This window comes from Nakamurella endophytica, from assembly GCF_014646215.1.
In the GTDB taxonomy this organism is placed as follows: Bacteria; Actinomycetota; Actinomycetes; order Mycobacteriales; family Nakamurellaceae; genus Nakamurella; species Nakamurella endophytica.
In genome coordinates this window covers 419658-535000 of the sequence record NZ_BMNA01000002.1, presented here as the reverse complement: position 1 = coordinate 535000, position 115343 = coordinate 419658, and the positions used below count along the sequence as shown (strand labels likewise).

Annotated in this window: 100 protein-coding genes and 1 tRNA gene (2 of these 101 cut by a window edge); 53 read left to right on the top strand and 48 right to left on the bottom strand. The window is 74.6% G+C overall.

Going from position 1 to position 115343, the window contains the following annotated elements:
• Together IEY37_RS05965 and IEY37_RS05960 are read left to right on the top strand one after the other, a co-directional pair.
• Positions 1 to 1025, top strand: the 3' portion of a protein-coding gene (locus IEY37_RS05965) for an ABC-F family ATP-binding cassette domain-containing protein (RefSeq protein WP_188940573.1). The gene continues 598 nt to the left of window position 1, outside the view; the window shows 1025 of its 1623 coding nt (coding positions 599-1623); the start codon falls outside the window, past its left edge; it ends in the stop codon at positions 1023 to 1025.
• A gap of 161 nt (positions 1026 to 1186) precedes the next feature.
• A complete protein-coding gene (locus IEY37_RS05960) occupies positions 1187 to 1441 on the top strand; it encodes a helix-turn-helix domain-containing protein (protein ID WP_229673973.1) in 255 nt (84 codons plus the stop codon).
• Here IEY37_RS05960 and IEY37_RS05955 read toward each other — a convergent pair.
• Entirely contained in the window at positions 1428 to 2783 is a 1356-nt protein-coding gene (locus IEY37_RS05955; RefSeq protein WP_229673972.1) for a family 4 glycosyl hydrolase, read from the bottom strand. The genes IEY37_RS05960 and IEY37_RS05955 overlap by 14 nt on opposite strands.
• Before the next feature lie 157 nt (positions 2784 to 2940).
• Between IEY37_RS05955 and IEY37_RS22485 the strand changes: the two genes are divergently transcribed.
• The 5 genes from IEY37_RS22485 (at position 2941) to IEY37_RS05930 (ending at position 9143) form a co-directional block, all read left to right on the top strand.
• Complete coding sequence (locus IEY37_RS22485) at positions 2941 to 4047, top strand: PfkB family carbohydrate kinase (RefSeq protein ID WP_268237975.1); 1107 nt, start codon at positions 2941 to 2943, stop codon at positions 4045 to 4047.
• A 341-nt stretch (positions 4048 to 4388) separates the two neighbouring features.
• Positions 4389 to 5786, top strand: coding sequence for an ABC transporter substrate-binding protein (locus IEY37_RS05945; RefSeq protein ID WP_188940572.1), 1398 nt, complete (start codon positions 4389 to 4391; stop codon positions 5784 to 5786).
• A 25-nt stretch (positions 5787 to 5811) separates the two neighbouring features.
• Entirely contained in the window at positions 5812 to 6852 is a 1041-nt protein-coding gene (locus IEY37_RS05940; protein ID WP_188940854.1) for a carbohydrate ABC transporter permease, read from the top strand.
• 95 nt (positions 6853 to 6947) lie between these two features.
• Positions 6948 to 7781, top strand: coding sequence for a carbohydrate ABC transporter permease (locus IEY37_RS05935; RefSeq protein ID WP_188940571.1), 834 nt, complete (start codon positions 6948 to 6950; stop codon positions 7779 to 7781).
• 498 nt (positions 7782 to 8279) lie between these two features.
• Positions 8280 to 9143, top strand: coding sequence for a hypothetical protein (locus tag IEY37_RS05930; protein WP_188940570.1), 864 nt, complete (start codon positions 8280 to 8282; stop codon positions 9141 to 9143).
• A gap of 32 nt (positions 9144 to 9175) precedes the next feature.
• Here IEY37_RS05930 and IEY37_RS05925 read toward each other — a convergent pair whose 3' ends face one another.
• From IEY37_RS05925 to IEY37_RS05905, 5 genes are all read right to left on the bottom strand, one after another.
• Positions 9176 to 11224, bottom strand: a complete 2049-nt coding sequence (locus tag IEY37_RS05925) for a thioester domain-containing protein (RefSeq protein ID WP_188940569.1) — start codon at positions 11222 to 11224, stop codon at positions 9176 to 9178.
• Between the two features lie 87 nt (positions 11225 to 11311).
• Positions 11312 to 11890, bottom strand: a complete 579-nt coding sequence (locus IEY37_RS05920; RefSeq protein WP_188940568.1) for a TetR/AcrR family transcriptional regulator — start codon at positions 11888 to 11890, stop codon at positions 11312 to 11314.
• Positions 11891 to 11912: 22 nt separating this feature from the next.
• On the bottom strand, positions 11913 to 14792 hold the full coding sequence (locus IEY37_RS05915) for an aconitate hydratase (RefSeq protein WP_188940567.1): 2880 nt from the start codon (positions 14790 to 14792) through the stop codon (positions 11913 to 11915).
• Between the two features lie 268 nt (positions 14793 to 15060).
• Positions 15061 to 16626 (bottom strand): hypothetical protein, encoded by a 1566-nt coding sequence (locus IEY37_RS05910; protein ID WP_188940566.1) that lies wholly within the window; start codon positions 16624 to 16626, stop codon positions 15061 to 15063.
• Positions 16623 to 17186: a hypothetical protein gene (locus IEY37_RS05905; protein WP_188940565.1), complete on the bottom strand. Its 564-nt coding sequence runs from the start codon at positions 17184 to 17186 to the stop codon at positions 16623 to 16625. The genes IEY37_RS05910 and IEY37_RS05905 overlap by 4 nt, the downstream gene beginning before the upstream one ends.
• 365 nt (positions 17187 to 17551) lie before the next feature.
• On the opposite strand from IEY37_RS05905, the gene IEY37_RS05900 reads away from it, so the two are divergent.
• From IEY37_RS05900 to fabI, 7 genes are all read left to right on the top strand, one after another.
• Positions 17552 to 19753, top strand: a complete 2202-nt coding sequence (locus IEY37_RS05900) for an excalibur calcium-binding domain-containing protein (RefSeq protein WP_188940564.1) — start codon at positions 17552 to 17554, stop codon at positions 19751 to 19753.
• Between the two features lie 155 nt (positions 19754 to 19908).
• A complete protein-coding gene (locus IEY37_RS05895; RefSeq protein ID WP_229673968.1) occupies positions 19909 to 20574 on the top strand; it encodes an NTP transferase domain-containing protein in 666 nt (221 codons plus the stop codon).
• Between the two features lie 87 nt (positions 20575 to 20661).
• Positions 20662 to 21681 (top strand): AAA family ATPase, encoded by a 1020-nt coding sequence (locus tag IEY37_RS05890; RefSeq protein WP_373298267.1) that lies wholly within the window; start codon positions 20662 to 20664, stop codon positions 21679 to 21681.
• Positions 21681 to 22775 carry a DUF58 domain-containing protein gene (locus tag IEY37_RS05885; protein WP_188940561.1) on the top strand — a complete coding sequence of 365 codons (1095 nt, stop codon included), beginning with the start codon at positions 21681 to 21683 and terminating at the stop codon, positions 22773 to 22775. Before IEY37_RS05890 ends, IEY37_RS05885 begins: the two co-directional genes overlap by 1 nt.
• Positions 22772 to 23734 carry a VWA domain-containing protein gene (locus IEY37_RS05880; RefSeq protein WP_188940560.1) on the top strand — a complete coding sequence of 321 codons (963 nt, stop codon included), beginning with the start codon at positions 22772 to 22774 and terminating at the stop codon, positions 23732 to 23734. Before IEY37_RS05885 ends, IEY37_RS05880 begins: the two co-directional genes overlap by 4 nt.
• A 92-nt stretch (positions 23735 to 23826) precedes the next feature.
• Positions 23827 to 24579 (top strand): beta-ketoacyl-ACP reductase, encoded by a 753-nt coding sequence (fabG, locus tag IEY37_RS05875; protein ID WP_188940559.1) that lies wholly within the window; start codon positions 23827 to 23829, stop codon positions 24577 to 24579.
• Between the two features lie 162 nt (positions 24580 to 24741).
• Positions 24742 to 25539: an enoyl-ACP reductase FabI gene (gene fabI / locus IEY37_RS05870; RefSeq protein WP_188940853.1), complete on the top strand. Its 798-nt coding sequence runs from the start codon at positions 24742 to 24744 to the stop codon at positions 25537 to 25539.
• A 64-nt stretch (positions 25540 to 25603) separates the two neighbouring features.
• On the opposite strand, the gene IEY37_RS05865 is transcribed toward fabI, so the two are convergent.
• On the bottom strand, positions 25604 to 26380 hold the full coding sequence (locus IEY37_RS05865; RefSeq protein ID WP_188940558.1) for an Rv1486c family protein: 777 nt from the start codon (positions 26378 to 26380) through the stop codon (positions 25604 to 25606).
• Between the two features lie 543 nt (positions 26381 to 26923).
• Between IEY37_RS05865 and IEY37_RS05860 the strand changes: the two genes are divergently transcribed.
• The 11 genes from IEY37_RS05860 to IEY37_RS05810 all read left to right on the top strand — a co-directional run bounded on the left by IEY37_RS05860 (position 26924) and on the right by IEY37_RS05810 (position 39317).
• A complete protein-coding gene (locus IEY37_RS05860) occupies positions 26924 to 27754 on the top strand; it encodes a DUF3097 family protein (RefSeq protein WP_229673962.1) in 831 nt (276 codons plus the stop codon).
• Between the two features lie 172 nt (positions 27755 to 27926).
• Positions 27927 to 28355, top strand: coding sequence for an NfeD family protein (locus tag IEY37_RS05855; protein WP_188940557.1), 429 nt, complete (start codon positions 27927 to 27929; stop codon positions 28353 to 28355).
• Between the two features lie 94 nt (positions 28356 to 28449).
• Positions 28450 to 29778: an SPFH domain-containing protein gene (locus tag IEY37_RS05850; protein WP_229673960.1), complete on the top strand. Its 1329-nt coding sequence runs from the start codon at positions 28450 to 28452 to the stop codon at positions 29776 to 29778.
• Between the two features lie 239 nt (positions 29779 to 30017).
• Entirely contained in the window at positions 30018 to 31652 is a 1635-nt protein-coding gene (locus IEY37_RS05845; RefSeq protein WP_188940556.1) for an ABC transporter substrate-binding protein, read from the top strand.
• Between the two features lie 52 nt (positions 31653 to 31704).
• Entirely contained in the window at positions 31705 to 32646 is a 942-nt protein-coding gene (locus tag IEY37_RS05840) for an ABC transporter permease (RefSeq protein WP_188940555.1), read from the top strand.
• Positions 32639 to 33547, top strand: coding sequence for an ABC transporter permease (locus IEY37_RS05835; RefSeq protein ID WP_188940554.1), 909 nt, complete (start codon positions 32639 to 32641; stop codon positions 33545 to 33547). Before IEY37_RS05840 ends, IEY37_RS05835 begins: the two co-directional genes overlap by 8 nt.
• Positions 33544 to 34386 (top strand): ATP-binding cassette domain-containing protein, encoded by an 843-nt coding sequence (locus IEY37_RS05830; RefSeq protein WP_188940553.1) that lies wholly within the window; start codon positions 33544 to 33546, stop codon positions 34384 to 34386. The genes IEY37_RS05835 and IEY37_RS05830 overlap by 4 nt, the downstream gene beginning before the upstream one ends.
• Positions 34383 to 35375, top strand: coding sequence for an ABC transporter ATP-binding protein (locus tag IEY37_RS05825; protein WP_229673958.1), 993 nt, complete (start codon positions 34383 to 34385; stop codon positions 35373 to 35375). The genes IEY37_RS05830 and IEY37_RS05825 overlap by 4 nt, the downstream gene beginning before the upstream one ends.
• Positions 35372 to 36628: a M20 family metallopeptidase gene (locus IEY37_RS05820; RefSeq protein ID WP_188940552.1), complete on the top strand. Its 1257-nt coding sequence runs from the start codon at positions 35372 to 35374 to the stop codon at positions 36626 to 36628. The genes IEY37_RS05825 and IEY37_RS05820 overlap by 4 nt, the downstream gene beginning before the upstream one ends.
• The gene (locus IEY37_RS05815; protein ID WP_188940551.1) at positions 36625 to 37836 is read left to right on the top strand and encodes a P1 family peptidase; all 1212 of its coding nucleotides are present in this window, start codon (positions 36625 to 36627) and stop codon (positions 37834 to 37836) included. The genes IEY37_RS05820 and IEY37_RS05815 overlap by 4 nt, the downstream gene beginning before the upstream one ends.
• Positions 37833 to 39317 carry an aldehyde dehydrogenase family protein gene (locus IEY37_RS05810; protein ID WP_188940550.1) on the top strand — a complete coding sequence of 495 codons (1485 nt, stop codon included), beginning with the start codon at positions 37833 to 37835 and terminating at the stop codon, positions 39315 to 39317. The genes IEY37_RS05815 and IEY37_RS05810 overlap by 4 nt, the downstream gene beginning before the upstream one ends.
• Positions 39318 to 39356: 39 nt before the next feature.
• Here IEY37_RS05810 and IEY37_RS05805 read toward each other — a convergent pair whose 3' ends face one another.
• Positions 39357 to 39779, bottom strand: coding sequence for a PNPOx family protein (locus IEY37_RS05805; protein WP_188940549.1), 423 nt, complete (start codon positions 39777 to 39779; stop codon positions 39357 to 39359).
• A gap of 125 nt (positions 39780 to 39904) precedes the next feature.
• On the opposite strand from IEY37_RS05805, the gene IEY37_RS05800 reads away from it, so the two are divergent.
• Complete coding sequence (locus IEY37_RS05800; protein WP_188940849.1) at positions 39905 to 40654, top strand: SDR family NAD(P)-dependent oxidoreductase; 750 nt, start codon at positions 39905 to 39907, stop codon at positions 40652 to 40654.
• Here the strand turns inward: IEY37_RS05800 and IEY37_RS05795 are convergent.
• On the bottom strand, positions 40651 to 41892 hold the full coding sequence (locus IEY37_RS05795; protein WP_188940548.1) for a sensor domain-containing phosphodiesterase: 1242 nt from the start codon (positions 41890 to 41892) through the stop codon (positions 40651 to 40653). The genes IEY37_RS05800 and IEY37_RS05795 overlap by 4 nt on opposite strands.
• Positions 41893 to 42051: 159 nt before the next feature.
• On the opposite strand from IEY37_RS05795, the gene IEY37_RS05790 reads away from it, so the two are divergent.
• Complete coding sequence (locus IEY37_RS05790) at positions 42052 to 42807, top strand: alpha/beta fold hydrolase (RefSeq protein ID WP_188940547.1); 756 nt, start codon at positions 42052 to 42054, stop codon at positions 42805 to 42807.
• Between the two features lie 50 nt (positions 42808 to 42857).
• On the opposite strand, the gene IEY37_RS05785 is transcribed toward IEY37_RS05790, so the two are convergent.
• Complete coding sequence (locus IEY37_RS05785) at positions 42858 to 44324, bottom strand: aspartate aminotransferase family protein (protein WP_188940546.1); 1467 nt, start codon at positions 44322 to 44324, stop codon at positions 42858 to 42860.
• Between the two features lie 106 nt (positions 44325 to 44430).
• On the opposite strand from IEY37_RS05785, the gene IEY37_RS05780 reads away from it, so the two are divergent.
• From IEY37_RS05780 to IEY37_RS05750, 7 genes are all read left to right on the top strand, one after another.
• Complete coding sequence (locus IEY37_RS05780) at positions 44431 to 45213, top strand: DUF998 domain-containing protein (protein WP_188940545.1); 783 nt, start codon at positions 44431 to 44433, stop codon at positions 45211 to 45213.
• A 196-nt stretch (positions 45214 to 45409) separates the two neighbouring features.
• The gene (locus IEY37_RS05775; protein WP_188940544.1) at positions 45410 to 46795 is read left to right on the top strand and encodes an NAD(P)/FAD-dependent oxidoreductase; all 1386 of its coding nucleotides are present in this window, start codon (positions 45410 to 45412) and stop codon (positions 46793 to 46795) included.
• Between the two features lie 65 nt (positions 46796 to 46860).
• Entirely contained in the window at positions 46861 to 47421 is a 561-nt protein-coding gene (locus IEY37_RS05770) for a MarR family winged helix-turn-helix transcriptional regulator (protein WP_229673955.1), read from the top strand.
• Positions 47422 to 47757: 336 nt separating this feature from the next.
• Positions 47758 to 48702: a hypothetical protein gene (locus tag IEY37_RS05765; RefSeq protein WP_188940543.1), complete on the top strand. Its 945-nt coding sequence runs from the start codon at positions 47758 to 47760 to the stop codon at positions 48700 to 48702.
• Between the two features lie 169 nt (positions 48703 to 48871).
• Positions 48872 to 49249, top strand: a complete 378-nt coding sequence (locus IEY37_RS05760) for a DUF3224 domain-containing protein (RefSeq protein WP_188940542.1) — start codon at positions 48872 to 48874, stop codon at positions 49247 to 49249.
• Positions 49250 to 49343: 94 nt separating this feature from the next.
• Positions 49344 to 49802 carry a DUF5709 domain-containing protein gene (locus IEY37_RS05755; protein ID WP_188940541.1) on the top strand — a complete coding sequence of 153 codons (459 nt, stop codon included), beginning with the start codon at positions 49344 to 49346 and terminating at the stop codon, positions 49800 to 49802.
• Between the two features lie 67 nt (positions 49803 to 49869).
• Positions 49870 to 50673: a hypothetical protein gene (locus IEY37_RS05750; protein ID WP_188940540.1), complete on the top strand. Its 804-nt coding sequence runs from the start codon at positions 49870 to 49872 to the stop codon at positions 50671 to 50673.
• 103 nt (positions 50674 to 50776) lie between these two features.
• Here the strand turns inward: IEY37_RS05750 and IEY37_RS05745 are convergent, their stop codons facing one another.
• The 5 genes from IEY37_RS05745 to IEY37_RS05725 form a co-directional block, all read right to left on the bottom strand.
• Positions 50777 to 51295 (bottom strand): TIGR04338 family metallohydrolase, encoded by a 519-nt coding sequence (locus tag IEY37_RS05745; RefSeq protein WP_188940539.1) that lies wholly within the window; start codon positions 51293 to 51295, stop codon positions 50777 to 50779.
• Positions 51288 to 52100, bottom strand: coding sequence for a DUF2786 domain-containing protein (locus IEY37_RS05740; protein WP_188940538.1), 813 nt, complete (start codon positions 52098 to 52100; stop codon positions 51288 to 51290). Before IEY37_RS05740 ends, IEY37_RS05745 begins: the two co-directional genes overlap by 8 nt.
• Positions 52101 to 52245: 145 nt before the next feature.
• Positions 52246 to 53670: a DUF2252 domain-containing protein gene (locus tag IEY37_RS05735; protein WP_188940537.1), complete on the bottom strand. Its 1425-nt coding sequence runs from the start codon at positions 53668 to 53670 to the stop codon at positions 52246 to 52248.
• 55 nt (positions 53671 to 53725) lie between these two features.
• A complete protein-coding gene (locus IEY37_RS05730; RefSeq protein WP_188940536.1) occupies positions 53726 to 54184 on the bottom strand; it encodes a hypothetical protein in 459 nt (152 codons plus the stop codon).
• 416 nt (positions 54185 to 54600) lie between these two features.
• On the bottom strand, positions 54601 to 56100 hold the full coding sequence (locus IEY37_RS05725; RefSeq protein ID WP_188940535.1) for an alkaline phosphatase family protein: 1500 nt from the start codon (positions 56098 to 56100) through the stop codon (positions 54601 to 54603).
• A gap of 364 nt (positions 56101 to 56464) precedes the next feature.
• On the opposite strand from IEY37_RS05725, the gene IEY37_RS05720 reads away from it, so the two are divergent.
• Positions 56465 to 57460 carry an aldo/keto reductase gene (locus IEY37_RS05720; RefSeq protein ID WP_188940534.1) on the top strand — a complete coding sequence of 332 codons (996 nt, stop codon included), beginning with the start codon at positions 56465 to 56467 and terminating at the stop codon, positions 57458 to 57460.
• Positions 57461 to 57565: 105 nt separating this feature from the next.
• Here the strand turns inward: IEY37_RS05720 and IEY37_RS05715 are convergent, their stop codons facing one another.
• From IEY37_RS05715 to dinB, 4 genes are all read right to left on the bottom strand, one after another.
• Entirely contained in the window at positions 57566 to 57790 is a 225-nt protein-coding gene (locus tag IEY37_RS05715) for a hypothetical protein (protein WP_188940533.1), read from the bottom strand.
• Positions 57791 to 57799: 9 nt separating this feature from the next.
• Positions 57800 to 58249, bottom strand: a complete 450-nt coding sequence (locus IEY37_RS05710; protein ID WP_188940532.1) for a YdeI/OmpD-associated family protein — start codon at positions 58247 to 58249, stop codon at positions 57800 to 57802.
• Positions 58250 to 58335: 86 nt separating this feature from the next.
• A complete protein-coding gene (gene ligD, locus IEY37_RS05705; protein WP_188940531.1) occupies positions 58336 to 59313 on the bottom strand; it encodes a non-homologous end-joining DNA ligase in 978 nt (325 codons plus the stop codon).
• A gap of 25 nt (positions 59314 to 59338) precedes the next feature.
• Positions 59339 to 60544, bottom strand: a complete 1206-nt coding sequence (dinB, locus tag IEY37_RS05700) for a DNA polymerase IV (protein WP_373298256.1) — start codon at positions 60542 to 60544, stop codon at positions 59339 to 59341.
• A gap of 178 nt (positions 60545 to 60722) precedes the next feature.
• Between dinB and IEY37_RS05695 the strand changes: the two genes are divergently transcribed.
• Positions 60723 to 62108 carry an NlpC/P60 family protein gene (locus IEY37_RS05695; RefSeq protein WP_188940529.1) on the top strand — a complete coding sequence of 462 codons (1386 nt, stop codon included), beginning with the start codon at positions 60723 to 60725 and terminating at the stop codon, positions 62106 to 62108.
• A 215-nt stretch (positions 62109 to 62323) separates the two neighbouring features.
• On the opposite strand, the gene IEY37_RS05690 is transcribed toward IEY37_RS05695, so the two are convergent.
• Complete coding sequence (locus tag IEY37_RS05690; protein ID WP_188940528.1) at positions 62324 to 63373, bottom strand: cation diffusion facilitator family transporter; 1050 nt, start codon at positions 63371 to 63373, stop codon at positions 62324 to 62326.
• 135 nt (positions 63374 to 63508) lie between these two features.
• Positions 63509 to 63958, bottom strand: coding sequence for an NUDIX domain-containing protein (locus IEY37_RS05685; protein ID WP_188940527.1), 450 nt, complete (start codon positions 63956 to 63958; stop codon positions 63509 to 63511).
• 145 nt (positions 63959 to 64103) lie between these two features.
• On the opposite strand from IEY37_RS05685, the gene IEY37_RS05680 reads away from it, so the two are divergent.
• Entirely contained in the window at positions 64104 to 64910 is an 807-nt protein-coding gene (locus IEY37_RS05680) for an SDR family NAD(P)-dependent oxidoreductase (RefSeq protein WP_188940526.1), read from the top strand.
• 90 nt (positions 64911 to 65000) lie between these two features.
• Here the strand turns inward: IEY37_RS05680 and IEY37_RS05675 are convergent, their stop codons facing one another.
• The 7 genes from IEY37_RS05675 to IEY37_RS05645 form a co-directional block, all read right to left on the bottom strand.
• Positions 65001 to 66515 carry an FGGY-family carbohydrate kinase gene (locus IEY37_RS05675; RefSeq protein WP_229674066.1) on the bottom strand — a complete coding sequence of 505 codons (1515 nt, stop codon included), beginning with the start codon at positions 66513 to 66515 and terminating at the stop codon, positions 65001 to 65003.
• 14 nt (positions 66516 to 66529) lie between these two features.
• On the bottom strand, positions 66530 to 68557 hold the full coding sequence (locus tag IEY37_RS05670; protein ID WP_229673953.1) for a GMC oxidoreductase: 2028 nt from the start codon (positions 68555 to 68557) through the stop codon (positions 66530 to 66532).
• Positions 68558 to 68624: 67 nt separating this feature from the next.
• Complete coding sequence (locus tag IEY37_RS05665) at positions 68625 to 69737, bottom strand: lactonase family protein (protein ID WP_188940523.1); 1113 nt, start codon at positions 69735 to 69737, stop codon at positions 68625 to 68627.
• Positions 69734 to 70819, bottom strand: a complete 1086-nt coding sequence (locus tag IEY37_RS05660) for an ABC transporter permease (RefSeq protein ID WP_188940522.1) — start codon at positions 70817 to 70819, stop codon at positions 69734 to 69736. The genes IEY37_RS05665 and IEY37_RS05660 overlap by 4 nt, the downstream gene beginning before the upstream one ends.
• Positions 70816 to 71661: an ATP-binding cassette domain-containing protein gene (locus IEY37_RS05655; protein WP_188940521.1), complete on the bottom strand. Its 846-nt coding sequence runs from the start codon at positions 71659 to 71661 to the stop codon at positions 70816 to 70818. The genes IEY37_RS05660 and IEY37_RS05655 overlap by 4 nt, the downstream gene beginning before the upstream one ends.
• Before the next feature lie 182 nt (positions 71662 to 71843).
• Positions 71844 to 72494: a TetR/AcrR family transcriptional regulator gene (locus IEY37_RS05650; RefSeq protein ID WP_188940520.1), complete on the bottom strand. Its 651-nt coding sequence runs from the start codon at positions 72492 to 72494 to the stop codon at positions 71844 to 71846.
• Positions 72495 to 72609: 115 nt separating this feature from the next.
• Positions 72610 to 73500 carry a sugar ABC transporter substrate-binding protein gene (locus IEY37_RS05645; protein WP_188940519.1) on the bottom strand — a complete coding sequence of 297 codons (891 nt, stop codon included), beginning with the start codon at positions 73498 to 73500 and terminating at the stop codon, positions 72610 to 72612.
• A 31-nt stretch (positions 73501 to 73531) separates the two neighbouring features.
• Here IEY37_RS05645 and IEY37_RS05640 point away from each other — a divergent pair, with 31 nt between their 5' ends.
• Positions 73532 to 73798 carry a hypothetical protein gene (locus IEY37_RS05640; RefSeq protein WP_188940518.1) on the top strand — a complete coding sequence of 89 codons (267 nt, stop codon included), beginning with the start codon at positions 73532 to 73534 and terminating at the stop codon, positions 73796 to 73798.
• A 72-nt stretch (positions 73799 to 73870) separates the two neighbouring features.
• On the opposite strand, the gene IEY37_RS05635 is transcribed toward IEY37_RS05640, so the two are convergent.
• Positions 73871 to 74812, bottom strand: a complete 942-nt coding sequence (locus IEY37_RS05635; RefSeq protein ID WP_188940517.1) for a sugar phosphate isomerase/epimerase family protein — start codon at positions 74810 to 74812, stop codon at positions 73871 to 73873.
• A 531-nt stretch (positions 74813 to 75343) separates the two neighbouring features.
• Between IEY37_RS05635 and IEY37_RS05630 the strand changes: the two genes are divergently transcribed.
• The gene (locus IEY37_RS05630) at positions 75344 to 76630 is read left to right on the top strand and encodes a vanadium-dependent haloperoxidase (RefSeq protein ID WP_188940516.1); all 1287 of its coding nucleotides are present in this window, start codon (positions 75344 to 75346) and stop codon (positions 76628 to 76630) included.
• Between the two features lie 145 nt (positions 76631 to 76775).
• Here the strand turns inward: IEY37_RS05630 and IEY37_RS05625 are convergent.
• Positions 76776 to 76861: transfer RNA gene (locus IEY37_RS05625), tRNA-Leu, on the bottom strand.
• Between the two features lie 139 nt (positions 76862 to 77000).
• Here IEY37_RS05625 and IEY37_RS05620 point away from each other — a divergent pair.
• Positions 77001 to 78401, top strand: a complete 1401-nt coding sequence (locus tag IEY37_RS05620; protein ID WP_188940515.1) for a M20/M25/M40 family metallo-hydrolase — start codon at positions 77001 to 77003, stop codon at positions 78399 to 78401.
• Positions 78402 to 78426: 25 nt separating this feature from the next.
• Here the strand turns inward: IEY37_RS05620 and IEY37_RS05615 are convergent, their stop codons facing one another.
• The 6 genes from IEY37_RS05615 to IEY37_RS05590 all read right to left on the bottom strand — a co-directional run bounded on the left by IEY37_RS05615 (position 78427) and on the right by IEY37_RS05590 (position 83418).
• Positions 78427 to 78903: an acyl-CoA thioesterase gene (locus tag IEY37_RS05615; protein WP_229673951.1), complete on the bottom strand. Its 477-nt coding sequence runs from the start codon at positions 78901 to 78903 to the stop codon at positions 78427 to 78429.
• Positions 78904 to 78975: 72 nt separating this feature from the next.
• Positions 78976 to 79287 (bottom strand): AzlD domain-containing protein, encoded by a 312-nt coding sequence (locus IEY37_RS05610; RefSeq protein ID WP_188940514.1) that lies wholly within the window; start codon positions 79285 to 79287, stop codon positions 78976 to 78978.
• Entirely contained in the window at positions 79284 to 80006 is a 723-nt protein-coding gene (locus IEY37_RS05605; RefSeq protein WP_229673949.1) for an AzlC family ABC transporter permease, read from the bottom strand. Before IEY37_RS05605 ends, IEY37_RS05610 begins: the two co-directional genes overlap by 4 nt.
• A gap of 135 nt (positions 80007 to 80141) precedes the next feature.
• Positions 80142 to 80330: a DUF5703 family protein gene (locus IEY37_RS05600; protein WP_188940845.1), complete on the bottom strand. Its 189-nt coding sequence runs from the start codon at positions 80328 to 80330 to the stop codon at positions 80142 to 80144.
• A 138-nt stretch (positions 80331 to 80468) separates the two neighbouring features.
• Entirely contained in the window at positions 80469 to 82469 is a 2001-nt protein-coding gene (locus IEY37_RS05595) for an AAA family ATPase (protein WP_229673945.1), read from the bottom strand.
• Between the two features lie 10 nt (positions 82470 to 82479).
• Positions 82480 to 83418 (bottom strand): aldo/keto reductase, encoded by a 939-nt coding sequence (locus IEY37_RS05590; protein ID WP_188940513.1) that lies wholly within the window; start codon positions 83416 to 83418, stop codon positions 82480 to 82482.
• A 148-nt stretch (positions 83419 to 83566) separates the two neighbouring features.
• Between IEY37_RS05590 and IEY37_RS05585 the strand changes: the two genes are divergently transcribed.
• The 10 genes from IEY37_RS05585 to mshC all read left to right on the top strand — a co-directional run bounded on the left by IEY37_RS05585 (position 83567) and on the right by mshC (position 96279).
• Positions 83567 to 84619, top strand: coding sequence for an LLM class F420-dependent oxidoreductase (locus IEY37_RS05585; RefSeq protein WP_188940512.1), 1053 nt, complete (start codon positions 83567 to 83569; stop codon positions 84617 to 84619).
• Positions 84616 to 85446, top strand: coding sequence for an undecaprenyl-diphosphate phosphatase (locus tag IEY37_RS05580; RefSeq protein WP_188940511.1), 831 nt, complete (start codon positions 84616 to 84618; stop codon positions 85444 to 85446). The genes IEY37_RS05585 and IEY37_RS05580 overlap by 4 nt, the downstream gene beginning before the upstream one ends.
• Entirely contained in the window at positions 85446 to 86210 is a 765-nt protein-coding gene (locus IEY37_RS05575; RefSeq protein ID WP_188940843.1) for an MSMEG_4193 family putative phosphomutase, read from the top strand. The genes IEY37_RS05580 and IEY37_RS05575 overlap by 1 nt, the downstream gene beginning before the upstream one ends.
• A 75-nt stretch (positions 86211 to 86285) precedes the next feature.
• Positions 86286 to 86846: a DUF3090 domain-containing protein gene (locus IEY37_RS05570; RefSeq protein WP_188940510.1), complete on the top strand. Its 561-nt coding sequence runs from the start codon at positions 86286 to 86288 to the stop codon at positions 86844 to 86846.
• A gap of 43 nt (positions 86847 to 86889) precedes the next feature.
• Positions 86890 to 87810, top strand: a complete 921-nt coding sequence (locus IEY37_RS05565) for an SCO1664 family protein (RefSeq protein WP_188940509.1) — start codon at positions 86890 to 86892, stop codon at positions 87808 to 87810.
• Positions 87807 to 88568: a zinc metalloprotease gene (locus tag IEY37_RS05560; RefSeq protein ID WP_188940508.1), complete on the top strand. Its 762-nt coding sequence runs from the start codon at positions 87807 to 87809 to the stop codon at positions 88566 to 88568. The genes IEY37_RS05565 and IEY37_RS05560 overlap by 4 nt, the downstream gene beginning before the upstream one ends.
• Positions 88569 to 88676: 108 nt before the next feature.
• Positions 88677 to 91220, top strand: coding sequence for a carboxylate--amine ligase/circularly permuted type 2 ATP-grasp protein (locus tag IEY37_RS05555; protein WP_188940507.1), 2544 nt, complete (start codon positions 88677 to 88679; stop codon positions 91218 to 91220).
• 77 nt (positions 91221 to 91297) lie between these two features.
• The gene (locus tag IEY37_RS05550) at positions 91298 to 93082 is read left to right on the top strand and encodes an N-acetylglutaminylglutamine amidotransferase (protein WP_188940506.1); all 1785 of its coding nucleotides are present in this window, start codon (positions 91298 to 91300) and stop codon (positions 93080 to 93082) included.
• 2 nt (positions 93083 to 93084) lie between these two features.
• A complete protein-coding gene (locus IEY37_RS05545) occupies positions 93085 to 95031 on the top strand; it encodes a S9 family peptidase (protein ID WP_188940505.1) in 1947 nt (648 codons plus the stop codon).
• A gap of 9 nt (positions 95032 to 95040) precedes the next feature.
• Positions 95041 to 96279: a cysteine--1-D-myo-inosityl 2-amino-2-deoxy-alpha-D-glucopyranoside ligase gene (gene mshC / locus IEY37_RS05540; protein WP_188940504.1), complete on the top strand. Its 1239-nt coding sequence runs from the start codon at positions 95041 to 95043 to the stop codon at positions 96277 to 96279.
• Between the two features lie 36 nt (positions 96280 to 96315).
• On the opposite strand, the gene IEY37_RS05535 is transcribed toward mshC, so the two are convergent.
• From IEY37_RS05535 to IEY37_RS05520, 4 genes are all read right to left on the bottom strand, one after another.
• Complete coding sequence (locus tag IEY37_RS05535) at positions 96316 to 96921, bottom strand: DUF4865 family protein (RefSeq protein WP_188940503.1); 606 nt, start codon at positions 96919 to 96921, stop codon at positions 96316 to 96318.
• Positions 96918 to 97313: a cupin domain-containing protein gene (locus IEY37_RS05530; protein WP_188940502.1), complete on the bottom strand. Its 396-nt coding sequence runs from the start codon at positions 97311 to 97313 to the stop codon at positions 96918 to 96920. The genes IEY37_RS05535 and IEY37_RS05530 overlap by 4 nt, the downstream gene beginning before the upstream one ends.
• Positions 97313 to 97966: a TetR/AcrR family transcriptional regulator gene (locus IEY37_RS05525; RefSeq protein ID WP_188940501.1), complete on the bottom strand. Its 654-nt coding sequence runs from the start codon at positions 97964 to 97966 to the stop codon at positions 97313 to 97315. The genes IEY37_RS05530 and IEY37_RS05525 overlap by 1 nt, the downstream gene beginning before the upstream one ends.
• Positions 97967 to 98032: 66 nt before the next feature.
• Positions 98033 to 99283, bottom strand: a complete 1251-nt coding sequence (locus tag IEY37_RS05520) for a sensor domain-containing phosphodiesterase (RefSeq protein WP_188940500.1) — start codon at positions 99281 to 99283, stop codon at positions 98033 to 98035.
• Positions 99284 to 99736: 453 nt separating this feature from the next.
• Here IEY37_RS05520 and IEY37_RS05515 point away from each other — a divergent pair, with 453 nt between their 5' ends.
• A complete protein-coding gene (locus tag IEY37_RS05515; RefSeq protein ID WP_188940499.1) occupies positions 99737 to 100153 on the top strand; it encodes a hypothetical protein in 417 nt (138 codons plus the stop codon).
• Positions 100154 to 100178: 25 nt separating this feature from the next.
• Here IEY37_RS05515 and IEY37_RS05510 read toward each other — a convergent pair whose 3' ends face one another.
• Positions 100179 to 100997, bottom strand: coding sequence for a PAC2 family protein (locus tag IEY37_RS05510; protein ID WP_188940842.1), 819 nt, complete (start codon positions 100995 to 100997; stop codon positions 100179 to 100181).
• Positions 100998 to 101305: 308 nt separating this feature from the next.
• Between IEY37_RS05510 and metH the strand changes: the two genes are divergently transcribed.
• Together metH and IEY37_RS05500 are read left to right on the top strand one after the other, a co-directional pair.
• A complete protein-coding gene (gene metH / locus IEY37_RS05505) occupies positions 101306 to 104845 on the top strand; it encodes a methionine synthase (RefSeq protein WP_188940841.1) in 3540 nt (1179 codons plus the stop codon).
• 86 nt (positions 104846 to 104931) lie between these two features.
• Positions 104932 to 105591: an HAD family hydrolase gene (locus tag IEY37_RS05500; RefSeq protein ID WP_373298266.1), complete on the top strand. Its 660-nt coding sequence runs from the start codon at positions 104932 to 104934 to the stop codon at positions 105589 to 105591.
• Positions 105592 to 105665: 74 nt separating this feature from the next.
• Here IEY37_RS05500 and IEY37_RS22480 read toward each other — a convergent pair whose 3' ends face one another.
• The 7 genes from IEY37_RS22480 to IEY37_RS05465 all read right to left on the bottom strand — a co-directional run.
• Entirely contained in the window at positions 105666 to 109025 is a 3360-nt protein-coding gene (locus IEY37_RS22480) for an efflux RND transporter periplasmic adaptor subunit (RefSeq protein WP_188940498.1), read from the bottom strand.
• Positions 109018 to 110211 (bottom strand): hypothetical protein, encoded by a 1194-nt coding sequence (locus tag IEY37_RS05490; protein ID WP_188940497.1) that lies wholly within the window; start codon positions 110209 to 110211, stop codon positions 109018 to 109020. Before IEY37_RS05490 ends, IEY37_RS22480 begins: the two co-directional genes overlap by 8 nt.
• 131 nt (positions 110212 to 110342) lie before the next feature.
• Positions 110343 to 111572 carry an ABC transporter permease gene (locus tag IEY37_RS05485; protein WP_188940496.1) on the bottom strand — a complete coding sequence of 410 codons (1230 nt, stop codon included), beginning with the start codon at positions 111570 to 111572 and terminating at the stop codon, positions 110343 to 110345.
• Positions 111569 to 112354, bottom strand: coding sequence for an ABC transporter ATP-binding protein (locus IEY37_RS05480; protein WP_229673936.1), 786 nt, complete (start codon positions 112352 to 112354; stop codon positions 111569 to 111571). The genes IEY37_RS05485 and IEY37_RS05480 overlap by 4 nt, the downstream gene beginning before the upstream one ends.
• 3 nt (positions 112355 to 112357) lie before the next feature.
• Positions 112358 to 113839 (bottom strand): efflux RND transporter periplasmic adaptor subunit, encoded by a 1482-nt coding sequence (locus tag IEY37_RS22475; protein WP_188940495.1) that lies wholly within the window; start codon positions 113837 to 113839, stop codon positions 112358 to 112360.
• A gap of 156 nt (positions 113840 to 113995) precedes the next feature.
• Positions 113996 to 115192 carry a permease gene (locus IEY37_RS05470; protein ID WP_188940494.1) on the bottom strand — a complete coding sequence of 399 codons (1197 nt, stop codon included), beginning with the start codon at positions 115190 to 115192 and terminating at the stop codon, positions 113996 to 113998.
• A 138-nt stretch (positions 115193 to 115330) separates the two neighbouring features.
• Positions 115331 to 115343, bottom strand: partial view of an enolase C-terminal domain-like protein gene (locus IEY37_RS05465; protein WP_188940493.1) — the end only. The gene runs 1079 nt beyond the window's last position; 13 of the gene's 1092 nt are visible here — the last part of the coding sequence; the start codon falls outside the window, past its right edge; the stop codon is at positions 115331 to 115333.

Here is a 115343-nt window from a genome sequence, read left to right as displayed (position 1 = left end):
ACTCGATCACCTGGCTGCGCGACTACCTGAAGAACTACGCCGGCGGCCTGGTGATCATCTCCCACGACGTGGAGCTGCTCGGCGCCGTGGTGAACAAGGTGTGGTTCCTCGACGCCGTCCGCGGCGAGCTGGACGTCTACAACATGAACTGGGCGCGCTACCTCGAGGCCAGGGCGACCGACGAGCAGCGCCGGCGCCGGGAGCGGGCCAACGCCGAGAAGAAGGCTTCCGCCCTGCTCAGCCAGGCGGCCAAGCTGGGCGCCAAGGCCACCAAGGCCGCCGCGGCCCACCAGATGGTGCGCCGCGCCGAGGCGCTGGTGGCCAACCTGGACGAGGTGCGGGTCGCCGACAAGGTCGCCCGGATCCGGTTCCCGAGTCCGGCAGCGTGCGGGCGCACGCCGCTGACCGCGAGCAACCTGTCCAAGTCCTACGGCTCGCTGGAGATCTTCACCGGGGTGGACCTGGCCATCGACCGGGGCAGCCGGGTGGTCGTGCTCGGCCTGAACGGCGCGGGCAAGACCACGCTGCTCAAGCTGCTCGGCGGCCGGGAGCGCCCGGACACCGGCGCGGTCGAGCCCGGGCACGGGTTGAAGCTCGGCTACTACGCCCAGGAGCACGAGACCCTGGACCCCGACCGGACCGTGTGGGAGAACACCCGCAGCGCGGCACCGGACGCCGGCGCCCAGGAACTGCGGAACCTGCTGGGCACGTTCCTGTTCACCGGCGAGCAGCTGGACCAGCGGGCGGGGACGCTGTCCGGGGGCGAGAAGACGCGGCTCGCGCTCGCCGGGCTGGTGTCGTCCGCGGCGAACGTGCTCCTGCTGGACGAGCCGACGAACAACCTGGACCCGGCCAGCCGCGAACAGGTGCTCGACGCGCTCCGCCGCTACGAGGGAGCTGTGGTGCTGGTGACGCACGACCCGGGTGCGGTGACCGCGCTGAACCCGGAGCGGGTCATCCTCCTGCCGGACGGCACCGAGGACCACTGGTCCGCCGACTATCTCGACCTCGTCGAACTGGCCTGAGCACCTGGCGCCGCCGGGTGCGGCCACGGGCGGGTGCCCGCCGGGACGCCATTGCCGGGTGAATGGCGTCAGCGGTGGCGACGGTGTGGAATCTGATCGATCATTGATTTCACAAGTCCCGGGCTCCGGCGCGGGCCGCACACGAGGAAGAGGTGTGGGGAGTGGCTGCAGAGGCCTCGACCGGTTCGGGGAAGTCCGCGGGCAAGACGGCGGCGATCCGCAAGGGCAGCCGGATCACCGGCACGGCGCGCGACAAGCTGACCGCGGATCTCCGCAAGAAGTACGAGAAGGGCCAGAGCATCCGCGCGCTGGCCGAGAGCACCGGCCGGTCCTACGGTTTCGTGCACCGGCTGCTGGTGGACGCGGCCGTGCCGCTGCGCGGACGCGGTGGCGCGACGAGGGTCAAGAAGAAGTAGCGGCGGTACCGGCGGGGCGGGGCCACGGCCAGTCCGGATCCACCCTGGCCAGGGCTCCGGCCAGCAGAGGGGACGCCGCCTCCCACGACCCGACGAGCGGATGCAGGGCGAAGGCGCGCCGGGCGTCCGCGGTGCTGCCGTGGGTGACTGCGTGCACCATCGCGTCCTCGGCGGCGCGCACCGACGCGAGCAGCCCGAGCCGGTGCAGATCCAGTGGCGGTGCGGGTCGCGGCCGGACACCGGTGGCGTCGACGTCGCACAGGGTCTCGACGACGGTGTCCGCCGGGAGCTGCGGCACCGCGCCCCCGTTGCGGACGTCGAGGACGAGCCGGGCCGGCCGCCCGCCGGTCAGGGCCTCGAGTGCGTCCAGCGCCACGTCCTGGTAGCCGCCGCCGGTCAGGTCCGCCTCGTCCCGGTCCTCGTCCGCCGCGCGCCCCTCGGCCAGGTACGTCCGTTCGCGCTGCAGCCGGGCCGCGCGCCACAGGTCGGCCGCCCTGGGCAGCGCACCGCCCGCGGCCGCGTAGAACGCCGCCTGGTCCGCGGCCAGCACCTCGCCGCGGGTGCGGCCGGCGGCCAGCTCCCTGGCCAGCTCGCGCGAGCGGTAGAAGAAGTACAGGTACTCGTTCGGCAGGTACCCGAGGGCGTCGAGCAGCTCGGCGCCGAACAGCCGGCCCTCCTCGAACCGCTGCAGCCGGGCCGGGTCGGCGAGCAGCTCGGGCAGCACGTCCCGCCCGCCGGAGCGCAGCGCCGTGAGCCAGCCGAGGTGGTTGATGCCGACGTAGTCCGGGTCCGCCGCGGCCGGGTCGACACCGGCGGCCCGCGCCGCCCGCGCGACGAGTCCGGTCGGTGAGTCGCAGATACCGACCACCCGGTCGCCGAGCAGCTGCCGGGCCGCCTGCGTCGTCATCCCGGCCGGGTTGGTGAACATCAGCAGCCAGGCGTCCGGTGCCACCTCGGCCTGCGTCCGGGCGGCCGCGAGCACCGCCGGCAGCGACCGGACCGCGTAGGCCAGGCCACCCGCGCCGACCGTCTCCTGGCCCAGCAGGCCGAGCCGGAGCGCGTCCCGCTCGTCGGCCACCCGGGCGGCCGCGCCGCCCACGCGGATGGCGGAGAACACGGCGCCCGCTCCCTGCAGCGCGTCGCGCAGGTCGGTGCCGGTCCGGACTCGCGGCCCCGGTCCCGGCCGGGCGGTGCCGGCGACGACCGCCTCGACGACCGCCAGCCGGCCGCGGTCGACGTCGTGCAGGACGATCTCGTCGATGCCCAGCTCCGGCCGCCGCCGGACGGCCTCGACGAGCAGCGGGGTGCGGAAGCCGCCACCGCCGAGGACCACGAGCCGCACGGGGCCACGGTAGCGGGCCGGGACGGCTCCGCCGCGGCCGAGGCAGGGCGCGGGCGTGGCGGTGGGCAGCGGCACCGGCCGCCCGCCGTGCGGGCCCGGTGACGCGCGGGCGGGGACCCGGCGGGGTCCCGGCCGACCGGCGTGGCAGGCTGGGCCGGTGGTGGGAGCGGGGTCCGCGGACGGTGCGGAGAGCGGTGGACCGGGCCCGGGGCCGGACCCGGTGTCGCCCGAGCTGGACATCTTCATGCTCGGCACCACCTACTTCGACATGGTGCTGACCGGCCTGCCGTCGCTGCCCCGGGCCGGGGTCGAGCTGCACGCCGACGGCATGGGCTCCTGCCCCGGCGGCGTGGCCAACCTGGCGGTGGCCGCCAGCCGGCTCGGGCTGCGCACCGGTCTGGCGTCGACCTTCGGGGACGACGTGTACGGCGAGTTCCTGTGGCGCACGCTCGCCGACGAGGGCGTCGACCTGTCGCTGTCCCGCCGCATCGGTGACTGGCACTCGCCGGTCACCGTCTCGCTGGCGGTGCAGCGGGATCGCGCGATGGTGACGCACAGCCACCCGTCGCCGGTGCCGATGGCCGAGCTGGTGCCCGAGCCGCCGGCCGCCGCGGCCGGTGTGGTCTCGATCGGTGCCGAACCGCAGACCTGGGTGCCGGCGGCGAAGGACAAGGGCATGCGGTTGTTCGGGGACGTCGGCTGGGACGCCAGCGAGCAGTGGTCCCGCTCGGTGCTGGACCAGCTCGACGACCTGCACGCGTTCCTTCCGAACAGCACGGAGGCCATGGCCTACACCCGGACCGAGGACCCCCGGGCGGCGCTGATGGAGCTGGCCGACCTGGTGCCGGTGGTCATCGTGACCTGCGGCGGGCAGGGGGCCATCGGGGTCGACTCGACGACCGGCGAGGAGGAGTGGGTGCCCTCCCTGCCGGTGAACGCGGTCGACGCCACCGGGGCGGGCGACGTCTTCGCGGCCGCCTTCATCCTCGGGACGCTGCGCGACTGGCCGCTGCGCAACCGGATGGCCTTCGCCAACCTGTGCGCCGCCCTGTCCGTGCAGCAGGTCGGCGGGTCGCTGGCCGCCCCCGGCTGGGGCGACCTGTCCGACTGGCTCGACGGCGTGCAGCGGTCGGCGGCCGGCGGCTCCCGGTCGGCGGCCGTGCTCGCCCACAGCTACGAGTTCCTGCGCCCGGCGCTGCCCGAGGTCCCAGGCCGGGCGGTGCGCCGGGCGGTGGCCACCGTGGCACGGTTCTCCGACGCCTGATCCTCCAGGGTGGTCGGTCCCGGGTGACGGGTGCGTGCGCGGACACCTCGGCCGGGCCGGGCGGTCGGACCGGTACCCGGCCGCCACGACCAGGTGGGGCCGTCCGCGGGCCGTCCGCGGGCCGTCCGCGGGTCGTCCACCCGGTTCGGACCCGGCATCGGCGTGCTCGACCCCCGGCGCGCGACCGGCCGGTTTCCGGGTGCCCGCCGCGGGGCACCGGACGCGCGGTGGGGGAGCCGGCACGGCCGGCAGGGCGGCGCCCGGCCGGGCCGTCGGTGGCCGGGCATACCATCGTTGCTGGTCGCGCGAGACGCGGCCGACAGCTTGTCGAGAGGACATCCATGGATCTGCATCCCGTGTCGGGCACCGGCTCTCCGGTGTCCCGCCGCCGGTTCTTCGGTGTGGCAGGGCTCGTCGCGGCTGCCGGAGTGGCGACGGCGTGCGGCTCGAACACCGGCCGCGACGGGGGCTCGTCGAGCAGCGCCGCCGGCCCGGCCACCTCGACCGCCGGCGGCACGTCCGGATCGGCCGGATCGGCTGGTTCGGCCGGATCCGGCGCGGCCAGCGGTACGGCCCCGGCGGGCTCGGTGTCGTTGTCGCAGTGGTACCACGCCTACGGCGAGGAGGGCACCCAGCAGGCCGTCGAGCGCTACGCCGCCGGGTACACCAAGGCCAAGGTCACCGTGCAGTGGAACCCGGGCGACTACGACAAGAAGGTCGCCGCCGCGCTGCTCACCGGGTCGGGCCCGGACGTGTTCGAGACCGGCAACGGGCCGTCCATCGACCAGATCCAGAGCGGCCAGGTGGCGCCGCTGGACGGCATCCTCGGCTCGGCGCAGAGCGACTTCACCGCGTCACTGGTCGAGCGGATGTCGTACAAGGGCAAGCTGTACGCCGTCCCGCAGGTCATCGACATGCAGCTGCTGGTCTACCGCAAGAGCATGCTCGACAAGGCCGGCGTCAAGCCACCCACCACCTTCGACGAGCTGGTCGCCGCCGCCAAGGCGCTGACCACGTCGGACGTCAAGGGCCTGTTCCTGGGCAACGACGGCGGCGCCGGTGTCATGGTCGGCCCGGTGCTGTGGTCGGTCGGCGCCGACTACCTCACCAAGGACAACGCCGTCGGGTTCGACGACCCGAATGTCGCCACCGCCTTCGGCCGGCTGCACGAGCTCTTCGCCAGCGGCTCGCTGCTGCTGGGGGCGCCCACCGACTGGTCGGACCCGTCGTCGCTGACGCAGGGGCTGACCGCCATGCAGTGGACCGGTCTGTGGACCTTCCCGGTGCTGGCCAAGGAGCTCGGCGACGACTTCGGCGTGCTGCCGTGGCCGAAGTTCTCGGCCACGGTCGGGTCGCCGTCGGTGCCGATCGGCGCCTACGGCTCGACGGTGTCGGCCAAGTCGAAGGACGTCCAGGCCGCCAAGGACTACGTGCGGTGGCTCTGGGTGGAGAACACCGCCGACCAGCTGGACTTCGCGCAGAGCTACGGGTTCCACGTGCCGGCCCGCAAGAGCCTGGCGGACAAGGCCGACAAGCTGAAGTCGGGACCGGCCGCCGACGCCGTCGACATCCTGCAGAAGTACGGCCACGCCCAGACGCCGCTGCTGTGGACGCCGGCCTCGGGCACGGCGATGAGCGACGCGGTCACCAACATCGTCAAGTCCGGCGCGGACCCCAAGGCGGCGCTGGCCGGGGTCCGCACGACGGTGCAGGCCGAGCTCGCCCGCGTCGCGAAGTAGCCCCGTGGCCGCGCCCGGCGACACGCTGTCGTCCGCACGGCACGGGTCCGGGGCCGTCCCCGCCGCGGGACGGTCCCGGCCCGGCTGGGGCCGGCGGCTCGCCGGACAGCAGAACCGCAACCTGTGGTTCTGGGTGTTCGTCGGCCCGTTCGCGCTGGGGCTGCTGGTCTTCGTCTACATCCCGATCGGCTGGAGCGTCTACCTCAGCTTCTTCGACGCGCGGAACACGGTCACCCCAACGGTCTTCGTCGGCCTGTCCAACTACCGGGAGATGCTGACCGACCCGGCGTTCCTGTCCAGCCTGGGCACGTTCGTGCTGTTCGCGCTGTTCATCGTGCCGCTGACCTTCGCCGGCGGGCTCGGACTGGCGTTGATGGTGCACCGGGCGCGCCGCTTCAAGGCGTTCTTCCGCTCCGTGTACTTCCTGCCGACCGCCTGCTCGTACGTCGTGGCGGCCCTGATCTGGAAGATGTCGATCTTCTCCGGCGTCCGGTTCGGGCTGCTGAACACGGTGCTGCGGGCGGTCGGGCTGCCGCCGGTGGCCTGGCTGTCGGTGACGCACCCGCCCTGGTACTGGCTGGTCATCGTCACCCTGCGGCTCTGGCTGCAGGTCGGCTTCTACATGATCCTGTTCCTGGCCGGGCTGCAGCGGATCCCGACGGTGCTGTACGAGGCGGCCGCCGTGGACGGGGCCAGGCCAGGCTGGCAGACGTTCCGCTTCATCACCTTCCCGCAGCTGCGGGCGACATCGGCGGCCGTGCTGGTGCTGCTGCTGATCAACGCGTTCCAGGCGTTCGACGAGTTCTACAACCTGCTCGCGGTGGCCGGGGCCTCCGGCGGGGGCGGCTACCCGCCGTACGCCCGGCCGCCGCTGGTGTACCTGTACTACATCGCGCTGGGCAACCAGCAGGACTTCGGGCACGGGTCGGCCGGCGCGGTGATCCTGGCGCTGGTGATCGCGGTGTTCACGGTGCTGCAGGGCAGGCTGCTGGGCGGCCGCCGGCGGTCCGACGAGGCGGCGCCGGCAGGCCGGCGCAGGACGCACCGGCGGGAGGCCGACGCATGACGGCGGGCGGCGGCGCCCCGACGCCGGGCGGGACGGCGGTGGCCCCGGTGCCCGTTCCGGCGGGCCGGCCGGCACGGCGGCGGACGGGGATCCCGATGACCCCGGCGCAGCGCTGGGGATCGGCGGTCCGCTCGCTCGTGCTGGTGCTGGGCGCGCTGCTGTTCCTGCTGCCGTTCTACCTGCTGGTGCGCAACGCCTTCAGCACCAACGCGGACATCACCTCCCCGCAGTGGACGTTCTTCCCGCGCACCGTGCAGTGGGCCAACGTCTCGGAGCTGTTCGGCGACCCGGCCGTGCCGATGGCCCGCAGCCTGGTCAACTCGATCGTCATCTCGTCGGTGCAGACGGCCGGTGCCGTCCTCGTCGGCGCCCTCGCCGGCTACGGCCTGGCACGGATCCCGTACCGCTACGCGGGCGTGGTGCTGGGGGCGATCGTCGCCACCCTGCTGATCCCGGCGGCCGTGACGTTCGTGCCGACGTTCGTCATGGTCTCGACGCTGGGCTGGGTGTCCACGCTCCGGGGCCTGATCGTCCCCGGCCTGTTCCAGGCCCTGGTGGTGTTCCTTTTCCGGCAGTACTTCTCGAACTTCCCGCGCGAGCTGGAGGAGGCCGGCCGCATCGATGGGCTCGGCTACCCGGGCGTGTTCTTCCGCGTCGTGGTGCCGAACTCGGCGTCGTTCTTCGCGGCGATCTCCACGATCACCTTCATCGGCAGCTGGAACGCGTTCCTGTGGCCGCTGGTCATCGCCCAGGACTCCACCTCGTGGACCGTGCAGATCGCGCTGTCCACGTTCCTGACCGCCCAGACGATCAACCTGCACGAGCTGTTCATGGCCGCCGCGGTCTCGATCCTGCCGCTGCTGGCGCTGTTCGTGCTCCTGCAGCGGTTCATCGTCCAGGGCGTGGAGTCCACCGGCATCAACGGCTGACCGGGCCGGCCGCCGCCCGCGAGGAGACGGTGGCCGGACGACCGCCGTGCGCGGTGCCGGCGGCGGTGCGACGCTGGCGGTATGCGCCGTTCGTCCCGGGCGTCCGCCTGGCTGCTCTCCGCCGTGACCGTACTCGTCGTGGCCGCCTGCGGGGTGGGCGCGCCGAGGGACGCCGGGGGCGGCTCGACGCCGCCCAGCGCCGACGCGGGCGGTCCGTCCAGTGCCCTGTCCGGCGTCACGTCCGGCTCCTCCGGTTTCTCCGGCTCGCTCTCCGCGTCCGGTGCTACGTCCGCCCCGGCGGACACCCGGTCGGGTCCGTCCGGCCCGTCGACCGGGTCACCGGCGGCACCGGTCACGACGGCCGCACCGAGGGCAACCTCGCCGGTCCCGACGGCCCCGCCGTCGGCCGGAGCGTCCGGAACCCGGATGCACGCATCGGGGTCGGTCACCACGCCCGACCCGTCGCCGACCGTGCCGACAGAGCCGACGGTGTCGACCGTGTCGACCGTGCCGACCGTGCCGCCGGTCGTCGTCCGCTTGGGGACGCCGCAGGTGACCGCCGTCCGGCTCAGCGGCCTGTTCGTCGAGAAGGCCGGTGTGGTGCGGGCGTGCCCGCCGTATGCGGTCGCCGGCGTCGGGCGGACGACGGTGGTCTCGGGGGTGGTCCGCGAGCTGCCGGACGTGCCGGGCTGCGTCCATGGCATCCCGGTGTCCGGGTTGGACGTCGGCCGGCTGGACGGCCGGCAGTCCTACGGCGGCACCACCTGGGGCTCGGCGGCCGTCACCGCCACCTACGACGGCTCCCGGCTCACCGTGACCGGCCAGCGACCTCCGGACCGGTGGGCGTCGCCCGACCGGAGCACTCCCTGTCCCGAGCCGGCCGCGGGGTGGCGCCGGGGACCGGTCGGCCACGGGCCCGGTGTCGCCGGCATCCAGCACCTGGTGCAGGTGCAGCCCGCCCGTTTCGGGACGCTGTCGCTGTCCCGGCCTTCCGCGGCGGACCGGGCGTCGACCCCGACCCTCTCCACCGACTCCGTCACCGAGGTCCTGGTGGTGGGGGTGACCGGCGACGTCACCCGGGAGCGGCAGGCGCTGGCCCGGGTGTTCCCCGGCAACCTGTGCGTCGTGCACTCGCCGGTCAGTGCGGCGACGGTGCAGCAGCAGGTCGACCGGCTGAGCGCCGTGCTGGAGCGGCCGGAGTTCCGCGGCTCGGTGATCGGCTGGGGCGGCGGTGAGCGGAGCATTGGGGTACCGATCCTGCACCTCGATGTCCCGTTCTGGACCGCGCAGCTGCAGCAGGTGTGGGTGGAGCTCGGCCGCCCCGCCGTCGACGTGGAGGCCTGGCTCACGATCACCGACTGATCGGGCCGCCGGCAGGCGGCCGGTGTCCCGCCTCACCGGTGACGCGCGGACCTCCGCCGGCGGCCGGGCACCAGCAGCCCGATGCCGATCAGGATGGCCAGCGACGCGGCGGCGGCCGCCGGCACCAGCCCGGCGGGCACCCCGGTGTCCGGCAGCACGTGCGGGTGCGGCGTGGTCGGCGTGGTCGGTGTGGTGGTCACCGTCACGGTGGTCGGGGCCGCCGTCGCAGTGGTGGTCGGGGTCGCGGTCGAGGTCGAGACGGCGGTCGTCGGAGCAGTGGCCGTGGACGTCGGGCCTACCGTCGACGAGCTGGTGCTGCCGGTGATCGTCGTGGGTGTCGTGGTGGTGCTCGGTGCGGTGGTCGGCGTCACGGAGCTGGTGGGGCTGGTCGGGCTGGGTGTGGTCGGGGGGGTCGTCGTCGGCGTGGTGGTCGGTGTGGTCGGCGGTGGCACAACCTGGTACTCGTTCCGCACCGCGACCGTCGCCGGGTCGCCGGGCGGGACGGCCACGGTCGTCGGGTCGATGTGCACGGAGGCGCGGACCGTGTCGGTCGACCCGTCGGTGGGTTCGGTGACCGTGCACAGGGTGCCCACCGGAGCGGTCACCGTCACCGGCTCGACGGTGGTCTCTCCGGCCGGGATCGGGATGGACACGGAGGCCTGACCGGCACACGACACGAGAACGAGGGCCGCGCCGTGCTCGGCGGCCGCGGGGCCGGCGATGGCGGTGTCGACCTGGACGCTGCCCATCACCGCGGTCACCGTGTCGGTCACGGTGACCTGGACCGTCCCGCCGTCGGGCACGGTCAACCGGCCGGGCGGATCGACGGCCACGGACACCGCCACGGCCGGCGTCGCACCGGTGTCCGGCTCGCTGACCGTGCAGAAGCTACCCGGCGGGATCCCGCGCACGATCCGTGTCGACGTCCCGGTCGCCCCGGGCGGGACGTCGATGCGCACGTCGTCCTGGCCCGGACGGCAGCTCAGCACGACGGTCGCGGCGCCCTGCCGGCCGGCGGCGTCACCGGTGATCACGATCGAGACCTGGACCGAGCCCGGGTCCAGGAACTGCGCGTCGGAGGCGGCTCGCACCTGCACGCGCGCGGTGGTGGCGAGGATCAGCTTCTGGGCCGTCCCGACGCCCGGGGTGTTGCCGTCGTAGAGGTAGACGATGCCGGTGCGGACGGTCTGCACACCGGTCGCCCGCAGCCGCGCGGACCCGGCACCGGTCGACCGGAGGTAGATCTGCTGCCCGTCCCCGACCTGGGCATCCTGGGCCAACGGCCGGTCGCCGTCGGCGTCCGTGGACATCGTCGCGCCGGCGGAGCGGACGGTCACCGTCTCGTCGAGGTCCGAGTGCACGGTGAAGGGGCCGGCCGCGTCGCCCGCCGGCGTCGAGGCGAACGTCGGGTCCAGGGACAGCTCGGGCAGCGGCGGCGGGTCCAGCCGGCCGGCCTCCAGAACCGCGGCGACCAGGTCGGCCACGGCGCCGCGGAGGGGGTCGGCCCGGTCGAGCACGTAGTCGTCGGTGAAGAACCAGATGGCGGCCTGCACGGCCGCCGCGCGCTCGTCGTCCCCGGACAGGCCCGCCGGCTGCCCCGGGACGGCCGGATAGGTGGTGGTGAGCGTCCGCGCGACGTAGCCGACGTTCGGCACCGTGGCCTGGTCCCAGGACCCGATGCGGTAGCCGATGCCCGGGTACGTCGTGGTGGCCAGGTCGATGCAGTACAGCACCGAGGTGAGGCTCCCGTCGGCGGACGCGGCGGTGATCGTCCCGGCGAAGTCCTCGTTGCGCTCGATGAATCCGCGGGGCAGCGGGCCGCTGAAGGTGGAGGTCCGCGGGTATCCGGCCAGCGGGTCGAACGGGGTCCCGTCCGGGACGCCGCCGATCAGGCCGCGGCCGTGACCGAAACCGGTCATCACCAGTTCGGTGGTGTCGCCCGCGACCGGGCCCGGATCACCGGCGCCGGGTGGGACCGGCACGGCCGTCGCGGCCGGAGCTGCGGACACGGCCAGCCCCAGCGCGGCGAGCAAGGCACACAGCAGTAGGACCAGCCGCGGCGGTGCCACCCGGTTCGGCACGGCGGCCCCTCACGGTCAGGCGACAGCAGGACACGCAGAGGGTACGTCAGATCACGGAAAGTGGTACCCCGACGAGTGCGGACGAGCTCAGCGGGCGACCTCGACCTGTGACCGCCGGACCGAGGTCTCCACGACGTCGAGCACCGGCGCCAGGGCGTCCGAGGACCGACCCTGGGCCAGGTGCGCCACGACGCCCTCGAGGATCAGCTCCAGGTAGGAGGCCAGCACCTCGACATCGACGTCGTCCCGCAGCACCCCGGCGGCGCGCTGCCGGTGCAGCCGGTCCCGGGTCGCCTGCCGGACCTGCGCGGAGCCGGCGGCCAGGGCGTCCCGGAACACCGGGTCGGTGCGCGACCGGCGCGCCACCTCGAGCTGGGTGCCCAGCCAGCCGGGATCCGGGGACGCGATCATCTCGCGCATGACGGTGACCAGGCCGTCCCGCTCCACGGTGCGCGCCATCGCGGCGGCATCCTGAGCGGCGAGCGCAAGGAAGAGCGCGTCCTTGTCGGCGAAGTGGTGGAAGATCGCGCCGCGCGACAGGCCGGTCTGTTCCTCCAGCACGCGCACGGTCGCGCCCTCGAACCCGTGCCGCGCGAACGCGGCACGGGCTCCGGCGAGGATCTGCTGGCGGCGGGCCAGCAGGTGGTCCGGGCTGACGCGGGGCATCGGTCAGGGCACCGACGGCCCGTCAGGACGCGCGGAGCAGGCTCCGCAGCACGTACTGCATGATCCCGCCGTGCCGGTAGTAGTCCGCCTCACCGGGCGTGTCGATGCGGACCACGGCGTCGAACTCGACGGCGCTGCCGTCGCCGCGCGTCGCGGCGACGTGCACGGTGCGCGGCGTGCGGCCCTCGTTCAGGTCGGTGATGCCGCTGATGGCGAAGGTCTCCGTGCCGTCCAGACGCAGGGACGCCGCCGTCTGCCCCTCCGGGAACTGCAGCGGGATGACGCCCATGCCGATGAGGTTGGAGCGGTGGATGCGCTCGAAGGACTCCGCGATGACCGCCCGGACCCCGAGCAGCGCGGTGCCCTTGGCGGCCCAGTCCCGCGACGAACCGGAGCCGTACTCCTTGCCGCCCAGCACCACCAGCGGGACGCCGGCCTCCGCGTAGTGCTGCGCCGCGTCGTAGATGAACGCCTGCGGGCCGCCGTCGACAGTGAAGTCCCGGGTGTACCCGCCCTGCACGCCGCCCTCGACGACGGCGTCGAGCAGCCGGTTCCGCAGCCGGATGTTGGCGAACGTGCCGCGGATCATCACCTCGTGGTTCCCGCGGCGGGAGCCGTAGGAGTTGAAGTCCTTGCGGGCGATGCCGTGCTCGGTCAGGTAGCGGCCGGCCGGGGTGTCGGCCTTGATCGACCCCGCGGGGGAGATGTGATCCGTGGTCACGCTGTCGCCGAGCAGCGCCAGCACCCGGGCGCCCGCGATGTCGGTGACCGGCGCGGGGGTGGCCGGCATGTCCGCGAAGTACGGGGGCTTGCGGACGTACGTGGACTCCGGGTCCCAGTTGAACGTCGCGCCCTCCGGCGTGGGCAGCGACTTCCACCGCTCGCCGCCGTCGAAGACGTCGGCGTAGTCCTTGGTGAACATCTCCTCGTTGATGGCCGCCGCGATGGTCTGCTCGATCTCGATCGGGGACGGCCAGATGTCGGTGAGGAAGACCGGCTCCCCGGACTCGGTGGTGCCCAGCGGCTGCGTCGCGAAGTCGAAGTCCATGGTGCCGGCCAGCGCGTAGGCGATCACCAGCGGCGGTGACGCCAGGTAGTTCATCTTGACGTCCGGGTTGATCCGGCCCTCGAAGTTCCGGTTGCCGGACAGCACCGACACCACGGCCAGGTCGCGTTCGTTGACCGCCGCCGAGATCTCGTCGGGCAGCGGGCCCGAGTTGCCGATGCAGGTGGTGCAGCCGTAGCCGACCAGGTGGTACCCGAGCTTCTCCAGGTACGGCCAGAGTCCGGCCTTCTCGTAGTAGTCCGTGACCACCTGCGACCCGGGCGCCATCGTGGTCTTGACCCACGGCTTGACGGTCAGGCCCTTCTCCACGGCCTTGCGGGCGAGCAGCGCCGCGCCGAGCATCACCGACGGGTTCGACGTGTTGGTGCAGGACGTGATGGCGGCGATGACGACGGCGCCGTGGTCGAGGTCGAACGTCCCGCGGTCGGGGGAGACCACGGTGACCGGGTCGCTGGGCCGGCCGGTGGAACCGTCCGCCGCGGAGTGGGCCGCGGTCACCGGCTGCGGCACCGACTCCTCGTCGTGCTGGCGGGCCGCCGCACCCGGCGTGAACGACGCCGGGTCGCTGGCCGGGAAGGTCTCCTCGACGGACTCGTCGATCCGGGTCTCGGGCGCCGGGGCCTTGGCCACGACGTAGTCCTGGACGGCCGTGCGGAAGGCCTGCTTGGCCACCGCCACCTCGATGCGGTCCTGCGGGCGCTTGGGGCCCGCGATGGACGGCACCACCGTCGACAGGTCCAGCTCGAGGTACTCGGAGTAGGCCGGCTCGTGGGCGGCGTCGTGCCACAGACCCTGGGTCCTGGCGTAGCTCTCCACCAGGTCGACCTGCTCGGCCGGGCGGCCGGTGAGCCGCAGGTAGTCCACGGTCTCCTGGTCGATCGGGAAGATGGCGGCGGTCGACCCGAACTCCGGGCTCATGTTGCCGATGGTGGCGCGGTTGGCCAGCGGGACCGCGCCGACGCCCTCGCCGTAGAACTCGACGAACTTGCCCACCACGCCGTGCTTGCGGAGCATCTCGGTGATGGTCAGCACCACGTCGGTGGCGGTGGTGCCGGCAGGGATCTCGCCGGTCAGCTTGAACCCGACCACCCGCGGGATGAGCATCGACACCGGCTGGCCCAGCATGGCCGCCTCGGCCTCGATGCCGCCGACGCCCCAGCCGAGCACGCCGATGCCGTTGACCATGGTGGTGTGCGAGTCGGTGCCGACGCAGGAATCCGGGTAGGCCAGGCCGCCGCGGGCCATGACGACACGGGCCAGGTGCTCGATGTTGACCTGGTGGACGATGCCCGTCCCGGGCGGCACGACCTTGAACTCGTCGAACGCCGTCTGGCCCCAGCGCAGAAACTGGTAGCGCTCGCGGTTGCGCTCGTACTCCAGCTCGACGTTGCGCTCGAACGCGTCGGCCCGGCCGAAGACGTCGGCGATGACCGAGTGGTCGATGACCATCTCGGCAGGTGCCAGGGGGTTGATCCGGTCCGGGTCGCCGCCCAGCTCGGCCATGGCCTCGCGCATGGTCGCCAGGTCGACGACGCACGGGACGCCGGTGAAGTCCTGCATGATCACCCGCGCCGGCGTGAACTGGATCTCGGTGTCCGGCTCGGCGTCCGGGTTCCAGTTGGCCAGCGCCAGGATGTGGTCGCGGGTGATGTTGGCGCCGTCCTCGGTGCGCAAGAGGTTCTCCAGCAGCACCTTCAGCGAGTACGGCAGCCGCGCGGCGGCTTCCAGCCCGGGAACGTCCTTGATCGAGTAGATCTCGTAGTCGCGGGCCGCGTCACCGGTCCCCACGGTCAGGGTCTGCTGGGCCTGGAAGCTGTTGAGGCTGGCTGCGGGCACGGGACTCTCCTTGCGCGACAGGGCGTATCGGCCGGTGCGTCGGCGCAGCGACCGCCTGCGGCGCCGGTTCCTGAGGGCTCCGACGGCCGCGTCGAGCAAAACAGTACGCGCGTCCTGTTTGACCGGCAACACGGGGGTCGGACCGAGGTGGGCCCCGACGCGCACCCGGCGCGCACCCGGACGCGCACGGCCCCGGACCCGCAGGTGCGGATCCGGGACCGTGCGAGGTCGCGGGCACCCGCCGCCTGGCTCCGGCGGCGGGTGCGGGCTACTTGACCATCGACAGGAAGTAGTCGATGTCGCCGGGCTCGAGGCCCTTGAGCAGCGACACGAACAGGTCGGAGTACGACCGCAGCGGGCTGGCGTACCACTGCCCGCCGCTCTGGGTCATCACCACGCCCAGTCCGAGCACCTGGCGGAACTCGCGCTTGGCGATCGCCACCGCCTGCGGGTCCAGCTTCCCGCGACCCAGCTGTCCGACCAGCTGATCGACCGTGGCTTCGGTGACCGTGACCGGCTTCTCGCCGTCGGCGGTGACCGTCAGGGAACCGGAGGCGGCGTCACGGGTCAGTACGACCCGCTTGCCCTTCATGGTGACGGTCAGCGATCCCAGCGAGACCTTCTTGCCGCCGGTGACGTCCGTGACGGTCCACCGGGCGTCGGAGAACTCGAGACCGGTGGCCTTCGGGCCCTTGTACTTGGCCGCACGCAGGATCAGCTGGCCGTAGTCGTGCAGGGCGCCCATCTCGTCGGGGGGCAGCAGGGCGATGGCCTTCGTCAGGTCGCCGGCACCGGCAGACGCCAGCAGAGCGTCCATGGTGGCCTCCGGTGAGGCGGCTCCGGTGGCCGGGATGGCGTCGGCCGCCGTCGGGTTGCCGACACCGGCATCCTGCGCCCAGTAGTCGGCCGCCGTGTAGAACAGGCTCGGGTACCACGTGCCGTTCCGCAGCACCGTGGCGACGCGGACGGGGTGGCCCTGCTTGCGGACCTGCTCGGCGATGTCGTAGGTCCGACTCCTGGGCGTCACCTGGGCGAGCTTGTCGCCGAGTGCGGATTTGATCTTGTCGGTCAACGGCAGCTTGGCCGGGTCGCTGGTCACGGTCACGGTGCCGCCGGTCAGCTTCACCACCGTGACATGGTCGTTGACCTTCTCGGACGGGTCGTAGGTCAGACCCGACACCGACACCGTGGTACCGGTCGCGTTGCCGGCACCGGCGTCCGCGGTGACCACGCCGAGCCGCTTGAGCTGCCCCAGCACGTCGCCGTCGAGGTCGGCGAACAACCGGGCCTCGGTCGGGTCCAGCTGGTCGGCGACCCCCATCGGGTCCTTCTGGGTCAGCGAGGTCAGCAGGTTGTTCACAGCGGCCTGCGGATCGGCGCCGCCGCCGGCCGCCTTGTCGGTGTCGCGGATGGCGAAGAAGTAGATGCCGGTCGCGGCCAGCAGCGCGACGACGACCGCCGCCACGCCGACCATCAGCGCGGTCCGCCGGCGCCCGGATCCCGAGGGCTCACCCTGCGGGGACTGTCCCGGGAAGCCCTGCTGGCCGTAGCCCTGCTGGCCGTAGCCCTGCTGGCCGTAACCCTGCTGGCCGTAACCCTGCTGGCCGTAACCCTGCTGGCCGTAGTCCCGCGGAGCGGCGTGCGACGCGTACGGGTCCGCGTACGGGTCTGCGTACGGGCCGGGCTGCCGGCCCGGGTCCTGACCCGGCGCCTGCCACGGGGCGGGTCCGCCACCGGCGGGCGCCTGGCCGTGCGGGTGGGCAGCCTGCCACTGCGGGGAGTTCGGTGCCTGCGGCGGCTGCCAGCCGCCGCCGGGGCCCTGGGGCTCGCTCATCGGTGAGGGGTACCTCTCTGTGTCGGGACTGCGGACGGCACGCCCGAGTCGTCCGGTGCGGGTGCGACGAACAGCGGGCGCGTTCGGTTCCCACCAATCGCCGGCCGGTGGGGGCGCAGGAGTGCGACCAGCGCCGCTCCTGCGACCGCGAGCACTGCGCCGACGAGCAGCACCGCGGGACCGGTCGGGTCGAGACGCACACCGACCACCTGCCGGCCGCCGAGGACGACCAGCGTCGTCGCGGCCAGCGCCGCGGTCGCCACTCCCAGGACCGCTGCCACGGCGGCGGCGGTGCCCCATCGGCCGAGCGCCACCAGGAGCACGGGTAGGACGCAGGCCGGCCCGAGGAAGGGCCAGACCTCGAGGACCGTCCGTGCCGCCCCGGCGCCGCCCAACCCCAGCCGCCCGGCCAGGCCGCCGACCTCGTAGCTGTTCCGAGCGACGGCGCCCGACACGGCCCAGGGCAGGAAGGAGGCGACGACGACCAGTGCCATGCCCAGGACGAGGGCGACGGCGCCGGTGACCCGGACGTCGGCGGTCCCCGGGCGGTGGTCGATCACCGGACCAGTGTCCAGGAAGGGTCCGACAGCAGGCGGGCCGATGCACAGGTCGGCGACGTCCGTACCCCGGAAGGGGACGGGCACGTCGACCGAGTGTCCATGCTGCGTCGCGCACCGTGGCAAAGGCGGCGGAGAAAGCGGACACAAGGGGACATGCCTCAAGCTCAACTGAAGATTCAACCGGACCATAGGGCTACTAATGTCCGTTTTGGTAAAGGTGAGGTTGAGGTGGCACTAGCGGTGATTGGGACCGAAGTGGCACAGTGCTACTGGCGTGTCGCATTGACAACACAGATGCGTCTGCTTCGTCCGATCGAGCAGTTCGACAGTGTTCGCCCGTGGTCGCCACGGAGAGGGAGCGTCCCGTGTCCTCTGGTCTACGTCCGGCCCCGGCCGCGCGGACCCGCCGCCGGCGGTCCTGCGCCCCGACGCCCGCCGCCGTCCTGCGGTCCGCCACCGTGTCCGCCCTGGCGCTCGCCCTGCTGCTCGGCACCCTGACCACGGCGACCGCCGTCCCGCCGCCCCCGCCGAATCCGTCCGACCAGGAGATCCAGGAGTCCCAGGACGCGGCGTCGTCGGCCGCTGCCCAGGTGGGTGTACTGGCCGGGCAGGTGAGCCGCACCCAGGGACAGATCGACCGGCTGCGCGACGACATGGAGCTCAAGGGCGAGCTGGTCAAGAAGGCGGTCATCGACGTCCAGCTGGCGCAGCAGGACGCCCGGACCGCACGCTCCGAGGCTGCCGGCGCCGCGTCGGCCGCCCAGGCGGCCGGTGGTGCGGTCGGCGCCGCCGAGCAGCGCGCCGCCGAGTTCGCCGCGGCCTCGCTGCGGCAGGGGTCCGTGCTCGGCTCGGTGACCGCTCTGCTGGACAGCGGCAACGCCACCGATCTGCTGGACCGTGAGCAGTTGCTCCGTCAGGTCTCCGCGGACCAGGTCGCGGTGCTGCAGCAGTTGCAGACCAGCCGGAACGCGAAGGCGAACCTGGACTCCGATGCCCGACTCGCGCAGGACCAGGCGCAGGCGGCGCAGCAGCGGGCCGAGATCGCGGCCGCGACCGCCGAGGCCGCGCAGCGCGACGCCCAGACCGCCTTCTCGCAGGGGCAGACGCAATTGCGTGCGTTGCAGGCGCAGCTGGACGAGCAGCAGACCGCGTACGGGGTCGCGTTGAGCCGGGTCGCCGGCCTGAAGAGCCAGCGCGAGCAGTACGAGACCTGGCTGGCTGAAAAGAAGGCCGAGGAGGAGCGGCTGCGGCGCGAGGCCGAGCAGCGGGCGCGCGAGGCGGCGGCCGCGGCGGCGGCCAAGGCCGCGGCGGAACGGGCGGAAGCCGCTCGGGTCGCCGCGCAACAGGCAGCCGCGGAGCGGGCGCAGGCTGCGGCGCTGGCCGCCGAGCGCGCGGCGGCGGCCAAGGCCAAGGCTCAGCAGGAGGCCGCGGCGAAGGCGGCGGCCCAGCGCACCGCGGCGGCGAAGGCGGCCGCGCAGCGCGCGGCCGCGGCGAAGGCGGCGGCCGACCGGGTCGCTGCGCAGCAGGCAGCGGCCGAGCGTGCCGCCGCCGAGCGCGCCGCTGCGACCAAGGCCGCGGCCGACCGGGCTGCCCTCGCGCGGAGCCAGGCCGCCAAGGCCGCCGCCGAGAAGGCGGCGTCCGCCAAGGCTGCGCAGCTCGACGCGGCGCGCAAGGCACAGGAGCGGCTGGCCGCACAGCAGGCCGCCAGGAACGCGGCCGACCGCTCGGTGTCCTACGCCGATTGCTCGGCGGTGGAAGCGGCGCACAAGGCTCCGCTGCTCAAGGGTCAGCCGGGATACCGGGCCGCGCTCGACCGCAACGGCAACGGCGTGGCCTGCGAGGTGCTCGGCGACTCCGCCGCGCAGAACGGCGGCAGCGCCGGCACCGGCGGGGCGCCGTCGGTCTACTACAGCAGCTGCGCCGATGCCGAGCTGTCCGGCGCGAGCCTGCCGATCCACAAGGGCGACCCCGGTTACCGCAGCGGGCTGGACAGCAACGGCAACGGCGTGGCGTGCGAGACGCTCGCCGCCGACACGGGCTCCGGATCGGGCTCCGGTCCGGCGCCGGCCGTCGTCGACGCCGGGGTCGCCGCCCCCCGGGACGACGCGGGGTCCAGCACTCCGGGTGCCTGGAGCGCGAGCAAGGGACAGCAGGCGGTCGCCGCCGCCGTCCGCTGGGTGGGGACGCCGTACTCGTGGGGCGGCGGCAACTCCAGCGGTCCGACGACGGGCATCTGCGGACCGAACGGGGCCGAGAACGACTGCAACATCGTGGGCTTCGACTGCTCGGGGCTGACGGCGTACGGCTGGGCGCAGGCCGGCGTCTCGATCCCGAGCTACTCGGTGTACCAGTACACGCTCGGCCAGCACGTCTCGATCGACGACCTGATGCCCGGCGACCTCCTCTTCTACGCCAACGACACCTCCGACCCGAGCACGATCCATCACGTGACGATGTACATGGGCAACGGCCAGATGGTCGAGGCGCCGTACTCGGGCGCGTACGTGCACGTGACCTCGGCGGAGTTCGGCAACGGGTTCATCGGGGCCACCCGGCCCGGCACCTGAGCCGGCGCGCTGTGTCGCCGCGGGAGCGGCCGGTACCGGCGCCGGGGAAGCGGCCGGTACCGGCGCCGGGGCGGCCGCAGCCCGTGCCGGGGACGGCGCTCCCGGCACCGCAGGCGGCCCGTGCGCCGGCCGGGCAGCAGCGCCCGGACGCGGCCGTGGTGCTCGCCGGCGGCGCGGGGCGGCGCTTGGGCGGCGTCGACAAGCCCGCCCTGCGCCACGCCGACCGGAGCCTGCTCGACGTCGCGCTGGCCGCGGTGGCCGGGGCGCGGGTGGTCGTGGTCGGCCCGGAGCGGGCCGGCCTGGCCCCGGGCGTCCGGTCCGTGCGCGAGCAGCCGCCCGGGGGAGGACCGGCCGCCGGGATCGCCGCGGGTGTCCGCGCGCTGGCGCCGGGGCCGGAGGCGGTCGTGGCGGTGCTGGCCGCCGACCAACCCGGGGTCTCCGCGGGCGTCGTCGCAGCCCTCGTCGCCGCGCTGCGGTCGGCCGCACCGGCGGCGGCCGGCGCCCGGGCCGCCGGTCCCGACGGTCGGGGGCAGCAGCTGCTGTCGGTGTGGCGGGCAGGTGACCTCGCGGCAGCCGTCGGCCGGCGGGTGGACTGGACCGGGCGGTCCGTCCGGGAGCTGCTGGCCGGCCTGCCGGCCGTCGACGTCCCTGTCCCGGCCGGCGCCGTGGCCGACATCGACACGCCGGACGACCTCGAGCGGTGGCGGCGGCCCGCTGCCGACAGCACGCCGGGAGCCGCGGGCGCCGGGACCGCCGACCGGAGCGGGACGGATGCGGCGGGGGACGGAGCCGGGCCGGGCCCGCTCGGCGCCGGTCCATGATGGGATGACGACGCCCCGGGGCAGGTGAAGGGAGAACCGGTGACGGCCGAGACGACGCAGGGCCCCCCGCAGCCCGGAAGGCAGCAGGTGGGCGGGCCGCCGCCCGGTGCGGTCCGGCCGGGTCCGGGCCACGACGCCGCGCTGCTCGAGCGGACGGTGTTCGAGGTCAAGCGGGTGATCGTCGGCCAGGACCGGCTGGTGGAGCGGATGCTCGTCGGGCTGCTCGCCCGGGGACACCTGTTGATCGAGGGTGTTCCGGGCGTCGCCAAGACGCTGGCCGTCGAGACGTTCGCCCGGGTCGTCGGCGGGACGTTCTCGCGCATCCAGTTCACCCCCGACCTGGTCCCCGCCGACCTGCTGGGCACCCGCATCTACCGGGCCGGCCGCGAGGAGTTCGAGACCGAGCTCGGGCCGGTGGTGGCCAACTTCGTGCTCACCGACGAGATCAACCGCGCGCCGGCGAAGGTGCAGTCGGCGCTCCTCGAGGTCATGGCGGAGAGGCACGTCTCGATCGGCGGCCGGACCTTCCCGATGCCCGACCCGTTCCTGGTGCTCGCCACGCAGAACCCGATCGAGAACGAGGGCGTGTACCCGCTGCCCGAGGCGCAGCGGGACCGCTTCCTGTTCAAGCTCCTGGTCGGTTATCCCGAGCCGGAGGAGGAACGGGAGATCGTCTACCGGATGGGTGTGACGCCACCGGTGGCCCAGCAGGCGCTCGAGATCGCCGAGCTGCGCCGCCTGCAGCAGGTGGCGTCCACGGTGTTCGTGCACCACGCACTCGTCGACTACGTGGTCCGGCTGGTGTACGCCTCGCGGACCCCGCGCGAGCACGGCCTGGCGGAGGTGGCGTCCTGGCTGTCGTACGGCGCGTCCCCGCGGGCCACGCTCGGGATCATCGCCGCGGCCCGGGCGCTGGCGCTGGTTCGCGGCCGGGACTTCGTCGTCCCGCAGGACGTCGTCGACGTCGCCCCGGACGTGCTGCGCCACCGGCTGGTGCTGTCCTACGACGCGCTCGCCGACGGCGTGCCGGTCGACACCATCCTCACCGCGCTGCTGCGGGCCGTGCCGCTGCCACAGGTCAGCCCGTACACGCACGGCGCGGCCTGATGCCGCTGCGCCGGGGCGGCCGGCGGGCGGACCGGTTGGACGCCGCCGGCCTGTCCGGCGCCGCCGGTCCGGTGCCGGCGCTGCCGCCGAGCACCGCCGACCCGGCCCGGCTCGACGCCGCACTGACCACGCTCGAGCTGTCCGTCCGCAGGCGGCTCGACGGGCTGCTGCAGGGCAACCACCTCGGCCTGGTGCCAGGCCCCGGCACGGAGCCGGGCGACGCCCGGCCGTACCACCCCGGTGACGACGTCCGCCGCATGGACTGGTCGGTCACCGCCCGCACCACCGAGGCGCACATCCGGCAGACGGTCGCCGACCGCGAGCTGGAGACCTGGGTGGTGGCCGACCTGTCGGCGTCGCTGGACTTCGGCACCACCGGCTGCGAGAAGCGGGACCTGGTGGTCGCCGCGACGGCCGCCGTCGGCCACCTGACCCGGGGCGGCGGCAACCGGCTCGGTGCCGTGGTGGCGTCCGGGCCGGAGCCGGTGCGCTACCCGGCGCGGGGCGGGCAGGCCCACCTGCAGCACCTGCTGCGCGCGCTGGCGACCACGCCGCGGGCGCCGGCCGGGCAGCGGGGCGACCTCGCGGGGGCGATCGAGCAGCTCCGCCGGCCGCCGCGGCGCCGCGGCCTGGCCGTCGTCGTCTCCGACTTCCTCGGGGACATCCCGCCGGACACCGGCGTGCCGGCGTGGGAGCGGGCGCTGCGCGGCGTCGGCGCCCGGCACGACCTGCTGGCCGTGGAGGTGCTCGACCCGCGGGACCTCGAGCTGCCCGCCGTCGGCCTGGCCACCCTGGTGGATCCGGAGACCGGCCGCACCAGGGAGGTGGCCACCACGCCGGCCCTGCGCCGTGCATTCGCCGCGAAGGCGGCCGAGCACCGTGAGCTGGTCGCGCGGGCGCTGCGCCGCTCGGGTGCCGCGCAGCTGACGCTGCGCACCGACCGGGACTGGATCGCCGACGTGCTGCGGTTCGTGCTCGGCCGCAAGCGCGGCTGGTCCGGCGGCGGGGGTACCGGCGCCGGCTCGCCAGGGGTGGGCGCCGGCGGCCCGGGCGCGGGCTCCCGGCCGGCCGTCACGCCGGGGGTCGCCCGGTGACCTTCGCCCACCCCGCGTGGTTCGCGGTCGGTCTCGGCGTGCTGGGTCTGGTCGCCGGATACGTTCTGGCGCAGGTGCGCACCCGCCGGCACACGCTGCGCTTCGCCAACCTCGAGCTGCTCGAGACGGTGGCGCCGCGGCGCCCCGGCCCTCTCCGGCACGTGCCCACCGCCGTGCTGCTGGTCGGGTTGGTGCTGCTCACGGTGGCACTGGCCGGGCCGACGGCCGACGCCAAGGTGCCCCGCAACCGCGCCACGGTCATGCTCGCCATCGACGTCTCGCTGTCCATGGAGGCCACCGACGTCGCCCCGAACCGGCTCGACGCCGCCAAAGAGGCGGCCAGCCAGTTCGTCCGCGAGCTCACGCCCGGCATCAACCTGGGCCTGGTGTCCTTCGCCGGCATCGCGACCGTGCTGGTGCCACCCACCACCGACCGCGCCCCGGTGGTGTCCGCGATCCAGGCGCTCAAGCTGGACGAGCGGACGGCCACCGGCGAGGCCGTCATCTCCTGCCTGCAGACCATCGACCTGTTCTCCAAGACCGTCGCCACCTCGGACGGGTCCGCCACCCCGCCGCCGGCGCGGATCGTGATGATGACCGACGGCAAGCGGACGGTCGGTCGCACCGAGCAGGAGGCCGCCCAGCAGGCCGCGGCGGCCAGGATCCCCATCTCGATGATCGCCTTCGGCACCGACCACGGGACCATCGAGACCGACGGCTCGGTGATCCCGGTCCCGCTGGACACCTCCGCCATGAAGCTGATCGCCAGCGTCTCCGGCGGCGACTTCCACACCGCGGCCTCGGCCGAGGAGCTCAAGTCGGTCTACTCCCAGCTGGGGGAGCAGATCGGCTACGAGACCAAGCAGCAGGACGTGTCCCGGCCCTGGGTGATCGCCGGCACGCTCGCCGTCCTGCTCGGCGCGGCCGGGGCCCTGGCCGTCGGCGGGCGCATCCCCTGACCGATAGGGTCGGTCGCGGTCGGGACCGGGAGGGACACCGACCGGACGCAGCGCCCGGCCCGGGCGGCTGCCTGGACCCGGAGGTGCCCCGCGTGACAGCCGCGCCCGATGCTCAGGTCCCCGGCGGCGGCGCCGAGCGCACCGCCCGGACCGTCCTGGTGACCGGCGGCAACCGGGGCATCGGCCTGGCCATCGCCCGGCGGCTGGCCGCCGGCGGGCATCGGGTCGCGGTGACGCACCGGTCGGGGGAGGCGCCGGACGGGCTGGTCGGTGTCCGGTGCGACGTCACCGACGCCGGCTCCGTCGACACCGCGTTCACCGAGGTGGAGTCGCGGCTCGGGCCGGTCGAGGTCTTGGTGTCCAACGCAGGCATCACCGACGACACCCTGCTGCTGCGGATGTCCGAGGACACGTTCGAACGGGTCCTGGACGCCAACCTGACCGGCGCCTACCGGGTCGCCAAGCGTGCCGCGTCCGGCATGCTCCGCCGCCGCTGGGGTCGGATGGTCTTCGTCTCGTCCGTCGTCGGGCTCTCCGGTGGCGCCGGGCAGGCCAACTACGCGGCGTCCAAGGCCGGCCTGGTCGGGTTCGCCCGCTCGGTGGCCCGGGAACTGGGCAGCCGCAACATCACCGCCAACGTGGTGGCGCCAGGATTCGTGGACACCGACATGACCCGCGGGCTGCCGGAGGCCCGGCGCGCCGAGATCCTGGCCCAGGTGCCGGCCCGCCGGTACGCCGACCCGGCGGAGGTGGCCGCGGCCGTCGCCTTCCTGGCGTCCGACGAGGCCGGGTACGTCACCGGCGCGGTGCTGCCGGTCGACGGCGGCCTGGGCATGGGCCACTGACCGGCACCCGAGCGCGGCGGCTCTGCCGCCTGCCCGCGGGACGGCCCGCCCGGCGGCCCGTCGCGGCACCGGCCCGACGGCGCTGACGCACGACGGCATCCCATGACAGCGACACGGACCACCAAGACGGACACGGACACGGACAGCGAAGGAAGGAACGCCATGACCGGCATCCTCGAGGGCAAGAACCTGTTGGTCACCGGAGTGATCACCGAGGCGTCGATGGCGTTCCACACCGCCCGGCTCGCCCAGCAGAACGGCGCCACCGTGGTGCTCACCGGCTACGGGCGGCTGTCCCTGGTCGAACGCATCGCGCAGCGGCTGCCGCAGCCGGCGCCGGTGGTCGAGCTCGACGTCACCGACCGGGCGCAGCTGGACTCGCTGGCCGAGCGGGTCTCGGCGCACGTGCCGAGCCTGCACGGCGTGCTGCACTCGATCGGCTTCGCCCCGGCCGGCGCGCTCGGCGGCGACTTCCTGGCCACACCGTGGGAGGACGTCGCCACCACGGTGCACACGTCCGCCTACTCGCTCAAGTCGCTGGCCGTGGCGGCGCTGCCGTTGATGGACCGGGGCGGCTCCATCGTCGGGCTGGACTTCGACGCCCGGCAGGCCTGGCCGGCGTACAACTGGATGGGCGTGGCCAAGGCGGCCCTGGAGTCGGTGAACCGTTACCTGGCACGGGATCTCGGGCCGCGGGGCATCCGGGTCAACCTGGTCAGCGCCGGCCCGATCCGGACCATGGCCGCCAAGTCGATCCCGGGCTTCGCCGACCTGGAGAACGGCTGGGCGTCCCGCGCGCCGCTGGGCTGGGACACCAGCGACCCGACGCCGGTGGCTCAGGCCGCCTGCGCGCTGCTGTCGGACTGGTTCCCGGCGACCACCGGGTCCATGGTCATGGTCGACGGCGGCTTCCACGCCCTGGGCTTCGGCACCGACGAGATCGCGGCCGCCGCAGGCTGAGCCCCCGCGCCGGCGCCCGGGCGGGTACGGATCCCATCGGGTCCTCCGGCCGGGTGCCGGTCGGTCAGCGGCAGATGCGGCCGGCGGCGGACCCGGCGAGAGCCTGCACCGCGTGGTCGACGGCGGACCGGCGCCCCGCCCGCACGGCGAGTGACAGCGGCCGCAGGGCGTCGTCGACCACGGCCAGCTCCCGGCTGGTGACCGCCGCGGTCTGGTGGCCGGCCGCCACCCGCAGCAGTGCCTCCAGCGAGATGGCCTTGGCCAGCAACGCCGACGCCCGGCCGGGCGTACCCGGCGGGCAGTGCACGGCCTCGGCCAGCATGATGTCCCGCACCTGCTCGCGGACCTGCTCCGGTCCGCGCGCGATGTCGGCGGTGACCAGCTCCCGGGTGGCCTGGGCGATGGCCTCGTCGATGAGCTGCAGCGCCTCGAAGACCGGCGCGGCGGGCACCCGGCGGCCAGGACACCGGTAGGCGCGCCACTGGCCGTCCACCGGGACCAGCCCGAGGTCGAGCTCCGGGAGGACGACCACGGCCCCGGAGTCGAGCGCGGGCACCGTGACGTCGCCGCCCGGCGGCAGGCCGCGCAGGTCACCGGCGTGCGGGAGCAGCAGCTCCGGCAGGCCGCCCCGGGCCAGCAGCGGCAGGAGATCGACCGACCCGGCGCTCGGCGATCCGGGACCCGGCAGGCCGGTGGCCTCGGCCACGGCGGCCGACGCGGCCCGGACACCAGCGCGCTGGCCGGTCTCGTCGACGGCGGCCAGCACGTCGTCCGCGCTCTCGCCGCGCAGCCACGCGGACGCCCACAGGGCGAGCGTCGTGGCGGAGCGGACGGGCGACATGGCCGCCACCGTACGGCACACCCCCTGACAGTCCGGGGTGTCCGGGCCGCAGGACACTCCGAGGTGTCCGGGCCGCAGAGGGTGGCCGGCGTCCCACTCCAGAAGCGGCACATGCCCTGACAGTCCGGGGTGTCCGGGCCGCAGAACACTCCGAGGTGTCCGGGCCGCAGAGGGTGGCCGGCGTCCCACTCCAGAAGCGGCACATGCCCTGACAGTCCGGGGTGTCCGGGCCACAGAACGCTCCGAGGTGTCCGGGCCGCAAAGCGTGGCCGGCGTCCCACTCCAGAAGCGGCACATCCGCTGGCACTCCGAGGTGTCCGGGCCGCAGAGCATGGCCGGCGTCCACTCCAGAAGCGGCACACCCGCTGGCACTCCGGGGTGCCCGGGGCGCAGAGCGTGGCCGGAACCGACTCCGGGAAGCGCTATATCTGGGGTGCCCCGGGGCGCAGAGCGTGGCCGCCCGCGCACCGCGGGGACGGGCGCGCCGCGACCTCCGGGGTGTCGGCCGGGCTCCGGCCACCGGCCCGGCTACGGTCGGCGGCCGTGCCACCACCCTCCCGGTCCCTGCCCGATCCGTACGGCCGCGACGTGCTGGCGGCGCCGCGCCGGCGCCGCACCGTGCCGGAGGTGCCCGCCACCGGCGATGTCGTGGTCGAGGACGCGGCCACCGGCTTCTGCGGGCTGGTGGTGGTGTGCACGTCCAGCGCGGTCACCCTGGAGGACCGGGCCGGCCGGCGCCGGGTCTTCCCGCTCGAGCCGGCGCGGTTCCTGCTCGACGGCGAGCCGGTGACGCTGGTGCGGCCGGCCCCCGCGGCTCCCGCCGTCCGCCGGTCGGCCTCGGGGTCGCGGCATGTCGCCGGGCTGCGCGCGCGCACCGCCAGGGCGGCACGCGTCTGGGTCGAGGGCGTCCACGACGCCGCCCTGGTGGAGCGGGTGTGGGGCCACGACCTGCGGGTCGAGGGCATCGTCGTCGAGCCGATCGACGGCCTGGACAACCTCGCCGCCGCGGTCGCCGGGTTCGCTCCCGGACCCGGCCGGCGGCTCGGCGTGCTGGCCGACCACCTCGTGCCGGGATCCAAGGAGACCCGGATCGCCGACGCCGTCACCGCGCGCTTCGGCGGCGAGCACCTGCTGGTCGCCGGGCACCCGTTCGTCGACGTCTGGCAGGCCGTCACCCCGGCGGCCGTCGGCATCCGGGCGTGGCCCGACGTGCCCAGGGGCACCGACTGGAAGACCGGTGTCTGCGCGGCCCTCGGCATGCCGGACACCCGCACCATGTGGGGCCGGGTCAACGGGGCCGTCCGCGACTACCGCGACCTGGCCACGCCGCTGGTGACCGCCATGGAGACCTTGATCGACTTCGTCACCGGGTGACCGCCGCGTGATCACCGCATGATCACCGTCCGGTCTCCGCAGGGCCGCCGGAGGGGTCCGGGGACCGGTTCCGCCCCGGCCTGTCACGCCTTCATCACGATCTTGCGGCAAGTGCCCGGCGGGACCGTTCGCGCCCGGCAACCGTCCACCGGCCCGTGGCAGGATGGTCTGGATGGATCCATGGGTGTGGTTCAGCGGGGCGGTCCTGCTGTCCATCGCCGAGGTGCTGGGCGGCGAGTTCGTGCTGCTCATGCTCGGTGGCGGAGCGCTGGTGACCGCCGGTGCCGCCGTGTTCGTGCCCTGGTTGTGGTTGCAGTTGCTGATTTTCGCGCTGGTGTCGGCGGCCCTGGTCGTCGGCGCCCGGCCGGCGCTGCTGCGCCACTTCCGCGGCACCGCCGCCATCCGCACCGGGATCGACGCGGTGATCGGCTCCAAGGCCACCGTCGTGTCCACCGTGGACGCGGACCGGGGGCAGGTGAAGATCGGCGGCGAGGTCTGGTCGGCGCAGGGCGTCGAGGGACACCGGCCGCTGCCGCCGGGCACCCCGGTGACCGTCGTCGACGTGCGCGGCGCCACCGCGGTCGTCATCTGGGGACCATGACGGGCCGGAGCTCTCCGGCCCGGGCGGCGTCCCCGACCACGTCCCGGGCACTCCGCCCGGTGCGGCAGTCCGGCCAGGCAACGGGGGTGCAGTGGTGGAACCGGCTCTGATCGTCGCGATCGTCGTCGCCGTGCTGGTGGTGATCATGATCCTGCGATCGGTCAAGGTGATCCCGCAGGCGCAGGCGGCCGTCATCGAACGCCTCGGTCGCTTCCACAAGACCAGCGCCGCCGGCCTGGTCTGGCTGGTGCCGTTCCTGGACCGCATCCGCGCCCGCATCGACCTGCGGGAGCAGGTGGTGTCCTTCCCGCCGCAGCCGGTGATCACCGAGGACAACCTGACGGTCTCCATCGACACGGTCGTCTACTTCCAGGTCACCGACCCGCGCGCTGCGGTGTACGAGATCGCCAACTACATCGTCGGCGTCGAGCAGCTGACCACCACCACGCTGCGGAACGTGGTCGGCGGGATGACCCTCGAGCAGACCCTGACCAGCCGTGACGCCATCAACGGGCAGTTGCGTGGGGTGCTCGACGAGGCCACCGGCAAGTGGGGCATCCGCGTCGCGCGGGTCGAGCTCAAGTCGATCGACCCGCCGCCCTCCATCCAGGAGGCGATGGAGAAGCAGATGCGCGCGGACCGCGACAAGCGCGCCATGATCCTCAACGCCGAGGGCCAGCGGGAGTCCTCGATCAAGACGGCCGAGGGCCAGAAGCAGGCCGCGGTGCTGTCCGCCGAGGGCGCCAAGCAGGCAGCCATCCTGGCCGCCGAAGGCGAGCGGCAGTCGCGCATCCTGCGCGCCCAGGGCGAGCGGGCCGCCCGGTACCTGCAGGCCCAGGGGCAGGCGAAGGCGATCGAGAAGGTGTTCGGCGCGGTGAAGGCCGGCAAGCCGACCCCCGAGCTGCTGGCCTACCAGTACCTGCAGACCCTGCCGCAGATGGCGCAGGGCGACGCCAACAAGGTCTGGGTCATCCCGTCCGACTTCAACAAGTCGCTCGAGGGCTTCGCGCGGATGCTCGGGACCAAGGGCGACGACGGCGTGTTCCGGTACGAGCCGGCCAAGGACGACGACACCGACGGCCACGCCGCGAGCCGGCCCGGCGACATGGACGACGACGTCAAGGACTGGTTCGGCGGCACGTCGCCGGACGAGGTGGCCGCCGCGGTGCGCCGGGCCGAGCGTGAGGCCGCGCTGTCGGTCGACGACGACGAGGCCCGGGCCGCGCTGCACCGCGGTGTCCTCCAGGGGTCGGACCCGGCGGTGGTCGCGGGCGGTGCGCCGCAGCTCGGACGACCGGAACAGCCGTCCCTGCCGCCCGGTGCGGCCCCGGCGACCGGCGCGGCGGGCGTGCCGGTGACCGGCCCGACGTCGTCGCCGGCGGCACCGGCGACCGGGACCGCGGCGGCCGACGGGGAGCGGTGAGGACCGTCCGGCCCCTCCCTCACGGGCCGGTGCTGGCGCGGTGTGTCGGCCGGCACACCGATGGGTGCTTCCGGTCACCCGTCCGACCGGTGCGATGATGCGTCCCTGGCTGCTCGCCGGGCGGTGCCGTCGGCCCGTGCCGGCGGTGCGGCCGAGGTAGTGCGATCCGTGTAGTGCGATCCGTGTAGTGCGATCCGTGTAGTGCGTTCCAGCCAGTGCGACCACCGAGGAGAGACCCGATGACCTTGCGCCGGCCCCGTGCCCTGCTGGCCCTGCTCGTGGGAGCGGCGGTCGCGGTGTCCGCGTGCAGCGCCGGCTCGTCCGTCGCGGGCACGTCGTCCAGCAGCAGCTCGAGCAGCTCGAGCGCGTCCAGCAGCTCGGCCGGCGCCGGCGGGTCGAGCGCCGGCGGCGCGACGTCCGGGTCGTCCGGAGGCTCCGGCTCGTCCGGGACGTCCTCGGCAGCGCCCGTCTCCGACGCCTCGCTGTCGATCGGTTTCATCCTGGAGCCGACCAGCCTGGACTTCACCCAGGCCGACGGTGCCGCGATCCCGCAGGTCATGCTGACCAACGTCTACGAGACCCTGGTCAAGCTGGACCAGAAGGGCGACATCGTCCCGTCGCTGGCCGAGAAGTACGACGTGTCGGCGGACCGCAAGACCTACACCTTCACCCTGCGGTCCGGCGTGAAGTTCTCCAACGGCACCCCGATGACCGCCGACGACGTCAAGTTCTCCTTCGACCGGGTGACCACCGCGTGGAAGCCGGCCATCAAGGCGGAGATGGGCGTGGTGGCCTCCACCACCGTGGTCTCGCCGACCGTGGTGGAGGTGACGCTGAAGCAGCCGAGCAACAGCTGGCTGTTCGACATCACCGGCCGGGTGGGTGCGGTGTTCTCCAAGACGGGCGTGGCGGACCTGGCCACCAAGCCGATCGGGACCGGCCCGTACGTGTTCCAGACGTGGAACCGCGGCGACTCGATCGTCCTGCAGCGCAACGACGCCTACTGGGGCCAGAAGCCGGACGTCAAGACGGTGACCTTCAAGTACTTCAAGGACCCGTCGGCGATGAACAGCGCGCTGCTCACCGGCGGGATCCAGGTCGTCTCCACCGAGCAGACCCCGGAGACGCTGGGCCAGTTCAAGGACACCAGCAAGTACCAGATCGTCCAGGGCGCCACCGACGGCGAGGTCATGATGACCATGAACGACGGCAAGGCCCCGCTCTCGGACGTCCGGGTCCGCCAGGCGATCAACTACGCACTCGACAAGCAGGCCATCCTGCAGGGCGCGTGGTCCGGCTACGGCACGGTCATCGGCTCGCACGAGTCGCCCAACGACCCGTGGTTCGTCGACCTGGCGAACAAGTACCCGCACGACGTCGCCAAGGCCAAGGAACTGCTCGCCGCCGCCGGCCAGAGCAACCTGACGCTGAACCTGACGCTGCCGCCGGTGCCGTACGCGACCGCCGCCGCGCCGATCATCGTGTCGCAGCTGCAGGAGGCCGGCATCACGGTCAAGGCCAGCGACGTCACCTTCCCGGTGTGGCTGGACCAGGTGTTCGGCAAGGCCGACTACGACCTGACGATCATCAACCACGTCGAGCCGCGGGACATCGCGACGCTGTGGGCCAACCCCCAGTACTACACGCGGTACGACAACAAAGAGGTGCAGCAGCTGCTGGCCGCCGGGGACGCCGGGACGCAGGAGCAGTACGTCGCCGACTACAAGAAGGCCGTGGGCATCCTCGCCGACGACGCCGCGGCGGCGTGGCTGTGGTCGTTCCCGAACCTGATGGTGGCCGACGCGAACGTGAAGGGCCTGCCGAAGAACCTGGTGGGCGAGGCGTTCGTGCTGTCCGACCTGTCGGTGGCGTGACCGGCCCGGTTCCCGGGCCGGTGCGGCCGGCGACAACGGCGGGCTGACCGGCATGGCCTGGCAGATCGTCCGGCGGCTGCTGATCTTCGTCGGCAGCGTGCTGGTGGCCTCGCTGGCGGTGTTCTGGCTGCTCTCCGGCATCGGTGACCCGGCCAGGGTGCAGCTGGGCACCGGCGCCACCGAGGAGGGCGTGCGGCAGCTACGCGAGCAGATGGGCCTGAACCGGCCCTTCTTCACGCGGTACCTCGAGTGGCTGGGCGGCACGCTGCACGGCGACTTCGGCTCGTCGTACATCTCGCACGCGGCGATCGGGCCGCAGCTGGCCGACCGGCTGTCCGTCACCCTGTGGCTGGTGCTGGGCGCCATGGTGCTGTCCGTCGTCGTCGCGCTCCCGCTGGGCATGCTCGCCGCGCTGTGGCACCGGCGGTGGGCCGGGACGTTGATCTCCGGGATCACCCAGCTCGGTGTCGCGGTGCCGGCCTTTCTGGTCGGCATCCTGCTGATCGCGCTGTTCGCCGTCCGGCTGGGCTGGCTGCCGTCGGGGAGCTACGTCGTGCCGGCGCAGGACCCGGGCGGATTCCTGGAACACATGATCCTGCCGTGGCTCTCGCTCGGGCTGGTGCAGGCGGCGGTGCTCACCCGGTACGTGCGGACCGCCGTGCTGGACCAGATGGGGCAGGACTACCTGCGCACCGCCAGGGCCAAGGGGCTCACCCCGTGGCAGGCGCTGCTCCGGCACGGCCTGCGCAACGCGGCGATCCCCGTGCTCACCGTGCTCGGCGTCCAGCTGGTGACGATCCTGGTCGGCGCCGTGGTCGTCGAGCAGGTCTTCGTCATCCCCGGCATCGGGCAGTGGCTGGTCGACTCGGTCGGCAACCAGGACCTGCTCACCGTCCAGGCGATCGTGATCACCCTGGTGGCGATCGCGCTGGCCGTGTCGTTCGTGGTGGACGTCCTCTACACGCTCGTCGACCCGAGGTTGCGCCATGGCTGAACCCGTGTCCACGGCCACCGGGCCGGCGGTGTCGCCCGAGCCCGCCCAGGCCGCCGTCGCGCCGCTGCCCGCGGCCGAGCGGCGCCGCCCCGGCGCACTGCTCGTGACGGGCGGCACGATCGTCGCGCTGGTGGTGGTGGTGGCGGTGGTGTCCTTCTTCTGGACGCCCTGGTCGACCATCTACACCGACGTGCTGCACTGGCACGCCGGCCCGGGCACCGCCGGGCACCTGCTGGGCACCGACATCCGCGGCCGGGACGTGGCCTCGCTGCTGATGGCGGGCGCGCAGACGACGCTGTACGTCGGCCTGCTCGCGGTGGGCATCGCCGCGGTGGTCGGCACGCCGCTGGGCATCCTGGCCGGCATGACGTCCCGACGGTGGACCGAGGTCATCCTGCGGATCACCGACCTGTGGCTGGCCTTCCCGGCGCTGCTGCTGGCGCTGACCTTCGCGACGATCTGGAAGAGCTCGCTGACCTCCGCGATGATCGCCATCGGGGTGGCCACCATCCCGTCGTTCATCCGGGTGGTGCGCTCCGGGACGGTGGTGGTGATGTCCTCGGACTACGTCCAGGCTGCGCGGGTGGCCGGCCGCCGCGGCCCGGCGATCGCCGTGCGCCATGTGCTGCCCAACGTCATGGGACTGGTGATCGTGCAGGTGTCGGTGGCGTACGCCATCGCCATTCTCGCCGAGGCCGCGCTGTCCTACCTGGGCCTGGGCGCCGGGCCGACGACGCCGTCCTGGGGGCGGATGCTGTTCGAGAACAGCTCGTTGCTGCAGGCCGGGTATCCCGTCGTGCTGCTGTGGCCGGGGCTGGCCGTGGCGCTCGCGGTGCTCGGGTTCAACCTGCTCGGCGACGGGTTGCGCGACCGTCTCGACCCGCGGCTGGTGGGCCGGTGAGCCGCCCGGTGGGGCCGGCGCGCAACGGCGCCGCCGAGGCGGACGGCCCGGTGCTGCAGGTGTCCGGCCTGCGGATCGGCACCCGCCGCACCGAGCTGGTGCACGGCGTGGACCTGCGCATGGGCCGGCGCGAGCGGGTCGGCATCATCGGCGCCTCCGGGTCCGGCAAGACCCTGACCTGCATGGCGATCGCCGGGTTGCTGCCGCCGGAACTCGTGGTCACCGGGTCGGTCCGGCTGGCCGGGGTCGACCGGGACCTGGTCGGGGCTCCCGAGCGGCTGATGACGGGTGTCCGCGGGCGCCGGATCGGCATGGTGTTCCAGGAGCCGATGACCGCGCTGAACCCGACGATGACCATCCGGCGGCAGGTCGCCGAGGTCCTGCTGCGGCACCGCACGGTGCCCCGGTCCGCCGCCCGCCGGGTGGTGCTCGACCTGCTCGCCTCGACCGGGCTGCCCGAGCCGGACCGGATCGCCCGGTCGTACCCGCACCAGCTCTCCGGCGGCCAGCGCCAGCGGGTGGTGCTGGCGATCGCGCTCGCCAACGAGCCGCAGCTGTTGATCTGCGACGAGCCCACCACCGCACTCGACGTGACCGTCCAGGCCACCGTGCTGGACCTCATCCTCGAGCGCAGCGCCGCGGTCGACGCCGCGGTGCTGTTCATCTCGCACGACCTGGCGGTGGTGGCGACGGTGTGCGACCGCATCCTGGTCATGCAGGACGGGCACGTGGTCGAGCAGGGCGCCACGGTGGACGTGCTCGCCCACCCCGAGCACCCGTACACCCGGCAGCTGCTGGCGGACGCGGACCTGTCCGTCCCGGCGGGGGAGGCATCGTGACGGTGACGACAGCGGGACCCGACCCGGTGCCCGATCGTGCCGCGGGGGAGCCGGCGGTGGTCGTCGAGTCGGTCTCGCGCCGGTTCGTCCGGCGCCGCGGCCCGTTCCGGCCGGCGCGCGTGGTGGACGCCCTCGACGGGGTGAGCCTGACCGTGCCGCGCGGTGCCCGGTTCGGCATCGTCGGCGAGTCCGGCTCCGGCAAGACCACCTTGATGAAGATCATCGCCGGACTGGACGCCCCGACGTCGGGCCGGGTCACCGTCGCCGGGACGGATGTGACCGGGCGCAGCGGCCGGCAGCTGGACGACCTGCGCCGCCGGCTGCAGGTGGTGTTCCAGGACCCGATGGGCTCGCTGGACCCGCGCATGCGGATCGGCCAGATCGTCGCGGAACCGCTGCAGGCACAGGGCCGGCCGGGGGTTCGCGAGGCGGTGGACCGGGCGCTGCGGCAGGTCGGGCTGGACCCGGCGATCGCCGGCCGGTACCCGCACCAGTTCTCCGGCGGCCAGCGGCAGCGCATCTCGATCGCCCGGGCGGTGGCGCCCGACCCGGAGATCCTGATCGCGGACGAGGCGGTGTCGGCGCTGGACGTCACGGTGCGGGCCACCATCCTGGAGCTGCTGGAGACCATCGCCGCGGAACGGTCGCTGACCCTGATCTTCGTCTCGCACGACCTCTCGGTGATCCGCCGGGTGTGCGACCGGGTGGCGGTGCTGCGCGCCGGCCACCTGGTGGAGGCCGGCCCGACCGAACAGGTCTGGAGCCACCCGCAGGACGCGTACACGCGGGGACTGCTGGCGGCGGTGCCGACGCTGGACCGCGCGCTCGCCGCGGCGCGCCAGCGCGCGGGTGGTGCCGGGGGAACCGGGGTTGCCGGAGTTGCCGGGGGTACGGCGCCCGGGCGTGCGGGCGTCGCAGCAGGTGAGCCCGCGGGTGCTCCGGCCCGGCAGCGGGCGGGCGGTGACCCGGGTGCAGGATCGGGGTCATGACGGCCCCACCGCACACCTCGTCCAGCCCCGAGCACGGTCCTGACGGCGGCGACGCCGGCGTCCCCGACGTCGATGCCGAGGCGGTCGTCGCACTGACCCAGGCCCTGGTGCGATTGCCGACGGTCAACGCGGAGGGCGCGGCGGTGGTCGAGCAGCCGGCGGCCGACCTGGTGGCCGAGGTCATGCGCGGCTTCGGCTGGCAGGTGCACGTGGCCGAGGTGGCGCCGGGACGGCCGAACGTGGTCGGCGTCGTGCAGGGACGCCCCGGCGGACCGACGGTGATGTTCGAGGGACACACCGACGTCGTCACCGCCGGCGACCCGGCGCTGTGGTCGTTCGACCCGTTCGCCGGTGACATCGTCGACGGGCGGCTGCGCGGCCGCGGATCCGCGGACATGAAGTCGGGCGTCGCGGCGATGATCCACGCCGCCCGGGCAGTCGAACTGGCCGGCTTCGCGGGCCGCATCCTGGTCGCCGCGCTGGCCGACGAGGAGGGGATGATGCTCGGCGCCAAGTACTTCGCCGCGCACCAGGCGGCCGCACTGGCGCCGGAGGGCATCGCCGGAGTGATCGTCTGCGAACCCGAGGCCGGCGAGGTCTGCACGGTGGCCAAGGGCGCGATGCGCCTGCTGGTGCACGTCCACGGCGTGATGGCGCACGGCGCCATGCCGCAGCACGGCCGCAACCCCTTGCCCGCGGTCGGCGCCTTCCTGGTCGGCATGTCCGCCCTGCAGGACCGGCTGACCGCCGAGTTCGGCGACCACCCGCTGCTGGGCCGGGTGTTCGTGACGCCCACGGTGCTGGCGGCCGGCGATCCGGCGCAGATCAACGTCATCCCGGCGCTGGCCACGGTGGCGCTGGACATCCGCACCGTGCCCGGTGTCGACCACGCGGAGCTGCTGTCCACCATCGGAGCGCTGGCCGAGCGGGTGGCGGGGGAGAGCGGGCTGCGCGCCGAGCTCGTCGTGGTGGACGACCGGCCGCCCGTCGACACCCCGGAGTCCGAGCCGGTCGTCGCGGCGCTGCGGGCCGCGCACCGCGAGGTCACCGGCGTGGAGGCGGCCATCGGGGGAGTGCCGGGCACCACGGACGGGACCATCCTGACCCGCGACGCCGGCCTGGCCACCGTGGTCTACGGACCCGGCGGCAAGTGGATCGCCCACCAGGCCGACGAGTTCGTCGAGGTGGCCGAGATCGTGCAGGCCTGCCGGGTGTTCGCCGCGGCGGCCCGGCGGTTGCTGGTGGCGGCATGACGGCCACCGTCCCCGCCGGCCCGCCCGTCGCCGGCCCGCGAAACGCCCTGACCGACGTGGCCGGTCTGCGCGTCGGGCACCACGAGCGGTCCGACGGTGGCTACCTGACCGGCACGACGGTGGTGCTCGCGCCGCCCGGCGGCATGGTCGCCGGCGTCGACGTCCGCGGCGGCGCACCGGGCACCCGGGAGACGGACCTGCTGCACCCGACGGCCTCGTTGCAGCGGGTGCACGCGGTCACCCTCACCGGCGGCAGCGCGTTCGGTCTCGCGGCGGCCGGTGGGGTGGCGCTGGCGCTGGAGGAACGCGGCGTCGGGTTCGACGTGGGACCGGGCCTGGACGCCGCCGGTGCCGATCCGGCCGGCGGGCCGGCGGTGCCGCCGGTGGTGCCGATCGTTCCCGCGGCCGTGCTGTTCGACCTCGGCCGGGGCGGCGTGTTCCGGGCCCGGCCCGACGAGGCCTTCGGGCGGGCGGCCGTCGAGGACGCGCTGCGTGCCGACGCCGACCGGATGACCCGCAGCGGCCTGGTCGGCGCCGGCACGGGCGCGCTGACCTGCGGGATCAAGGGCGGCCTCGGCATGGCGTCCGCGGTGCTCGGCGGCACGGTCACCGTGGCCGCGATGGTGGTGGCGAACGCCGTCGGGTCGCCGCTGGACCCGCGCACCGGCGAGCTGCTCGGTGCCCGCTGGCTGCTGCCCGGCGACGCGCCGGACCTGCGGTCGCCCGATCCCGACGACGCCCGGACGCTGGCCGAGCTGGTCGCGACCCGGGACCCCTTCCTCACGGTGCCCAGCCGGTCGCAGGGCATCGAGGAAGCCGAGGAGTCCGACGACGCCGTGTCCGTCGGACCGGCCGGCACCTCCGACGGGGCGACGTCGATCCGGGCCACCACGCTCGTCGTGGTCGCCACCGACGCCACGCTGTCCAAGTCGCAGTGCACCAAGCTGGCCGGCACGGCGCACGACGGCCTGGCCCGGGCGCTGAACCCGGTGCATACCGCCTACGACGGCGACACCGTCTTCGGCGTCTCGACGGCGCAGGGCCCGGTCCCCGACGAGATCGGCCTGCACCGCATCCTCACCGTCTCGGCGGACGTCGTCACCCGGGCGCTGGTGCGGGCGCTGCTCGCCGCCCGCAGCGTGGCCACACCGGGCGGGAACTGGTCCAGCTACAGCGATCTCGCTCCGTCCGCGGTGGGGTCCCGATGACCGCGCCGTGGGTCGACCCTGGCCCGCCGACGGTCCCGCCGGCGCTGCAGGTGCCGGCCGACCGGTTGCCCGTCGGGCCGGACGGCGTGGCCGTCGCGGGCTCGGCGCCGGTGCGCTTCCCGTACGACGGCAGCACCGTGGCGGCGGCACCCGTCGGTGACGCCGCGCTGGCCACGCTCGCCGTCGACCACGCCGTGGCGGCCCGGCCGGCCGGCGCCGCGACCACCGCGGGCATCCGGCGGGCCGTGCTCACCGACGTCGCGGACTGGATGCGGCAGCACGGTCCCGCGCTGGTCGACCTCCTCGTCGCGGAGACCGGCAAACCGCGCGTCGACTGCCAGGTCGAGGTGACCCGCACGATCCTGACCTGGTCGCTGGCCGCGGAGGAGCCGGCCCGGCCGCTCGGCGAGACGATCCCGGTCGACCTGCTGCCCGGTGCGGACGGGATGACCGCCTTCTGGACGCGCCGGCCGGCCGGCGTGGTGGTCGGCATCGCCGGCTTCAACTACCCGCTCCTGCTCGCCTCGCACAAACTGGCGCCGGCCGTGGCCGCCGGCTGCCCGGTGATCGTCAAGCCGGCACCGACCACCCCACTGGCCACGCTGGCGCTGGTGGAGGCGGTGCGCGACGCGCTGCGCCGGCACGGGCGGCCCGTCACGCTGGCGCAGGCGGTCACCGGCGACACCGCCGTCGGTGTCGCGCTGACCACCGACGAGCGGGTCGCGGTGGTGTCCTTCACGGGGTCGGCCGGTGTCGGGCACGCCATCGCCCGGGCCGCCGCCCCGCGCAAGGTGCTGCTCGAGCTCGGCTCGAACGCCTCGCTGCTGGTGGCCGACGACGCGGACCTGGACGCGGCGGCCGACGCCGTGCTGCGCGGCGGGTTCTACGCGTCGGGCCAGGCGTGCATCTCGGTGCAACGGGTGATCGCGGCGCGCACGGTCGCCGCCGAGCTGGCCGAGCGGGTGCGACGCCGGCTGCCCGAGGTCCGGGTCGGCGACCCGCGGGACCCGGCCACCCGGGTGTCGACCCTGATCGACGACGCGGCCACCCGCCGGGTGCGGTCCTGGGTGGACGACGCCCTGGCCGCCGGCGCGACCGTCGCCGCCGGCCGGCACGGCGCCGACGGGCCGCTCGAGCCCCTGATCCTGGCCGATGTCCCGTCCGGGGTGGCGGTCTGGGACGAGGAGGTCTTCGGACCGGTGGTGTGCCTGCGCACGGTCGACACCTTCGAGGAGGGGCTGGAGCTGGCCAACCGGACCCGGTACGGGTTGCACGCCAGCGTCTTCACCCGCTCGCTGGCGCGGGCGTACCGGGCGATCGACGAGCTCGAGGTCGGCGGCGTGATCGTCAACGAGGTGCCGGGGTTCCGGTCGGACGCCATGCCCTACGGCGGGGTCAAGGACTCGGGCATCGGCCGGGAGGGTCCGCACTGGGCGGTGCAGGAGTTCACCGTGACCCGCACCGCCGTGATCCGTCCCTGACCAGCCGGCGTCCTCGACCTGTCCGCGGTCGGTCCGAGGTCAGCCGGCGGGAGGGGCCGGCGGCTCGGTCGCGCCGGCACCGGGCTCGGGCGCCAGGTCGAGGAAGTCGGTGACGTCGATCCACCCGAGCACGGCGCGGGGCGGGAAGGGGATGCCGGCGCGGGCCGGGTCGCGGTGCAGCTCCGGCCGCACCAGCCGGACGGTCCGGCCGCGGGTGACCAGCTCGCACCCGCCGGCCGCCAGCACGTTGCGCACCCAGTCGGCGTCCGGCCCGTAGGTCAGGGCCACGCGGTAGCCGCCGCCGGCGGACGGGAAGACGTTGACCGGCGTGCGGAACTCTCGCCCGGACCGCCGCCCGCGGTGGACCACCACCCCGAAGGTCGGCAGGTGGGGCGCCAGATGGCGGGCGACCGGGTTGAGGAACCGCCGGTTGAACCGGGCGACGGCCCGCGGGATCGGCACGGGGACCTCCGGGACGTCGGCATGCACTCTGGTTCACTGCAGCCAGGCCGCCGGCCGGCACGGTCGGCGGCACGACGAGTGTAGGAGGTCCGGTGTCCGGTGCGCTCTCCGAGCGGTACGGCTCGATGTTCGACCTGACGGGTCGGTCGGTGCTGGTGGTGGGCGGCGGCGGCATCGGCGCCGAGGTGGCCGCCGCGCTGGCCGCCCACGGGGCCGCGGTGACGGTGGCCGACGTGGACGCCGCCGTCGCGGCCGCCGTGGCCGAGCGGGTCGGCGGCCGGTCCGCCGCGGTGGACGTCACCGACACCGGGTCGGTGGCCGCGCTGGCCGCGGCCGGCGCGCCGGACGTGCTGGTCACCACGGTCGGCATGAACGTGCGGCGCTCGCTGGCCGGGTACTCCGACGCGGAGTTCGACCGCGTCCTCTCGGTCAACCTGCGTGGGGTGTTCACCCTGATCCGGGCGTTCGGTCCGGTGATGGCGGCGGCGGGACGAGGCTCGTTCGTCGCCTACTCGTCGATCCGGGCGCAGACCGTGGAACCGGGACAGGGCGCCTACGCCGCGACCAAGGCCGGCCTGGTGCAGCTCGTCCGCACCGCCGCGGCCGAGTTCGGGCCGTCCGGCGTGCGGTTCAACGCGGTCGCCCCCGGCGTGGTGGCCACCGAGCTGACCGGGCAGATCCGTGCCGACGAGGCGTGGTCGCAGGCGTACGCACGCCGCTCCGCGCTGGGCCGGTGGGCGGAGCCGGCCGAGATGACCGGCGCCGCCGTGTTCCTGGCCTCGGATGCGTCGTCGTTCGTGACCGGCTCGGTGCTGCTGGTCGACGGGGGCTGGACCGCGGTGGACGGTCGCTTCGACCCACCGCTGCCCGGCTAGGCTCGCGCGACGTCGGGACCGGCCGGTCCGGCTGCCGGAGCCGCCGCCGGCGCGACCACCTGGTCCGCCGGCAGCGGGCGGCCCAGCAGGTAGCCCTGGGCGACGCCGATGCCGAGGTCGACCGCGGCCTCGAGCTCGCCGGCGTCCTCGACGCCCTCGGCGAGCAGGACCGCGCCGATCCGGGCGCTGAACGCCACCAGTGCCGCGGCCATCGCCGCCCGCGCGGGATCCCGGTGCATGTCGTGGGTGAGGTGGTAGTCCATCTTGATGATGTCCGGCTGCAGCTCGACCAGGTGGCGCATGCCGGCGTAGCCGGCGCCGGCGTCGTCGAGCGCGAACCGCAGACCGAGCCCGCGCAGGGCGGCCATGCCGGCACGCAGCGCCGGGTAGTCCGCCACGTCCTCGTGCTCGGTGATCTCCACGATGAGCCGCCGCACCGGTCGGCCGGCGAGCAGCCCGGGCAGCTCGGCGGCCAGCAGCGCCTCCGCGGACAGGTTCACCGCCAGGTCGACGTCCTCGGGCAGCCGGTCGAGCACGGGCAGCGCGCACCGGACGGCGGCCAGTTCCAGCTCCACGCCGAGCCCCGCACGCCGCGCCAGGGCGAACCAGGCCTGCGGGCCGCCCGTGCCCTCCGGGAAGCGGGCGAGCGCCTCGTAGCCGACGACCACCCGCTCCGGCACGCGGAGCACCGGTTGCAGCGCGATGTCCGGCCCGCCGCGGTCCAGCACCGACCGGACCCGGTCGCGGGCCTCGTCGTCGTTCCGGCCGGCGGCCAGGCCGGCTTCGATCGAATCGGCCAGCAGATCGCCGAGCACCGCGAGGAACTCGGCGTCCCGGTCCTCCAGCCGGCCGTCCGCCGTCGAGCTCAGGCAGCACAGGCTGCCGTAGACGTCGCCGGCCCGGTTGCGCAGTGGCGTGCCCACGTACGACCCGATGTGCAGGTCGCGGGTCACCTGCAGCGCCGACGTGACGGGATGGGCGGCGGCGTCCGGGATGACCGGCGGCAGCTCCCCGGAGACCACCCGCCGGCAGTACGAGCCGGCGAGGCCCACCGCGGTACCGGGGTGCAGCTGCACACCGGGCAGCTCGCCGTCCACCGCGTCGAGGACGAAGGCGTCCTCGGTGAAGTGGGAGATCCAGGACAGCTGCATGCCGAGCCGTTCCCGGGCGAGCGCGAGCAGACGGACCGCGAAGGCGTTCTGCTCACCCTCGCGACCGGTGACCTGATCGTCGCGCACGGCGGTCCTCCGGAGACCTCGCGGTGCTGGCCGTCGGCCCGGCGGCGGACCGCGGCGAGGTGTCCCCCCGGACACCACAGCGTGCGATCCACGATAACCGGAGCGTCGCATCTCGGCCGGTTCACGGCGGCCTCATCGCCGTGGTGGTCGAATACGGCCATGACCTACGTCACCGTCGCCGGCCTCCGGACATGGCACGAGGTGACCGGTGACGGGCCGCCGGTGGTGCTGCTGCACGGCGCCTTCGCCGGCGCGTCGTCCTGGGGGGCGCAGACGCCGGCGCTGGCCGAGGCGGGCTACCGGGTGCACGTCCCGGAGCGGCGCGGGCACGCGCACACGCCGGACGTCGAGGGGCCGCTGACGTACCAGCTGATGGCCGACGACACGGTGGCGTACCTGGAGACCGTCGTGGGGCAGCGCGCGCACCTGGTGGGCTGGAGCGACGGCGCCGTGGTGGCCCTGCTGGTCGCCCGCGCACGGCCGGACCTGGTGGACCGGATGGTGCTCGTCGGGCAGTACTACAACTCGGCCGGCAAGGTCCCGGGCGGTCTGACCGAGGCCCTGCTGGCCGGCGGCGGCGACGCCCTGGCGTTCCTGCGGCAGGCCTACGACGAGGTGTCCCCGGACGGGCCGGACCACTTCACCGTCGTCTTCGACAAGACGGTGCACATGATCGCGACCGAGCCCGAGCTCGACCTGGCCACCCTCCGGTCGGTGACCGTGCCGACGCTGGTCCTGCAGGGGGACCGGGACGAGGTCACCGTCGCGCACAGCACCGCCGTCGTCGAGGCTATGCCGGACGCCCGGCTGGCCGTCCTTCCCGGGACGCACGCCCTGCCCGTGGAGAGCCCGGGAACGGTCAACCCCGTGCTGCTGCAGTTCCTCGGCGGGGGACCGCCCGCGCCGTTCTTCTAGGCACGCGAGCCAGGCCCGCCGGGCCTACGGGCGCCGGCGGGCCCGCCGGCTCAGAGCTTGGCGTCGGCCTCCGAGAGAGCCGCGTCGATCGCGGCCAGCCCCTCCCGGATCTCGTCCGCGGTGGAGATCAGCGGTGGCGCGACGTGGATCCGGTTGCCGGCCAGGAACGGCCACACCCCCCGCGCGCGGCACGCCGCGCCGATCTCCAGCATGGGCGCCAGGTCGGCACCAGCCGCGTTGAACGGCACCAGCGGCGTGCGGGTCTCGCGGTCGCGGACCAGTTCGATGGCCCAGAAAGCGCCCAGCCCGCGCACCTCACCGACCACCGGGTGCCGGTCGGCGAGCGCGGTGAGCTCCGGGGCGAACACCTCGGTCTCCAGGCGCCGGACGTGGCCCAGCACGTCGTCGCGCTCGATGACGCCGATGCTGGCGACCCCGGCCGCGCAGGCCAGCGGGTGGCCCGAGTACGTCAGCCCGCCGGGATAGGCCCGCTCGGCGAAGGTCTCGACGACCGCCGGTGGGATCACCACGCCACCCAGCGGCACGTACCCGGAGTTGACGCCCTTGGCGAAGGTGATCAGGTCGGGGGTGGCGCCGAACCGCTGGATCCCGAACCAGCTGCCCAGCCGCCCGAAGCCGACCATGACCTCGTCGGCCACCAGCAGGATGCCCCAGCGGTCGCAGAGCTCGCGGACGCCCTCGAGGTAGCCGGGCGGCGGGACCAGCACCCCATTGGTCCCGACCACGGTCTCCAGCACGATCGCCGCGACGGTGTGCGGTCCCTCGAACGTCACCACGTCCGACAGGTGCGCCAGCGCGCGCTCGGTCTCCTGCTCCGGGGACGTGGCGTGGAACGGCGAGCGGTACGGGTACGGGCCGGAGAAGTGCACTACCCCGGGGATGCCCGGCTCGGACCCCCAGCGGCGCGGTTCGCCGGTCAGCGTGATGGAGCCGGCCGTGGCCCCGTGGTACGAGCGGTAGGTGGACAGCACCTTGTGCCGGCCGGTGTGCAGCCGCGCCATCCGGAGGGCGTGCTCGTTGGCCTCGGTGCCGCCGTTGGTGAAGAAGACGTGCGAGAAGCCGGCGCCGGCGCGCTCGACGATCAGCCGGGCCAGGGTGCCGCGCACGTCGCTGGCGAAGGACGGCTGGATGGTGGCCAGCCGGTCCGCCTGCGTCTTGATCGCCGCCACCAGGTCCGGGTGCCCGTGGCCCAGGTTGAGGTTGACCAGCTGCGACCCGAAGTCCAGGTAGGAGCGTCCGGCGTCGTCGAAGAAGCGGACCCCCAGGCCGCCGGCCACGGGCACCGGGTCGATCCGCGACTGCGCCGACCACGAGTGGAACACGTGCCCGCGGTCGTCGGCGCGGGTGGCGGCGTCGGCGTCCGGGTCGGTGACCGGTGCGGTCACCGGGGGACGCCGCAGCACCGCGGCGATGTCGTCGGGCAGCCCGCGCGGGACCGCGCCGGCCACCTCGGGACCCGGGTGGCCGTCGCCGGTCTCGGTCAGCTGCGCGGTCATGCCACACCTCCGGTGGTTGTCGGATGGCGCGCACGACCGGCGCGCCGCACGGCCATCATCCCCCTCCGTGCATCCCCCTCCACGCGCGGACGGCGATGATGGGTGGGTGACCGTCGCCCGCCGGTGGTGCCTGGGCGCCGCTGCAGCCAGCTGGGTGTTGTGCATCGTCATGCAGCTGGTCGCCGGGGACGTGCTGCCGCCCGAGGTCTCGGTGTCCCAGTACGGGGTCGGGCCGCACGGCTGGCTGTTCACCCTGTGGGTGCTGTCCATCCTGGTGACGGCCGCGCTGGTGACGCTCCGGGCGGTACGGCGGCCGCGGTCCGCCGCCGTGCTGGTGGCAGCGGGCTCCGTCGGCGCGCTGGTCATGGGCTTCGTCCGCACCGATGCCGGCGGGCTGCAGCAGTCCCTCAACGCGAAGGTGCACATGGCCGGTGCCGTGGTGGCGCTGGCCCTGCTGCCGCTCGGGTTCTGGGTGCTGCTCGAGCAGTGCGGTCGCCGGCAGCGACGGGTCGGGCGGGCGCTGACCGCGGCCACCGCGGTCTCGCTGGTGCTGCTGGTCGTGTCGGCGCTCGGGGTGGACACCGCCGGGATCGGTGCGCAGCGGTCCTGGGCGCTGTGGCAGAGCGTCGGGGCGGTGCTGGAGATGGTGCTGATGGCGTACGGCGCCGCGGTGGTGCCCTTGCGCGACGGACGTGCCCGGCGCGGCGGCACCGGCCCTGGCGGGGCGGGTACGACTCCCGCAGGGGATCCGGCGGGGGGTCCGGCGGGGATTCGGCACGGCATCCGGCAGGGGATCGGGCAGGGCATCCGGCAGGGGATCGGGCAGGGCCGGCGCACACCGGCGACCGGGGCGGGCGGCGGCCGCGGCGGCGCCGGTCGCCCCGGCTGACGGAACCCTGCGTCCGCCGTTGTGAAAGACTCGTCAGGCACGGCACGGGACCGTCCATGGTCTGCGGCGACGTCGGCCGCCCCGCCGCGGGGTACCGGTACCCGCGGACGCCCGGTGTCGCGCAGCACCAGTTGCGCGGTCGCGACGGTCATCGCCGTGGCCGCGTCGAGCGCCTGAGCCAGACGCAGGAGGGACCATGTCCGAGCAGAGCACCACCACGCCGGTGTCCGACGGAGGCACCACGGCGGCGGTGTCCGAGCAGACCCCGCCGGTGCGGGCTGCCCAGCAGGGCTCGCCGGTCCGTGTCGTCCGCGCCCGCCGCCGGCCGCACGTGGTCGTCGTCGGTGGCGGTTTCGCCGGCCTGATGTGCATCAAGGCGCTGAGCAAGGCCGACGTGGACGTCACGCTGGTGGACCGGCACACCTACAACGCGTTCCAGCCCCTGCTGTACCAGGTGGCGACCGCGGGCCTGAACCCCGGCGACATCACCTACTTCCTGCGGGCCGCGCGGATGAAGCAGCGCAACGTCAGCTTCCGGCAGGGCGAGCTCGAGGAGCTCGACACCGACGAGCAGATCCTGCGGTTCCGCGACGGCGGCGAGATGGCGTACGACTACCTCGTCCTGTGCACCGGGGCCACCACGAACTACTTCGGGACCAAGGGTGCCCCGGAGAACACGATGGCCATCTACACCCGTGCCCAGGCGCTCGGCCTGCGGGACCGCATCTTCACCCAGCTCGAGCACGCCGCGGCGTCCGCGTCCGGTGAGGACCTGTCGATCGTCGTGGTGGGCGCCGGGCCGACCGGCGTCGAGATGGCGGGCGCCCTCGCCGAGCTCCGCAACGACGCCATGGCGTCCATCTACCCGGAGCTCGACCCGCGGCGCACGCACATCGTGCTGGTCGAGATGACGAACAAGGTTCTTGGGCCGTTCAACGAGCGGCTGCAGGTGTACGCGGCCAGCGCGCTGCGCGAGCGCGGCGTCGAGCTCAAGCTGAACACCTCGGTCAAAGAGGTGCGGCCGGACGGCGTCGAGTTCGGCAGCGGCGAGTTCCTCAAGGCGGGCGTGGTCATCTGGGCGACCGGCGTCACGGTGCCCAAGGTGGTCTCCCAGTGGGGTCTGCCGCAGGGCCGGGGCGGCCGGATCACCGTGGACGAGAACCTGCGGGTGATCGGATACAAGAACATCTTCGCCGCCGGTGACGTGTCGATCACCCCGGATCCCCTGCCGCAGCTGGCGACTCCCGCGCAGCAGCAGGGCCGGCACATCGGTCGGCAGATCTCCTCGTTGGTGATCGGCCGCCCGCTGCAGCCGTGGACCTACCACGACAAGGGCACCATGGCGACGGTCGGCCGCCGCGCGGCCGTCTGCGACATCCGGATCACCAAGAAGTACTCGCTGAAGCTGACCGGGACGCTGGCGTGGCTGACCTGGATGCTGCTGCACATCGTGCTGCTGCTGGGCAACCGCAACCGGCTCGCCACCTTCGTGAACCTGTTCACCAAGTACCTGGCGCCGTCGCGGCGGACGAACCCGATCGTCGGCGACGTCCCGGTCTTCGAACAGCGGGAACGGTCCTAGCGGCGGTGCGGGGCGGGCCGCGCAACGGCCTGCCCCGCCGCCCTCCGCCGCGTTACGGTGGAGCCGTGGACGGTACCGGCGCCGCGGTGGCGGGTTCCGCGTCCTGGTTGGACGCCGAGGAGCAGCGGGCCTGGCGTGCGCTCAGCGCCGTCCGGTCTCCGCTGGAGACGGCGCTGAACCGGCAGCTGTCCGCGGACTCGGGACTGAGCACCGCCGACTACGCCGTGCTGGTCGCGCTGTCCGAGGCGGACGGCCGGCGCCTGCGGGCCAGGGACCTGGTGCGGGCGGTCGGCTGGGAGAAGAGCCGGCTCTCGCACCAACTGCGCCGGATGGAGGGCCGCGGGCTGGTCAGCCGCAGCGGGTGCGAGACCGACGGCCGCGCGGCCTACGTCCAGCTGACCGACCAGGGCCTGCAGGCGATCCAGCAGGCGGCGCCCGGGCACGTGGCCACCGTGCGCCAGTTCGTCATCGACGCGCTGTCCCGGGACCAGCTGCGCCAGCTCGCCGAGATCGGCGAGGCCATCGCGGCCCGCCTCGGGTCCGAGCGGTGCCAGGCGGTGCTGATGGAGGAGATCGACGGCGGGTGCGGCGAGCCGGCCGCGTCGCCGTCCGCGCTCCTCGGCTGAGGCGCCTCCACGTCGGATCCCGCCGTCCGGGTCCGCCGTCCGCTTTGCGCTCCCCGCCGGCGTCCGGATCACCCGCCGCTCGCCCTGCGTCCGCGGCGGGCGCGCAACCGGACCGCCGTCTGCTTCCGTCCCGGTTCCGAGGAGGAGCCGATGGAAGCAGATCCGCGCGCACGTGGACGATCGACCGGGGTGCGGCCCGCACGGCCGGGCCGACGGAGGCTCTCCGTCCGCCTCGGGCCGGCGGTCGGCCTGGCCTGTTCCGTGCTCGCCGCCTGCTCCGTGCTCGCTGCCTGTGCGGGTGCCGCCCCCTCGGGTCCACTGCCGGGCACCGCCACCGTGGCGCTGGTCGACCGGTCGCAGCCTGTGGTGGCGGGCCCGTCGTCCTCCGGGGTGGTCGGCAGTGCTGCCGCGGTTTCGCCGGCACCCGCCGGGCCGGTCGCCGACGGGACGTGCGCGGCGAGCGTCCGCGCCTCGGCCCGCGACGGGTGGCCGCCGGTCGACGCCCGCGATCCGCACTGCCGCGAGGTCGAGCGCTGGCTCGACGCGGTCCTGGACCGGGTGCGCGTCCCGGACGGGTCGGTGCCGCTGCCGCGGTCGCCGCTGCGCGCGCTGGACCATCGGACCTCCACGACGGGCGGCCCGGCGGTGCTCGACCGGTCCCGGTGGTGGCGCGTCCCGCTCCTCGCCGCGACCGCGCAGGCATGGGTGCACGCGCACCTGCCCGCCGGCGCACGCGTGGGCTGGACCGACCTCACCCGGTCACCCGCAGCGTTCCAGGCCTGGCTCCCGGGCGGCGGCTGCCCCTGCCAGTGGCCGGAGGTGCAGGTGGTCGTGGTGCCCGCCGGTGGCGGCTCCGCGGTGCGGGTCGACGCCGACGCCCTGTGGGTCCCCAGCCGCACGGTCGCCGAGACCGTCGGCGACGACGTGGTGTCCGTGGACGTGGTGCGGAGCGAGCGCGGCGCCGTCCTCCGCCGGAGCCTGTCGGCGTCGGCCGCCCGGCCCGTCGCCCGGGCCCTGGACGCCCTGCCGGTCGGCGCACCGACCGTGGTGGCGGGTGGACCGTCCGAGGGTGACACCGGCGCAACCGCCCGGCTGGTGTTCCACCGGGCCGCGGGTCCGGCGGTCGACGTGCGGCTGGTCGTCGACGGTCCGGCGGCCGGCGCCTACGTCACCGTCGCAGGACGGGCGCAACCCTGGCTCGGTACCTACGGCACCGCGGATCCCCGGCCGCGCGACGTGGACCGCACCCTCCGCGCGGCGCTGGGCCTGCCGGCGCGCTGAGCCCGGCGGAGGCGGGTCGGGGTCGCGTCCGGGCGGCGCGGCGGAGGCCCGGCAGGGTCGGGTACGGCCCGGCGAGACCGGGCGGACGCCGGCGCCGGGCGCTGTCGGTGCCGGCTGCCATGCTCGGATCCCGGGCCGGAGACGCCGGCACCGGCGCCGAGGAGCCGAGATGACCCTGATCGCCCGTTTCGCCGTCGACCGGTTCGATGTCACCGCCCTCGAGGGGCTGGACGCCGCGTGGTTGGGAGCGCTGGTGTTCCACAAGACCTTCACCTCCGGCATCACCGGCACGGCCACCACGGCGTTCCTGTCCGCCGGCGAGGAGGGGTCGCGGTCCTACGTGGCCACCGAGCGGATCACCGGCACGACGGCGGACGGGCGCTCTGGTGCGGTGACCGTGCAGCACGGCGGCCTGGAATCGGATCCCGCGACGTGGTTCGGCCACATCGTGCCGTCCACCGGCACGGGGGACTGGGCCGGGTGGGCGGGACCGGCGCGCATCCGGCACGACGAGGACGGCGCGTACTTCGAGATCGACCTGTCCTGAGCCGGACCGCGGTCCAGCGCCGCCCGCGGCGGGGTGACCTCGCCGTGAGTGGTTACCGTAGGCAGGGACCGGCGCCAGAGAGTCCGGACCGACGATGGGAGATGTGATGGTCAAGGACGAGGGCACCGATCAGATCGACGACACGATCCCGGGCACCGAGTGGGATGCCGCCGACGGCGTGGCCGAGCAGCCGTCGGCCGGCGAGACGCTGGACGACCGCGGGCTCGCCGACCCGCTGGACGAGGGCTGGGTACCGCCCGACCGTCCGTCCCGGGTGGAGGTCCCGACGCAGAGCGAGGAAGAAGAGGGGGTGAGCCTGGACGACCGGCTGGCCGAGGAGGAGCCGGACGTCTCCGCCGACGACGGCAGCTCGCTGTTCGACGAGGACGGCGAGGAGGTCGGCGGCGCGCGGTCGGGCCGGCTCGTGCAGACGGACGAGGGTGCCTACCCCGACACCGACGACCTGCTGGTCGCCAGCGACGTGGGCATCGACGGCGCCGCGGCCAGCGCCGAGGAGGCCGCCGTGCACGTGATCGACGAAGAGGAGGGCTGAGCCCACGGCCGTCAGCCCCGCTGCGCAGCCCGCACCGCCGTCCGGTCCCACGGGGCCGGACGCCGCGGTGCGGGCCAGCGCACAGCGCGCATGGGACACCGCCGCAGCCCTGGCCGCAGCGGGACGGGACCGGCCGTCCGTCGTCGCCGACGTGCTGGACGTGGTCAGCCGCGACATCGACGACGAGGTGGCCCGGCAGGTGCCGCGCCGCGGGCGGGTCTTCCTGCTCGCGGTGGCGCAGGCGCTGGCCTGGGGTGTGCTGGCCGACGTCCTGCTCCTGCTGGTCGGTTCCACGGGGTGGCGCTCGATCCCTTGGCTCACCACCGCGCTGTGCGTCGTCGTCCTGCTGTGGTCGCTGGGTTTCGGCGTGGTCGCCGGCCGGAACCGGGTGCACGGCCGCCGCATCCGGGTCAGCCACGCGCAGCAGGAGATGTTCCGGCGCATCGCGTCGGGTGCCTGCCTGCAGGTCTGGGCGTCCCAGGTGCCCGGCCGCTGGCAGCCCTGCGGTCCGGAACCGGACGCCGGCCGTCCGGTCCAGTCCGCGGGGCGGGCCTGGCTGGACCGCTTCGGCGACGAGTTCGCCGACGTGGCGGTCACCGTCGCCAGCGGCTCCGCGAACCGGCTGGCACCGGTGCTGGCCGTGCCCGGTCCCGTCGCGGTGTTCGTGCCGGACGGCGCCGACGTCGACCCGTCCGCGGTGGCGCTCGCCGAGTCCGCCGGCGCCGGGATCTTCCTGGTCCGCGGGGCCCGGCTCGAGCCGGGGACCACCGCCGCCCGCGACGTCCTGGCCGCCTACCGCTCCGCCGCCAACACCCGGCCGCCGGTCGGGATCCTGCACGACGCGTGGAGGTCCGCGCACGCCGGTCGTTGACCGGTCCCGCGTCGACCGTCGCCGACCGGCGGTCGCGGGCGCGCCGACCGGTGGTCGCGGGGCGCGTCGACCGATGGCCCCCGGGTGTCGGTGGCCGGCCGTGTCAGCCCACCGGGACGCCCTGGTCGGCGAGGGTGACCCGGAGCAGCAGGCCGGCCTCGGGCCCCACCACGCCGTCGACCAGCTCGACGAACCGGCCGGTGAACCCCGGTCCGTGCGGCGGTTCCGGTGGCGGGTCGCCCAGGTGGTGCGCGATCTCGTGCAGCAGCACCAGCTCGCGGAGCGCCCAGCGCCCGGCCACGGGCACCGCGATGGTCGCCGACGCCCACTCGTAGTGTGCGCGCTGCTGCCCCCGCCGCTCCCGCACGCGCACCGGCAGCCCGGCCCGCGGCCAGCGGACCGTCACCCAGTTCAGCTGCAGCACGCCGTCCACGTACCGCTGCACGCCGGCGACGTCGCCGAAGTGGCGCTCCACCGGCACCGTCACCCGTGAGCCGGCCACCTCGACCACCGGGAACCCGGCGGACCGGTCGAAGATCCGGCCGACCAGGTGCTGCGCCTCGTACACCCGGCTGCGCCACCGGTCGACCGGAGCGGAGGCCGGGGTGGGCGGCTCAGCCACGGTCGAGTGCCGGCCGGCTGCCGCCCAGCTCCGGTTCGCTGCCGAGTCGCGCGCGGCGTCCGGCCCGGTCGCCGGCCCGCCGGGACTGGTCGGCCCTGGCGGCGGTCCGGCGCAGCCCGTCCCAGCTGCCGCGCGCCGTGGAATGGGCGCGGTAGTGGTCGGCCAGCTCCACGTCCTTGGCACGGAGCACTGGGGCGACGCCGGTGCCGGTGTCCGCCCGGACGGCCGCGGTCCGGGCCTGGTCCGTCGCCTCCCCGAGCCGGGCGGCGATCCGCGCCGCGAAGGCCTGCTGGAAGTTGATGCGCGCCGTGCTGGCGTGCACCGGCCGCACGTCCCGCACCAGTCGCGGCCCGCGCGCGGTGTGCACGCGCACCGTCCGCACCGACGACTCGGCGGCGTACCGGCCGGACTTCACGTACTCGTCGCAGCTGCGCACCATCTGCACCACCAGCGAGGCGTACAGCGCCTGGACCGCGTCGATGTCGGTGTCGAACCCGTAGGCGTACACCCGGGACGAGTTCCGGGCGATGTCGCACGTCACGCTGTTCGCCTGGGCGATCGCCAGGAACAGCTGGACGTGGGTGCGCAGCCCGCGCCGGCCCGGCTCGCCGATCTCCACGGTGCGCTGCACCGGCACCGGGCGGCGTTCGCGCGCCGCGGTGTGCGCGCGGGCGACCGCCAGGTCCACCGACGTGGTGGTGGCCAGCCGCTGCGCGGCCTGCAGGTAGGCGTCGGCCTCGTGCTCGTTGTCGGTGGACTCGGCCTTGCGCAGCAGCAGGGCGATGCGGCTGAGGGTGTCGCTCACGCCCCGATGCTAGGTCGGCCCGCCGACAGCCGACCTCCGCCGACCCGCCGACAGCTGGTCGACGCCGGCCCGTCGACGGCTGGTCCGAGCCGGCCCGCCGCGGCCGGCCTCCGCCGACCCGCCGATGCGGGCGCCCGGACCGGGCTCAGACCCCGTACTCGACCGGGACGGCGCCGCGGGCGACCGCGGCCACCAGCGCGGCATGGTCGGCCTCGGTCTGGTCTGCGTACGCCCGCGCGAACCGGGTCATAGCCAGGTCGAGGGTGTCCGAGCGCCCGACGTAGCCGGAGATCATCGACGCGCCGCTGGTCCTGGCGTGGCCCTTGGCCAGCAGGTGGCCGACCACCCCTGAATAGTCGGTCAGCGCGGCGGCGTCGATGTGGTCCAGCGCGAGGGTGCCCTTCATGTTGCGGAACTGCCGGACGTAGTACTGCCGGCCGTCCACCGCCGTCCACCCCAGCAGGGGATCGGAGACCGTCTGCAGCGCCTGCTGGTACTCGACCACCCGCTGCCCCTGGTGCGCGTGCCACGCCGAGTCGCCGTGCACGTGCCGGGCCAGCACCGACCGTCGTGCCTGCTTGAGCTGGAGGAAGACGACGTCGTCGGGGCTGCTGCCCTCCAGCAGCGCCACGTAGGCGCGGAGCCCGACGCTGCCGACGCCGACCACCTTGTGCGCGATGTCGACCAGCGTGTAACCCCCGAGCACCCGCCGCCAGTGCGGCGCCAGGGTGGCCAGGTAGTCGTCCAGTCCCGCCGCGAGCAGCTCGCGCTCCTCGTCCGGGACCCGGGTGATGACCGGCGGCTGCTCGACGATCCGCCGCCCGCCGGCGTGCTCGGTGGTGAAGCGCGGCAGCGCGCGATCACTGGTCCGCTGGCGTGCCCGGCCGGCGGCGCGCTCGATCTCCGCACGCAGCGACGCCTGGCTGGTGCCGGCGGCGAGCCGGGTGACGTCCAACCGCTGGTAGGACCGGGACAGCAACGGCTGCTCCGCCAGGTAGCGGACCTCGTCGCGGTAGGACCGGACGCAGTTCGCGACGGCGTCCGCGCACTGCTGCTCGCCGAAGCCGTTCTGCCGGCCCGCGACGTGGATGCTCGCGGCCAGCCGGCGCAGGTCCCACTCCCAGCCGCCCGGGTGGGCCTCGTCGAAGTCGTTGAGGTCGATCACCAGGTCGCGTTCCGGCGAGGCGTAGAAACCGAAGTTGCCCAGGTGCGCGTCGCCGCAGGTGACCGGGGTGATACCGGTCCTGGGCAGCCGGGCCAGGTCCTCGGCCATGACGACGGCCGTGCCGCGGAGGAACCCGTACGGGGAGGCCACCATGCGCCCTACCCGGAGCGGGACCAGCCAGTCGACGCGGCCCTGGTGGGACTCCTCGATCAGGTCGACCGGGTCGGCCCGGTCGGCGGGCGGCTCCCAGCGGCCGAGCTCGGACCGCGGGACCCGCCGGCGCAGTTCCCGGCCGAGCCGGTAACGCTCGGCCCGCGACGTCGGCCGCCGGCGCAGCGAGGCGAAGGACTGGCTGTCGGCCTCGGCCAGGACGACGTGACCGCGCGGCGCGGGCGGGCTCTCCACGGGGGGAGCCTACGGCCGGCGCCGGTGCCCGTCCGCCGGGCGGGTCGGGGCGTCGTCAGTCCAGCTCGATGGTGAAGTCCCAGATGGCCAGCACCCGCCGGCCGTGCCGCCACGTCAGGGCCGCCGAGCCGCTGTCGAACTCGCCCTGGACGGCCAGCCGCGCCGTGCCGCCGGGACCGGCCGACACGCGAGCGGGTCCCCGCGGCGTCAGCCGCACCGCGGTGCCGAGCTCGTCGCGGGCGGAGAGCTCGCCGGCCGCGACGGCGAGCGTCCCCGACCGCACCTGCACCTGCAGGGTGAAGACGCCGACGGCCCGGGCGCCGGGTCCGACGGTCGGCGCCGGGGTCGCCGCCCCGGACGGTCGGTCCGGGAGCTGCTCGGGTCCGAGCGCGGTCACCACCGCGTCGACACCGCCGATCCGCACGCGGACCGGTGCTCCCATGGCGAGCAGCTGCGGATGCCCGGGGACCGCGGTCGGGGTCGGGTCCTCGGTGCCGGCCGAGGGGATCGGCACGGCTCCGAGCGACCGGACGACCGCGGACGGATCGGGGCCGCCGTTGGTCGTCGGCGTCGGGCCTGCGGCGGACGGCGAGACGGGCAGCGGACCTGCCGATGTCGCCGGCCCCGCCGGGGAGCCGGCGGGGACCGACGAGCCCGCGCCGCCGGCGGGTGCCGGAGCACTGCCGCCGGTCGGCGCCGACGCCGACCCGGTCGTCGACACGGCGCCGGACAGCGTCGACGCGGGGTCGGACGGCGGGGACACGGCGCCGGAAGGCGGTGACACGGCGCCGGTGCATCCGGCGACCGCCAGCACGACCGCGACGGCCGCCGCGGCCGCGATCGCCCCTGCCGCCGAGAGCCGGGGTCGGCCGGCGGCCCCGACCGGCGCGGGCGGACCGTCCACCGACCGGGTGCCCGGCGCGGGCGCGGTCAGTGGCCCAGCACCGGGACGGCCGCGCGACGCACGACCGGCGTCACCGCCTCACCCGGGGTGGCGGTCGCCGGGTACACCGAGCTGCCGCTGGGCGACGGCCGCAGTGCGCGGCCGGCGGCGTTGTTGTAGACGTCCGGGCCGAACGGCCGCAGGCCGTCCATGCCGGCGTACCCCAGGTGCCCGCGGCCGTCCGTGCCGCCGCTGGTCACGCCGAAGAGGTCCTCCATCGACCGCAGCCAGCTGTAGTGGTTGTACGGCTGGTCGCTGACGGAGCCCGGGGTGATGAACCGGGAGATGAACACGGCGCCGGTGATGCCGCCGCCCGGGGTGGTGTCCTGGCCGAACGCCTGGTGCCCCGGCTGCGTGGTGTTGGGACCGGGCAGCTCGTTGCAGCAGGCGACCACCGACTGCGCGGTGTCGGTCGGCACGTTCAGCGTGGGATCGGAGTTGCCGGTGTAGTCGGCGATCGAGTTGCCGTACATCTTGTAGGGCGGGAAGGCTTCGTCGAAGACGATCTGGATCATGCCGTCCGCCTGGAAGGCCGGCGACGCCATGATGATCGGGATCCACTTCTTCAGGAACAGGTCCGCGGCGTAGAGGCCGCCCTGGTGGTTGTTCGGGTCGCCGGAGAGGTTGTCGCCCTTGCAGGTGGCGTCGTGGGCGTTGTTGCAGTTGTTCGGCGTGATCCAGGAGAACGTCGGGGTGGTCCGGATGGACTGCAGATCCTTGGCCAGGCCCGGGATCGCACGCCGGTGGTAGCGCGCGCCGAACCCGTCCAGCGGCACCACGTTGGCGCAGTCGGCGGGGTTGTCGAGCACCGAGTGGAAGAACGCCGCCGGGTTGTGCTTGACGACGTACTGGTCCTTGGGGTCGGCACTGCCCGGGTCGACGACGCCGTTGCCGGCGGGGTCACCCGGGATGCCGCAGTTGTAGACCTCTTCGCGGTACGGGATGTCGCCCATGCTCTGGGCGTAGACCTTCCAGCTCTTGTGGACCTGGTCGAGCTGGTTGAACAGGGTCTTCACCGACGCGGGGTAGACGCAGCCGGTGCGGGCGTAGACCTGCCCGTCGGGGGCGGGGAACCCGGGTTGGACGTCCTTGAACTGCGGGCAGTCGTCCTGCAGGTCCGGCGCCGGCGACTGGCCGGCGATGAGCGAGATGTAGTTGTCCAGGCTGTAGTGACCGGTGCCGTAGTACTGCCGCAGCAGCAGGCCGTAGCTGGGCAGCGTCTTCCACAGGTAGTCGTTCTGGTTCAGCCCGGTGAACGTCGACTCGTACGACTTGTTCTCCAGGATGATCGTCCAGACGTGGCCGATCTTCGGTGGCGCGTACGCCGCAGCCGCATGCACCGGCGGGGCCGCAGCCGGGGACGCGGCGGGCGACGCGGCGGCTCCCACGGGCGGTCCGGCATCGGCGGGCACTGCGGTGAGCAGGCCTGCCGCCGCCACGGCGACCACGGTGAGCAGGCGGCGGCCGCGAGCTCGATGACCAGACATGTCGTCCTCCGGTCCACGCAGGAGGGGCGCCGGTGGGACGCCGGCGACCCGGGAGCGCGCTGTGCGCCTGCTGAGTGTGGCACGGGGTGCCTAGCGGCGCGAAAGAGGGTGTGCCGTCGGGTGTGGGCGCGCGGACGGCGGGGAACAACCCCGGCGGGACGGGTACGGCCGGTGCACGCGAGGTGCGACGGCGTTCAGAGATCGGCCGGCGTCAGCGTGGACGCCCTGGCTGATGAGGGACGTCGGGTAGCTCGCCGCCGGCCGACCCGTCCCTGGCGACCGGGGTCAGCGGACCCGGTGACAGAGCAGGCCGGTCCGGACGTCCGCGTAGCGGCCGTGCGGGCCGCGATCGAGAGGGTCCTTGGTGAGCGACACCCTTCCCACCCGTCCCGTTCCCCGTCTCGGCCGGTCCGTGTCCGTTGTCGGGCTCGGTTGCTGGCAGCTCGGCGCCGACTGGGGCGAGGTCTCCGAGTCCGACGCGCTCGCCGTGCTCGAGGCCGCCGCCGACTCCGGGGTGACGTTCTTCGACACCGCCGACGTCTACGGCGACGGACGCAGCGAGCAGCTGATCGAGACCTTCCGGGAGGCCGGGAACACCGACGTCCTGGTCGCCACCAAGATCGGCCGCCGGGCCGACCCGTTCGCCGCGGAGACCTACACCGAGGACAACATCCGCGCCTGGGTCGACCGGTCGCGCCGCAACCTGCGGATGGACCGCCTGGACCTGGTGCAGCTGCACTGCCCCCCGGAGGCCGTCTTCCACGACGACCGGGTCTTCGACGTGCTCGACCGGCTGGTGGAGGAGGGTGCGCTGGCCGCCTACGGCGTGTCGGTCGAGACGGCGGACCAGGCGCTGGCCGCGATCGCCCGGCCGCACGTGGCGACCGTGCAGATCATCCTGAACCTGTTCCGCCGCAAGCCGTTGGACCGGGTGCTGCCGGCGGCCGCGGAGGCCGGCGTCGGGATCATCGCCCGGGTGCCGCTGGCCAGCGGCCTGCTGTCCGGCCGGTACACCCGGACGACCGAGTTCGCCGAGAACGACCACCGCGCCTTCAACCGCTCCGGGGAGGCCTTCGACGTGGGCGAGACCTTCTCCGGCGTCGACTACGAGACCGGCCTGGCCGCGGTGGACGAGCTCCGCCCCGCGGTGCCCGAGGGCTGGACGCTGCCGGAGGCGGCACTGGCCTGGATCATCGACCAGCCGGGGGTGAGCACCGTCATCCCCGGGGCGCGCAACGCCGACCAGGCGCGGCGCAATGCCGCGGCCGGTCGTCGGGGTGCCCCGGGAGCCGCCTTCGAGGACGTGGCCCGCCGGGTCTACGACGAGAAGTTGCGGGCGGCGATCCACCCGCGCTGGTAGGCCTGGGCGGCACGTGCGCGGAACGGCAGGGGTCACCGCAGGGGTGGTCCACGTGCTGGTTCCGTAGGGTGCGCCCCTCGCCTGCCGCCGCGGTGGGCCGGGTGGTCACCGGGTCCGGTACACGGCGGACAGCCAGATCACCACGGCGAGCAGGACGAGCACCGCACCCGGCACGGCGAGCGACCACGCGCGCTCGAGGACGCCGGCGACCAGTGCGCCGGCTCCGCCGGCGGCGCCCACGGTCAGCAGGATGCTGGGCGGCCGCCACCGGGGCGTCCCGGGCTGCAGGTCGCCGTTCCGGTCGCCGTCCGCCGGAGGTCGCACGCTCACCCGGTCACCTCAGCGCGCCCGACCCTCGCGCAGTTGAGCGACGAGCTTCTCGATGCGGCGGTCGCGGGTCGCCTCGGTCTTGGCGCCGGTCACCTGGTCGGCGAACCAGCGGCGCTGGCTGGGGGACACGGTGCGGAAGAAGCGGTCCGCCTCCGGGTCCGCAGTCAGCGCCGCGGCCAGCGCTTCCGGCACCTGCACCTCGCGTGGTGCCGCGTCCAGCTCGAGCTGGACGGTGACCTCGTCACCGGCCGCGACGCCTGCAGCGGAACGGTTCTCGGCCGAGAGCGGGATCATCACGCGCCCGCCCATGGACCCCAGGGTCAGTTGGAAGCGGTGCGGGCCGATGGTCACCGCGACCGCGGGCCGCCGGCCACCACCGAGCGCGGTGACGACCTCCTCGGGGACCGGGATGCCGGTGGCGCTGCGACCGCTGGGCTCGACGGTGGCCGTGAAGTGCATGGCGCAGAGTATGGCGGCCGGGGGCCGGCCGGGCCGCCAGGCGAGGGCCGGATCGCGTGTCGTCCGGGGACGGCCCCCGGGCGCGGCTACTGCAGGTCGACCGCCTCGCCGGGGTCGGGCACGCCCTCGCGCTCGTCCCGGTCCGCCCACTGCAGCAGGGGGTCGATCCGGAACACGGCCTCGTCGATGCCGGCGTGCAGGTCGCCCAGGGCCGCGAACCGCGCCGGCACCGTGGCGATGGTGAAGTCGTCCGGGTGGACGTCGTCGACCTCGTCCCACCGCACGGGCGTCGAGACGGTGCCGCGCGGGTTGCCGCGCACCGAGTACGCGGCGGCGATGGTGTGGTCGCGGGTGTTCTGGTTGTAGTCGACGAACAGCTTGGCCGGGTCCCGGTCCTTGCGCCACCAGGTGGTGGTGACCTCGTCCGGCGCCCGCCGCTCCACCTCGCGGGCGAACGCCAGGGCGGCCCGGCGCACCTCCTGGAAACCCCACCGCGGCTCGATGCGGACGTAGACGTGCAACCCGCGACCACCGGAGGTCTTCGGGAACCCGGTCGCCCCGAGCTCGTCGAGCACCTCGTGCACCACGTGCGCGACCCGCTGGACCCGGCTCCAGTCGCAGTCCGGCATCGGGTCCAGGTCGATGCGCCACTCGTCGGGACGCTCGGTGTCCGCGCGCCGGGAGTTCCAGGGGTGGAACTCCACGGTCGACATCTGCACCGCCCAGACGACGCTCGCCAGTTCGGTGACGCACAGCTCGTCCGCCGTCCGCCGGTAGCGGGGGAAGAACACCCGGACCGTCTGCACCCAGTCCGGTGCGCCGGCGGGAAGCCGCTTCTGGTGGACCTTCTCGCCGCTCACCCCCTCCGGGAAGCGGTGCAGCATGCACGGCCGCTCGCGCAGCGCGGTGACGATGCCCGGGCCGACCGACAGGTAGTACCGGACCAGGTCGAGCTTGGTCTCCCCGCGCTCGGGGAAGTACACCCGGTCCGGATTGCTCACCCGGACCGTGCGGTCGCCGACCGGCAGCTCGATCGCCGGGGTCCTGCCGGTCGTGGCTGCCATCCCGCCGACGCTAGCGGTCGCCGCGTCAGTCGGGTAGCAGCGGCATGGCGAGTCCGGGATCCCGGCCGAGCAGCACGGCCCGGGTGAGCGCCGCGCGGCCGAACCGCTCGCGCACCGCGTCCAGGGCGCCGTCCAGCGCCTGCGGCGGGACCGCGTCGAACGGCAGCTCGGGCTGGCCGGTGGCGGCGCCGTCGGTGTCCAGGCCGCTGACCCCGACGCCGATGAGGGTCAGCCCGCCCCGGTCGGCGACCAGCGGCGCCGCCTCGGCCAGCAGCCGCCGGGCCTCGCGCAGCACCGGGGCGGTCAGCGCGGTGGGGGAGCGCAGGCTCCGCGACCGGGTGGCGCGCGTCCAGTCGTCGAAGCGCATCCGGACGGTGACGGTGCGGCCCTGCCGGCCGGCGTCTCGCAGGCGCCGGGTCACCCGCTCGACCAGGCCGATCAGTGCCGCGTCGACGTCCGCCGGCTGGTGCCGGCCGCGACCGAGGGCGCGCTGGGCACCGACCGAGCTGCGCCGCCGCCCCGGCCGCACCCGCCGGGGATCCCGGCCATCGGCGAGGGCGCACAGATGGTGCCCGGCGGCCGGGCCGAGCAGGCTGACCACCGTCGGCTCGCCGGCCGCGGCCAGCTGGGCGACGGTGCGGATGCCGAACTCGGCCAGCCTCGCCGTGGTGACCTTGCCCACACCCCAGAGCGCCTCGACCGGCAGCGGGTGCAGGAACTGGCGCTCCGCACCGGCGGGCACCAGCAGCAGGCCGTCGGGCTTGGCCTGCCGGCTGGCGACCTTGGCCAGGAACTTGCTGGCGGCGACGCCCACGGTGATCGGCAGCCCGACCTCCTCGCGAACCCGTCGCCGCAGCCGGACGCCGATCGAGACCGGGTCGCCCGCCGCGCGTCTCAGCCCGGACACGTCCAGGAAGGCTTCGTCGATCGACAGCGCCTCCACCACCGGGCTGGTCTCGTCGAACACCCGGAACACGTCGCGGCTCGCCGCCGAGTAGGCCGCCATGCGCGGCGGCACGACGACCAGCCCGGGGCACAGGGCCCGGGCCAGCCGTCCGGACATCGCCGTGCGTACCCCGTACGCCCTCGCCTGGTAACTCGCCGCAAGCACCACTCCGCCACCCACCGCGACGGGCCGGTCCCGCAGGGCCGGGTCGTCCCGCTGCTCGACCGAGGCGAAGAACGAGTCGAGATCCGCGTGGAGGATGGAGGCGGAACCGGACACGAACACATGTTCGCACAAGTGCCGCTGGCCTGCGACGACCCGTCGTGGCTTTTCGCGGCCGGCACTCGATTCGGCGATCCAGGACGTCGCAGGACCATGATCGTTCAATAACGGAAGGGTTTACTTCTTATAACGAGCCGGTATACGGTCCCGGCCGGCACCACAACGGTTTCACATCGACCGGGTGTCGTCCAACCCCATCGGCGAGGAGGCGGCCACGGCCAGTCACCGAACGTCCACATCCACCCTGCGACGGACAGCGTTCGTCGCGGCGGTTCTTGCCTCGACGCTCCTGGTGTCCGGCCAGCTGGCCACGGCAGGTGCGGCCGCCCCGGCCGCGGCCGTCCCGCAGGCCGTCCCGGTCGTCGCGCCGCAGGCAGTGCCCGCCGCCGTGCCCGCTGCCGTGCCCGTCGCCGTGCAGGCCGCCGTGCCCGCCGCGGTGGCGCCGGCGGCCGCCGCGGTCGGCGGCCGGTTGACCCGGGTGGTGCAGCTGGCCAAGCAGCAGGTGGCTGCAGGCATCCCGTACCTGTACGCAGGCGGTCACGGCGCCCGGCCCGCGCCGCTCGGCAGCCGGGTGGACTGCTCCGGCCTGGTCCGCGAGCTCTACTACGCCGCGTTCGGCGTCGACATCGGCGGCGGCAGCGGCGATTCCAGCGTCCGGCTGTCCGGTCACTTCACCAGGACGTCGCACCCGGTGCCCGGCGACGTCGCCCTGTTCGGCAACAACAACTCCGCCCCGGCGTTCCACGCGGCGATCTACGTCAGCGGTTCGGGACGCGACGTGACCCTGATCGGCGCGCCGCAGACCGGCGAGTTGATCAAGTACCAGTACGCCCGCAGCGCGTACTGGTGGAACACTGCGATGGGCTACTGGCACTTCAATGGCGCCACCGCCGCGGACTCCGCTCCGCCGGTGGCCGCGGCGCCGCCGGTCCGCAAGGTCGTCGGCCACCTGGACGTGGTCCGCACCGGCACCCAGTCGATCACCGTCAAGGGCTGGACGGCGGACCTGTACGCGCCGCGGACGTCCAGCACGGTGCAGCTGGTGGTCGACGGCCGGAACCGCGGCCGGGTGGCGGCCAACAAGGCCCGCCCCGACGTCAACCGCAACGCCGGACTGCCTGGAGCACACGGCTTCCAGGCGACGACGGCGGCCGCGCCGGGTGCCCACCGGGTGTGCATCATCGGCATGCGCCTGCACTCCCGCAGCCGCAGCACCCAGCTCGGATGCGTCACGGTGACGGTGGCCAAGCCGCAGGGACGCGGGTCGGCGAGCGTCGTCGGCGCCGCCCGCAAGGTGTCGGTGGGCGGCTGGACCGTCGACCCGATCGCCAGCAGCAGCCTGGTCCGGCTGCGGATCACCGACGGCGGCCGGCTGGTCGCCGCGCCGGTGACCAACCGGGCGAACGCCACCGTCAACCGGATCCTGCGCGTGCGGGGCACCCACGGGTTCGCGGTGAGCTTCGCGGCGACGCCCGGCGTGCACCGCGTCTGCACGGTGGCGCTGCCCAACAACGCGCAGTCCGCCGGCACCTCGCTGGGGTGCCGCTCGGTGCGGGTGAGCGGCTGACCCACCGGGTCGGGGGTCCGACGGTCGGCGACGCACGCGTCGCCGGCCGTCGGCGTCCCCGGGGGCAGGGTGGTGCGCCCCGTCCCCGGGGCAGGGCACTCCACCCCGTCCCCGGGACAGCGTGCTGTGACGGCCGGCGCCGGACCGGTCAGGGCGCCGGTCGGGGACCGGTCAGATCGCACCGGCCAGCCGGCCCCGCCCCCCGGATCCGCCCGTCAGACCACGAGCGCCGGCTCGTCCGGGGACGCGAGGGACAGGGTGGCCGAGACGATGGCGGGCGAGCGGGTCAGCCGAGCCTCGAGCGCGCGCAGCCGGACGGCGGTGCGATGCTCGACGTCGTCGCCGCGGAGGTCGACATCGGCCACCAGGTTGAGCATCCGGGGGCCGACCACCTCGAGCCGCAGGAAGGTCACCCGGTCCACCTCCGGCAGCCGCAGCAGCGCGGCCACGGTCGCCGCCCGCACGCGCTCGTCGGCCTCCTGACCGACCAGGAACCGCCGGTTGCGGTTGATCAGCACGACGGCCACCACGCCCAGTACCAATCCGACCAGGATCGAGCCGATGGCGTCCGGCACGCTCGACCCGGTGATCTCGTGCGCGGCCAGGGCGCCGGCGGCGATGAGCAGGCCGACGAGCGCCGCCGAGTCCTCGGCGAACACCGCCCGCAGCGTCGGGTCGGACGTGGCCAGCACGTGGTCGAGCAGGTCACGGTCCAGCGCCGCGGCCTCCTTGCGGGCCTGCCGCACCGACTGCAGGAACGACGTCCCCTCGAGCACGAACGACAGCGCCAGCACGATGTACCCGACGAGGAAGTCCTGCGCCGGTTCCGGATTGCGCAGCTCGGTGATGCCGTGGGTGACCGACACCGCCGCACCGGCGACGAACAGACCGAGGGCCGCGAACAGCGACCAGACGTAGGCCTCCCGCCCGTAACCGCTGGGGTGGGTGGCGTCCGGGCGGCGGGCCGATCGCCGCTCGGCGATCACCAGGAACACCTCGTTGCCGGTGTCCGCCCAGGAGTGCGCGGCCTCGGCGAGCATCGAGGCGGACGCCGTGATCGCCGCCGCGACCGACTTGGCCAGCGCGACCAGGAGGTTGGCGCCGAACGCCACCAGCACGGTGACGAAGCTGCCGCCGTGGCTGCCGGCCAGCGGCCGGGATCCGTCGGTGCCCTGCTCGACGAACGCGGACAGGTCCTCGGGTGACTGGGGGAGTCGGATGGTGTCCCGGGTCACCGGGACCTCGGGCGGGCGAGCGTCGGTCATGACCGGTGCTGTTCCCCTCGACGGACTCCGGACACCGACGACGGGTGCCTGCGGCGCAGACCCCGTCGGGCCCTGCGCCCGATCCCGTCACCGGCACCCGGGTGCGGCTCCCGGGTCCGGTGCCGGGCGCCGAAGTCAGGCGTGCCGGGTGATCGCCCGGACCTCCGTCCAGGATTCGGCGAAGTGCGGGTGCAGCGGCAGCGCGGTCACCTCGTCGATCGGCAGCCAGCGCAGCTCGGCGCCCTCCCAGTTCGGCCGCAGGCGGAGCGGCCGCAGCCAGGACGCCACGACCGTGACGTAGGACCAGCCGCCGTGGTCGTCGACGTGGCTGCCCACCGGCCGCACGTCCGCCGGGCGGATGCCGGCCTCCTCGCCCGCCTCGCGGAGCGCGGCCTGCTCGGGGCTCTCGTGGCTGTCCCGGGCCCCGCCCGGCACGCTCCAGGTCCCGGGATGCGCGACGGCGTCGGAGCGGTGCTGCAGCAGCACCGACCCGTCCCGATGGACGAGCAGCCCGGCGGCGCCGAACCGGCCCCAGTGACGGTGCCCCAGCGAGCACCGCACCCAGCCGTCACCGTCGTGGTCCACCCGTGCCGCCCGTCCGTCCGTGCCCGTCCCGGGCCTCCGTGCCGTCCCGCCGGGAGGGCGGTACCCCGCACGCCGGCAGGCATCCGTCCCTGCGCCCCGGCCGGTCGCCGACGGTACGCGGGGGGCCGACCGGCACGATGGTGCGGTGGCGGACGGCGCGGCGGTGGGCACGGTCCCGGCACCGTTCGACCTGTCCGGCCGGGTGGCCGTGGTGACCGGGGCCGGGAGCCCGTCCGGTATCGGCCTGGCGACCGCCCGCCTGCTGTCTCGGCTCGGCGCGGCGGTGCTCGTCACCGGGACCACCGGCCGCATCCACGACCGGGCGGCGGAGCTCGCCACCGCCGGGCACGACGTCGGCGCGGTGGTCGCGGACCTGACCGGCCCGGACGGCGCCGACCGGGTCGCGGCGGCCGCCCGGGACCGCTGGGGCCGGGTGGACGTGCTGGTGAACAACGCCGGGATGGTGTCCGCGGCGTCGCCGGAACCGGAGGACGGGCCGCTGTCCGAGGTCACGCCGGCGGTGTGGCGGGCCGGGCTGGCCCGGAACCTGGACACCGCCTACCTGGTCACCCGTGCGGTGCTGCCGCTGCTGACCGCGCCCGGTGGCCGGATCGTCCTGGTGTCCAGCGTGACCGGACCGGTGATGGCCATGCGCGACGACCCGGTGTACGCGGCCGCCAAGGCCGGCCTCACCGGCCTGGCCAGGGCGCTGGCGGTCGACCTGGGTCCCCGGGGTGTGACCGTCAACGCGGTGGCCCCGGGCTGGATCGCCACCGGGTCCCAGACGGCCGACGAGGCGCGCCAGGGCCGGCACACCCCGCTCGGCCGCAGCGGGACCGCCGACGAGGTCGCCGCCGTGATCGTGTTCCTGGCGTCGCCCGGCGCCGGCTACCTGACCGGGCAGACGGTGGTGGTCGACGGCGGCAACTCCGTCGCCGAGCAGCGGGCCTGACCGATCGGCAGGCTCGGCAGGAACCGACAGGCGGGGGGCAGCCGGCAGGAACCGGCCGCAGGGTCGGCCGGCCGGAACCGGCCGGGTCGGTCAGGACGGCCAGAGCAGCTCGCGGAAACCGGCGACCCGGGCGGCGGTCGCCCGCAGGGCGGCGTGGGCCCGCGGATCCGGCTCCCACGACTCGCCGGTGGTCGGCTGGAACACCTGGTCCGGCGGGATGTCCTCGACGGCCGCCCAGGCCAGCAGGGCCAGCCCGGTCGAGGTCGCGGTGGCCGGGTCGGGCAGCGCGGTGCGCCGGCCGACGGCGTCGGTCAGCAGTTGCACCCACCGCGGTTCCTGCACGAACCCGCCGGACAGCCGCACCTCGCCGGCCGGGCCGGCGACGGCGGTGACCGCGTCGGCGAGCTCGACGGCCGCGGCGGCCACCCCGGTGAGCGTGGCCCTGGCCACGTCGGCCGGGCCGTGGTGGGCCGCCAGACCCACCAGTGCCGCCCGGAGGTCGGACCGCCACACCGGGGCCCGCTCGCCGTGCAGGTACGGCACGAAGACCAGCTCCGGATCGGCCGGTACCGAGAAACCGGCGGCGAGCGTGCCGGCCAGCGAGCTGCCGGCGGCCCAGGTGCCCTGCAACCAGGTGAGGACGTTGCCGCCGTTGCTGCCGGCGCCGCCGGCCACCCACCGGTCCGGGGTGACCGGGTAACACCACACCCGGCGGGACGGGTCGACCGCCCGGTGCCCGAGCCCGGCGCGGTAGGCGATGCTGGTGCCGATCGTGCAGCTGGCGATGCCGGACTCGAATCCGGCGGCGCCGATCTGGGTCAGCGGCCCGTCCATCCCGCCGAGCACCACCGGCAGCCCGCCCGGCAGGCCGAGCCGGTCGGCGGCGCCCGCGCCCAGCGGGGCCTGGTCGGTCGCGGCGCGGACCGCGGGCAGCATCTCGGCGTCGACCTGCAGCCGGTCGGTGAGCGCGGCGTCCCACTCCCACCTCTCGCTGTCGAACAGGCCGGTGGCGGCGGCCGTCATGGGGTCCGTCCAGCACCGGCCGGTCCAGCGCCGGAACACCTCGTCCTTGACGCCGAGCAGGGCGGCCGCCCGCGGCAGGCCGGCGTCCCGGGCCCACCGGATCTTCGCCGGCCAGTAGCTGGCGTCCGGGGGGCAGACGGTGCGCCGGTAGGCGTCGACGAGCTCGGGGGTCAGCTGCAGCCCCGCCCGGTGCGCCCGGGTGTCCGACCAGAGCACGACGGTGCCGCCACCGTCAGAACCGCCCGCCCCGCCGTCCCCGGCGTCGGTGCCGTCGGTGCCGTCGGTGCCGGCCCGTTCCTCCGGGGCCGGCCCGGTGCCGGACCGGGCCGGCAGCACCAGGCTGCTCGCGGTGCCGGACGCGGCCAGCGCGCGGACGCGCACCCCGGGCGCCGCGGCGACCCGGCGCACCGCGGCGTCGACGGCGGCGACCACCTCGGTCAGATCCTGGGTGGAGGCGCCGTCCGCGCCGACCCGGGTGGCGACCTCCAGGCCGGCCTCCGCCACGGTCCGCAGGGCCCGGTCGTGCGCCCGGGCCCGCACACCACCGGAACCGATGTCCACCGACACCACGCAGTCCCGCATCGAGGCCACCCTGCTCACCATCCCTGCCGCGCCAGTGCGGCGCTGTTGCGATAGGCCAGCGCGAGCACCGTCAGCACGGGGTTCACGCCGCCGTTGGTCACGTGCAGCGAGGCGTCCATGACCCACAGACCCGGGTGGCCGTGCACCCGGCCGTGGGGGTCGGTGACGGACGTGCCGGGGTCGGTGCCCATGCGGGCGGTGCCGGCCTGGTGCTGCCCGGCGGACAGCCCGGCGGGCGGCGGCGGGCTCCATACCGCGTCGGCGCCGCTGGCGGACAGCCACCGGGCCGCCCGGTCGCGGTGCAGTTCCGCGGCCCGCAGCGTCTCCGGATGCACGCCGCCGGACAGCCGCGCCACCGCGGCACCGTGCGCGTCCCGGACCCCGGCGGCCAGGGTCACCCGCGACCGGGGGGACGGCACCTCCTGCACCGGGCCCCAGACGTGGCCGGTGCGGCGGTACCGGTCGCGCACCGCGGCCTTGCCGAGCGCACCCCAGCGGGGCGCGTCCGGCCCGGCGGCACCCCAGAGCCAGTACAGCACGGGCAGTTTCACCACCTCGTTGGCCAGGACGCCGCCGCTGACGGCGGTGCCGTCGCGGTCCTGCACGTAGTCCAGCGTGGCGATGCTGACGCCGGGACCCGCGGAGTCCTGGACCGGGTCCGGGAAGTAGCCGTAGGCGCCGGCGTAGACGTGACCCTGCAGGTGCCGGCCAACCTGGTCGTGCCGGTTGCCCAGGCCACCGGGATGGTCGGCGGTCCGGCTCGCGAGCAGCAGCCGCGCCGTCTCCACCGCACCGGCGGCCAGCACGACGGTCCGCGCGGCGACCCGCCGGCGCCGCCCGGTGCGGACGTCGACGACGCGGACCCCGCTCGCCGCGCCCGTGCCGTCGACCTCGACCTGCTCGACCCGGGCACCGGACAGCAGGGTGCAGCGGCCGGTGGCCAGAGCCAGCGGCAGCACGGTGTTGTGGCTGCCGTTCTTGGCGTCGGACGGGCAGGCGAAGCCGACGCACTCGCCGCACCGCACGCAGGCCGCCCGGCCGGCTCGGGGCACCGAGTTGATCAGCAGCGGCACCGGCCCGGTGGTCAGGCCGAGCGCGGCGGCACCGGCTCGCAACGCCACGGCCTCCGGGTTGTCCGGGAACGGCGGCAGGGGATAGGGAGCGCTGCGCGGCCCCTGCCGGGCGTGGGCCGCGCCGTCGCCGCAGACGCCGAACTCCCACTCGGCCCGGCGGTAGAACGGCTCGAGATCGTCGTAGGTCAGTGGCCAGTCGGCCAGCGAGCTGTCCTCGGGCACCCCGTGCAGGGACGCCATCCGGAAGTCGTCCGGGTGGAACCGCCACGCCATGCCCTGGTAGACCCGGGTGCCGCCGCCCACGGTCTGGGCGTTGTTGCTCCACCGCGGGTCGTGCTCGTCCGGCACGGTGACGTCCGCGCCGTCCGGGCCGGCCACCACCCGCGGGTTGCCCCTGGACGCACCCGTGTTGTGTCCGTAGACCGGCAACCGGTGGTTGGCCAGGTGGTCCCGGCCGACCTCGTCGGGGCCGAGCAACCGGCCGCGCTCGACCACCAGCACCCGGGCGCCGGCGTCGGAGAGCACCCGGGCGGCCACCCCGCCCCCCGCGCCGGCGCCGACGACCACGACGTCGTAGCGGTCCTCGACCTCGTCCAGCCCGGCCTGCGGGAGCCACGGGAACCGCACCGGCGCGCCCGGCGCGCGGTCGGGCGCGGCGCGGTAGCCGATCTCGTCCCACGCGGGACTGTCCCGCTGCCCGTAGTACGCCTGTGCCGCCAGCCCGACCAGCGTCGAGACCAGACGGGCCGGTGGCACCGGCCACCCGGCCCGGTGGTCCGCGGTCTCCAGCTCGCCGACCAGGGTGGCGTCCACCGGACGGCCCTCGGCCTGCAGCGCAGCCAGCCCCGGCCCCAGCACGTCCGCCCACAGGGCCGCGTGCGGCCCGGTGGCGAGCCGGTCGAACCAGGGCAGCGCACCGGCGTCCACCGCGGACGGGTACCCGTCGGCCGGCACCAGGACGTCGAGCACCGCTGCCAGCGTCCCGCGGTGGGCCGCCGGGATCACGGTGTACCGCGCCGCCGCGACCGCGGCGCGGTCAGCACAGCACCAGGCAGACGGGGGTCGGCACGGCGTGCGTCCCGACGAGGGACAGCCGGCCGCCGTCCTCGTCGACCGCCAGGGTCACCACCGCGTCGCTGTCCTGGTTGGCCACCAGCAGGTGCCCGTCGGGCGTCTCGATGAAGTCGCGCGGCTCGCTGCCGCGGGTCGGCTCGACGTGCCGCAGCTCCACCCGGGAGCTCTCCGGGTCCACGGCGAACATGGCGATGCTGTCGTGGCCGCGGTTCGCCGCCCACACCCAGCGACCGGACGTCGACGCGCGGACCGCGCTCGTCTGGTTGTGGCCGGACCAGTCCTCGGGCAGCGTCGAGGCGACCTGCACCTGCTCGAAGCCGTCCCCGGACCGGCGGAGCACGACCAGCGTGTTGTCCAACTCGTTGAGCAGGAACAGGTGTCGGCCGTCCGGGTGGAACGCCAGGTGCCGGGGTCCGGCGCCGGGCACCGTGCCGATCCGCAGCTCCGGCCGCTCGGTGAGCCGCCCGTCGGCCTCCAGCCGGTAGCACAGCACGGCGTCCAGCCCCAGGTCGGGCACCCACACCAGGCCGGTGACCGGGTCGAACAGGACCTGGTGCGCGTGCGGGCCGGTCTGCCGGACGGGGTGGGTGCTCGACCCCTCGTGCTGCACGTGCTCCACCCGCTCGCCGAGCCCGCCGTCGGGCTGCCGGGCGAACACCGCCACGGAGCCGGTGCGGTAGTTGGCGACCAGCACGAACCGCTCGTCGGGATCCAGCGCGAGGTGGGCCGGCTCGGTGCCGCCGGACGGCGCGGTGCCGATCGGCGTCAGCGCACCGGTCCGCGGGTCCCGGGCGAAGGCGGCGACGCCGCCGCCCGGTCGACCCTCGAACTCCGTGGTCTCCACGACGGAGTACAGGAACCGGCCGTCCCCGGTCACCGCGACCCAGGACGGGTTGCGCACCTGCGCGGTCGTGGCGAGTTCCCCGAGACCGCCCTCCTGGTAGTCGGTCTCCAGGATGCCCGGCGCCTTGCCGTCCACGTGCGGCAGCCGCTCGGTGTAGGTGCCGATGACCAGCCGCTGGCCGGTGGTGGCGGAGGGGGTGGCGGACCCGGTAGCCGGTCCGGTGGCGGTCATCGGTCACCCCGCCGGCGGACGCGGTAGCGGTCGAGACCCACAGCGACGATCAACACGACTCCGATCGCGATCAGTTGGTAGAAGGACTGGAAGCCCAGGATGATCAGCCCCGTCTGCAGCACGATGGCGAGCACCGTGCCCCAGATGACGCCGACGATGCTGACCTTGCCGCCCTCGATGAGGGTGCCGCCGATCACCACGGCGGTGATGGCGACGAGCGGGTCCTGCACGTGGCCGGCCACAGCGGTGGACCCGTAGCGCGAGATGTCCACGAAGCCGGCCAGTCCCGCCAGGCCGCCGGCGATGGCGGCCAGGGACACCAGGTGCCGCTTGACGCGGATGCCGGCGCGCTCGGCGGACGTCCGTTCGGAACCCAGTGCCAGGGTGCGGATCCCGTAGCGGGTGTAGCGCAGCAACCACCACAGCACGACGGCCGCGACGATGGCGACCAGCGCCGGGTAGGGCAGGAAGCCCCACAGCGACGCCAGCCCGAACTCGGACTGCAGCTGCGACGGCACGGAGGTCACGTCGCCGCCCTGGGTGATCACCAGCGCGGCGCCGGTGCCGATGCCCATGGTGCCGAGGGTGGCGATCAAGGAGTTGATGTCGAAGTAGGCGATCAGGATGCCGTTGACGATGCCGTAGACCACGCCGGTGCCGATGCAGACCACCGCACCGAGAAGGATGGCCACGCCAAGGTTATGGTAGTTGCCGTCGGCGTCGGGCGGTCCGGCGATGCCCTTGATGGTCAGCGCGCCGAGCACCGACGACAGGACCAGGTTGGACCCGACGGACAGGTCGAACGCGCCGGCACCGAGCAGCATCGCCAGGCCGAGCGCCAACAGCAGCGCCTCGGTGCCGTTGATCATCAGGGCCTGGACGTTGGTCTGGCTCCAGAAGACGAAGTTGTCCGAGAGCGCACCGAACAGCAGGACCAGGAAGACGTCCAGGACCAGGATCCAGGTGCCGGTCTCGCGGAACAGCCGCCGCAGCGGCGACTGCGGAGCGACGGCCCGGATGTCCGGGTCGAGGTCGTCCGGTGCCTTGGCGCGACGCGAGCGCCCGGACATGACGGTGCTCATGCGGCGTTGTCCCTTCCGTAGCCCACCATGGTGGCCACGACGTCCGGCACGGTGAGGTCGGCCGCCGGCGCCTCGAGCGCCGTCACGCCGCGCCACAGGATGGTGACCCGGTCCGCGACCTTGAGGACCCGGGGCAGGTCGTGCGAGACGACCAGCACGCCCAGGCCGCGCTCGGCCACGGTGCGCATGAGGTCGCAGACGATGGCGCTCTGCCGCGCCCCGAGAGCGGCCGTGGGCTCGTCCATCAGCACCGCGGTGTGCCCCCACATGACGGCCCTGGCGACGGCGAGCGCCTGCTTCTGCCCGCCGGACAGCGCGCTGATGTCCACCTTCAACGACGGCAGTTTGATCGACAGTTCGCGCAGCGCGGCGTCCGCCCGCTCGGTCATCTCCCGCCGGTTGACCACGCCCAGCCGGCCGAGCACGCCGCGGTGCCGCATCTCGTTGCCCAGGAACATGTTGTCCACCACGGACAGGTCCGGCGCCAGCGCCAGGTCCTGGTGCACGCACTCCACGCCGGCGTCCTGGGCGTCGCGGATGGAGGAGAACGAGACAGGCCGGTCCGCGACGACGAACTCGCCGGCGTCCGGCTTGATCATGCCGATGAGCGTCTTGAGGAACGTCGACTTCCCGGCGCCGTTGTCGCCGAACAGCGCGACCACCTCGCCGGCCCGCACGGTCACGTTCGCGTCGGTGAGGGCCTGCACGTGGCCGAACCGCTTGGCGATGTGCCGCCCGGCGATGGCCGTCTCGAAGTGCCCGTCCGCGGCCGCACCGGCGGTGGCGGCCGCCGCGGGCGGGGACGGGGTGGTGGCCGCTGCGTTCTCGGTGCCCTCGGTCATGGGCGTCTCCTCGTCGAGTGGTGGTCGCAGTGCGATCGACCGCTGGGACCGGGTCCCGCCGCCGGCCGCCGGATCGGTCACGGACGGAAGCCTCGGGCCGTCACCGGTCGGCCGGTGGCGACCGGGAACCGATCGTAGGGTCGGCGTGTCGTAAAAGTCAATGCATGACAACTATTGGCCGGTCAGGCGTGCGCGACGCCCACCGCCGACCCGACCGGCACCTCGTCGTGACCGGTCCAGTCCTTGAAGATCATGGCCAGGGTGCGGGAGAAGACCGCGACGCTGTCCACGTCGGGGTCGATCAGCCACTGCAGCTGCACGCCGTCCATGAAGGCGTACAGGGCCCGGACCTGCTGCTCGATCTCGTCGTCGTCCATCCAGCGGACCTCCGACGCGTCACGGGCCTCGCGCAGCCGGTCCGCGGCCTGCCGGACGACCCGGCCGTACCGGGTGCGGATGAACTCCCGGGCCGGGTGGTGCGCGTTGGACGATTCGGCGCTCAGCGTCAGGAACAGCTCGATGAGGCCGCGGTTGGCCCGGTTGTGCACGATGGTGTCGGTCAGGTGGGTGAAGTACTTCAGCCCCCGGGAGCCGGTGGAGCCCATGGCGTCCACCTCGGCGTCCCAGTTGTCCAGCACGGCGGCGAGCAGCCCTTCCTTGCTGTCGAAGTGCCGGGTCAGCGCCGCGGGCGTGACCCCCACCTCGGCGGCGATCTGGCGCAGCGACCCGCCCATGTAGCCGTAGGTGGCGAAGATCCGGGACGCCGTCTCGATGATCTCGCGACGGCGCCGGATACCGTTCTGGTACGGGCCTCTCGCCGTTCGCTCGGTCACCGCGGAATCCTTTCCGGCCGTGCCGACGCGACTCGGGACGACCTGTGCGCGCCGGAACCCGCCGGGGGACGGTGGGGGACACCCGAGGGTAGTGTGCCCCCACCGTCCCGGTCGGTCAGCTGCAGCCGGACTTCTGCAGGTACGCCACGTTCTCCGGGGCGTCGACGTTCGCCTTGTTCAGCACCTTGAGCGGGACGTCGACCACCTGCGGGTCGAGCTTCGGCACCGGCTCGCCCTTCTTGGCGGACTGCAGGTAGGAGATGGCGGCCTTGACGCCCTCCTGGCCCAGGCCGTAGGCCGGCTGGCCCATCAGCGCGCTGAAGACGCCGCTCTTGAGACCGGCGACCTCCGCCTCGTTGGCGCCGTACGAGTAGACCTTGATCTGCCCGGCCTTGCCGGCCTGCTGCACGGCGGCGCCGGCACCCTCGCCCTCGGGGCCGGAGATGGCGTAGATGGCCTTGAGGTCCGGGTGCGCGACGATCATCGCCGAGGCGGCGGTGGCCGCCTTGGTGCGGTCGAAGTCGTCGTACTGGGTGGGCAGCGCCTTGAGGTTGGGCGCGGTGGTGGCCAGGCCGTCGATGACCGGCTTCCACCGGCGCACGGCGTCCTCGACACCCGCCGTGCCGCCCAGCACGGCGATCGAACCGGACTGGCCCTTGAGCTCGTCCGCGATGTACTTGACGAACTCGCTGTTGTCCTCGCCGTTGACGAACAGCACCCGCTCGGTGGCGGGCGTGATGGTGCTGTTCACGCCGATCACCGGCGTGCCCTTCTGCATCAGGTCCTTGACCTGGGTGGAGAAGGTGCCGACCTGCCACGAGGCGAGCAGCAGGGCGTCCGGGTTGGTGAGCATGGCCGCGTTGTAGTTGGCCTGCTGGGTGGCCGACGACGTGTCCGTCGCCGACGAGTACCAGGTGATCTTGGATCCCATGGCCTCGGCCTGCTTGGTGGCGCCGCACTGCAGCGAGGACCAGAACGGGTCCTGCGTGTAGGCCGCGACGCCCACCAGCTTGTACGGGCCACCCTGGCCGCCGCCGGTGGCGCTCGACGAGCCGGCCGAGCTGGCGCTCGATCCGGACGACGACGCACTCGACGACCCGGCTGTGTCGGCCGAGCTCGAGGCGCTGGAGCTGCTCGCCGAGCTCGAGCTGCTGTCCGAGCTCGAGCTGCTGGACGAGCTGGAACCCGAGCCTGAGCTCGACGATCCACAGGCGGCCAGGAGCAGGGCGCTGATGGTGATGCCGCCCAGCAGGCTGAGCGAGGTCTTCCTCCGGTGCTGCATGACGTCCTCCTTGACGCGGTAGCTGGAGCCTTCGGGGGGAGCGGGGATGAGCAAGGGACGAACAGGGACGGCTGCCGGGATGCCGTCCGTGGGATCACTCGACGGGCAGACCGACCTCATGGGCCAGGTTGGTCAGGTACTCGAGAGCCACCTTGTACTCGTTCTCGAACTCGCCGGTGGCGTCGGCGTTGCCCTTGTAGACGCCGGGCACGTCCTCGTGGCCGCGCGAGACACCCGGCACGTCCTCGAACTCCAGCGAGAGGACGCCCTGGTAGCCGGTGTCCTTGAGGGCGCGCAACAGGTGCCGCCAGTCGATCTTGCCCATGCCCGGGCGCCAGTGGACGTTGGTCTCACCGTCGTTGTCGGAGAAGTGGCAGTGCAGCACCCGGGACCCGAGCCGGTACACCGCGATGTGCGGCAGGTCGCCCACCGGGTAGAGGTGGCTGGGGTCGAGATTGACGCCCAGTGCGGGGGAGTCGACCGCGTCCAGGATCCGCAGCAGGCCCTCGGTGTTGGCGCCGTAGCGGAACGGGTGCGGTTCGATGCTGTACTTGACGCCGGCCTGCTCCGCGTAGTCGGCGCACTCGCGCAGCGACTCGACGTACTGCTCCCAGTTCCCGGTCCAGTCCAGACCGGAATCCACGGCCAGCGAGAAGGTCTGGACGTGCGGCCGGTCGGTAATCCGCGGGTAGTCCAGGTCGAACGGCAGGTGCGTCACCGTGTTGATGATCGGCGCGCCGAGCTGCGCGCCGGTGTCGACGCCCTTCTTGAACATGTCGATCGCGCCGCGGCGCACCGACTCGTCGGGGCTGGTGACGCCGCGGTTGTTGACGACGAACTGGGACAGCGCCATGTCCCGGTCCGACAGCACGGACTTCAGCGTCGCGATGGTGTCGGCGGTGTAGTAGTCGTCGAGCGCTGCCGGGGCCCAGGCGATCAGCTCGGTGGCGCGGAAGCCGGCGTCCCCGATGCGGGCGATCGCCTTGTCGTACGGGGTGTCCCAGCGCCAAGGCCAGATGGAAGCGCCGAACCGCATTGTCGTCACCTTTCGATGTCCGGGCAGGGGGCATCGACCGCCGGGCTGCCCGGCGGGACCGGGTGGCCGACGGCGGCCGGTGGTGGAGAGGAGCGCCGCGGGCGACTGCCCGGGCCGGGTGTTCGTGTGATGAACAGTACAGAACTGTAGGCAGCTGTCAACAGTTGTACAACGACGACTTTTCGTGTCGCCGGAACGGGGAAGGTCGGCCGCATCGGACCCGCGGCCGGATGCCGCGCGGACGCCGCTGCAGCGCGGTCGAGGCACGGCCGGCGACGGCCTGTCCCCGGCCCTGGTCACCGGGCGTCGTCCGCGGGCTGTGCGCCCCGCCGACCCTGCGCGCGGCGACAACGATCCCCGGACACGGCGGTCGGAGATCTTTGCGGGTCCTTTACTTCCGCACAACGAGAAAGGCGTGCGGGGTAGTCACCAAATGTGCCTTGTTGACACCCGCCGGACCGGCGAGGACGCTCACCGAAATCTCCACCGGGGACGGTCGACCACATTCTCGAGACGTACCGGAGGTTTTCCATGATTCTTTTGTCGCGCCGTTTCCTGGCGGCTGCGGTGGTGGCCACGGCCTGCCTGGCCGTCCAGGTCGCCGGGAGTCCACCGGCCGCGGCGCACCCGGCTCCGCACCCTCCCGGCGTGTCGGTGATCACCTCGTGGAATGCGATCGCGCTGCGGACCGTCTACGCCGAGAACGCGACACCCATCCCCTCCTCCAGCCTGTACCTGGCCTTCGTCTCGACCGCGGTCTACGACGCGGTGGTGACCGTCGAGGGCCGGTACCAGCCGTTCACCTACCGCGCCCCGCAGGCCCGGGCTGCCTCGTCCGAGGTCGCCGCGGCCACTGCTGCCTTCACGGTGCTGCGCCACTACTTCCCGGCGTCGACGATGGCTCTGGAGGCCGATTACGCGGCCTTCGTCGCAGGTCGGCCGGCGGGTCACGCCACCGACGCCGGCATGCGGGTCGGTCGGGCGGCGGCCGAGGCGACCATCGCCTCCCGGGAGGGCGACGGGCGCAACGCCGAGCGGGTCCTCACCGTGACGCCTGGCCCGGGCGTCTGGCGGCCCACGCCGCCCGCCCTGGCGCCGATGCTGGTGCCGTGGCTCGGCTTCGTGCGTCCCCTGGTGCTGCGGTCGCCGACACAGATCCGGCTGCCCGGACCGGACCGGCTCACCTCGCGCGCCTATGCCCGCGACTTCGCGGAGGTCAAGGCGTACGGAGCGAGGCAGGGATCGCTGCGCAGCGCCGAACAGACCGAGACGGCATTGTTCTGGAATGCCAATTCCGTCGCGCAGTACCGGACCGCGCTCGCCGGTGCGATCACCCGCCGCGGTATGGACATCGTGCAGGGAGCGCGGGCGATGGCCCTGTTGAGCACGTCCACCGCGGATTCGGTGATCGCGTGTTGGCGGGCGAAATACGACTTCCATTACTGGCGGCCCGTGACGGCCATTGCCCTGGCCGCCACGGACGGGAATCCGGCCACCGTCGCGGATCCGTCCTGGCAACCGTTGGTGGACACGCCCCCGTACCCGGACTACCTCAGCGGCCACGCCTGCATCACCGGTGCCGCGACGAACACCTTCTCGTACCTGTTCGGCCGCCACTCCATCGACGTGGACATCGCGTCGTCGGTGACCGGCACGACCCGGCACTTCGACTCGGCACGCGCGCTGGATCGCGAGACCATCGACGCGCGGATCTGGCTCGGGCTGCACTTCCGCAGGGCGATGACCGACGGGAACCGCCTGGGCCACCAGGCGTCAGCCTGGACCATCCGGCACGCGTTCCGGGCGGACTGCCGCTGAGCACGGCTCTCCGTCGCGCCGCCGGCTGCGGCCGGCGGCGCCGCGGTGTGCCCGGCTCGGGACAGCGCGGCGACCTACGCCCTCCAGCGGGCGCCCGAAACGGATGACGAAGGTTGGGAGTCGGAGGCCACAGGCCCGGCAGTGCTGGTGTCCGAGGGGGGACTTGAACCCCCACGCCCTTGCGGGCACTAGCACCTCAAGCTAGCGCGTCTGCCATTCCGCCACCCGGACCGGTGTACGCGGCTGTGCACCGCGCCGGTTGATGTTACCCGGTCGCGGGGCGCGGACCCAACCGGCTGCGCCGTGACCGCGGCTGCCCCGAAGCCACCTGGGTGGGTGAGGCGGCCGTCCCGCGGTGTAGGAAGGACCGATGCCTGCCGATCCGGATGCCACCGGCCCCGACGCCACCGCTGCCGACGCCACTGCTGCCGACACCGCCGCCGCCGGCACGGGCGGCACCGGCGGCGAGAGCGCCGCCGAGCAGGAGGTGGTGCGGATCTGCAGCGAGCTCATCCGCTTCGAGTCGGTGAACACGGGCGACCCGGCCACCATCGGCGACGGCGAGGCGCAGGCGGCCCGCTACCTGCAGCAGCAGCTGGAGGAGGTCGGCTACGAGACCACCTACCTTGAGTCGGTGCCCGGCCGCGGCAACGTCGTCGCCCGGCTGGCCGGCGCGGACCCGAACCGCGGGGCGCTGCTCATCCACGGGCACGTCGACGTCGTCCCCGCGGACGCGGCGGAGTGGACGGTGCACCCGTTCTCCGGCGCCGTCCAGGACGGCTACGTCTGGGGCCGGGGCGCCGTCGACATGAAGGACATGGTGGCCATGACGGTCGCCGTGGCCCGGCAGTACAAGCGCGACGGCACCGTCCCGCCCCGGGACCTGGTGTTCGCGTTCATGAGCGACGAGGAGGCCGGCGGGAAGTACGGCGCGCAGTGGCTCGTCGACAACCACCCGGAGCTGTTCGCCGGGGCGACCGAAGCGATCTCCGAGGTCGGCGGCTTCTCCATCCCGCTGGACGACCGGCGTCGCGCCTACCTGGTTGCCGCCGCCGAGAAGGGCATCGCCTGGGCCACGCTGCGGGCCACCGGCCGCGCCGGCCACGGGTCGATGACCAACGACGACAACGCGGTCACCAAGGTCGCCGACGCGGTGTCGCGGCTGGCACACCACGAGTTCCCCTTGACGATGACCCGGACGGTCCGCTCGCTGTTGAACGGCGTCACCGAGCTCACCGGCCTCGAGTTCCCCGAGGAGGACCTGGAGGGGCACATCGCCAAGCTCGGCCCGGTGGCCCGCATCCTGAATGCGACGCTGCGGAACACCGCCAACCCCACCATGCTCAGCGCCGGGTACAAGGCGAACGTCATCCCGTCCCGCGCCGAGGCCACCGTCGACTGCCGGGTGCTCCCGGGGTCCGAGGCGACCTTCCAGCGGGAGGTCCAGGACATCGTCGGCGACGACATCGAGATCGAGTGGAACTTCGCGACACCGCTCGAGTTCCCGTTCGAGGGTGATCTGGTCGAGGCCATGAAGGCCGCGCTGGCCGCCGAGGACGCCGACGGATATCCCCTGCCGTACATGCTGTCCGGGGGCACCGACAACAAGTCGTTCTCCCAGCTCGGCATCGCCGGCTACGGGTTCTCGCCGCTGCGGCTGCCCGCCGACCTGGACTTCTCCTCGCTCTTCCACGGCGTCGACGAGCGGGTCCCGGTGGACGCGCTGAAGTTCGGCGTGCGGGTGCTGGACCGGCTGATCCGCACCTCCTGAGGAAGGCCGGCCCGCCGGCTGCGCTCTACGGCCGGCCCGCCGGCTGTGCCACGTCGCCGCGGCCCGGCGGCACCCGGTCGCGCCGGTAGGTGATCTCCGTGTACCCGTGCGGTGCCGGACGGCCGTCGTCGCCGACGTTGACGAACACCAGCTTGTCGATGGTCAGGATGTTCCGGTGCGTGATCATGTTCCGCACCCGCGCGCGCATGGTCAGCGAGGTGCGGCCGAAAGCCGTGGCGCGCAGACCCATCTCGATCATGTCGCCCTGCCGGGCGGAGCTGACGAAGTTGATCTCGGACATGTACTTGGTGACCACCCGGTCGTTGCCGAGCTGGAGGATGGCGTAGATCGCGGCCTCCTCGTCGATCCACCGGAGCAGGCTGCCGCCGAACAGCGTGCCGTTGGGGTTGAGGTCCTCGGGGCGCACCCACTTGCGGGTGCGGAACGTGACGTCGTCGGGGTCCCCGGTGTCCGCACTCATTGCCGGGTCTGCGCTGGTCATCGGGGGCGACCTCCGGGCATCGGTCCGTGGGGACGGCGAGCATAGCGTTCCTGCCGCCGGACCGACGTCCCGTCAGCTGCCCGGAACCACCAGCCGGAGCAGCGCCGTGGTGAGCGCCGCGAGCGCCACCACCACCAGGAAAGGCCACCGGCGCCAGACGGCGACACCCGCCACGGCGACACCCGCGAGGCGGGCGTCGAGCACCACCGCCTGCCCGCTGCCGACCGTCTGCACGGCCACCAGCGCGGCCAGCAGCACCACCGGCATCAGCCCGGCGACGCGCTGCACCGCCGGCCGGGCCAGCACGGACGCCGGCAGCGACAGGCCGGCCAGCTTGCACAGGTAGCAGCCGGCCGACGCCACGAGCACCGCGATCCAGATCACCGGGTCGCCTCGCCGCCGCCACGGCGCGGCCACAACCCGACGACCAGCGCGAACAGACCCGCGACGAGCACCGGTAGGCCGGGTGGCAGCACCGGGGTGGTCGCCACGGCCAGCGCCGCACCGGCCAGGGCGACCGCCCAGGTGCTGCGGTCCCGCAGCCGCGGCCCGAGCAGCGCCACGAAGGCCGCGGGAGCCGCCGCGTCCAGCCCGAGGACCCGCGGGTCGGACAGCGCCGAGGCGCCCAGCGCGCCGACCAGCGTGCCCAGGTTCCACAGCAGGTAGACGCCGACGCCGGTGACGTAGAAGCCGGTCCGTTCCTCGCTGCGGTCGGCGCGCGCCATGGACATGGCGCTGGACTCGTCGATGACCACCTGGGCCGCCAGCGCCCGGCGCCAGCCGCGGAGCTCGAGCACCCGGGACAGCCGCAGGCCGTAGAAGGCGTTGCGGGCGCCGAGCAGCACGGCGGTGGCGACCCCCGACCACGGCGAGCCGCCACCGGCGATCACACCGACCAGGCCGAACTGGCTGCCTCCGGAGAACATCAGCAGGGACAGGCCCATGGCCTGCCAGACGTCGAGACCGCCGGCCAGGGCGACGGCGCCGAACGACGTGCCGTAGGCGCCGGTGGCCAGGGCGACGCCGAGCGAGTCCCGCACCACCGGCCGGGCGGTCCACCGCCGGAGCCGGCCGGAGGTCGCGCGGTCGTCCCCGAGATCCACCGACTCACCCTAGGGCGGCCGTGCCCGGGTACCGGCGCAGCGGACCGGCCTCGCACCGACCACTGTTCCGGGCCGAGCAGCCGGAGCCGGCCCGGGACCCGACGGCACCGGACCGGCAGCGGGAGCCGGACCGGGTCAGGGCACCAGGTCGGGCAGCCACGGGTTGGTGCGCCGCCGGCGCAGCCACACCTTGCGGCTGCCGTCGCGGAACCGCAGCACCCTGGCCAGTTCCCATCCCGAGAACTCCGCACGGACGGCGAGCATGGTGGCCGCGGCCGCCCGCGACATGCCCGGGTCGATCCGCAGCGGCTGGTACTCCCACATGTCCGGGTCCGCGTCGCGCCCGGTGGTCGGTTGGCTGACCACGGTCCTCCCCGTCGTCGCGACCGCCGGATCGGCGGCCCTGGATCCGTCCATTATCGCCGCGCCCTCGGGGGGCGACCGGCCGGCGCCGCCGGGATCTCACCGGTCGGCCGGACCCAGCCGCTCTGCCAGCAAGGGCGCCAGCCGGGTGCGGCGCGGTTCCGCCCCGACGTCGCGCACCGACCGGGCCAGCGCCGGCCCGGCGGCGTGGACCACCGACAGGTGTCGCTTCGCCCTGGTCAGCGCGGTGTAGACCAGCGGCCGGGACAGCATGGCACCGGCCTCGGGGGGCAGCACGACGACGACCGCCTCCCACTCGGAGCCCTGCGCGCGGTGCACGGTGATCGCCCACCCGTGCAGCAGGTCGCCGAGCGCCTTGCCGGAGACGTCGGCGTCGCCGCCCGGGAACGTCACCCGCAGCGAGTTGTCGCCCGTGGACAGCACGGTGCCGACCTCGCCGTTGGCGAACCCGGCCGGCTCGGCCTCCGGATGGTTGGCCGTCGCGACGACCCGGTCCCCGGCGTCGAAGCCGCGGACGACGCCACGTCCCGGGTTCAGCAGCTCCTTGAGCGCCCGGTTCAGCGCCTGGGTGCCCGCCCGCCCGCGGTGCACCGGCGTCACCACCTGCACCGCGTCGCCCGAGGCTCCGAAGACCCGCGGGATCGAGTCGGTGACCAGCTGCACCACCCGGTGCGCCGCCTCGTCGGACCCGCGGCACGGCACCACCACCACCTCGTGGTCGCCGGCGGGCGGTGCGACCAGCGCCCCGCCGCGGACGGCGGTCGCCAGCCGCGCGATCGCGCCGCCCTCGCTCTGCCGGTACAGCGTGGAGAGCTCCGTCACCGGCAACGTCCCGGAGTCCAGCAGGTCACCCAGCAGCCGGCCCGGCCCGATCGAGGGCAGCTGCGCCGGATCACCGACGACGACCAGATGCGCCGCGTCCGGGACGGCGGCCAGCAGCGCCGCGCCCAGCTCGACGTCCAGCATCGACGCCTCGTCGACCACCACCAGGTCCGCCTCGATCGGGTGCGCCGCGTCGTGGTCGAAGCCCGCCGTGCCCGAGCCCGCGCCGGCCGAGCCGGGAGTGCCCGGCCGGCGCCAGGCGCCCAGCAGCTTGTGCACGGTCGTGGCCGGATGACCCGTCAGCTCCTCCAGCCGCTTCGCGGCGCGGCCGGTCGGTGCGGCCAGCGCCACGGCCGCGTCCACCCGCGTGCACAGCGCGACGACGGCGGCGACCGTCCGGCTCTTGCCGGTGCCGGGACCGCCGGTGAGCACCGACACGCCCTGCCGGGACGCGAGACCCACGGCCAGCGCCTGGGTGTCGTCCAGATCGCGGGCGGCGGCGGTGACGGCGCGGTCGCCGGCCAGGGACCGCCCGGTGGACACCAGCCGAGCCAGGTGTTCGGCGATGGCGTCCTCGGCGGCTGCCAGGGCGGTGCGGCAGAGGGCCGGCGCGGCCGGGTCACCGACCTGCTGCACCGATCCCGCGGCCACCGCGTCCCGCACGGCCGCGTCCGCGTCGACCCCGAACGGCGCCAGCGCCTCCCGCACCATGGGCACCGGGGTCACCGTGTGACCCTGGCGGGCGAACCGGGCGAGCGTCCAGTCGACCAGGGCGCGCCCTCGGCGGCTGTCCGACCGGTCGGTGGCCGGGTCGAAGGCCCGCGCCAACCGATCGGCCTGGGCCACCGCGGCGTCGGGCAGCTCGAGCAGCCGCCACGGGTCCGCGCGCAGGGTGGCCAGCGCGTCGTCGCCCAGCAGGTCGACCAGCCGGGCCGACCACCGGACCGGCAGCTCCTGCGGGACCAGTACCTCGGCCAGCTCGTACAGGTGCGACGCCCCGATCCAGGCGGTGTAGAGCCGCTCGGCCCGGCGCGGCGTCACCGACGGCAGCGCAGCCAGCGCCGCCACCGACACCTGTCCGGGGGTACGCAGCCCGGCGCCGGCGAGCGCCCGCTGCAGGGTGGCGCCGACACCGGGCCACAGCCCGGCCGCACAGAACTCGGTGAACACCGCGGCAGCGCTCCCAGGGGCGGGCGCGGACACGGCGGTGTCCGGGGCGTCGGCGCGCAGGTCGCTGCCGGAGGTCAGGCGGGGCACGGCCAGCGGGTCACGGAGCGGCGGGCTCGCCCGCCGGGTCGCTGACGTCGGCCAAGGCGGAGACGATCTCGGCGGGCAGCGACAGGTCCTGGGCGGCCAGCACGCCGAGCAACTGCGCGGCGTCGCGGGCGCCGACGACGACGGCGGACACGCCGGGCCGGTCCCGCGCCCAGGCGCAGGCGACGGCCAGCGGCGACGTGCCCAGCCCCTCGGCCGCAGTGGCCACCGCCTCGACCACCCGCCCTGCGGCGGCGGTCCGGTGCCGGCCCACGTACCGGGCGAAGTGCGGTGAGGCTCCCCGCGAGTCGGCGGGCGTGCCGTGCCGGTACTTGCCGGTCAGCACCCCGCGGCCCAGCGGGGCCCAGCCCAGCAGCCCGAGACCGTGCAGCGCTGCCGCCGGCAGCACCGACTCCTCGGCCTGCCGTTCGACCAGGGAGTACTCGTGCTCCACCGCCACCAGCGGATGCTCCTTGGCGCGCAGCCAGGTGGCGACGGTGGCCAGCTGCCACCCGGAGAAGCCGGACACCCCGATGTAGCGGGCCCGGCCGGACTGCACCGCGGTGACCAGGGCGCCGCAGGTCTCCTCCCACGGCACGGCCGGGTCGAAGCCGTGCACCTGCCACAGGTCGACGTGGTCGGTGCCCAGCCGGGCCAGCGACTGGTCGAGCGCGGCCAGCAGCCGCCCTCGTCCGCCGCCCGCGCCCACCGTGGTGGTGGCCAGCAGCACGTCCGAGCGCGGCACCACGTCGGGGACCAGCGTCCCGATGATCGACTCGGCGTCACCGTCGCCGTAGACGTTGGCGGTGTCCAGCAGCGTGCCGCCGGCCTCGACGAACGCCTCGAGCTGGGCGGCCGCCGCATCGGCGTCGGTGTCCCGACCCCAGGTCATCGTGCCGAGGGCGAGCCGGGAGACGGTCAGCCCGCTGCGTCCCACCCGCCGTGTCTCCATGACAGGCAACCTAACCGAGCCGGTCGCCGCCACGGCGCCGGCCGTGCCGGGCGCCGCGGTCCAACCCGGACCTGACCTCCGCGGCCAGTACGGTGATGCGCGGCCGCCCGCCGGGCGGCCCTCTCGACCGGCAGAAGGTGCGACGCCGATGCGACTCGGGCTCAGCCTGGGCTACGCGACCTCCGCGCAGCAGCTCGCGGACGCCGTCGACCTCGCGGTCACCGCCGACCGGTTGGGCTTCGACTGCGTGTGGGTCGCCGAGGCCTACGGCTCCGACGCGCCGACCGTGCTCGCCGCGATCGCCGCCCGCACGGAGCGGATCGGCATCGGCTCGGCCGTCCTGCAGATCCCGGGGCGTACCCCCGCGATGACCGCGATGACCGCCGCCACGCTGGACGCCCTGTCCGGCGGCCGCTTCCGGTTGGGTCTCGGCGTGTCCGGACCGCAGGTGTCGGAGGGCTGGCACGGCGTGCCGTTCGCCGACCCGGTCGGTCGGACGCGGGAGTACGTCGCCGTCGTCCGTCGTGCCCTGTCCCGGCGCCGGGTGACCGCCGACGGCCCGCACTACCCCTTGCCGCTGCCGGACGGCCAGGGCAAGCCGCTGCTGCTGTCGCTGGCGCCCGTCCGGCCGCGGATCCCGGTGTACCTGGCCGCGATCGGGCCGCGGAACCTGGAGCTGACCGGCGAGGTGGCGGACGGCTGGCTGGGCATCTTCTTCGACCCGGAGACCGGCCGGCGACAGCTCGACCGCATCGCGGACGCCGCCCGCCGGGCCGGCCGCGACCCCGCCGGGATCGACATCGCGGTGCAGGTGCCCGTGTCGCTGGACCCGGACCCGGGGGTGGCGGCGGACCGGGTCCGCCCGGAGGCCGCGCTGTACGTCGGCGGAATGGGCTCGCGGACCGCGAACTTTTACCACCGGCAGGCCACCGAGATGGGTTTCGGGACCGAGGCCGACGAGGTCCAGGACCGCTTCCTGGCCGGGGACCACACCGGTGCCCGGGCAGCCGTGCCGTTCGAGTTCCTCGACGCCACGAGCCTGCTCGGGGACGACGCACGCATCGGCCGACGATTGGCCGTCTACAGGGACAGGGGGGTCGGCACGGTGAACGTGTCACTGCCGGGCACGGACGGTGCCGAACGGGCCGCGGTGCTGGAGCGTGTCATGACGACGGCACGGGCGGCCGGGGTGCTCGGATGACGCTGCTGGCCGCCGTCCTGCTGGGCATCGTCGAGGGGCTCACCGAGTTCCTGCCGGTGTCCTCCACGGGACATCTGACCATCGTCGCGCGGCTGCTCGGCTACGACATCTCGTCCCCGTCGGTCACCGGCTTCACCGCCGTCATCCAGGTGGGCGCGATCATCGCGGTGATCATCTACTTCCGCGCGGACATCGTCCGGCTGCTGCGCGCCTGGTTCCGCGGGCTCTTCCGGGCGGCGCACCGGTCCGACCCCGACTACCGGATGGCCTGGCTGGTCATCGTCGGGTCGCTGCCGATCGTCGTCGCCGGGTACCTGGGGCGGCACCTGGTGACCGGCCCGCTGCGCAGCCTGTGGGTGGTGGCCGTCGCCCTGATCGTCTGGGGCGTCGTCATGCTGGTGGCCGAGGCGCTGGCCCGGCAGGACCGCGCCGAGCGCGAGCTGACCTGGACCGACACCCTGCTCATCGGCGTGGCCCAGTGCCTGGCGCTGGTGCCCGGCGTGTCCCGCTCCGGCGCGACGATCTCCGTCGGGCTGCTGCGCGGCCTGGACCGGGTGGCCGCCACCCGGCTGTCCTTCCTGCTGGGGATCCCCGCCCTGGTGGGCGCCGGGGTGTTCGAGCTGCCGGACGCCGTCAAGGGCGGTGTCGGCGCGCTGCCCACCCTGGTCGGCACGGTGGTCTCGTTCGTCGTGGCCTACGCATCGGTGGCCTGGCTGCTCCGGTTCGTGGCCCGGCACAAGATCACCGTCTTCGTCTGGTACCGCTGGCTGGTCGGCGCACTGCTCATCGTGCTGCTGTCCACCGGCGTGCTCAAGGACGTGGCGTGATGGCGACGGTGGTGCTGCTGCGGCACGGCCGGTCCTCGGCCAACGTGGCCGGGGTCCTCGCCGGCCGTTCGGCGGGCGTCGAGCTGGACGACACCGGGCGGGAGCAGGCCCGGCGGGTGACCGACCGGCTGTCGTCCGTCACCTTCGACGCGCTGTACAGCTCGCCGCTGACCCGCTGCCGGCAGACGCTGGAGCCGCTGGCCGCGGCCACCGGGTTGGCCGTGCAGGTCGACGACCGGTTCGCCGAGGTCGACTACGGCGACTGGACCGGCCGCACGCTGTCCGACCTGGCGTCCGAGCCGCTGTGGCGGACGGTGCAGGCCCACCCCTCCGCGGCGGTCTTCCCCGGCGGAGAAGGGCTGGCCGACGTGTCGGCGCGGGCGGTGACCGCCGTCCGGTCGCTGGCCGCCGCGGCGGGCGAGGACGGCGTGCTGCTGGTCTGCAGTCACGGCGACGTGATCAAGGCCGTGCTGGCCGACGCCCTCGGGCTGCACCTGGACGGGTTCCAGCGCATCGTGGTGTCCCCGGCGTCGCTGTCGGTGATCCGGTACACGCCGCTCCGGCCGTTCGTCGAGCGGATCAACGACGCCGGGGACCTCGGGACCCTCCGCCCGCCGCCGGCCCCTCCGGCCGGCACCGGGGACGGCACCGGCACCGGTGACGCAACGGCACCCGCGGGCGCCGGCGGCCCGGCAGGAGGGGGACCGGCGGGCCCGGACCCGGACCGGGCGTCGGACGCCGTCCCCGGCGGCGAGACCCGCTGAACACCCGACCGGTGGTCCCCGAGCGGCCCGGCAGCGGCCGGTCCCGCCGGGCGTTGGCATAGTCTGGAGGACGCCATGTCGCGACAGATCCACGTCTTCCGCTCGCCCGACCGTTTCCTCGCCGGAACCGTCGGGCAGCCAGGTGAGCGCGAGTTCTACCTGCAGGTCGCCGACGGTCGCCGGGTCTTCTCCGTCGCCTGCGAGAAGCAGCAGGTCGCGGTGCTGGCCGACCGGCTGGACTCGTTGATCACCGAGGTGGCCCGGCGGTTCGGCGCGGAGATCGGCAGCACCGGTCACGCCGACGCCGATCTGGCCCTGACGACGCCGGTCGACGCCGAGTTCCGCGTCGGCACCATGGGTCTCGCCTGGGACGGCGAGGGCTCGCAGGTCATCGTCGAGCTGCTGGCCATCTCCGACGAGGAGGTCGGCGAGGACGTCGTCCTGGAGGACCGCGAGGACGGGCCGGACGCGTTGCGCGTCTTCCTGTCCCTGGCCGAGGCCCGCGAGTTCGCGCGCAGAGCCGAGCGTGTCGTGGCGGCCGGGCGGCCGCCGTGCCCGCTGTGCTCGAACCCGCTGGACCCCGAGGGGCACATCTGCCCGCGGCTCAACGGGTACCACCGGGGTGGCGTTGCCTGACACGGCGGCCGCACGTCCCGGCCCCGAGCCGGCGGACGGCGCGGTGACCGGCGCCCCGCTCGACCCCGACGCCGTCCGCGAGGTGCTCGCCCTGGGCGACCTCACCGTGCAGGGCCGGATCAGCGACGCCTCCAACCTGACCCTGCGCGCGGTCGCGGAACTCGACGGCGTCGCCGTCGACTGCGTCTACAAGCCGGTCCGCGGCGAGCGCCCGCTGTGGGACTTCCCGGACGGGACCCTGGCGCAGCGCGAGGTCGCCGCCTACCAGGTCGCGGTCGCCGCCGGCTGGGACTGCGTGCCGACGACGCTGCTGCGGCCCGGCCCGTTCGGCGCCGGCATGGTGCAGCAGTGGATCGAGACGGCGCCGCCGCTCGACACCGAAGGGCTCGACGGCGACGAGGCCGGCGACCCGGACGGCGACGACACCGACGACGGGACCGATGACGCCGACGACGGAATCGACGACCTCGACACAGGTCCCGGCCCCGGCGAGCTCGTCGACCTGGTGCCCGAGGACCGCATCCCGCCGGGCTGGCTGCCGGTGCTGCGGGCGGTCGACATGGTCGGCCGGGACATCGCCGTCGTGCATGCCGACGTCCCGGCGCTGGCCGTGCTCGCCGGGTTCGACCTGGTGGTGAACAACGCCGACCGCAAGGGCAGCCACGTGCTGGCCGCCCCCGACGGGCGGGTGCTGGGCGTCGACCACGGCCTGTGCTTCCACTGCGATGACAAGCTGCGCACGATCCTGTGGGGCTGGGCCGGCGAGCCGCTGCCGGACGCCGTGCAGGACGGGCTCGACCGGCTCGCGACGGGTCTGGACGGCGAGCTCTCCGACCGCCTGCACGAGCTGCTCACCGTCGCCGAGGTCCGGGTGTTCGGCGAGCGGGTGGCCCGGCTGCGGCGCTACCCGGTCTTCCGCAAGCCGCCGCGCGGCCGCACGCCGATCCCCTGGCCGCCGCTGTGACCGACGGCCGCCCTACCGGCGGCGCGGCCCGGCCCGCCGGCGAGGCGGTGCGGTTCGCCGGGCGGGTCGCGCGCACGCTGGCGCGCACCGTCGCGGGCGTCACGCTGGACGTGGGCAACGGCGCGGCGCGGGTGGGCGAGGCCGTGCGGGACTCGGTCACCGGCCGCACCCCGGCGCCCGGGACGCTGCGCGTCGAGGTGGTGATCCTCTCCGACGAGCACGGCGTCGCGCTCTGCACTCCGGACGCGGTCCGCCCGTCGCTCGAGCTGGCCGACCGGGTGTTCGCCGAGCAGGCGGGCATCCGGGTCCGCACCACCGGCATCCGGGTGGTGGACGTGCCGGCGCCGCGGGAGGCGCTGGACCCGCGGGCGGACCGGGCCTTGCTGCTCGACGACCTGCTGGGCCGCACCGCCTTCTACACCCGCCACGCGCCCAATCGGCTGGACCTGGTCGGCACGCCGCTGACGGTCGTCGTGGTCCGGGACATCGCCGGCCGCACCACCGGCTGCTCGCTGGGCACCTCCGCGGACTGGGTGATCACCCAGGCCGCGCTGTTCGACCCCGGCGACGTGCACAACTACGACGAGACGGTGCTGGCGCACGAGCTCGGCCACGCCCTGAACCTGCCGCACCGCCGCGACCCCGGGAACCTGATGTTCCCGGCGTCGTCGCCGCCCGGACACGTCCGCGGCACCCGGCTGGAGCGGTGGCAGGCGGCCCTGCTGCAGGCCAACCGGCACGTCGTGCCGGCCCGCTGACCACCGGTCTTGGACGGCTCTGGAGGGCTCGGGCCGATCCCGCCCGCGCGATGGCGCGCCGCAGCTGCACGCCACACGGACGAAACGTCGCTCGTCTAGCGTCGCCGCATGGTCGCCGCCGCTTTCACCCTCGGTGCGGAGGAGGAGCTGCACCTGGTCGACCCCGAGACCTGCCGGCTGGCCCCGCGGGCCCCGCAGCTGCTGGCGCAGCTGCCCGCGGAGAGCTTCGGTGCCGAGCTGCAACGCACCACGGTCGAGACCAACACCGGCGTGTGGGACACGCTGGGCGAGTTGCGGGCCGACATCGAGGGACTGCGCGGCAGGTTGATCGAGGCCGCGGCCCGGGACGGGCTGCAGGTGGCCGCCGTGGGCACGCCGCCGCTGTCCTCGGAGGACGACTTCGAGCTCACCGCCTCGGGACGGTTCGGGCGGATGCAGCAGGACTACCGGCTGCTGGTCGACGAGCAGCTGATCTGCGGGCTGCAGGTGCACGTCGGGTTGGCCGACCGCGACGTGGCCGTGGACGTCACCCAGCGGATCATGCCGGACCTGCCGCTGCTGCTCGCCCTGTCCGCGTCGTCGCCGTACTGGCGCGGCGAGGACACCGGGTACTCCAGCATCCGCACGATCATCTGGCAGCGCTGGCCGACCGCGGGGGCGACCGGCCCGCTGGCCTCCGCGGCCGAGTACGACACCCTGCTCGCCGACCTGATCGCCAGCGGCGTCATCGCGGACGCCAAGATGGCGTACTTCGACGTGCGACCGTCGGCGCACGCCCCGACCGTCGAGCTCCGGGTCACCGACGCGTGCCCGCTGGTGGACGACGCGGTGCTGATCGCCGGCCTGTTCCGGGCCATGGTCGCGACGGCCGAACGGGCCCACCGCATCGGCGACCCGTACCAGGTGGTGCCGGCGCCGTTGCACCGTGCCGCCATGTGGCGCGCGGCGCGCAGCGGCCTGACCGGCGACCTGCTCTCCGACGACCGGCGGCCGCAACCGGTGCCGGCGGCCGTGGCGATCCGTCGCATGATCGCCCGGCTGCGGCCAGCACTGGAGGACTTCGGTGATCTGGACACCGTCGGGGAGCTGGCGGAGGCGACGCTCGCCCGCGGCAACAGCGCCGACCGGCAGCGTGCCGCGCTGGCCGAGCGGGGCGAGCTGCGGGACGTCGTCGCCCTGGTGGTGGCCGAGACCGCCGGCCGGGTGACCTCGGAGGGCCGGATGGCACCGCGTCGGTACCCCGCCCGGGCCGGCGACGAGGCGTTCACCGCCGGCGGGCACGCCCGCCCCGCCTACCGGCCGCTGTTCGAGGCGCTCGGGACGGCAGGCCTGGAGCAATTGGTCGAGCGCCGTCCCGACGTCGACCGGTGGACCCTGGACGCCGGGATGACCTTCGGTGTCGACGGCCGGCAGCTGCCGTTCCCGGTGGACCTGCTGCCCAGGGTCGTGCCCGCGCACGAGTGGGCGGCGCTGGTCCCCGGCCTGGCGCAACGGGCCCGCGCGCTGGAATCGTTCCTGCGCGACGCCTACGGGCCGGCCCGGATCGTCGCGGACGGCGTGCTGTCCGCCGAGGCCCTGCACGGCTGCCCCGGCTGGCGCGCCGAGGCGGCGCGGCTGCCGGACGGTGTCGTCCGGGCACCGGTCATGGGGTTCGACCTGGTCCGCACCGAGACGGGCGGCTGGCTGGTCCTGGAGGACAACGTCCGGGTCCCGTCCGGGGTCGCGTACGCCTTGGCCCTGCGCCGCGCCATGGACGAGCTGGCGCCGGACCTGCCGCGACCGCCGGGACTGCTGGACCCGGCGACCGTGCCCGCACTGCTCGGCCGGACGTTGCGGGCCTGCGCCCGCGGGGTCGCGCCGGCGGACGCCCGGGTGGCGCTGCTGTCCGACGGCGCCGGCAATTCCGCCTGGTTCGAGCACCGCATGCTGGCCGAGCAGGCCGGGCTCACGCTGGTGACGCCGGACCAGGTCGCCGTCGGCGGCGGCCGGGTGCGGGGGCCGGACGGGGAGCCGTTCGACGTGCTGTACCTGCGACTGGACACCGAGCCGGCGGACCTCACCGACGGCGCCGGCCGCCCGGTCGGCGCCGAGGTGCTCGAGGTGGCGGTCCGCGGTGGGGTGGCGCTGGCGAACGCCCCGGGGAACGGCCTGGCCGACGACAAGGCCATGTACTGCAGCGTCCCCGACCTGGTCGCGCACTACCTGGACGAGCGGCCGCTGCTGCCCCAGGTCCCGACCTACCGGTGCGCCGACCCGGAGGAACTCCGGCTGGTCCTGGAACGGGTCGGCGAGCTGGTCACCAAGCCCATCAGCGGCTACGGCGGGCGCGGCGTGCTGATCGGCCCCAGCGCGTCGGCGGCCGAGGTCTCGGTCCGCCGGCGGGAGATCGCCCAGGACCCCGCCGAGTGGGTGGCGCAGGAAGTGGTGGCGCTGTCGTCGCACCCGACGGCGATGGGCGGCGAGGTGCTGCCCCGGCACGTCGACCTGCGGGTGTTCGCCTACGTCACCGGCACCGGGCCCGACGACGTCGCGGTCGCGCCCCTGGGACTGACCCGGGTCGCGCCGCAGGGCAGCATGGTCGTCAACTCGTCCCGCGGGGGCGGGGCCAAGGACACCTGGATCCTCGGTGGCGATGCGTCCGCCGGGGCCTGACGGCCGGCCGGCCGTCCGCGGCGGGCACCGCCCCGCCCGGCCCCGGCACCGCTCGGCCACGGACTGGAGGAGGCACCGTGTGCGGCCTGTTCGGTGAGGTGCGGTTCGACGGCGAACGTCCCGACGTGGGCGCCGTGGAGCGGGGCTGCAGCCGGCTGGCCCACCGCGGCCCGGACGGGCACGGCGTCTGGTCCTCCGGCGCGACCGCCTTCGGCCACCAGCGGCTGTCGATCATCGACCTGTCCGCGGCCGGGTCGCAGCCGATGGTCGACGCCGAGCTGGGCCTGACCACCGTCTTCAACGGCTGCATCTACAACTACCGGGAGCTGCGGGCCGAGCTGCAGACGGCCGGCCACCGGTTCTTCTCGCACTCGGACACCGAGGTCATCGCCAAGGCGTACCGGCACTGGGGGCTCGACTTCGTCCGGCACTTCAAGGGAATGTTCGCGTTCGCGATCAGCGAGCGGGACACCGGCCGGCTGGTCCTGGGCCGGGACCGGCTCGGGATCAAGCCGCTGTACCTGGACCAGGACGCGCGGCGGCTGCGGTTCGCGTCGACCCTGCCGGCGCTCGTCGCCGCCGGTGGCGCCGACACCTCGATCGACCGGGTCGCGCTGGCCCAGTACATGACGTTCCACTCGGTCGTCCCGGCCCCGCGGACCATCCTGACCGGCATCCGCAAGCTGCCCCCGGCCACGGTCCGGGTGGTGGAGCCGGACGGCTCGTCCACCGACCACCTGTACTGGGAGCCGTCCTTCACCCGGGACCCGGAGCGCGCGGACTGGTCGGCGCAGGACTGGGAGCGGGCGCTGCTGGACAGCCTGCGCGCCGCCGTGGAGCGACGGATGGTCTCCGACGTGCCGGTGGGCGTGCTGCTGTCCGGCGGTATCGACTCCAGCCTGGTCGTCGCGCTGCTCGCCGAGGCGGGTCAGCGCGACCTGATGACCTTCAGCATCGGGTTCGACTCGGCCGGCGGCGAGTCCGGGGACGAGTTCGAGTACTCGGACCTGGTGGCCCGGCACTTCGGCACCCGGCACCACCGCATCCCCATCGACAGCAGCCGGTTGCTGCCGGGCATCGACGGTGCGGTGTCCGCGATGAGCGAGCCGATGGTCAGCCACGACTGCGTGGCCTTCTACCTGCTGAGCCAGGACGTGGCCCGGTCGGTGAAGGTGGTGCAGTCCGGGCAGGGCGCCGACGAGGTGCTCGGCGGCTACGACTGGTACCCGCCGCTGGCCCGGGTGCCGCGGAACGAGGCCGTCGAGGCCTATTCGCAGGTGTTCTTCGACCGCCGGTACGACCGGCTCGGCGACGTGCTGGCGCCCGGATGGATGCCCGACCGCGACGTCGCCACGGAGTTCGTCACCGAGGCGTTCGCCCGGCCCGGCGCCGACGAGGCGGTGGACGCGGCGCTGCGCAACGACACCACCGTGATGCTGGTCGACGACCCGGTCAAGCGGGTCGACAACATGACGATGGCCAGCGGTCTCGAGGCCCGCGTGCCGTTCCTGGACCACGAGCTGGTGGAACTCGCCGGCCGCATCCCGCCTGCCCTGAAACTCGCGGACGGCGGCAAGGGCGTGCTCAAGCGGGCGGCCCGCGGGGTCGTGCCGGACGCGGTCATCGACCGCACCAAGGGGTACTTCCCGGTCCCCGCCATCCGCCAGCTCGAGGGCCCCTACCTGGAGCGGGTGCGCCAGGCGCTGACCGACCCGGCCGCCCGGGCCCGCGGGCTGTTCCGCACCGACGCGGTGGAGCGCATGCTCGCCGCGCCCAACGAGACCCGCACCACGCTGGGCTCCAACGCGCTGTGGCAACTGGCGTTGCTGGAGATGTGGTTGCAGGACATGGACATCCGCTGAGCATGACGGCACCGCAACAGCAGACCCGAACGGGCCTCGGTGATCTGGCACGCCGCTGGGTCGAGGCGTCGGCGTCCTGGGGGCCGACGATGTCCCCGGACGGCCGCCAGGTGGCGTGGGTGGGGGACCGCAACGGCTCCCCGCAGGTCTGGGTGCAGGACGCCGAGGACTCCGGCACCGGAAGGGTCGTCGAGTTCCCGCATCCCGCGGTCGCCGTGCACTGGTCCGCGGACGGGCAGTGGCTGGCGTGCGCGCTGGCCACGGACGGCGGTGTGCGACAACAAGTCTGGGTCGTCCGCCCGGACGGCACGCACCGCCGCCACGTCGCTGGTTCGGCGGACCGGCACGCCGCCCTCGGCCCGTGGACCCGCGCCGGCCACCGGCTGGTGGTCACCCTCGCGCCGGTCGCGGCGGGGGAGCCGACGCAGGCAGTGGTGGTGGACCCGGCGACCGGCGAGACCGGGCCGCTGGCCGAGGGCGCCCTGATCTCGGTGCTGGACCTGTCCGCGGACGAGCGGTTCCTGCTGCTGCGGGACGGCACCCGCGGCGCGCAGTTCTGCGTCGTGGTCGACCGCGTCGCCGACCGGGACCACCCCTTGCTGGCCTATCCGGCGACCGGCTCGACGGACGTCGGCCTGCTGCGCCGGTCCCCGGCCGGGCAGGAGCAGCCGCACATCGCCTACCTGGTCACCGATGCCGGGTTGCCGCGCCGGGTGCTGCTGGCGCAGCCGATCGGTCCGGACGGCCGCCGCGGCGCCGCCGGTGTGTTCGCCGAGCGGGAGGACGCCGAGCTCGAGCAGCTGGACTCCGACGAGGACGGCCGGCTGCTGCTGCTGGTCTGGAACGTCGCCGGCGCCAGCGAGGTCGAGCTGTTGGACACCGCCACCCGCCGCCGCGTCCCGGTCGGCGGCCTGCCCGGCCCGGTCGTCACCGGCAGTGCGCTGTCCCGGGACGGCAGCCGCCTCGTGCTCTGCGTCGAGGGTCCGGAGCGGCCGCGCGAGCTGTGGCGGGTCGATGTCGCGGCGGTGCTGTCCGCGCCCGGCGACGGCCCGGCCGGTGCCGGCGGTGCACCACCGGCGCAGCGGGCGGTGCGTCCGGCGCCGGTCACGGTGAGCACGCTGCCCCCGAGCGGCGACCTGGTGCACCCGACGCTGCACCGGTTCTCCTCGCACGACGGGCTGGAGCTGTCCGGCTGGCTGTACCGGCCGCCCGGAGCGCACGGGCCCGGCCCGGCCATGCTGAGTCTGCACGGCGGCCCGGAAGCGCAGGAGCGGCCGGTCTTCTCGGCGCAGCACCAGGCCATGGTGACGGCCGGGATCACGGTGTTCGCGCCGAACGTGCGCGGCTCCAGCGGTTTCGGCCGGGCGTTCGTGCACGCCGACGACCGACTGGGCCGGTGGGACGCGATCGCCGACGTCCGGTCCTGCGTCGAGTACCTCACCGGGCACGGTCTGGCCGACCCGGATCGGATCGCCGTCACCGGGCGGTCCTACGGCGGCTACCTGACCCTGGCGGCGCTGGTCGCCTTCCCCCGGACGTTCGCGGCGGGCGTGGACATCTGCGGCATGTCGGACCTGCTGCACTTCTACCGGGAGAGCGAGCCGTGGATCGCCGCCGCGGCCGTGTCCAAGTACGGCGACCCGGTCGCCGACCGGGACCTGCTGCGCAGCCTGTCCCCGTTGCCGCGGGCGCACCGGATCACCGCGCCGCTGCTGGTCGTGCACGGCGAGCTGGACACCAACGTGCCCGTCGGCGAGGCGCACCGGATCGTCGCCGCGCTGCGGGCCCTGGACCGGCCGGTGTCCTACCTGGAGCTGGCGGGAGAGGGCCACGAGTACCGCCGGGCGTCCTCGCAGCTGCTGCTCCTGCAGACCATGGCGGCGTTCCTCACCCGCCACCTCCGGGTGGGACCGCCGGCACGGTGCGGTGACGGCCCGGCGCTTGGCTAGGGTGGGCCGGTGCGCGCCTGGCCAGCTCCCGAGGTTCCGGACCTACCGGGCGGGACGGCCGCCGACCGGCCGGCACTGCGGTTGTACGACTCGTCGTCCGGCACCGTCCGGCCGAGCCGGCCCGGGGCGACGGCGCGGCTGTACGTCTGCGGGATCACCCCGTACGACGCGACCCACCTCGGGCATGCCGCCACCTACCTGGCCTTTGACGTGCTGCAGCGGGTCTGGCGGGACCAGGGTCACCGGGTGCACTACGTCCAGAACATCACCGATGTCGACGACCCGCTGCTCGAGCGGGCCGACCGGGACGGCGTCGCCTGGCAGGACCTGGCCGCCGAGCAGATCGAGCTGTTCCGCGCCGACATGACGGCGTTGCGCGTCCTGCCGCCCGACGACTACATCGGCGCCGTCGAGGCCATGGGCGAGATCGCCGCCGCGGTGCAGCGGCTGCTCGACCTGGGCGCCGCCTACCGGGTCGACGACGCCGACCACCCCGACGTCTACTTCGACATCTCGGCCACCGGCCGGTTCGGCTACGAGTCGCGGTACGACACGCCGACCATGCTGGCCCTGTCCGCCGAGCGCGGCGGCGACCCCGACCGGCCGGGCAAGCGGGACCCGCTCGACCCCTTGCTGTGGCGGACGGAACGGCCCGGCGAGCCGGCCTGGGAGTCCCCGATGGGCCGCGGCCGGGCCGGCTGGCACGTCGAGTGCGCGGTGATCGCCGGCAGCCGGCTCGGCACCGGCATCGACGTGCAGGGCGGCGGCAGCGACCTGATCTTCCCGCACCACGAGTGCTCTGCGGCCCACGCCGAGGCACTGACCGGCCAGCAGCGCTTCGCCGACCACTACACGCACGCCGCGATGATCGCGCTGGACGGCGAGAAGATGTCCAAGTCCCGCGGCAACCTGGTGTTCGTCTCCCGGTTGCGCGCGGAGGGTGTCGACCCGATGGCCGTGCGGACGGCGCTGCTGTCCGGCCACTACCGCCAGGACCGGGAGTGGACCGCCGACCTGTTGCGGGTGGCCGAGAAGCGGCTGGCCGGCTGGCGGGCCGCCGCCCGGCGGCCCGGGACCGAGGGCGCCGACGGCGGCGCCGTGCTCGCGGCCCTGCGCGACGCGCTCGCCGACGACCTGAACACCCCCGCAGCGCTCGCGGCGCTGGACGCGTGGGCACACGACGACCGGCTGGCCGGCGAGCTGGTGGCCGACGCCGCCGACGCCCTCCTGGGGATCGGCCTGCGCTGACGGCGCACCGTCCGGGCACCGTCCGGGCGGCCCCGGTCACCGCGGCGCCCCGGGCTGGCTCACGTGCAGCACGGTGAACACCGTGGCGCCCTCCCCGGCGTGGCGGTGCAGGTCGGTGGCCGGCTCACCGGAGGTCCAGAATTCCACGGAGCGCCACGAGGTCGGGTCGATGCCGGCCACCGCCAGGTGCACGCCCGGCTCGCCGGCCCGCCGCTCGGTAGCGGACGACAGCTCGCGGGCCGTCGCGACGAGGTCCGCGTCGGCGGCGAGTGTCCGGCTGCGCAGGACCGCGCTGCGTACCCCGCCGGCCCGCACGGCGCCGTCGGCCCTGGCCTGCGGCACCCAGGTGTGCACCACCGGCCGCCCGAAGTCCGCGACGATGCCCTGGAAACCCGCGCCGCGCCAGAGGAAGTCGGCGGCCGCGCCGGCGTCGTCCCACAGGTAGAAGGGCGCGTACTGGTGGACGGGGGACCCGGCGACGCCGTGCTCCCGGATGCAGTAGGCCTTGACCGCCAGCCCCGCACGACCGTCCAGGGCGGCACCGCGGGTGGCCACCCGTTCCCGGATCACGGCCATGTCGTAGTCCCGGGGCAGGGTGATCGGGTAGTGCAGCAGGAGCTGCCCCGGCGTCGCGGCGGTCATCGGTGCCCGCCCGTCCCCGCGAGGACCACGGGCTCGAGCCAGGTGACGCTGTCGCCCCCCGGCGGCGCCGTCTGCACCGCGAGGTGGATCATCGCCTGGTCGGCGTCCGCGCCGTGCCAGTGCTCCTCGCCCGGGTCGGTCCACACCGCGACGCCGGGGACGAGCCGGACAACCCGACCGTCCCTGGTCCCCACCCAGCCGGCGCCGCTCTGCCCGACGAGCAGCTGGCCGTGCGCGTGCGAGTGCCAGGCCGTCCGGGAGCCGGCGGCGAACCGGACGACGTAGGCGTGCAACCGCGGGTCGCCGTCGGGACGGTGGTGCCACCCGGCCACTGCACCGGTGAAGCGCGGGTCCGCGGTCAACGGGAGCGGGACAGCGTCGAGACGTTCCATCACCGGCCCGCCGTCCTGGCCCGCTCCAGCAGGTCGACGGCGCCGCGCACCGCCCGGTCGAACGGCGCGGGATTGCCGGCGGCTCGGGCCAGCACGTAGCCGCCCTGGACGACCGCCAGCACGGTGTCGGCCAGCTGCGCCGGATCGACGTCGGCCGGCAGCTCGCCGCGACGGACGGCCTCCGCCAGCACCTCCGTGGTGGCCGCCCTGATCCGGTCGAAGGTCCCGGCCAGGATCTCGCGCAGGGCGGGCGTCCCGAGGACGTCGGCATCGCCGGCCATCCGTCCGACCGGGCAGCCGCGCAGCACGTCGCGCCGGCGGAGCAGGTAGGCCTGGACCCGGCCCACCGCACCGCCGGCACCGCCGCCACCGCCGGCACCACCGGCACCGCCGGCATCAAGCGCACCGCCCGTGTCGCCGGGGTCGTCCAGCACCGCTGACGCCGCGTCGAGCAGCCGGTCCGCGGTGCGCCGGAAGGCGGCGGCAGCAAGGTCCTCCTTGCCGGCGAAGTGGTGGTACATGCTGCCCTGCCCCGCACCGGCACGGTCCAGGATCGCCCGCGGGCTGGTCGCGGCGTACCCGCGCTCCCAGAGCAGATCCTGCGTGGACGCGATCAGTTCTTCCCGGGTATCGGCTCTCGGCATGCCGTACATACTAGTAGGTACAACATGGGAGTCGGGCTGCGGGTCGGCGGAGCGCGCCCGGCGCCGTCGGGACGGTCAGCGACGGCGCAGCGCGGCGAGCAGGTCCGGCACCGCCTCGGCCGGCACGGCCGGCGACCACAGGTGGCCCTGGCCCCGGGTGCAACCCAGGCGGCGGCCCTCGCCGGCCTGGTCGGCCGTCTCGACGCCGACCAGTGAGGTGTGCAGCCGGGCCGCGGCGGCGACGGCCACCACGGCGCCGACGACCGCGGTGCCGACCGCCTGGCCCAGCGCCGCGACGACCGTGCGGTCGATCTTCACGCCGCGCACCGCGGCGGGCAGCACCGGCGAGAGCGTCGGCCAGCCGGTGCCCGGGTCGTCGACCCAGACGGCGAATCCCCGGTCGCCGAGCGCCCGCAGCCGGTCGACCGGCACCCCACCGGGTCCTGCCACGTCGCCCACCTCGAGGTCCACCGTGGCCGGGTCGAGCCCGGCATGGGTCACCGCATCGGTGATCCGGGCGACCGCCGGGGTTTCCGCCAGGTGCCGCGGGGAGAGGTTGACGGCCACCCGCACGTCGGGGTCGGTCCGCTGCCAGCGGCGCGCGTCCCACAGGACGGAGCGCAGCACGGCCATGTCCACGTCGGCCACCAGGTCGGTGTCCACGGCCAGCGGCAGGAAGCTGCCGGGCAGGCGCACCGACCCGGACGGCTCGGTCCACCGGGCGAGCGCCTCGAGCCCGACCGGCCGGCCGGTGTCCAGGTCCAGGATCGGCTGGTACCACGGACGGATCCGCCCATCGCGCAGGGCGTCGATCAACTCGCGGGCCGGCGCCTCGCCCGCCGTCGCCGACCGCGGGCTGCGCAGCAGCTCGAGCTGGTCCTCGACGATGGACCCGAACTCCCGGAGCCGCTCGACGATGTCCGGCGCCGGCGTGCGGGCGCTCGGGTCCACCACGCAGAGCGTGCCGACGACGAGCGACTCCCGGCCGGTCAGCGGGACGCCCACGTAACTGCCCACGGACCCGTTCTGCACGGCCGCCAGAGAGGCGAACCGCGGGTCCGCGGCGGCGTCCGGCACCAGCAGCGGGTCGCCGGTCCGGACGACGACGTCGCAGATGGTCTCGGCGCGGTGCAGCAAGGTGCGGCCCGGCATGCCCACCGACACCAGCGTCTGCTGGCGCTCGTCGTCCACGATGTTGACCAGCGCGGCGGGGAAGCCCAGCGTGCGGGCGACCAGCGCGATGGTGCCCTCGAGGCGCCGGAGGTCCGGCCCGCGCCGATAGCGGCGCGCCGATCGCGCCCGCTGCTGCTCGTCCTCGGAGTGCACCTCGACCGGCGCTCGGTCACCGGCCCGCCGGTCGCCCGGCGTACCCCCCGATGGCTCTGGCCGCACCGCTGCCCCGCTTCCGTGACCCGAGCGTCCCGCCCCGCGCGGACGGGTACACAGCAAAACCCTAGGTGCGCGGCCCGCCCGGGGCACGCACCCGCAGCGGAGGTCCACCGTTCGCAGCGCCACGTCCCACGGATGGCGGTTCGGGTTGCCGTCCGGCATGCCGCCTGTGACCGGCGAACCGGTGGCGACCGACCCCGGCGACCGGTCCGGCCCCCGGCCCCGCCCGGTACTGACGCACGGTGACGACGGACGGGCAAGCAGGGCCGGGACGGCGCCCCGGACCCGGGGCGGGTCGTCCGGTCGCCGACCGGCGGCGTGACGGATGTCAGGGCAGGGATGCGCCGTTCCTCCGGGGCCGGGCGCGGCGCCCGGACCTAGCGTGGGACCATGCCCTGGTTCCGGATGCACAGCGAGTCGACGGTCCGACACCTGGCCCTGCTCGGCGGTTTCCGCCGCAGCGGCCGATGGGCGGTGCCCGAGCACCTCGTCGTCGTGGCGGCGGTCGGCGGCGCGGACGTCGACCTGGCCGGTTCCGTCCTGCCGCCGCTGGTCACCGTGACCAAGGTGTCGCTGGTCGGCGGCACGCGCCTCACGGTCCCGGCCGGCGTGCCGGTCGAGGTGCACGGCTTCTCGGTCTTCGGCCGTGTCGACGACTCCGCCGCACCGCGGGACGTCCCCGCCGGCGCACCGCGGATCCTGGTCCGGTCCTACGGCCTGGCCGGAGGCCTGCGGGTCGTCCGTGCCGCCGATGGCGTCGATGTCCCCGGAGGGCCGGCGCCGACCACGGACGACCGACCGGTCTGAGCGGCCCCCGCGCCGGGGAACGGGGTCAGCGACCGCCCGGCCGCGGCCCGCGCCGGCGCAGGTACCGCTCGAACTCCGCGGCGATCGACTCGCCGGAGGCGGGCCGGAGCGGCTCGTCGACCTCCTCGCGTTGCTCCAGCGTCCGGATGTACTCGGAGATCTCCTCGTCCTCGGCGGCGATCTGCGACACCTCGGTCTCCCACTCGTCGGCCTGCTCGGGCAGGGCGCCGAGCGGGACCTCGACGTCCAGCACCTCCTCGACACGGTGCAGCAGCGCGAGCGTCGCCTTGGGCGACGGTGCCTGCGACACGTAGTGCGGCACCGAGGCCCAGAACGACACCGCGGGGATGCCGACCTGGATGCAGGCGTCCTGGAACACCCCGGCGATGCCCGTGGGGCCCTCGTACTTGGAACCGGACACACCCCACTTGCGCGCCGTCGCGACGTCCTGCGCCGAGCCGGTGACCTGCACCGGCCGGGTGTGCGGCACGTCGGCGAGCAGGGCGCCCAGCCCGATCACGGTGCTGACCTGCCACTCGGTGGCCAGGTCGAGCAGCTCCGTGCAGAAGGCCCGCCAGCGGAAGTTGGGCTCGATGCCGTGCACCAGGATCACGTCGGACGGCGCGTCGGGCAGGCGGCAGGCGGTGAGCCGGGTCGTCGGCCAGTCGATGATCCGGGTGACGCCCTCGAGCAGCCGGACCGTCGGCCGGGTGACCTGGAAGTCGTAGTACCCCTCGGGGTCCAGCTCCGCCAGCGGCTGCGCCGACCAGGCCTCCCGCAGTTGCTCCAGACAGGCGCTGGCGGCGTCACCCGCGTCGTTCCAACCCTCGAATGCCGTGATCATCACCGGGGCCCGCAGGCTTCCGGGTGCGATCGCGGCGGCGCGCTCACTCACCTGTCCAGCCTACGTCCGCGGTGCCGCCGCACCGGCGGCGTCGGCGAAGGTCGACACCGACCGCGGGCCCGCGCCGCCCGGCCGAGGGTGCGCGGACCGGTCGGGCCGGACCCGCCACGGCGACCGGGCACCGCGCCCGGGCGGCTCGCTACCGGGGGTCGCCGGGGCACCGCCACTACGCTGGACCGGTGACTGCTCCCACCCGCGGAGGCGCGCACCGGACCGGCGCGCCGTCCCGCCACCCGTTCCTGGAGGCCATGACGCGCCGCGTCCTGATCACCGACGGGGCGATGGGCACCATGCTGCAGGCGCAGGACCCGTCGCTGGACGACTTCGGCGGCCTCGAGGGCTGCAACGAGATCCTGAACGTCACCCGTCCCGACATCGTCCGCGCCGTGCACCGGGCCTACCTCGAGGTCGGCGTCGACGCGATCGAGACCAACACCTTCGGCGCCAACCTGGCCAACCTGGCCGAGTACGACATCCCGGACCGGATCTTCGAGCTGGCGCACGCCGGGGCCGTGCTGGCCCGCGCGGAGGCCGACGAGTTCGGTACGCCGGACCATCCCCGGTGGGTGCTGGGTTCGGTCGGCCCCGGGACGAAGCTGCCGTCGCTGGGCCACGTCGGGTTCGTGCAGCTGCGGGACGCCTACCAGCAGCAGGTCGAGGGCATGCTCGAGGGCGGTATCGACGCCGTCCTGGTCGAGACGTCGCAGGACCTGCTCCAGGTCAAGGCGGCCGTGCTGGCGGCCAAGCGCGCGATGGCGGCCCGCGGCCGCCAGGTGCCGGTGATCAGCCACGTGACGGTCGAGACCACCGGGACCATGCTGCTGGGGTCGGAGATCGGCGCGGCGCTGACGGCGATCGAGCCGCTGGGCGTGGACCTGATCGGGTTGAACTGCGCCACCGGGCCCGCCGAGATGAGCGAGCACCTGCGGTACCTGTCCAAGCACGCCAGGACCGCGGTGTCCGTCATGCCGAACGCGGGGCTGCCGCAGCTCGGCCCGAACGGCGCCGAGTACCCGCTGACCCCGCCGGAGCTGGCGGAGGCGCTCGCCGGATTCGTCCGCGAGTTCGGGCTGACCATGGTCGGCGGATGCTGCGGCACCACGCCCGAGCACCTGCGGCAGGTGGTCGAGGCGGTGCAGGAGGTCTCCCCGGCCCGCCGCCGGCCGCGTCCCGAGCCGGGCCTGTCGTCGCTCTACCAGAACGTGCCGTTCGAGCAGGACGCGTCCGTGCTGATGATCGGCGAACGGACGAACGCCAACGGCAGCAAGGCGTTCCGCGAGGCCATGCTGGCCGAGCGGTGGGACGACTGCATCGAGATCGCCCGGTCGCAGACCCGCGACGGCGCGCACCTGCTGGACGTCAACGTCGACTACGTCGGCCGGGACGGCGCCGCGGACATGGCCGCGCTGGCGGCCCGGCTGGCCACCGCGTCGACGCTGCCGATCATGATCGACTCCACCGAACCGGCCGTCCTGGAGGCGGGTCTGGACCGGCTGGGTGGCCGCTGCATCGTCAACTCGGTCAACTACGAGGACGGCGACGGCCCGGGGTCCCGGTTCGCACGCATCATGCCGCTGGTCGTCGAGCACGGCGCCGCGGTGGTGGCGTTGACCATCGACGAGGAGGGCCAGGCCCGCACCCGCGAGAAGAAGGTCGAGATCGCCGAGCGGCTGATCGCCGACCTGACCGGGCGCTGGGGGCTCGCCGAGAGCGACATCGTGGTCGACACCCTGACGTTCCCGATCGCCACCGGGCAGGAGGAGACCCGGCGCGACGGCATCGAGACCATCGAGGCCATCCGCGAACTCAAGCGCCGGCATCCGGACGTGCTGACCACGCTGGGACTGTCGAACGTCTCGTTCGGTCTGAACCCGGCCGCGCGGCAGGTGCTGAACTCGGTGTTCCTGGCCGAGTGCGTCGACGCCGGTCTCGACTCGGCGATCGTGCACGCGTCGAAGATCCTGCCGATGTCGCGGATCCCGGACGAGCAGCGCACCGTGGCGCTGGACCTGGTCTGGGACCGGCGCCGGCCCGGCTACGACCCGCTGTCGCGGATGCTCGAGCTGTTCGAGGGCGCCACGGCCGCGGCGGGCCGGGCCAGCCGGGCGGCAGAATTGCAGGCGCTGCCGCTGGACGAGCGGCTGCAGCGCCGCATCGTCGACGGCGAGCGGCAGGGCCTGGAGGCCGATCTCGACGAGGCGCTGCAGCGGCGCACCGCGCTGGCGATCGTGAACGACACGCTGCTCGCCGGGATGAAGACCGTCGGCGAGCTGTTCGGCTCCGGCGCGATGCAGCTGCCGTTCGTGCTGACCTCCGCCGAGGTCATGAAGGCCGCCGTGGCGCACCTGGAGCCGCACATCCAGGCGCAGACCGCCGGGTCGGCGGCGGGCAAGGGCACCATCGTGCTGGCCACGGTCAAGGGCGACGTGCACGACATCGGCAAGAACCTGGTCGACATCATCCTGTCCAACAACGGCTACTCCGTCGTGAACCTCGGTATCAAGCAACCGATCTCGACGATCCTGACCGCCGCGCAGGACGCCGACGCGGATGCCATCGGCATGTCCGGGCTGCTGGTGAAGTCAACCGTGGTGATGAAGGAGAACCTGCAGGAGATGAACGCGCGGGGGCTCGCGGAGCGCTTCCCCGTGCTGCTGGGCGGCGCAGCGCTGACCCGCTCGTACGTCGAGAACGACCTGTCCGCGGTGTTCGAGGGCGACGTCCGGTACGCCAGGGACGCGTTTGAGGGTCTGCGGCTGATGGACGCGGTCATGCGCCGCAAGCGCGGCGGCGACACCGAGACGGTGGCCGCCGAGCAGGCGGCGGAAGCGGCCAAGGCGGCCGAGCGCCGCATCCGGCACGAGCGGTCCCAGCGGATCGCCCAGGTGCGGCGCGAGCAGGCCGAGGCGGTCGCCGCCGAGGACGACGGCGGTCCCGTGCGGTCGGACGTCGCCACCGACAACCCGGTGCCCAGCCCGCCGTTCTGGGGATCCCGGGTGGTCAAGGGCATCCCGCTGGCCGCGTACGCCGGCCTGCTCGACGAGCGCGCCACCTTCATGGGGCAGTGGGGACTGCGCGGTGCCAAGGGCGGCCGCGGCCCCAGCTACGAGGAGCTGGTCGAGAAGGAGGGCCGGCCGCGGCTGCGGTACTGGCTGGACCGGCTGTCCACCGAGCAGGTGCTGCAGGCCGCCGTGGTCTACGGCTACCACCCGTGCGTGTCCGAGGGCGACGACCTGGTCGTGCTCGCCGAGCCGCGGCCGGACGCCGCCGAGGTGCACCGGTTCAGCTTCCCCCGGCAGCGACGGGACCGGCGGCTGTGCCTGGCCGACTACTTCCGGCCGCGGGAGTCCGGCGAGGTGGACGTCGTCGCCTTCACCGTGGTGACCATGGGGCAGCGGATCGCCGACTTCGCCAACGAGCTGTTTGCAGCCAATGCCTACCGCGACTACCTCGAGGTGCACGGGCTGTCGGTGCAGCTGACCGAGGCGCTGGCCGAGTACTGGCACCAGCGCATCCGGTCCGAGCTGGTCTTCGGCGACGGCAGCACCGCGGCCGCCGAGGACTCCGCGGACGTCACCGACTTCTTCGACCTGGGCTACCGCGGGGCGCGGTACTCGTTCGGCTACCCGGCCTGCCCGGAACTGTCCGAGCAGGCCAAGCTGGTCGCCCTGCTGGAGCCGTCCCGCATCGGCGTCGAGCTGTCCGAGGAGTTCCAGTTGCACCCCGAGCAGTCGACGTCGGCGTTGATCGTGCACCACCCCGAAGCCACCTACTTCGCCGCCCGATGACCGGGAGACGCGGCGAGGCGATGACGACGACGGGGGACACCTGCGCGCCGGCGGACGGCGGCGACACGACCACCGAGCTGGCCGGGGTGCTGTTCGACATGGACGGCACCCTGACCGACAGCGAGCGGCTGTGGACCATCTCGCTCGCCGAGGTGGCGGCCGCCTACGGCGGCACGATCTCTGTCGAGACCCGCGAGGCCATGGTCGGGCAGGACATGTGGACGACGATCGACCTGCTGCACGCCGAGATCGGCGTGCAGGTGGACCCGGCGGAGACGGCCCGCCGGCTGACCGAGGCCACCCGTGAGGTGTTCGCCCGCGGGCTGCCCTGGAAGCCCGGGGCGCGCGAGCTGCTCGCGGCCGTCCGGGCGGCCGGGTTGCGGACGGCGCTGGTGACCGCCACCCACCGGCCGCTGGTCGACATCGCGCTGCGGACGTTGGGCAGCGCCAACTTCGACGCCGTGGTGGCCGGTGACGAGGTCGTCCGCAACAAGCCGGACCCCGAGCCGTACCTGCGGGGGGTCGAGCTGCTCGGGCTGCCGGCGGACCGCTGCCTGGCCATCGAGGACTCACCGGCCGGGTCCACGTCCGCCGCCGCGGCGGGCCTGCCGGTGCTGGTCGTCCCGTCGGAGATGCCGGTGGCCGCCGCCCCGGGCCTGTTCTTCGCCGACTCGCTGGTCGACATCGACGTGCCGCAGCTGCGCCGGCTCCGCGCCCGCCCGCGGCCGGGACTGCCGGTCGGCTGACCGGAGGTCCGGGCGGGCGGCCGCGCCGGCGGACCGGTCGGTGTCCTGCAGGGGGCGGTCGCCGGTGCCAGGTGTCAGCGGCCGCCGCGGGCACCGCCGCCGAACCCCGTCCCGCCGCCGAACCCGGCTCCGCCTCCGGCGCGGCCGGCGCCGCCGAGCAGCCCGCCGCCCGACCGGCTGCTGCTGGTCGCAGTGGGCAGGGGAGCGCCGAGGTCGGCCAGGACGACCTGGTCCCCGGCCGACAGTCCCGACGTCACCTGGGTGACGGTGGGGCCGACGGCACCGATCTCGACCCGGGTCGCCGTCACGGCGCCGTCGCGGAGGACGTCGACGGAGTGCGCCGAGCCCACCGTGTGCACCGCGGAACTCGGCACGGTGAGCACGCCGGACAGATCCGCGGTGGTGACGGCGACCGTCGCGCCGGACCCGTCGTACAGCCGGGTGGTGCCGGCGTCCACCAGCACCGTCACCGGGTACGTCGGCGTGCTGCCGGTGGTGCTCGCCAGCACGCCGACCGTGGTCACCGTCCCGGTCAGCGGCGCCGTCCGACCGTTCACCGTCACCGCGGACCGCTGGCCGACGCGGATCGCGTCGACGGCGGACAGCGGGACGGTGGTCGAGACGGTGTACTGCCCGCCGCCGACCACCGTGACGGTCGCCGAGGTCGAGCCGGCGGAGACGCCGTCGCCGACGGCCAGTCCGACGGCGGCGACGGTGCCGGAGATCGGGCTGGTCAGGGTGGCCGCCCGCCGGTTCTGCTCCGCGATGGTGACGTCCCAACTCCGGCTGTCGATCTCGGACTGGTCGGCGGCGACGTCCTGGGCGGTGGCCACCGTGGTCCGCGACGCCCCCGCCGTCCTGGCGCTGCCGGACCCTCCACCGGCCGACCCGGCAGACCCGGCCGACCCGGCGGAACCAGCCGACCCGGCCGAGCCGGCACCACCGGCCGGAACACCCGACCCGCCGGAGCGCGTGGACGCACCGGTGCCGGTGCCGGTGCCGGTTCCGGTGTCGACGCCGCTGCCGCCCGCACGGCCGGCGTCCCCCGTGCCACCAGCCGCACCGGTCGGCCCGGTGGATCCGGTCGACCGGGTGGACCCGCTGCCGGCAGACCAACCGCCGTACCCGCCCGAGCGCGGCGAGCCGCCGCTGCCGGTCGTGGCGGTCGACCCGGAGCCGGCCGCCCCGCCGGTGGCTCCCGAACCGCCCGTCGGGCGACGGCTGCTGGACGTCGTCCCGGACCCGCCCGCGGCGCCCGTCCCACCGGTGCCGGATCCGGTGGCGGGTGCCGATCCGGTGCGGGTCGCGGACCCGCTCGCACCGGATCCGGTCGCGGGCAGCAGCGCGGACAGGGCGTTGATCGCCGTGGTGAGGTCGTTCTGGTTGCTCGCCAGCCCGGCCTGGTCGGTCTGCACCGTGGTGATGGCGGCCTGGCAGTCGGCCAGCTGCGTGGACAGTGCCGCCCCGGGGCCGCTCGTCGTCGAGGTGGCGCTCGAGCTGCCGGTGGTGCCGGTCGTCGTCGAGGTGCTCGACGACGGGGCGCGGGTACCGGTGCGCCTGCTGCCCGGCGTCGCCGCGTCCCGAGGGCCGGTGGTCGGCGTCCGCGCCGCCTGGAGCAGCTCCGCGGCGACATCCGCGGCTCGGCCGGAGCTGTCGCCGGTGACGACGCGGTCGACGGCCGCCACCACGGCCGGGGTCAGCGCGACCCGGAAGGCCGCGCCGGCGGCGGTGCCGGTCGCCTGGGTGGTTGCCGTGCTCGACGAACCGGCCGACGGCGCCGCGGTCGAGGTCTGCGTCGCAGTCACGGTGGCGGTGTCGGTCACCGTCGTGGGCGCGGTGACCGTGGCGGTGGCGGTGGCGGTCACCGTGGTGGGAGCGGTGACCGTCACGGTGGTCGGCGCGGGCGCGGGCGCGGCCGGGGACGAGCTCGAGTTCGTGTCCGGCGGGCCCGGGGTGGCGGACACGGTCGAGCCGGCGCTGGAACCGGCGCCGGAGCTGCCCGTGGTCGGGGTGGCCGAGGTTCCGGGCGACGCCGTCGTCGACCCGGCGCCGGACGGGCTTCCGGACGTGGGACCGTCCGGCGTCGACGTGCCGGTGGTGGGGGTGGTGCCGGTGGCGAGGGTCGCGGTGGAGATGGGCAGGCAGGCCGTCCGTTGCGTCGCGAGGGACTCGGCGACGAGCTCGGTCTGCCGGCTCACCGCCCGCTGCGCGGCGACCACCGCCTGCTGGGCCGCCCGCAGGCGTGCCGTCGTGGGATCGGTCGGTCCCGTGTCCGTCGACCCGGAGCCGGTGCCGCCCGGCGAGCCGGTGCGCGTGCCGGGTGCGGCCCCGGTCCCGGTGGGCCGTGCGCCGCCGCCGGTCGCAGCTCCACCGGCCGAGCCGGACCCGCCGCCGGACGTCCGACCGCCGGAGCCGGACGCGGTGGGCGACGCCGGTCCGCTGCCGTCACCAGCCGACCCGGTACCGCCGCCGGTCGACGCGGGGGCGCCGACCCCGGTCGGCGATCCGCCGGAGCCCGACCCCGCGGCGCGCCCGGGGTCCGCACCGGCCCCGCGGCCGCCGGTCCCGCTGGTGCGGCCGGTGCTCGTTCCGGAACCTCCGGTGCCCGTCCCCGCGGTGCCCGTCCCCGCGGTGCCGGACCATCCGGTGTCGGTCCCTCCGGTGCCGGACCCGCCCGTCGCGGTGTCACCGTCCCCGGTCGCGGCACCCGACCCGCGCCCGCCGACACCCCCCGAGCCGCCACCGGCGGCGGACCCACCGGAGGCGCCGACCGCTCCACCGGTGCTCGCACTCCCGGCGTCCCCGCCGGCCGGTCCCGAGTCGGTGCCGCCCGCGCCCGCTTCGGTGCCGCCCGCGCCCGCTCCGGTGTCGCCCGCGCCCGCTCCGGTGCCGCCGGCGGCTCGCGACCCGGAGGACGCGATGGAGGACCCGGACGACGCGCTCGACGACGAGGTGGCCGTGGTGCCGTCGGTCTGGCTGGCGAGGTCCGTGGCCAGGGTCTGCTGCGCCTGCGCCAGCGCCGCCTTGGCGCTGGTCAACGCTGCGTCGAGATCGGTTGTGTCCAGCGTGGCCAGGGTCTGTCCGGCCCGGACCGGGTCACCGACCGCGACGCCGACCCCGGCCACCGTGCCGCCGACCGAGAACGTCGCTATCGCCGAAGTTTTCGTGGAGACGGTGCCGGACGAACTGACCACCTGGGTCACCGACCCGTCGGCCGCTGTGGCCACCCGGTAGCCGGCCGGGCGGCTGCGCGTGGTGGCGAACACCCACCCACCGCCGGCGACGAGCAGGACCACCAGGACGGTGGCCGCCCAGGAGAGTCGCCGCCGGCGGCGACGCCGGGCTCGGGCGGTGGCGGCCGCGACCCTGCTGGTGGCGGTCGCGGACGTCGTCGCGACCGGCGCCGGCGGGACGCCGAAGCCGTCCTCAGCCACGGGTCGTCGTCCCGGTACCGCCACCGCTGCCGGTACCGCCACCGGTGCCGGTGCCGCCACCGCTGCCGGTCCGGCGCCCGGGACCGCCGAACCCGTTGCTGCAGCTACCGTTCGTCGCGGCCGACAGCGTGATGGACGTCGCCGCAACGGCTCCGGTGTCGTCGGCCTTGCCCACCGCGGTGGCGCAGAGGCCGGTCCTGATGGCCGAGGCCTTGGCGGTGACCGCCTTCCGGTACGTCGTGGTACCGGTGACCGTCACCGTTGCGGTGTAGCTCCCCCCGGTGCGCGACGAGGCGGTGACGGTCACCGTGTCGCCCGTGACCGAGGCGACCGTTCCGGACACGCGCTCACCGAAGCCGCCGAAGCCACCGGCCGGTCGGCGACCGGCCGTCCCGGTGGGCGTGGTGCCCTGCCCACCCGTGCCGGGGGCGGCACCGCCGGTCGGGCCGGTACCGCCCGGCATCCCGCCGCCGCCGGAGCCACCGCCGCGGTATCCGCCATGGCCGTAGCCGCCACCGCCGCCACCGCCGGTGCCGGCACCGCCGGCGGCGCCGAAGGCGGCGCACCGGCCGTCGACGGGCTGCGTGATCGACACTGTGGTGGCGGTCAGCGCGGTCACCTCCGGACGGGTGGCACCGGTCGGGCCGGCGCCGGCGCTCGGAGCGGCCCCTCCGGTCGGAGCGGCTCCTCCGGTCGGAGCGGCTCCTCCGGTCGGAGCGGCTCCTCCGGTCGGAGCGGCTCCTCCGGTCGGAGCGGACCCGGTGGTTCCGGCCGCGGGTGCCGCGACCGCGGTGACGCAGACGCCCGGCCTGACGTCGGTGAGGGTGCCGGTCGCCTGCTGGTCGATCCTGGTCGAGGCCGTCCAGGTCACCGTGGTCTGCGAGGTGGTGCTCTGCACCTGCATCGAGCTGCCGGAGACGTCGGCGACGAGGCCACTCACGCCCGGCCGGACGCCGGTGCCGCCGCGGCCGGCCGCGGTGGCCGGCGCGGACTGCTCCGTGACCGGCGCGGCGGACGGCGTCGACGTCGGCGCTGCCGATCCGGCAGACCCGCCGCCGCAGGCGGCGAGCAGCAACGACAGCGACGCCAGCGCGCCCGCCGCGGCGAGCGCGCCGGCGGAGCGGCGGCGCGGGGCGGGCGCGGGCTGGACGGCGCGGGTGGCCGGGGTGGGGACGGCGGCGGTCATGGCGGTGTTCCTGTCGTGCGGTGGGGCGGGAGGTGGTCCCACCGGTCGGTGGGAGGTCGGAACGGTGGTCCGCCCGGAGCGGGACGGCGGGACGGGACCCGGTCGGGCACCGCGACGTACCGGCGGCGTGGTCACTCGCTGCGGAGGGCGTCGATGGGCGCCAGCCGGGCGGCCCGGGTGGCGGGGTAGACACCGAAGACGACGCCGATGAGCACCGCGATGGCGATGGAGCCGCCGACGGCCAGCGGCGACACCACGATGTCGGTGGACAGCAACCGGGGCAGCACCCGCGCCCCGCCGATGCCGAGGGCCGCGCCGAGCAGCCCGCCGGCCAGTCCGAGGATCGTCGCCTCGACCAGGAACTGCCGCCGGATCGCGGACGGCGGCGCGCCGAGCGCCTTGCGCAGGCCGATCTCCCGGGTCCGCTCGGACACCGACACCAGCATGATGTTCATGACGCCGATGCCGCCCACCAGCAGGGACAGCGCGGCGATCCCGGTCAGCAGCACGGTGAGCGTCCGGGACACCGACGTCACCGTCGACAGCAGCGACTGCTGGCTGGCGATCGTCCAGTCCGCGGCGCCGGAGTCGGTCACGTGGTGCAGCGACAGCAGCAGCGCCTGCGCCTCCTGGTACGCCGCGGACAGCTGGCCGGCGGACGCCGCCTGCAGGTAGATGGTCGACACCGACTCCTTGTTGGTGCCGCCGACGATGCGGTTCGCCACCGTGGGCAGCGGCGCCAGCACCTGGTCGTCGAGGTTGCTGGAGGAGTCCGAACCGGCCGGCGCCAGCACGCCGACGACCTCCAGGTCGACGCCGTTGACGGTGACCGTCCGGCCCACGACGTCGGTGGTGCCGAACAGCTCGGTCGCCGTCTCGGAGCCCAGCACCGCGACGGCCGCCTGGTCCGCGACGTCCGCCGCGGACAGGAACCGGCCGGCCGCGAGGGTGCGCGACCGGACGGTGGCCCAGTCGGCGGAGGTGCCCACCACCGCGGTCGTCCAGTTGCTGCTGCCCGCCGTCACCGACAACGACGACGACTTGACCGGCGCCACCGCACCGATGTCCGGTGCGGCCACCGGGGACGCCAGGGCGGCGGCGTCGGCGGCGGTGAGCGTGGAGGCGGACCCGAAGCCGCCGCGGACGCCCCCGCTGGTGCTGCTGCCGGGGGAGACGATCAACAGGTTCGAGCCCAGGCTGCTGATCTGCGCGCCGACCTGCTGCTGCGAGCCGAGCCCGAGTCCGACGGTCAGGATCACCGCGGCGATGCCGATCAGGATGCCGAGCATGGTCAGCCCGGAGCGGAGCCGGTGCGAGACGATGGCGTCCAGCCCGGTGCGCAGCGTCTCCACCCACCTCATACCGGGGCTCCCACCGGTCGCTCGTCCGGCTGGACGACGCCGTCGCGGACCCGGACGACCCGCTGCGCCCGCTCTGCCACCTCGGTCTCGTGGGTGATCAGCACGATCGTGCGGCCCTGCCGGTGCAATTCGTCGAACAGCAGCAGGGCGTCCTCGGTCGCGGTCGAATCCAGGTTGCCGGTGGGCTCGTCGGCGAGCAGCAGGGCCGGGTCGCCGACCAGTGCCCTGGCCACGGCGACGCGCTGCTGCTGGCCGCCGGAGAGCTCGCCGGGCTTGTGGTCGATGCGGTCACCGAGCCCGACGCGGGTGAGCGCTTCGACGGCGCGCCGCCGGCGCTGCTCCCGCCCGACACCGGCGTAGACCAGGGGCAGCTCGACGTTGCGCCAGGCCGACAGCGACGGCAGCAGGTGGAACTGCTGGAAGACGAACCCGATGCGCCGGTTGCGGACGTGGGCCAGCTCGACCTCGTCCATCACGCCGACGTCCTCACCGGCCAGCCGGTACTCGCCCGACGAGAGCACGTCCAGGCAGCCGATGACGTTCATCAGGGTCGACTTGCCGGACCCGGACGGGCCGATGATCGCGACGAACTCGCCGGCGTCGATGCGCAGCGAGACGTTGCGGACGGCGTGGACCTCCTGGGTGCCCATCCGGTAGGTCTTCGCGACGTCGACGAGCTCGATGACCGGGATCCGCTCGCCCACAGGATCCGCCGGCAGCGGACGCGCGGGGGCGGCGTCGGGCGTCCGGCGGTCGCCGGAGAACAGGTCGAACAGGCTCACCGGTCAGCCTCCCGCCGGCGCGCCGCCGGGAGCCGCACCGCCACCCGGAGCACCGCCACCCGGAGCACCGCCACCGGAGCCGCCACCGAAACCGCCCGCGCCGCCGCCGTACCGGCCGCCACCGGAGCCACCGGAGCCACCGCCGTAGCCGCCGTTCCCGCCACCGCCTCCGGACCCGCCACTGCCGTAGCCCCGGCCGCCGTACCCGCCGGCGCCGGTGCGGCCGCCGGTGCCGGCACCGGATCCGGTGCCGCCGCCGGCCCGGAGAGTGGTGACCTCCACCTGGTCGCCCTCGGTCAGCCCGGAGACGATCTGCGTCGAGGTGCCGGACGACTCGCCGGTCTGCACGACGGTGGGCACCTGGCGGCCGTCGACGCTACGGTCGACCACCTTCTGGCCGTCCACGGTGTGGATGGCGGCGGTGGGCACGACCAGTACGTCGGTCAGCTGCCGGTAGATCAGCACCACGGTCGCCGAGGCACCGTCGTGCAGGCCAGCCGGGGTGCCGGTGACGGCGACGGTGACCGGGTAGCTGGCGGTGTCGGTCGTGCTGGTGGAGACCAGACCCACCGAGGTCACCGTGCCGAAGAGCAGCGATTGCTGGCCGGGAACGGTGAGCTGGGCCTGGATGCCCTTCTTCACCAGGTCGATCTGGGTGTCGTCGACCCCCACCGACGTGACCCAACGCGCGGTGCCGACGACGACGAACGGCGCCGAGGTCGACGTCGCTGACGTGCCGGTGCCCGAGCCGCCGGTGCCGCTTGCCGTCCCACCGGACCGGGAGTTGGAGCCGGCGCCGCTGGACGAACCGCCGGACGTCCCGGACGACCGGGAGGACCCGGACGTGCCCGCCGCCGTGCCGGTGCCCGACCCCGTGCCGGACACCGTGTCACCGACGGCCACGTTCACCGCAGTGACCAGCCCGTCGATCGGCGAGGTGACGGTGGCGCCGCGGACGGCGGCCTGGGCGTCCGCGACGCCCTGCACCGCCGTGGTCTGCGCGGCGATGTCGGCCACCAGCTGCGCCTTCGCAGCCGCGTCGTCCGCGGTGGAGTCGGTGGTGGCGGCGTCCGTGACGGCGGTCTTGTCCGAGGCCACGGTCGCCCTGGCATGGGCCAGCGTGGCCTTGGCGGCCGCCAGGTCGGCCCGCAGCTGCAGCGTGTCGATGGTGCCGAGGACCTGGCCCTTGTGGACCGTGTCGCCGGCTCCGACAGCGACGGAGGTGACCCGCCCGGAGGCGCCGAAGGACACCTCGTCCTGGTCGGCCGGCGTCAGCGTGCCCGTGGTCGTGACGCTCTGGGTGATCGTCCCGGTCGTGACGTCGACCAGCGTGGTGGTGGTCGACGGCGCCGCGGACGCCGATGCGGCGGTGCCGCCGCCGCGGAGGCCGAACCACCACCAGGCGCCGCCCGCCACCGCGAGGACGAGCACGAGCACCGCACCCACCACCAGCGGACGGCCACGCCTGCGCGGACCTGGCGCCATGCACCCACCTCTGCGTTCCGCGCCCCTCCGACGGGGGCTTCGTGCGGGACGCTAAGGACCGTTCCTGGCGGGGAGCCGGGCGCGAGCTGTCCGGAAGCTGTGGGTGGGGGTTCCACGCGCCGACCGGTCGGCGCCCGGCGGATCGTCGCCGCGGCCTCAGCCGGCCGCGTCGCCCGACCGGGCTGGGTCGCCGTCCATGTGGCGGAGCATCGGCAGCCCGCCCTGCCGGACGAACCGGGTCACCAGCACCGCGGCGAGCAGCAGGAACGCGATGTTCAGCCAGGTGGTGTAGTTCCAGGACACGCCCCGGTCGAGGACATCCGGCACCGGGCCGTCGGGCACCAGCCCGGCCACCCCGAACACGAGCTCCACCAGGTAGCCGGCGACGACCATCGACACGTAGAACACGGCCAGGACCAGCAACGCCATCCGCCAGCCGTAGTACTTCCGGTAGATGTTCAGGATCGGCAGGATGAGCAGGTCGGCGAACAGGAACGCGACGATCCCGCCGAAGCTGATGCCGCCGTTCCACAGCACGGCCGCGAGCGGGACGTTGCCCACCGAGCAGACGAAGCTCAGCAGCGCCACGACGGGTCCGACCAGTGGGCCCTCGATCGCGGACGCCACCGGGTGGCCGGACAGGAAGAAGGAGGCCCAGAACTCGCCGGGCACCCAGGCGCCGATGGCCCCGGCGATCAGCAGTCCGAGCACCAGGTCGCGGATGATCGCCGCCCACTCCATGACGAAGACGTTCGAGACCGCGGTGAACCCCGCCCGGGAGAACAGCCGCGCCAGGAAGGGCGCGTCGGCGTCCACGGCCATGTCCATCGACGCGTGGCCCTCCATGGATCCGGCCAGCCCGCGGTCCGCCTGCTCGCGCGCCCGGTCCACCAGCCGGCGGCGCAGGAACACTCGGAACAGCAGGGCCACCAGCACGATCACGATCGGGCCGCCGACGAACTCGGCGACGGTGAACTGCCAGCCGAGCAGCAGCGCCAGGATGATCCCCAGTTCCAGGACCAGGTTCGTCGAGGCGATCTCGAACGCCATGGCGGCGGTGAAGTCCGCGCCCTTGCGGAACAGCGAGCGGGCGAGGGCGACCGCGGCGTAGGAGCACGACGACGACGCCGCGCCGAGGCCGGAGGCGACGGCCACCGTCCGCGGCCGGTGGTCACCGAGCAGGTCGACGATCGTCGACCGCCGGACGACGGCCTGCAGGACGCCGGACAGCGCGAAGCCGAGGATCAGCGCCCACAGCATCTGCCAGGCCATCGATCCGGCGACGGCGAGGGCGTGGAGGATGGCGTGCACGGCGACTCCTGTCCGCTGGTGGGTCGACTGCTGGTCCGGCATCGAGTGCCCGTCCGGTGGGGACGGCACACGTCCGACGACGACGCGGACCGTCCTGGGACGGCGCTGCGGTGGCCGCAGCCGCCACAGCGCCGTCGGGCAGGGACGCGGTCGCGTCGCCGCGGCCGCGTCCCAGGTTCGTCAGGTGCGGCGC

Excerpts from the sequence above, each read along its gene's own strand:
- IEY37_RS05945 (WP_188940572.1), top strand. The coding sequence starts at position 4,389 with ATGGATCTGCATCCCGTGTCGGGCACCGGCTCTCCGGTGTCCCGCCGC.
- IEY37_RS05935 (WP_188940571.1), top strand. The coding sequence starts at position 6,948 with ATGACCCCGGCGCAGCGCTGGGGATCGGCGGTCCGCTCGCTCGTGCTG.
- IEY37_RS05920 (WP_188940568.1), bottom strand. The coding sequence starts at position 11,890 with ATGCCCCGCGTCAGCCCGGACCACCTGCTGGCCCGCCGCCAGCAGATC.
- IEY37_RS05910 (WP_188940566.1), bottom strand. The coding sequence starts at position 16,626 with ATGAGCGAGCCCCAGGGCCCCGGCGGCGGCTGGCAGCCGCCGCAGGCA.
- IEY37_RS05885 (WP_188940561.1), top strand. The coding sequence starts at position 21,681 with ATGCCGCTGCGCCGGGGCGGCCGGCGGGCGGACCGGTTGGACGCCGCC.
- fabI (WP_188940853.1), top strand. The coding sequence starts at position 24,742 with ATGACCGGCATCCTCGAGGGCAAGAACCTGTTGGTCACCGGAGTGATC.
- IEY37_RS05865 (WP_188940558.1), bottom strand. The coding sequence starts at position 26,380 with ATGTCGCCCGTCCGCTCCGCCACGACGCTCGCCCTGTGGGCGTCCGCG.
- IEY37_RS05855 (WP_188940557.1), top strand. The coding sequence starts at position 27,927 with ATGGATCCATGGGTGTGGTTCAGCGGGGCGGTCCTGCTGTCCATCGCC.
- IEY37_RS05845 (WP_188940556.1), top strand. The coding sequence starts at position 30,018 with ATGACCTTGCGCCGGCCCCGTGCCCTGCTGGCCCTGCTCGTGGGAGCG.
- IEY37_RS05840 (WP_188940555.1), top strand. The coding sequence starts at position 31,705 with ATGGCCTGGCAGATCGTCCGGCGGCTGCTGATCTTCGTCGGCAGCGTG.
- IEY37_RS05835 (WP_188940554.1), top strand. The coding sequence starts at position 32,639 with ATGGCTGAACCCGTGTCCACGGCCACCGGGCCGGCGGTGTCGCCCGAG.
- IEY37_RS05820 (WP_188940552.1), top strand. The coding sequence starts at position 35,372 with ATGACGGCCCCACCGCACACCTCGTCCAGCCCCGAGCACGGTCCTGAC.
- IEY37_RS05815 (WP_188940551.1), top strand. The coding sequence starts at position 36,625 with ATGACGGCCACCGTCCCCGCCGGCCCGCCCGTCGCCGGCCCGCGAAAC.
- IEY37_RS05810 (WP_188940550.1), top strand. The coding sequence starts at position 37,833 with ATGACCGCGCCGTGGGTCGACCCTGGCCCGCCGACGGTCCCGCCGGCG.
- IEY37_RS05800 (WP_188940849.1), top strand. The coding sequence starts at position 39,905 with ATGTTCGACCTGACGGGTCGGTCGGTGCTGGTGGTGGGCGGCGGCGGC.
- IEY37_RS05790 (WP_188940547.1), top strand. The coding sequence starts at position 42,052 with ATGACCTACGTCACCGTCGCCGGCCTCCGGACATGGCACGAGGTGACC.
- IEY37_RS05785 (WP_188940546.1), bottom strand. The coding sequence starts at position 44,324 with ATGACCGCGCAGCTGACCGAGACCGGCGACGGCCACCCGGGTCCCGAG.
- IEY37_RS05775 (WP_188940544.1), top strand. The coding sequence starts at position 45,410 with ATGTCCGAGCAGAGCACCACCACGCCGGTGTCCGACGGAGGCACCACG.
- IEY37_RS05760 (WP_188940542.1), top strand. The coding sequence starts at position 48,872 with ATGACCCTGATCGCCCGTTTCGCCGTCGACCGGTTCGATGTCACCGCC.
- IEY37_RS05755 (WP_188940541.1), top strand. The coding sequence starts at position 49,344 with ATGGGAGATGTGATGGTCAAGGACGAGGGCACCGATCAGATCGACGAC.
- IEY37_RS05725 (WP_188940535.1), bottom strand. The coding sequence starts at position 56,100 with ATGTCTGGTCATCGAGCTCGCGGCCGCCGCCTGCTCACCGTGGTCGCC.
- IEY37_RS05710 (WP_188940532.1), bottom strand. The coding sequence starts at position 58,249 with ATGCACTTCACGGCCACCGTCGAGCCCAGCGGTCGCAGCGCCACCGGC.
- ligD (WP_188940531.1), bottom strand. The coding sequence starts at position 59,313 with ATGGCAGCCACGACCGGCAGGACCCCGGCGATCGAGCTGCCGGTCGGC.
- IEY37_RS05690 (WP_188940528.1), bottom strand. The coding sequence starts at position 63,373 with ATGACCGACGCTCGCCCGCCCGAGGTCCCGGTGACCCGGGACACCATC.
- IEY37_RS05675 (WP_229674066.1), bottom strand. The coding sequence starts at position 66,515 with ATGCGGGACTGCGTGGTGTCGGTGGACATCGGTTCCGGTGGTGTGCGG.
- IEY37_RS05665 (WP_188940523.1), bottom strand. The coding sequence starts at position 69,737 with ATGACCGCCACCGGACCGGCTACCGGGTCCGCCACCCCCTCCGCCACC.
- IEY37_RS05660 (WP_188940522.1), bottom strand. The coding sequence starts at position 70,819 with ATGAGCACCGTCATGTCCGGGCGCTCGCGTCGCGCCAAGGCACCGGAC.
- IEY37_RS05655 (WP_188940521.1), bottom strand. The coding sequence starts at position 71,661 with ATGACCGAGGGCACCGAGAACGCAGCGGCCACCACCCCGTCCCCGCCC.
- IEY37_RS05635 (WP_188940517.1), bottom strand. The coding sequence starts at position 74,812 with ATGCGGTTCGGCGCTTCCATCTGGCCTTGGCGCTGGGACACCCCGTAC.
- IEY37_RS05630 (WP_188940516.1), top strand. The coding sequence starts at position 75,344 with ATGATTCTTTTGTCGCGCCGTTTCCTGGCGGCTGCGGTGGTGGCCACG.
- IEY37_RS05620 (WP_188940515.1), top strand. The coding sequence starts at position 77,001 with ATGCCTGCCGATCCGGATGCCACCGGCCCCGACGCCACCGCTGCCGAC.
- IEY37_RS05615 (WP_229673951.1), bottom strand. The coding sequence starts at position 78,903 with ATGACCAGCGCAGACCCGGCAATGAGTGCGGACACCGGGGACCCCGAC.
- IEY37_RS05600 (WP_188940845.1), bottom strand. The coding sequence starts at position 80,330 with ATGTGGGAGTACCAGCCGCTGCGGATCGACCCGGGCATGTCGCGGGCG.
- IEY37_RS05590 (WP_188940513.1), bottom strand. The coding sequence starts at position 83,418 with ATGGAGACACGGCGGGTGGGACGCAGCGGGCTGACCGTCTCCCGGCTC.
- IEY37_RS05585 (WP_188940512.1), top strand. The coding sequence starts at position 83,567 with ATGCGACTCGGGCTCAGCCTGGGCTACGCGACCTCCGCGCAGCAGCTC.
- IEY37_RS05580 (WP_188940511.1), top strand. The coding sequence starts at position 84,616 with ATGACGCTGCTGGCCGCCGTCCTGCTGGGCATCGTCGAGGGGCTCACC.
- IEY37_RS05575 (WP_188940843.1), top strand. The coding sequence starts at position 85,446 with ATGGCGACGGTGGTGCTGCTGCGGCACGGCCGGTCCTCGGCCAACGTG.
- IEY37_RS05570 (WP_188940510.1), top strand. The coding sequence starts at position 86,286 with ATGTCGCGACAGATCCACGTCTTCCGCTCGCCCGACCGTTTCCTCGCC.
- IEY37_RS05555 (WP_188940507.1), top strand. The coding sequence starts at position 88,677 with ATGGTCGCCGCCGCTTTCACCCTCGGTGCGGAGGAGGAGCTGCACCTG.
- IEY37_RS05545 (WP_188940505.1), top strand. The coding sequence starts at position 93,085 with ATGACGGCACCGCAACAGCAGACCCGAACGGGCCTCGGTGATCTGGCA.
- IEY37_RS05535 (WP_188940503.1), bottom strand. The coding sequence starts at position 96,921 with ATGACCGCCGCGACGCCGGGGCAGCTCCTGCTGCACTACCCGATCACC.
- IEY37_RS05530 (WP_188940502.1), bottom strand. The coding sequence starts at position 97,313 with ATGGAACGTCTCGACGCTGTCCCGCTCCCGTTGACCGCGGACCCGCGC.
- IEY37_RS05525 (WP_188940501.1), bottom strand. The coding sequence starts at position 97,966 with ATGTACGGCATGCCGAGAGCCGATACCCGGGAAGAACTGATCGCGTCC.
- IEY37_RS05515 (WP_188940499.1), top strand. The coding sequence starts at position 99,737 with ATGCCCTGGTTCCGGATGCACAGCGAGTCGACGGTCCGACACCTGGCC.
- IEY37_RS05510 (WP_188940842.1), bottom strand. The coding sequence starts at position 100,997 with ATGATCACGGCATTCGAGGGTTGGAACGACGCGGGTGACGCCGCCAGC.
- metH (WP_188940841.1), top strand. The coding sequence starts at position 101,306 with ATGACGCGCCGCGTCCTGATCACCGACGGGGCGATGGGCACCATGCTG.
- IEY37_RS05490 (WP_188940497.1), bottom strand. The coding sequence starts at position 110,211 with ATGACCGCCGCCGTCCCCACCCCGGCCACCCGCGCCGTCCAGCCCGCG.
- IEY37_RS05485 (WP_188940496.1), bottom strand. The coding sequence starts at position 111,572 with ATGAGGTGGGTGGAGACGCTGCGCACCGGGCTGGACGCCATCGTCTCG.
- IEY37_RS22475 (WP_188940495.1), bottom strand. The coding sequence starts at position 113,839 with ATGGCGCCAGGTCCGCGCAGGCGTGGCCGTCCGCTGGTGGTGGGTGCG.
- IEY37_RS05470 (WP_188940494.1), bottom strand. The coding sequence starts at position 115,192 with ATGCCGGACCAGCAGTCGACCCACCAGCGGACAGGAGTCGCCGTGCAC.